The organism is Siculibacillus lacustris (assembly GCF_004328075.1).
Taxonomy (GTDB): Bacteria; Pseudomonadota; Alphaproteobacteria; order Rhizobiales; family Ancalomicrobiaceae; genus Siculibacillus; species Siculibacillus lacustris.
The window spans coordinates 55,506-170,848 of sequence record NZ_SJFN01000010.1; the positions used below are offsets into that span (position 1 = coordinate 55,506).

89 protein-coding genes, 1 other RNA gene, 1 pseudogene and 1 riboswitch (2 of these 92 cut by a window edge) are annotated in these 115,343 nt (G+C 70.5%); of the genes and pseudogenes, 37 read left to right on the forward strand and 54 right to left on the reverse strand.

Annotated elements, in window-relative coordinates:
• Nucleotides 1-1,070, reverse strand: partial view of an ATP-dependent helicase gene (locus EYW49_RS08275; RefSeq protein WP_131308112.1) — the 5' portion only. Its footprint begins 1,429 nt before the window's first position; 1,070 of the gene's 2,499 nt are visible here — the first part of the coding sequence; the start codon lies at nucleotides 1,068-1,070; the stop codon falls past the left edge of the window.
• Nucleotides 1,071-1,765: 695 nt separating this feature from the next.
• Here EYW49_RS08275 and EYW49_RS08280 point away from each other — a divergent pair.
• From EYW49_RS08280 to EYW49_RS08310, 7 genes are all read left to right on the forward strand, one after another.
• Nucleotides 1,766-3,742 (forward strand): methyl-accepting chemotaxis protein, encoded by a 1,977-nt coding sequence (locus EYW49_RS08280; protein WP_131308114.1) that lies wholly within the window; start codon nucleotides 1,766-1,768, stop codon nucleotides 3,740-3,742.
• A 498-nt stretch (nucleotides 3,743-4,240) separates the two neighbouring features.
• Nucleotides 4,241-6,190, forward strand: a complete 1,950-nt coding sequence (locus tag EYW49_RS08285) for a methyl-accepting chemotaxis protein (protein ID WP_131308116.1) — start codon at nucleotides 4,241-4,243, stop codon at nucleotides 6,188-6,190.
• 348 nt (nucleotides 6,191-6,538) lie between these two features.
• A complete protein-coding gene (locus EYW49_RS08290; RefSeq protein ID WP_131308118.1) occupies nucleotides 6,539-7,597 on the forward strand; it encodes an AbrB family transcriptional regulator in 1,059 nt (352 codons plus the stop codon).
• An 85-nt stretch (nucleotides 7,598-7,682) separates the two neighbouring features.
• Nucleotides 7,683-9,089, forward strand: a complete 1,407-nt coding sequence (locus EYW49_RS08295; protein ID WP_131308121.1) for an FAD-binding oxidoreductase — start codon at nucleotides 7,683-7,685, stop codon at nucleotides 9,087-9,089.
• A gap of 141 nt (nucleotides 9,090-9,230) precedes the next feature.
• Nucleotides 9,231-13,256 (forward strand): AsmA family protein, encoded by a 4,026-nt coding sequence (locus EYW49_RS08300; protein WP_131308123.1) that lies wholly within the window; start codon nucleotides 9,231-9,233, stop codon nucleotides 13,254-13,256.
• Nucleotides 13,257-13,638: 382 nt separating this feature from the next.
• Nucleotides 13,639-14,544 carry a 50S ribosomal protein L11 methyltransferase gene (locus EYW49_RS08305; RefSeq protein WP_165498179.1) on the forward strand — a complete coding sequence of 302 codons (906 nt, stop codon included), beginning with the start codon at nucleotides 13,639-13,641 and terminating at the stop codon, nucleotides 14,542-14,544.
• Nucleotides 14,545-14,567: 23 nt separating this feature from the next.
• Complete coding sequence (locus tag EYW49_RS08310) at nucleotides 14,568-15,458, forward strand: 50S ribosomal protein L11 methyltransferase (RefSeq protein WP_165498180.1); 891 nt, start codon at nucleotides 14,568-14,570, stop codon at nucleotides 15,456-15,458.
• A gap of 97 nt (nucleotides 15,459-15,555) precedes the next feature.
• Here EYW49_RS08310 and EYW49_RS08315 read toward each other — a convergent pair whose 3' ends face one another.
• Nucleotides 15,556-16,581 carry a PIN domain-containing protein gene (locus tag EYW49_RS08315; RefSeq protein WP_131308129.1) on the reverse strand — a complete coding sequence of 342 codons (1,026 nt, stop codon included), beginning with the start codon at nucleotides 16,579-16,581 and terminating at the stop codon, nucleotides 15,556-15,558.
• A gap of 342 nt (nucleotides 16,582-16,923) precedes the next feature.
• Between EYW49_RS08315 and EYW49_RS08320 the strand changes: the two genes are divergently transcribed.
• From EYW49_RS08320 to EYW49_RS08330, 3 genes are all read left to right on the forward strand, one after another.
• On the forward strand, nucleotides 16,924-17,376 hold the full coding sequence (locus EYW49_RS08320; RefSeq protein ID WP_228259542.1) for a host attachment family protein: 453 nt from the start codon (nucleotides 16,924-16,926) through the stop codon (nucleotides 17,374-17,376).
• 265 nt (nucleotides 17,377-17,641) lie between these two features.
• Nucleotides 17,642-19,450 carry an aminopeptidase P family protein gene (locus tag EYW49_RS08325; RefSeq protein WP_131308131.1) on the forward strand — a complete coding sequence of 603 codons (1,809 nt, stop codon included), beginning with the start codon at nucleotides 17,642-17,644 and terminating at the stop codon, nucleotides 19,448-19,450.
• 22 nt (nucleotides 19,451-19,472) lie between these two features.
• A complete protein-coding gene (locus EYW49_RS08330; protein WP_131308133.1) occupies nucleotides 19,473-20,117 on the forward strand; it encodes a glutathione S-transferase family protein in 645 nt (214 codons plus the stop codon).
• A gap of 6 nt (nucleotides 20,118-20,123) precedes the next feature.
• Here the strand turns inward: EYW49_RS08330 and EYW49_RS08335 are convergent, their stop codons facing one another.
• Complete coding sequence (locus EYW49_RS08335) at nucleotides 20,124-21,014, reverse strand: DMT family transporter (RefSeq protein WP_131308135.1); 891 nt, start codon at nucleotides 21,012-21,014, stop codon at nucleotides 20,124-20,126.
• Between the two features lie 20 nt (nucleotides 21,015-21,034).
• Nucleotides 21,035-21,116: riboswitch (ZMP/ZTP riboswitch) on the reverse strand.
• Nucleotides 21,117-21,243: 127 nt separating this feature from the next.
• On the opposite strand from EYW49_RS08335, the gene ligA reads away from it, so the two are divergent.
• From ligA to EYW49_RS08350, 3 genes are all read left to right on the forward strand, one after another.
• Nucleotides 21,244-23,367 carry an NAD-dependent DNA ligase LigA gene (gene ligA / locus EYW49_RS08340; RefSeq protein WP_131308137.1) on the forward strand — a complete coding sequence of 708 codons (2,124 nt, stop codon included), beginning with the start codon at nucleotides 21,244-21,246 and terminating at the stop codon, nucleotides 23,365-23,367.
• Between the two features lie 505 nt (nucleotides 23,368-23,872).
• Nucleotides 23,873-24,058, forward strand: a complete 186-nt coding sequence (locus EYW49_RS08345; RefSeq protein WP_131308139.1) for a hypothetical protein — start codon at nucleotides 23,873-23,875, stop codon at nucleotides 24,056-24,058.
• Nucleotides 24,059-24,338: 280 nt separating this feature from the next.
• Nucleotides 24,339-24,722, forward strand: coding sequence for an acyl-CoA thioesterase (locus EYW49_RS08350; protein WP_131308141.1), 384 nt, complete (start codon nucleotides 24,339-24,341; stop codon nucleotides 24,720-24,722).
• 40 nt (nucleotides 24,723-24,762) lie between these two features.
• Here EYW49_RS08350 and recN read toward each other — a convergent pair whose 3' ends face one another.
• The 28 genes from recN to EYW49_RS08490 form a co-directional block, all read right to left on the reverse strand.
• Nucleotides 24,763-26,448, reverse strand: coding sequence for a DNA repair protein RecN (gene recN / locus EYW49_RS08355; protein ID WP_131308143.1), 1,686 nt, complete (start codon nucleotides 26,446-26,448; stop codon nucleotides 24,763-24,765).
• A gap of 91 nt (nucleotides 26,449-26,539) precedes the next feature.
• Nucleotides 26,540-27,382, reverse strand: coding sequence for an outer membrane protein assembly factor BamD (locus EYW49_RS08360; RefSeq protein ID WP_131308145.1), 843 nt, complete (start codon nucleotides 27,380-27,382; stop codon nucleotides 26,540-26,542).
• A 263-nt stretch (nucleotides 27,383-27,645) separates the two neighbouring features.
• Nucleotides 27,646-28,599: a UDP-3-O-acyl-N-acetylglucosamine deacetylase gene (gene lpxC, locus EYW49_RS08365; protein WP_131308147.1), complete on the reverse strand. Its 954-nt coding sequence runs from the start codon at nucleotides 28,597-28,599 to the stop codon at nucleotides 27,646-27,648.
• Between the two features lie 323 nt (nucleotides 28,600-28,922).
• On the reverse strand, nucleotides 28,923-30,740 hold the full coding sequence (gene ftsZ, locus EYW49_RS08370; RefSeq protein WP_131308149.1) for a cell division protein FtsZ: 1,818 nt from the start codon (nucleotides 30,738-30,740) through the stop codon (nucleotides 28,923-28,925).
• A gap of 93 nt (nucleotides 30,741-30,833) precedes the next feature.
• Nucleotides 30,834-32,135 (reverse strand): cell division protein FtsA, encoded by a 1,302-nt coding sequence (gene ftsA, locus EYW49_RS08375; RefSeq protein ID WP_131308478.1) that lies wholly within the window; start codon nucleotides 32,133-32,135, stop codon nucleotides 30,834-30,836.
• A 20-nt stretch (nucleotides 32,136-32,155) separates the two neighbouring features.
• Entirely contained in the window at nucleotides 32,156-32,950 is a 795-nt protein-coding gene (locus tag EYW49_RS08380; RefSeq protein ID WP_165498181.1) for a cell division protein FtsQ/DivIB, read from the reverse strand.
• Nucleotides 32,951-33,066: 116 nt separating this feature from the next.
• Nucleotides 33,067-34,002 (reverse strand): D-alanine--D-alanine ligase, encoded by a 936-nt coding sequence (locus EYW49_RS08385; protein ID WP_131308153.1) that lies wholly within the window; start codon nucleotides 34,000-34,002, stop codon nucleotides 33,067-33,069.
• Between the two features lie 183 nt (nucleotides 34,003-34,185).
• Nucleotides 34,186-35,136 (reverse strand): UDP-N-acetylmuramate dehydrogenase, encoded by a 951-nt coding sequence (gene murB, locus EYW49_RS08390; protein ID WP_131308155.1) that lies wholly within the window; start codon nucleotides 35,134-35,136, stop codon nucleotides 34,186-34,188.
• Between the two features lie 61 nt (nucleotides 35,137-35,197).
• A complete protein-coding gene (gene murC, locus EYW49_RS08395; protein WP_131308157.1) occupies nucleotides 35,198-36,616 on the reverse strand; it encodes a UDP-N-acetylmuramate--L-alanine ligase in 1,419 nt (472 codons plus the stop codon).
• A 187-nt stretch (nucleotides 36,617-36,803) separates the two neighbouring features.
• Nucleotides 36,804-37,985 (reverse strand): MFS transporter, encoded by a 1,182-nt coding sequence (locus EYW49_RS08400; protein WP_131308159.1) that lies wholly within the window; start codon nucleotides 37,983-37,985, stop codon nucleotides 36,804-36,806.
• Nucleotides 37,986-38,128: 143 nt separating this feature from the next.
• Complete coding sequence (gene murG, locus EYW49_RS08405) at nucleotides 38,129-39,229, reverse strand: undecaprenyldiphospho-muramoylpentapeptide beta-N-acetylglucosaminyltransferase (RefSeq protein ID WP_131308161.1); 1,101 nt, start codon at nucleotides 39,227-39,229, stop codon at nucleotides 38,129-38,131.
• Between the two features lie 43 nt (nucleotides 39,230-39,272).
• The gene (gene ftsW / locus EYW49_RS08410; RefSeq protein WP_131308163.1) at nucleotides 39,273-40,463 is read right to left on the reverse strand and encodes a putative lipid II flippase FtsW; all 1,191 of its coding nucleotides are present in this window, start codon (nucleotides 40,461-40,463) and stop codon (nucleotides 39,273-39,275) included.
• A complete protein-coding gene (murD, locus tag EYW49_RS08415) occupies nucleotides 40,460-41,863 on the reverse strand; it encodes a UDP-N-acetylmuramoyl-L-alanine--D-glutamate ligase (protein WP_131308166.1) in 1,404 nt (467 codons plus the stop codon). Before murD ends, ftsW begins: the two co-directional genes overlap by 4 nt.
• A gap of 4 nt (nucleotides 41,864-41,867) precedes the next feature.
• The gene (gene mraY / locus EYW49_RS08420; RefSeq protein WP_131308169.1) at nucleotides 41,868-42,953 is read right to left on the reverse strand and encodes a phospho-N-acetylmuramoyl-pentapeptide-transferase; all 1,086 of its coding nucleotides are present in this window, start codon (nucleotides 42,951-42,953) and stop codon (nucleotides 41,868-41,870) included.
• Nucleotides 42,954-42,970: 17 nt separating this feature from the next.
• Nucleotides 42,971-44,401, reverse strand: a complete 1,431-nt coding sequence (locus EYW49_RS08425) for a UDP-N-acetylmuramoylalanyl-D-glutamyl-2,6-diaminopimelate--D-alanyl-D-alanine ligase (RefSeq protein WP_131308172.1) — start codon at nucleotides 44,399-44,401, stop codon at nucleotides 42,971-42,973.
• A complete protein-coding gene (locus EYW49_RS08430; RefSeq protein ID WP_131308175.1) occupies nucleotides 44,398-45,849 on the reverse strand; it encodes a UDP-N-acetylmuramoyl-L-alanyl-D-glutamate--2,6-diaminopimelate ligase in 1,452 nt (483 codons plus the stop codon). The genes EYW49_RS08425 and EYW49_RS08430 overlap by 4 nt, the downstream gene beginning before the upstream one ends.
• A 50-nt stretch (nucleotides 45,850-45,899) precedes the next feature.
• A complete protein-coding gene (locus tag EYW49_RS08435) occupies nucleotides 45,900-47,624 on the reverse strand; it encodes a peptidoglycan D,D-transpeptidase FtsI family protein (RefSeq protein WP_206365422.1) in 1,725 nt (574 codons plus the stop codon).
• Nucleotides 47,621-48,166, reverse strand: coding sequence for a cell division protein FtsL (ftsL, locus tag EYW49_RS08440; RefSeq protein ID WP_131308178.1), 546 nt, complete (start codon nucleotides 48,164-48,166; stop codon nucleotides 47,621-47,623). The genes EYW49_RS08435 and ftsL overlap by 4 nt, the downstream gene beginning before the upstream one ends.
• Nucleotides 48,166-49,176 (reverse strand): 16S rRNA (cytosine(1402)-N(4))-methyltransferase RsmH, encoded by a 1,011-nt coding sequence (gene rsmH / locus EYW49_RS08445; RefSeq protein ID WP_131308181.1) that lies wholly within the window; start codon nucleotides 49,174-49,176, stop codon nucleotides 48,166-48,168. The genes ftsL and rsmH overlap by 1 nt, the downstream gene beginning before the upstream one ends.
• A complete protein-coding gene (locus tag EYW49_RS08450; RefSeq protein WP_165498182.1) occupies nucleotides 49,173-49,631 on the reverse strand; it encodes a division/cell wall cluster transcriptional repressor MraZ in 459 nt (152 codons plus the stop codon). Before EYW49_RS08450 ends, rsmH begins: the two co-directional genes overlap by 4 nt.
• A gap of 336 nt (nucleotides 49,632-49,967) precedes the next feature.
• Nucleotides 49,968-50,417, reverse strand: an RNA gene (gene rnpB, locus EYW49_RS08455) — RNase P RNA component class A.
• A 245-nt stretch (nucleotides 50,418-50,662) separates the two neighbouring features.
• Nucleotides 50,663-51,907: a transglycosylase SLT domain-containing protein gene (locus EYW49_RS08460; RefSeq protein ID WP_131308187.1), complete on the reverse strand. Its 1,245-nt coding sequence runs from the start codon at nucleotides 51,905-51,907 to the stop codon at nucleotides 50,663-50,665.
• On the reverse strand, nucleotides 51,904-52,794 hold the full coding sequence (locus EYW49_RS08465; RefSeq protein WP_131308190.1) for a peptidoglycan recognition protein family protein: 891 nt from the start codon (nucleotides 52,792-52,794) through the stop codon (nucleotides 51,904-51,906). Before EYW49_RS08465 ends, EYW49_RS08460 begins: the two co-directional genes overlap by 4 nt.
• A 32-nt stretch (nucleotides 52,795-52,826) precedes the next feature.
• Complete coding sequence (locus EYW49_RS08470) at nucleotides 52,827-53,606, reverse strand: J domain-containing protein (RefSeq protein WP_206365423.1); 780 nt, start codon at nucleotides 53,604-53,606, stop codon at nucleotides 52,827-52,829.
• Between the two features lie 521 nt (nucleotides 53,607-54,127).
• Nucleotides 54,128-54,439: a ribbon-helix-helix domain-containing protein gene (locus EYW49_RS08475; protein WP_131308194.1), complete on the reverse strand. Its 312-nt coding sequence runs from the start codon at nucleotides 54,437-54,439 to the stop codon at nucleotides 54,128-54,130.
• Between the two features lie 95 nt (nucleotides 54,440-54,534).
• Nucleotides 54,535-55,116 (reverse strand): DJ-1/PfpI family protein, encoded by a 582-nt coding sequence (locus EYW49_RS08480; RefSeq protein ID WP_131308197.1) that lies wholly within the window; start codon nucleotides 55,114-55,116, stop codon nucleotides 54,535-54,537.
• Nucleotides 55,117-55,243: 127 nt separating this feature from the next.
• Nucleotides 55,244-56,500, reverse strand: coding sequence for a type III PLP-dependent enzyme domain-containing protein (locus EYW49_RS08485; protein WP_131308487.1), 1,257 nt, complete (start codon nucleotides 56,498-56,500; stop codon nucleotides 55,244-55,246).
• A gap of 78 nt (nucleotides 56,501-56,578) precedes the next feature.
• A complete protein-coding gene (locus EYW49_RS08490; RefSeq protein WP_131308200.1) occupies nucleotides 56,579-57,367 on the reverse strand; it encodes an extensin-like domain-containing protein in 789 nt (262 codons plus the stop codon).
• A 134-nt stretch (nucleotides 57,368-57,501) separates the two neighbouring features.
• Between EYW49_RS08490 and EYW49_RS08495 the strand changes: the two genes are divergently transcribed.
• The 4 genes from EYW49_RS08495 to EYW49_RS08510 all read left to right on the forward strand — a co-directional run bounded on the left by EYW49_RS08495 (nucleotide 57,502) and on the right by EYW49_RS08510 (nucleotide 61,033).
• Nucleotides 57,502-58,551: a polysaccharide deacetylase family protein gene (locus tag EYW49_RS08495; RefSeq protein WP_131308203.1), complete on the forward strand. Its 1,050-nt coding sequence runs from the start codon at nucleotides 57,502-57,504 to the stop codon at nucleotides 58,549-58,551.
• Nucleotides 58,548-59,066 (forward strand): GNAT family N-acetyltransferase, encoded by a 519-nt coding sequence (locus EYW49_RS08500; protein WP_131308206.1) that lies wholly within the window; start codon nucleotides 58,548-58,550, stop codon nucleotides 59,064-59,066. The genes EYW49_RS08495 and EYW49_RS08500 overlap by 4 nt, the downstream gene beginning before the upstream one ends.
• 595 nt (nucleotides 59,067-59,661) lie before the next feature.
• Nucleotides 59,662-60,354, forward strand: coding sequence for an SDR family oxidoreductase (locus tag EYW49_RS08505; protein WP_131308209.1), 693 nt, complete (start codon nucleotides 59,662-59,664; stop codon nucleotides 60,352-60,354).
• Nucleotides 60,355-60,478: 124 nt separating this feature from the next.
• Nucleotides 60,479-61,033: a cytochrome b gene (locus EYW49_RS08510; protein ID WP_131308212.1), complete on the forward strand. Its 555-nt coding sequence runs from the start codon at nucleotides 60,479-60,481 to the stop codon at nucleotides 61,031-61,033.
• 39 nt (nucleotides 61,034-61,072) lie between these two features.
• Here the strand turns inward: EYW49_RS08510 and EYW49_RS08515 are convergent, their stop codons facing one another.
• Nucleotides 61,073-62,293: a polyhydroxyalkanoate depolymerase gene (locus EYW49_RS08515; RefSeq protein ID WP_131308215.1), complete on the reverse strand. Its 1,221-nt coding sequence runs from the start codon at nucleotides 62,291-62,293 to the stop codon at nucleotides 61,073-61,075.
• A gap of 182 nt (nucleotides 62,294-62,475) precedes the next feature.
• Here EYW49_RS08515 and EYW49_RS08520 point away from each other — a divergent pair, with 182 nt between their 5' ends.
• Nucleotides 62,476-63,132 carry a glutathione S-transferase family protein gene (locus EYW49_RS08520; RefSeq protein ID WP_131308218.1) on the forward strand — a complete coding sequence of 219 codons (657 nt, stop codon included), beginning with the start codon at nucleotides 62,476-62,478 and terminating at the stop codon, nucleotides 63,130-63,132.
• Nucleotides 63,133-63,145: 13 nt separating this feature from the next.
• Here the strand turns inward: EYW49_RS08520 and EYW49_RS08525 are convergent, their stop codons facing one another.
• From EYW49_RS08525 to EYW49_RS08540, 4 genes are all read right to left on the reverse strand, one after another.
• Nucleotides 63,146-63,874 (reverse strand): GntR family transcriptional regulator, encoded by a 729-nt coding sequence (locus EYW49_RS08525; protein WP_228259543.1) that lies wholly within the window; start codon nucleotides 63,872-63,874, stop codon nucleotides 63,146-63,148.
• A gap of 115 nt (nucleotides 63,875-63,989) precedes the next feature.
• Nucleotides 63,990-66,626 carry a hybrid sensor histidine kinase/response regulator gene (locus tag EYW49_RS08530; protein WP_165498183.1) on the reverse strand — a complete coding sequence of 879 codons (2,637 nt, stop codon included), beginning with the start codon at nucleotides 66,624-66,626 and terminating at the stop codon, nucleotides 63,990-63,992.
• A 44-nt stretch (nucleotides 66,627-66,670) separates the two neighbouring features.
• Nucleotides 66,671-67,186, reverse strand: coding sequence for a hypothetical protein (locus tag EYW49_RS08535; RefSeq protein ID WP_206365424.1), 516 nt, complete (start codon nucleotides 67,184-67,186; stop codon nucleotides 66,671-66,673).
• Nucleotides 67,187-67,266: 80 nt separating this feature from the next.
• Nucleotides 67,267-68,313 (reverse strand): HD-GYP domain-containing protein, encoded by a 1,047-nt coding sequence (locus EYW49_RS08540; protein ID WP_131308224.1) that lies wholly within the window; start codon nucleotides 68,311-68,313, stop codon nucleotides 67,267-67,269.
• Between the two features lie 398 nt (nucleotides 68,314-68,711).
• Here EYW49_RS08540 and EYW49_RS08545 point away from each other — a divergent pair, with 398 nt between their 5' ends.
• Nucleotides 68,712-69,167, forward strand: a complete 456-nt coding sequence (locus tag EYW49_RS08545) for an RbsD/FucU family protein (RefSeq protein WP_131308227.1) — start codon at nucleotides 68,712-68,714, stop codon at nucleotides 69,165-69,167.
• A 36-nt stretch (nucleotides 69,168-69,203) separates the two neighbouring features.
• Here EYW49_RS08545 and EYW49_RS08550 read toward each other — a convergent pair whose 3' ends face one another.
• The 11 genes and pseudogenes from EYW49_RS08550 to chvE form a co-directional block, all read right to left on the reverse strand.
• Complete coding sequence (locus tag EYW49_RS08550) at nucleotides 69,204-69,929, reverse strand: HAD family hydrolase (protein WP_131308230.1); 726 nt, start codon at nucleotides 69,927-69,929, stop codon at nucleotides 69,204-69,206.
• Nucleotides 69,930-69,933: 4 nt separating this feature from the next.
• The gene (locus EYW49_RS08555; RefSeq protein WP_131308233.1) at nucleotides 69,934-70,998 is read right to left on the reverse strand and encodes an ABC transporter ATP-binding protein; all 1,065 of its coding nucleotides are present in this window, start codon (nucleotides 70,996-70,998) and stop codon (nucleotides 69,934-69,936) included.
• Between the two features lie 45 nt (nucleotides 70,999-71,043).
• Entirely contained in the window at nucleotides 71,044-71,829 is a 786-nt protein-coding gene (locus EYW49_RS08560; protein WP_131308236.1) for an ABC transporter permease, read from the reverse strand.
• Nucleotides 71,826-72,716, reverse strand: coding sequence for an ABC transporter permease (locus tag EYW49_RS08565; protein ID WP_131308239.1), 891 nt, complete (start codon nucleotides 72,714-72,716; stop codon nucleotides 71,826-71,828). Before EYW49_RS08565 ends, EYW49_RS08560 begins: the two co-directional genes overlap by 4 nt.
• Before the next feature lie 112 nt (nucleotides 72,717-72,828).
• Complete coding sequence (locus EYW49_RS08570; RefSeq protein WP_131308242.1) at nucleotides 72,829-73,935, reverse strand: ABC transporter substrate-binding protein; 1,107 nt, start codon at nucleotides 73,933-73,935, stop codon at nucleotides 72,829-72,831.
• A 285-nt stretch (nucleotides 73,936-74,220) separates the two neighbouring features.
• Nucleotides 74,221-75,852 (reverse strand): 5-guanidino-2-oxopentanoate decarboxylase, encoded by a 1,632-nt coding sequence (locus tag EYW49_RS08575; protein WP_131308245.1) that lies wholly within the window; start codon nucleotides 75,850-75,852, stop codon nucleotides 74,221-74,223.
• Between the two features lie 108 nt (nucleotides 75,853-75,960).
• A complete protein-coding gene (locus EYW49_RS08580) occupies nucleotides 75,961-77,001 on the reverse strand; it encodes a UDP-glucose--hexose-1-phosphate uridylyltransferase (protein WP_131308248.1) in 1,041 nt (346 codons plus the stop codon).
• Entirely contained in the window at nucleotides 76,998-78,164 is a 1,167-nt protein-coding gene (gene galK, locus EYW49_RS08585; protein WP_131308251.1) for a galactokinase, read from the reverse strand. The genes EYW49_RS08580 and galK overlap by 4 nt, the downstream gene beginning before the upstream one ends.
• A 111-nt stretch (nucleotides 78,165-78,275) precedes the next feature.
• Nucleotides 78,276-79,319 (reverse strand): annotated as a pseudogene (locus tag EYW49_RS08590) (ABC transporter permease subunit).
• The gene (gene mmsA, locus EYW49_RS08595; RefSeq protein WP_228259544.1) at nucleotides 79,316-80,863 is read right to left on the reverse strand and encodes a multiple monosaccharide ABC transporter ATP-binding protein; all 1,548 of its coding nucleotides are present in this window, start codon (nucleotides 80,861-80,863) and stop codon (nucleotides 79,316-79,318) included. Before mmsA ends, EYW49_RS08590 begins: the two are co-directional and overlap by 4 nt.
• 310 nt (nucleotides 80,864-81,173) lie before the next feature.
• A complete protein-coding gene (gene chvE, locus EYW49_RS08600) occupies nucleotides 81,174-82,196 on the reverse strand; it encodes a multiple monosaccharide ABC transporter substrate-binding protein (protein ID WP_323052986.1) in 1,023 nt (340 codons plus the stop codon).
• Between the two features lie 638 nt (nucleotides 82,197-82,834).
• Here chvE and EYW49_RS08605 point away from each other — a divergent pair.
• Nucleotides 82,835-83,815, forward strand: coding sequence for a LysR family transcriptional regulator (locus EYW49_RS08605; protein ID WP_131308257.1), 981 nt, complete (start codon nucleotides 82,835-82,837; stop codon nucleotides 83,813-83,815).
• On the opposite strand, the gene araC is transcribed toward EYW49_RS08605, so the two are convergent.
• The gene (araC, locus tag EYW49_RS08610; RefSeq protein WP_165498184.1) at nucleotides 83,799-84,785 is read right to left on the reverse strand and encodes an arabinose operon transcriptional regulator AraC; all 987 of its coding nucleotides are present in this window, start codon (nucleotides 84,783-84,785) and stop codon (nucleotides 83,799-83,801) included. The two genes, EYW49_RS08605 and araC, sit on opposite strands and share 17 nt — an antisense overlap.
• Nucleotides 84,786-84,978: 193 nt before the next feature.
• Here araC and EYW49_RS08615 point away from each other — a divergent pair, with 193 nt between their 5' ends.
• The 13 genes from EYW49_RS08615 (at nucleotide 84,979) to EYW49_RS08675 (ending at nucleotide 103,822) form a co-directional block, all read left to right on the forward strand.
• The gene (locus EYW49_RS08615; protein WP_131308266.1) at nucleotides 84,979-86,616 is read left to right on the forward strand and encodes a ribulokinase; all 1,638 of its coding nucleotides are present in this window, start codon (nucleotides 84,979-84,981) and stop codon (nucleotides 86,614-86,616) included.
• A gap of 91 nt (nucleotides 86,617-86,707) precedes the next feature.
• The gene (araD, locus tag EYW49_RS08620) at nucleotides 86,708-87,406 is read left to right on the forward strand and encodes an L-ribulose-5-phosphate 4-epimerase AraD (protein WP_131308269.1); all 699 of its coding nucleotides are present in this window, start codon (nucleotides 86,708-86,710) and stop codon (nucleotides 87,404-87,406) included.
• 36 nt (nucleotides 87,407-87,442) lie between these two features.
• On the forward strand, nucleotides 87,443-88,849 hold the full coding sequence (locus tag EYW49_RS08625; RefSeq protein WP_131308272.1) for an L-fucose/L-arabinose isomerase family protein: 1,407 nt from the start codon (nucleotides 87,443-87,445) through the stop codon (nucleotides 88,847-88,849).
• Between the two features lie 521 nt (nucleotides 88,850-89,370).
• Nucleotides 89,371-90,576 carry an acetate/propionate family kinase gene (locus EYW49_RS08630; RefSeq protein ID WP_131308275.1) on the forward strand — a complete coding sequence of 402 codons (1,206 nt, stop codon included), beginning with the start codon at nucleotides 89,371-89,373 and terminating at the stop codon, nucleotides 90,574-90,576.
• A 74-nt stretch (nucleotides 90,577-90,650) separates the two neighbouring features.
• Nucleotides 90,651-92,789: a phosphate acetyltransferase gene (gene pta, locus EYW49_RS08635; RefSeq protein ID WP_131308278.1), complete on the forward strand. Its 2,139-nt coding sequence runs from the start codon at nucleotides 90,651-90,653 to the stop codon at nucleotides 92,787-92,789.
• Nucleotides 92,790-93,791: 1,002 nt separating this feature from the next.
• Entirely contained in the window at nucleotides 93,792-94,742 is a 951-nt protein-coding gene (locus EYW49_RS08640) for an ABC transporter substrate-binding protein (RefSeq protein WP_131308281.1), read from the forward strand.
• A gap of 250 nt (nucleotides 94,743-94,992) precedes the next feature.
• On the forward strand, nucleotides 94,993-96,501 hold the full coding sequence (locus EYW49_RS08645; protein ID WP_131308284.1) for a sugar ABC transporter ATP-binding protein: 1,509 nt from the start codon (nucleotides 94,993-94,995) through the stop codon (nucleotides 96,499-96,501).
• Entirely contained in the window at nucleotides 96,498-97,538 is a 1,041-nt protein-coding gene (locus EYW49_RS08650) for an ABC transporter permease (protein WP_131308287.1), read from the forward strand. Before EYW49_RS08645 ends, EYW49_RS08650 begins: the two co-directional genes overlap by 4 nt.
• Entirely contained in the window at nucleotides 97,535-98,509 is a 975-nt protein-coding gene (yjfF, locus tag EYW49_RS08655; RefSeq protein ID WP_131308290.1) for a galactofuranose ABC transporter, permease protein YjfF, read from the forward strand. The genes EYW49_RS08650 and yjfF overlap by 4 nt, the downstream gene beginning before the upstream one ends.
• A 142-nt stretch (nucleotides 98,510-98,651) precedes the next feature.
• Nucleotides 98,652-99,911, forward strand: coding sequence for a sarcosine oxidase subunit beta family protein (locus EYW49_RS08660; protein WP_131308293.1), 1,260 nt, complete (start codon nucleotides 98,652-98,654; stop codon nucleotides 99,909-99,911).
• Between the two features lie 50 nt (nucleotides 99,912-99,961).
• Nucleotides 99,962-100,243 carry a sarcosine oxidase subunit delta gene (locus EYW49_RS08665; protein ID WP_407695468.1) on the forward strand — a complete coding sequence of 94 codons (282 nt, stop codon included), beginning with the start codon at nucleotides 99,962-99,964 and terminating at the stop codon, nucleotides 100,241-100,243.
• The gene (locus EYW49_RS08670; protein WP_165498185.1) at nucleotides 100,240-103,200 is read left to right on the forward strand and encodes a 2Fe-2S iron-sulfur cluster-binding protein; all 2,961 of its coding nucleotides are present in this window, start codon (nucleotides 100,240-100,242) and stop codon (nucleotides 103,198-103,200) included. Before EYW49_RS08665 ends, EYW49_RS08670 begins: the two co-directional genes overlap by 4 nt.
• The gene (locus EYW49_RS08675; RefSeq protein WP_165498186.1) at nucleotides 103,193-103,822 is read left to right on the forward strand and encodes an aminomethyltransferase family protein; all 630 of its coding nucleotides are present in this window, start codon (nucleotides 103,193-103,195) and stop codon (nucleotides 103,820-103,822) included. Before EYW49_RS08670 ends, EYW49_RS08675 begins: the two co-directional genes overlap by 8 nt.
• A 110-nt stretch (nucleotides 103,823-103,932) precedes the next feature.
• Here EYW49_RS08675 and EYW49_RS08680 read toward each other — a convergent pair whose 3' ends face one another.
• Together EYW49_RS08680 and EYW49_RS08685 are read right to left on the reverse strand one after the other, a co-directional pair.
• Complete coding sequence (locus tag EYW49_RS08680; RefSeq protein ID WP_131308304.1) at nucleotides 103,933-105,042, reverse strand: branched-chain amino acid ABC transporter substrate-binding protein; 1,110 nt, start codon at nucleotides 105,040-105,042, stop codon at nucleotides 103,933-103,935.
• A gap of 170 nt (nucleotides 105,043-105,212) precedes the next feature.
• Nucleotides 105,213-105,818, reverse strand: a complete 606-nt coding sequence (locus tag EYW49_RS08685; RefSeq protein ID WP_165498188.1) for a TetR/AcrR family transcriptional regulator — start codon at nucleotides 105,816-105,818, stop codon at nucleotides 105,213-105,215.
• A 435-nt stretch (nucleotides 105,819-106,253) separates the two neighbouring features.
• On the opposite strand from EYW49_RS08685, the gene bufB reads away from it, so the two are divergent.
• The 4 genes from bufB to EYW49_RS08705 all read left to right on the forward strand — a co-directional run bounded on the left by bufB (nucleotide 106,254) and on the right by EYW49_RS08705 (nucleotide 110,361).
• A complete protein-coding gene (gene bufB, locus EYW49_RS08690) occupies nucleotides 106,254-107,150 on the forward strand; it encodes an MNIO family bufferin maturase (RefSeq protein WP_131308310.1) in 897 nt (298 codons plus the stop codon).
• The gene (locus tag EYW49_RS08695) at nucleotides 107,137-107,922 is read left to right on the forward strand and encodes an HvfC/BufC N-terminal domain-containing protein (protein WP_131308313.1); all 786 of its coding nucleotides are present in this window, start codon (nucleotides 107,137-107,139) and stop codon (nucleotides 107,920-107,922) included. The genes bufB and EYW49_RS08695 overlap by 14 nt, the downstream gene beginning before the upstream one ends.
• A 57-nt stretch (nucleotides 107,923-107,979) precedes the next feature.
• Nucleotides 107,980-109,299, forward strand: coding sequence for a chromate efflux transporter (gene chrA, locus EYW49_RS08700; protein WP_131308316.1), 1,320 nt, complete (start codon nucleotides 107,980-107,982; stop codon nucleotides 109,297-109,299).
• A gap of 129 nt (nucleotides 109,300-109,428) precedes the next feature.
• Nucleotides 109,429-110,361, forward strand: coding sequence for a 3-hydroxyacyl-CoA dehydrogenase NAD-binding domain-containing protein (locus tag EYW49_RS08705; protein ID WP_131308319.1), 933 nt, complete (start codon nucleotides 109,429-109,431; stop codon nucleotides 110,359-110,361).
• A gap of 15 nt (nucleotides 110,362-110,376) precedes the next feature.
• On the opposite strand, the gene EYW49_RS08710 is transcribed toward EYW49_RS08705, so the two are convergent.
• The 4 genes from EYW49_RS08710 to EYW49_RS08725 all read right to left on the reverse strand — a co-directional run.
• Nucleotides 110,377-112,239, reverse strand: coding sequence for an alpha/beta fold hydrolase (locus tag EYW49_RS08710; RefSeq protein WP_131308322.1), 1,863 nt, complete (start codon nucleotides 112,237-112,239; stop codon nucleotides 110,377-110,379).
• The gene (locus EYW49_RS08715; RefSeq protein WP_131308325.1) at nucleotides 112,236-113,408 is read right to left on the reverse strand and encodes a glycoside hydrolase family 5 protein; all 1,173 of its coding nucleotides are present in this window, start codon (nucleotides 113,406-113,408) and stop codon (nucleotides 112,236-112,238) included. The genes EYW49_RS08710 and EYW49_RS08715 overlap by 4 nt, the downstream gene beginning before the upstream one ends.
• Before the next feature lie 4 nt (nucleotides 113,409-113,412).
• Nucleotides 113,413-114,153, reverse strand: coding sequence for a WecB/TagA/CpsF family glycosyltransferase (locus tag EYW49_RS08720; protein ID WP_228259545.1), 741 nt, complete (start codon nucleotides 114,151-114,153; stop codon nucleotides 113,413-113,415).
• A 187-nt stretch (nucleotides 114,154-114,340) separates the two neighbouring features.
• Nucleotides 114,341-115,343, reverse strand: partial view of a lipopolysaccharide biosynthesis protein gene (locus tag EYW49_RS08725; RefSeq protein WP_131308331.1) — the 3' portion only. Its footprint extends 323 nt past the window's final position; only the last 1,003 of its 1,326 coding nucleotides appear in the window; the start codon falls outside the window, past its right edge; it ends in the stop codon at nucleotides 114,341-114,343.

Here is a 115,343-nt window from a genome sequence, read left to right on the forward strand (position 1 = left end):
TCGCGCTCGGTGAACAGCGTCTTGCCCAGCCGCCCCTCGTTGTGGGCGATCAGGTGCGAGGCGGAGGCGAGGATGTGGGTGGTCGAGCGGTAGTTGCGCTCCAGACGGATCACCGCGGCGCCGGGGAAATCGTGCTCGAAGCGCAGGATGTTGTCGACCTCGGCGCCGCGCCAGCCGTAGATCGACTGGTCGTCGTCGCCGACGCAGCAGACGTTGCGGGTGCCGACGGCGAGCAGGCGCAGCCACAGATACTGCGCGACGTTGGTGTCCTGATACTCGTCGACCAGGATGTAGCGGAAGCGGCGCTGCCAGTCGGCGAGCACGTCGGGGCGGTCGCGCCAGATCTTGACGACATGCAGCAGCAGGTCGCCGAAGTCGCAGGCGTTGAGCGTCACCAGACGGTTCTGATAGGCGCGGTAGAGATCGCCGCCCTTGCCGCCGCCGAAGGCGCGGGCCTCGAGCGGCGGCACCTGATCGGGGGTCAGGCCCTTGTTCTTCCAGCCGTCGAGGAAGCTCGCGAACTGGCGAGCGGGCCAGCGCTTCTCGTCGATGCCTTCGGCCTGGATGACCTGTTTGATCAGCCGCAGCTGGTCGTCCATGTCGAGAATGGTGAAGTCGGAGCGCAGGCCGACCAGTTCGGCGTGGCGGCGCAGGATGCGGGTGCCGATGGCGTGGAAAGTGCCCAGCCACGGCATGCCCTCGACCGCCGACCCGACCAGCCGGCCGATCCGCTCCTTCATCTCGCGCGCCGCCTTGTTGGTGAAGGTGACGGCGAGGATCTCGCCCGGCCGGGCGCGTCCGGTGGCGAGGATATGGGCGATGCGGGTGGTCAGTACCCGGGTCTTGCCGGTACCGGCGCCGGCCAGCACCAGGACCGGCCCTTCGGTGGTGACGATCGCCCGCGCCTGTTCCGGATTGAGCCCGGCGAGATAGTCGCGCTCGGCCTCGACCGGCGAGCCGGCCGCGGCGGCGCGCGCCGCGATGCCGCCCGGGCGGTGCGGGGCGAGCGGGGCGGGGTCGTTCGGCCGGCGCGAGAGTGGGGCGTCGTCCGGATCGAAGGCATCGGTCATCGCGGCGGGGGCTCGGATTGGCAGGGGATCGACACCGGACGGCCGCCCGGCTGATTCTCCCTTCGTTCACCCCCGACTATATCAGGGATGGCGCCACATTGCGGCAGAGGCGGCGCGCGGGCGATCGCGAGGGCCACGGGCCGGTGCGCCCTCCCCTCGCCTGTCGACGGCGGCCGGGGCGGCGCACCGCCCCTCGATTGGACAAAAAAAGACCGCTGGGCGTGCCAGCGGTCCAAGTCTTAGGGAGGAAACGCCCAAGGAGGGCCACCACCCCGAGGGGTGATGAGACTTTAGTAGTAGTCGATTGTGGCCAAATTGTGCCGGCCCGCAAGAACATGCGTTTCAGCGGCGGATTCCGCCGAAACCGCGGGGGGCCGGTCGTTCGGCGCGCGGTCGCCCCCGCCGACGCGCCCGCCTGCCACCGCGGCGCGACGCCAACCTGCGGCCAAAAATCTACTTCGGCGTGTATGAAAAAGTTCGACCCACTCGGCGGGAAATGCTTGGCCGGTGGCCGGCAATTCGTCCCCCCGCAGAGCGACGACGCGTCAATCGGTGGCATGAGACTTGATGAAATCGCAATGTATACGAACAATGATCCATCATGAAACGAAAGTCTTGTTCGGCGGAATCTTAGGTCGTTAAGTCTGCGTTAACCATGTTGATGTCTCCTGAAGTCTGAAACTGGAGCCCTCGACATGGTGTCGTCATTCTCGAATCTCAGCCTGCGCCTGCAGGTCGGCGCCATCGTCCTGGTCGTGCTGGCCGGTCTCGGGGTCGTCGGGGCGGTCTACCTCGACGGCCGGTCGCGCCAGACGGCGAGCCTCGGCGAGGCCGCGGTGGCGTCGGCGCTCGATGCCCGGGCGCAGACCCTGGAGATCGACCTCCTCCAGATGCGCCGGGCCGAGAAGAACTTCATCATCCGCTCCGATGCTGCCTATGCGCGGGAGAATGCGACGATCCGGGCCCGGGCCGAGGAGAATCTGGCCGGTCTGGTGCGCGAACTCGGCAACGGCCGCCATGCGGTGGTGGCCCCCAAGGTCGAGACCATCGTCAAGGGCGTGAAGGCCTACGGCACCGCCTTCGAGACCCTCGTGGCGGCGCGCGGGCGCCTCGGGCTCGATCCCAACGCCGGGCTGGAGGGGAGCCTGCGCAAGGCCGCACACGAGGTCGAGGCGCAACTCGAGAGCTTCGACGACCTCGCCCTGAAGGTGCAGCTGCTGCAGATGCGCCGCTCCGAGAAGGACTACATGCTGCGGCACGACCCGAAGATCGTCGAGCTCTTCGCCTCCCAGGCCAAGGCCTTCGAGGCGCGCCTGATGGCGGTCGATGCGCCCTTGGCGACCCGCACCGCGATCACCCAGGCGGTCGACCTCTACCGCCGCAGCGTCCTCGCCTGGATCGACGGCGATCACGAGATGGCGGTCGCCGAAAAGGCGATGCAACAGACCCATCGCGCCATGGAACCGGTGATCGACGACGTCGAGAAGACCGTCCAGGCGATCGCCGCCGCGGCCAAGGCCGACGCCGACGCGACCACCGCGGCGACCGATCGCAGCCTCCTGTGGACCTTCGCGGCGATCGTCGCGGCCCTGGTGGTCGCGTCCGCCGCGATCGGGCGGGCGATCTCCAAGCCGATCGGCACCATGACCGAGGTCATGACGCGGCTCGCCGACGGCGATCTCGAGGTGGCGGTGGCCGGGCGCGAGAAGACCAACGAGATCGGTCGCATGGCGCGGGCGGTCGAGATCTTCCGCGACAACGCCCGCGAACAGCGGCGGCTGGAGGCGGCCCAGGCCGGCGAGGCGGCGCGGGTGGCGGCGGAACGGCGGCGCGCGATGATGGACCTCGCCGACGCCTTCGAACGGCAGGTCGGCGGCGTGGTGTCGATGGTGTCGTCGGCGGCGACCGAACTCGAGACCGCGGCACAGAGCCTGTCGGCCTCGGCCGAAGAGGCCTCGACCCAGTCGACGGCGGTGGCGAGCGCGTCGGAAGAGGCGAGCGCCAACGTCCAGAGCGTCGCGGCCTCGACCGAAGAACTCGCCACCACGGTGCGCGAGGTCGGCCGTCAGGTCGAGCGCTCGGCGTCGATCGCCGGCCGGGCGATGACCGAGGCGACCGAAGCGACCACCCGCGTCCACGGCCTGTCCGGCGCGGCCGAACGGATCGGCTCGATCGTCCAGCTGATCGCCGAGATCGCCGGCAAGACCAATCTGCTGGCGCTCAATGCGACGATCGAGGCGGCGCGGGCCGGCGAAGCCGGGCGCGGCTTCGCGGTGGTGGCCGCCGAGGTCAAGGGGCTGGCCGATCAGACCGCCAAGGCGACGGCGCAGATCGGCACCCAGGTCGACGCGATCCAGGCTTCGACCGGCGAAGCGGCGACGGCGATCGGCGGGATCGGACGGACCATCGAGACGATGAACACCATCGCCGGCACCATCGCCGCGGCGGTCGAGGAACAGGGCGCGGCGACCCAGGAGATCGCCCGCAATGTAGCCCAGGCGGCGCGCGGCGCCTCGGAAGTCTCTTCCAACATCGCCGGCGTCAGCGATGCCTCGGCGTCGTCCAGCGCCGGGGCGGCCCAAGTCCTGGCCGCGGCGCAGGATCTGGGGCGCCAGTCCGAAGCGCTGCGCGGCGCGGTCGGGACCTTCCTCGCCGACGTCCGGGCGGCCTGACCGCCGCGCCCGGCGGGTCGCCGCGCGCATCGCCCCCGCGGCCGGGGCGAACCGAGACGCCGACGGACGATCGCCGGCGGTCGCCGTTCCGCAGCACCGTCGTCGCGTGAGGCGCGACGACTTTCCGCGTCGTCGACCGAGCCCGACCGTCGCCACCCGCCGCAAACCGTCCCCTTGGACGTTTCGCGCAGCGCGAATTCCCGCGGTCTACGCTCCAGGGCGCCGCCCATTCGGTCGAAGTCTCGATGGAACCCACGGCCCATACCGACCGTGCCGTCCTTTCCCTCAGCGACATCGCGCGACGCCCGTTCGACATCGCGGAAAGTATTTCGCTTGTCACGGCACGACGACCAACGTCAACCTCGTTTAATTTCGAGACATACGGACTATCAGACAGTTTTGCTTACGCAAATCAGGAAGATTTAACGCCCAATTCTGTAGAAATGAACGCTACGGTAGGGGGCCTCCAATAAGCGCATTAGATTTTCAAATCTCGGATTGCGGATTCAGGTCGCGACGATCGTCGGCGTGGCGCTGGTCAGTCTAGTGGTGATCGGCGCGGTCCATGTCGACGGACGGCGACAGCAGGACCTGATGCTCGCCGAATTGGATGCGGCGGTCGATTTCGCCGACCACATGCAGACCCTGGAGATCGACCTGTCGCAGATGCGGCTGGCGGAGAAGACCTTCCTGGCGCAACTGGACGCGAGCCAGGTCCGCCGGCACGTCGAGATCCGCCAGCGGGTGGCCGCCAGCCTCGCCGGGATGGAAGCCGACGTCGGCAGCGGCCGTCGCCGCGATCTCGCACCGGCGATCGCCACGATCGCCGCCGGGGTGAAGGCCTATTACGCGACCTTCGATCAGTTGGTCGCAGCGCGCACCCGGCTCGGCCTCGATCCCGATTCCGGCCTCGAAGGCGAGCTGCGGCGCAACGCCCACGACATCGAAGCGGCGGCCGCCGGCCTCGACGATCCGCGCGCCGAAGCGCTGCTGCTGCAGATGCGGCGGCAGGAGAAGGATTACATGCTGCGCCACGACGGCAAGTACGTCGACGACTTCAAGGCGCGGGCGAAGGCGTTCCGCAGCCTGACGGCGACGCTGGACATGCCGGCGACGGTGCGGGCCGGCATCGAGCGGGCCGCGACCACCTACGAGGCCGGCTTCCTCGCCTGGGTCGACGGCGACCGGGCGATCGCCGCCGCGGAAAAGTCGATGATGCAGGTGCACGGCGAGTTGCTGCCGGTGATCGACGCCGCCGAGAAGAGCGTCGCCCGCCAAGCCGAGGTGGCCAAGGCCGAAGCCGCCGCGCGGACGGCCGCGACCGAGCGCCTGATGCTGATCGTCTTTGGCGCGGTCGCCGTCCTGCTCGCCGGGCTGTCGCTGATGATCGGCCGGGCGATCGCCGGACCGATCGGCGCCATGACCGGGGCGATGGACCGGCTCGCCGGCGGCGACCTCGACGTGGTCGTGCCGGGCGGCGACAAGACCAACGAGATCGGCCACATGGCCAAGGCGGTGGCGGTGTTCCGCGACAACGCCCGCGAACGCCGGCGCCTCGAGGCGGAACGGGCGGGCGAGGTCAGCCGCGCCGCGGCCGAACGGCGTCGCGTCATGATGGAACTCGCCGATACCTTCGAACGCCAGGTCGGCGGGGTGGTGGCGACGGTCTCGGAGGCCGCGAGCCAGCTCGAAACGGCGGCGCAGACGCTGGCCGGGTCCGCCGATGCGGCCTCGGCCCAATCGATCGCCGTGGCCGGAGCTTCGGAAGAGGCGACCGCCAACGTCCAGAGCGTCGCGGCCTCGACCGAGGAACTCGCCACCACGGTGCGCGAGGTCGGCCGTCAGGTCGAGACGTCGGCGTCGATCGCCGGTCAGGCGATGACCGAAGCCTCGGAGGCGACGACCCGCGTCCACGGCCTGTCGGGTGCCGCCGAACGCATCGGCTCGATCGTCCAATTGATCGCCGAGATCGCCGGCAAGACCAATCTGCTCGCCCTCAATGCGACGATCGAGGCGGCGCGGGCCGGTGACGCCGGGCGCGGCTTCGCGGTGGTGGCCGCCGAGGTCAAGGGGCTGGCCGACCAGACCGCCAAGGCGACGGCGCAGATCGGCACCCAGGTCGAGGCGATCCAGACCTCGACCGGCGAGGCGGCGGCGGCGATCGCCGGGATCGGCCGCACCATCGAGACGATGAACGCCATCGCCGGAACCATCGCCGCGGCGGTGGAGGAACAGAGCGCGGCGACCCGGGAGATCGCCACCAATCTCTCCCAGGCGGCGCGCGGCGCCTCGGATGTCTCGGTCAACATCGAGGGGGTCAGCGCGGCGACCGCCGGCTCCAGCGCCGCATCCGCCCAGGTGCTGTCGTCGGCCCGCGACCTGACGCATCAGGCGGAGACCCTGCGCAGCGCGGTCGGCCGCTTCCTGTCCGACGTGCGGGCGGCCTGAAAACCGGCCGGCGGCGCCGTCCGCCGGCCCCGAACCGGCGAAATTCCAAAAAAAGACCGCTGGGTTTGCCAGCGGTCCAAGTCTTAGGGAGGAAACGCCCAAAGAGGGCCATCACCCCGAAGGGCGATGCGACCAAAGTAGTAAGTGATTGTGTCGATATTGTGCCCGAGATTCGAAATCGTGCCGTTTCGATGCAGATTCATCGGACGTCTGATGAGCGTGTCGGCCGGCGCCTGCAGCGACCGCAGAGCAGGATCCGCCGACTCCGGCTTGACCCTTCCGACCCCCCGTGATTGATCGCGCGAGCACGGGCCGGCCTTCGCCGCGCCGACCGTCGAGGGGGGCGGCATGAGCGAATCCCGCGGGCCGGGCCGAGCGGCATTGCAGTGGGCGGGGTTGGTCGGGTTGTCGGCGCTGGTCGCGACGCTGCTCGAGGAAGCCCACCTGCCGGCCGCCTTCATGCTCGGGCCGCTGATCTCCGGGCTCGTCGTACGTCTCTCGGGCTTCGAGCTGCGCGTGCCGCGAATCGCCTATCTGATGGCGCAATGCGTCATCGGCGGCATGATCGGCGCCGTCCTGACCCCGGCGATCATCCACACCTTCACCTCGGAATGGCCGCTGCTGCTCGCCACGGTCGGCGCCGTGGTGGCGGTGTCGAGCCTGTCGGGCTGGGGCCTGTCGCGCGGCGGCATCGTGCCCGGCACCACCGGCGTGTGGGGGTCGTCGCCCGGCGCGGCCTCGGCGATGGTGATCCTGGCGGAGGCCAACGGCGCCGACGCCCGCCTCGTCGCCTTCATGCAGTATCTGCGGGTGCTGTTCGTCGCCTCGGCGGCCTCGGTGGTGGCGGCGATCTGGATCGGCGACATGGCGCGCACCCCCTTCGTGCTGTTCCCCCTGCCCCATTGGCCGCTGCTGGCGACCACCGTCGCGGTGGTCGGCGGCTGCGGCGCGCTCGGCATCCTGTCGCGCGTTCCCTCGGGGGCGATGCTGGCGCCGATGTTCGGCACGGCGATCCTCCACGGCACCGGGATGGCCAATTTCGAACTGCCGCCGAGCCTGCTGATTCTCGCCTATGCGATGCTCGGCTGGACCATCGGCCTCGGCTTCACCCGCGCCGCCCTCGGCCATGCCTGGCACGCCCTGCCGTGGATCGTCGCCTCGATCGTCGTGCTGATGGTGTTCTGCGGCGGGCTGTCGGTGGTTCTGGTGCACTTCCTCGGCATCGACCCGCTCACCGCCTATCTCGCCACCAGCCCCGGCGGGCTCGACACGGTGGCGATCATCGCCGCATCGACCCCGGTCGACGTCGGCTTCGTGATGGCCATGCAGGCGGTGCGCTTCTTCGTGCTGATCTTGATCGGCCCGAGCCTGTCGCGCTGGGTGGCGGCCCACATCGGCCGCGCCTGAGCCGAGGGTGACCTCGCTTCGCCCGGCCGACCTCTGCTAGGGTCGCCGCCCGTCGGACCGGTCCGACGCGCGACGAGAGGGCGACATGGGCGAAGGCACGACGCAGCACCGCAACGACGCAGGCATCGCCACGGCGATCGGTATCCTCGCCCAACGGTTCGGCGAACGGCTGTCGACCGCGCCGTCGATGCGGGAGCAGCACGGCCATACCCTGACCTGGCTCGCCAATCAGCCGCCCGACGCGGTGGTGTTCGTGCGGTCCGAGGACGAGGTCCGCGACGCGGTGCGGATCTGCGCCGATCACGGAGCACCGATCATCCCCTTCGGCGCCGGCACCTCGCTCGAGGGCCACCTCAACGCCCCCTCCGGCGGCATCTCGATCGATCTCTCCGCTCTCGACCAGATCGTCGCGGTCCATGCCGAGGACCTCGACGTGGTGGTCCAGCCGGGTATCCGCCGCAAGACCCTGAACGACCAGTTGCGGGACACCGGCCTGTTCTTCCCGATCGATCCAGGCGCCGATGCGACGCTGGGCGGCATGGCCGCGACCCGCGCCTCGGGCACCAACGCGGTGCGCTACGGCACGATGAAGGACAACGTCCTGGCACTTCGGGTGGTCGATGCCCGCGGCGAGGTGGTGACGACCTCGCGCCGCGCCCGCAAGTCCTCGACCGGCTACGACCTGACCCGGCTCTACGTCGGCTCCGAGGGCACGCTCGGGATCATCACCGAGCTGACGCTGCGCCTGCACGGCCTTCCCGAGGCGATCTCGGCCGGCATCTGCCCCTTCGCCAGTGTCGCCGCGGCGGCGGAGGCGGTGATCCTGACCATCCAGTCGGGAATCCCGGTGGCGCGCATCGAGTTGCTCGACGAGGTGCAGGTGCGCGCCTGCAACGCCTATTCCAAGCTGACCCTGCCCGAGACGCCGCTGCTGCTGGTCGAGTTCCACGGCACCGAGGCGGGGGTCGCCGAACAGGCGGCGCGCTTCGGCGAGATCGCCGAGGACCTCGGCGGCGGGCCCTTCACCTGGACCACCAGGGCCGAGGAGCGCACCCGCCTGTGGACGGCGCGCCACGACGCCTATTGGGCCGGGTTGGCACTGCGGCCCGGCTGCACCTCGTTCTCCACCGACGTCTGCGTGCCGATCTCGCGGCTCGCCGCCTGCATCGCCGAGACCAAGGCCGACCTCGAAGCGACCGGCCTGATCGGCCCGATCGTCGGTCACGTCGGCGACGGCAATTTCCACGTCCTGCCGCTGTTCGACCCCGCCGACGCCGCCGAAGTGGCCAAGGTCAAGGCCTTCGTCGGGCGGGTGGTCGAGCGGGCGCTGGCGATGGAGGGCACCGCCTCGGGCGAACACGGGGTCGGCCAAGGCAAGATGAAATATCTCGCCGCCGAACACGGCGACGCGGCGATGGCGACGATGGCGGCGATCAAACGGGCGCTCGATCCGCAGGGCCTGTTCAATCCCGGCAAGATCGTCGCGCCGTGACGGAACCCGCGGCGGCGGCAATGCGTCACGGTACCGTCGCGATCGGCGCGGCGAATTGACCGAAGGCTCGAATTCCTGCGGCATTCGCCGTATCGTCGGGCGACGGGCGGCAGCGACACCGCGGAAACCGGAGGCGCAGGCGTGAATTCGCTCTACATCGGCGTCGGCGTGACCATCATCGTCGTGTTGCTCACGGCCCTGATCGGTCCGTTCTTCATCGATTGGACGGCGCATCGCGATCTCTTCGAACGCGAGATCGGACGAATCGTCGGCGCCCAGACGCGCATCCTCGGCGACGTCGAGGCGCGGCTCTTGCCGAGCCCGCGCCTGCGCTTCGCCGACGTGGTGATCGGCCCGGTCGACACGCCGCTGCTGCGCATCGGCCGGTTCGAGCTCGACCTCGAGGCCGCGCCGCTGATCAAAGGCGAGATCCGGGTCGCCGAGACGCGGCTCGAGCGCCCCGCCGTCGACATCGCCATCGCCGCCGACGGCCGCCCGGTGCTGCCGGCCGCCCAGGGCCTCGGCGGCCTCGGTGCGGCCTCGGTCGACCTGATCGAGATCTCCGACGGGCGCTTCACCCTCTCCGACCTGCGCTCGGGCGAGCGCTACGAAGTGTCGCGGATCGCCGCCACCGGCGCGACCGCGAGCCTCGCCGGCCCGTGGAAATTCGACGGCGGCGCGGTGGTCGGCAGCCGGGCGGTGGCCTTCCGGTTGGCCGCGGCGGCGGCCGGCGACGGTGGCCTCGGGCTCAAGATCCAGGCCGGCGCCGCCGACGATCCGGCCAGCGCCGCCCTCGACGCGGTGGTGCGGATCGGCGAGCGCGGGCTGACCCTGACGGGATCGCTGACCGCGGAGCGGCGCGAAGCACTGGCCGGCGTGCCGGCGGCGCTCGGCGGCGGCTTCTTCCATCTCGATGCCCAGATCGCCGGCACTCCGGACGCGATCGAGGCGACCGGGATCGCCCTGGCGGTGGGGCCGGAGGAGAAGGCCGCCCAGTTCACCGGCGACGGCCGGGTGACGCTCGGCCGGACGCCGCGCCTCGAGGCCCGGCTCGCCGCCAAGCAGATCGACCTCGATCGGCTCGCCGCCCGCGAGGACACGCCGCGAGCCGATCCGGCGCGGCTGATCGGCGACCTGATCACCGGGCTCTCCGGCCTCGGCGAGGGCACCGCGGCGACCCGCCTGCGCCTCGACGTCCAGGGTCTGGTGATCGGCGGCGGCGTGGTCCAGGAACTCGGCGCCGAAGTCGTCGGCCGCCCCGGCGGCTTGGCGCTCGAAAAGCTCGAGGCGCGGCTGCCCGGCCGCGCCCGGCTCGATCTCTCCGGCCGGGTCGCGACCGCCGGCGGTCCGCGTTTCGAAGGACGCGCCGAGCTTTCGGCCGAACAGCCGGCGCTGCTCGCCGCATGGTGGCGCGGCCGGCCGATCCCCGGCGAGCGCTTCGATCCGGTGTCGCTGGCCGGCGAGGTGGCGATCGCCGCCGATCGGCTGAGCGGCGAAGGTCTCGCCCTCAAGGTCGGCACGGCGACGGCGCGCGGCCGCTTCGGTTGGACCCGCGGCGCGGCGCTGAGCATCGCGGCGAGCGCCGATCGCCTGGAGTTCGATCAGTTGGCCCGACTCGGGCGGCTGTTCTTCGACGAGGACGGGGCCGGCCGGCCGGCGGCGCTGGAGGTCGACCTCGACGCCGGCGCGCTGGTGGTCGGCGGCATCGCCGCCCGCACCGTCGGCATCCGCGCCCGCGCCTCCGACGAGACCCTGGCGATCGACCGCCTGTCGGTGGCCGATTTCGCCGGCGCTCGCCTCGAAGGGTCCGGCCGTATCGACCGCCCGACCACCGTGCCCGACGGCTCGATCGACCTGACCATCGTCGCGGCGCGGCCGGAAGCGGCGGTGCGCGCCGTCGCCGGGCTGTTCGGCGACGCCGCCCTGGTCGACCGCGCGGTCGGCATCGCCGCCCTCGCCGCGCCGCTCGATCTGCGCCTCAAACTCGCCGGCCGAGCCTCGGGCAACGCCGCCAGCGACGTCGCCTTCACCGCCGAGGGGCGAGCGGCGGGCGCCACACTCGCCGTCGACGGGCGCTACGCCGGCCGCATCGACGATCCGGTTCATGCCACGGTCAAGGCCCGCGCCAGCCTCGACGGCGCGGCGCCGACCGGGGCGCTGGCCCGCGCGCTCGGGCCGGTCGGTGCCAAGGGACGGATCGCCGTCGCGGTCACCGCGGACGGCGTCGCCGCCGGCGAGGGGCTGACGATCGACGCCTCGGCCTCGCTCGGGGCCGGGCGAATCGCCACCGGCGGGCGGCTGCGGATCGCCGACGGCGGCGTCGAGATCCTCGACGGCCGGGCGTCGGTCGCCTCGCCCGACGCCACCGGGCTCGCGGCGCTCGCCGGGCGGCCACTGCTCGCCATCGAACGCCGCCTGCCGCTCGACGTGAGCCTGAAGCTCGCCGGGGTGTGGCCGAAGCTGGCGATCTCCGATCTCGCCGGCCGCATCGACGCGGCGGCGGTTCGGGCCTCGGGCACCGTCGACCTCGGGCGCAGGCCGGCGGCGGTCGCAGGAAGCATCGAACTCGACCGGGTCGACGTCGCGACGCTCGCCGGGCTGGTGCTCGGCGAAGGCGCCTCGGCCGACGGCGGCGCGGGCGGCGCGGTGTGGTCGGACGCGGCTCTGGCCGAGCCGGCCTTCGCCGGAATCGCCGATCTCGCGGTGACCGTCGCCGCCGGGCGAGCGGCGCTGAGCGACACGGTGGCGCTCGACCATCTGCGCTTCGCCCTCGACGCGCGCGCCGGGCGGACGCGGATCCGCGATCTCGCGGCGGGCTTCGCCGGCGGGACCTTCGCCGGCGAGATCGCCGTCGACCGCGACGAGCGCAGCGGCACGCGCATCGACGGGCGGGCTTCGCTTTCCGGCGTGTCGCTGGAAGAGATCGGCTGGCGCAACGGCGATCGGCCGGTCGCCTCGGGCCGGATCGGCGGCGACGCGACCTTCGCCACCACCGGGCGCTCGGCGGCGGCGATGGTCGCCGGGCTCTCCGGCCAGGGCAATCTGCGCCTCGACGGGGTGCGGGTCGCCGGGATCGGCATCGACGCCCTGTCGGCGACGGCGGTGGCCGCCGATTCCGGGGCGGCGACCACGCCCGACGAGATCGAAAAGGTGTTTCGGGCGCGGATGGCGGCGAGCGCCACCCAGATCGAACGCGCGGAGGCGCCCTTCGCGATGGAGGCGGGGGTGGCGCGCAGCGGCCGCATCGCCGTCGAGACGCCGGCGGCGCGGATCTCCGGGCGGATGGCGGTCGATCTGCCGCGCGGCGCTCTCGACGCCGACTGGACCCTGGAGCCGCTCGGCAAGGCGGCGGAAGGCACCCGCACGCCGATCTCCAAGGCGACGCCCTCGGCCGGCATCACCCTGCGTGGGCCGATCGATCGGCCGCAGGTACGCTTCGACGTGGCGCCGCTCGCCGCCTATCTGACCCTGCGCAGTTTCGAACGCGACATCGACCGGGTCGAGACGCTGCAGCAGGACATCGTCGAGCGCCAGCGCTTCGCCCGCGAACGCCGCCGGCTCGAGGAGATCCGCCAGGAGGAGGAGCGCGCCCGCAAGGCCCAGGAAGCCGAGACCTTGCGCCGGGCACAGGAGGCGGAAGCCGCGCGTCGCGCCGAAGCCCAGCGCCGTGCCCAGGAGGCCGAGGCCGCCCGCCGGGCCGCCCAGGCTCCGCCACCGCCCGCGCCGGCGCCCGTCGCGCCGCCCCCGGCCCCGATTGCTCCGGCGCCCGCACCCATCGTCGCCCCGGCCCCGATCGCGGTGCCGCCGACCTCGCCGGCATCGGCTGCACCGAACCCGCCCGTCCCGTCGCCGGCGGCGTCGCCCGCACCGAACCTGCCGCCACCGGCCGTGACGGCGCCACTCGCCCCGACCCCGACGGTCGCAGCGCCCGCGTCCGACGGCGCGGTTCCGACGCCGCCGAGCGCCGCGCCCGCGCCGATCGCGGGATCTCCGACCGCCCCGTCGCCGGTCGCCGCCGCCCCGCCGCCGGCCGAGCCGCCGCCGTTGCCGCCGATGATCCGGATCGCCCCGGCGCCGTCGATCCTCGGCAGTGGCGCCGCCGGATCGGGCGGCAGCACCGGCGCGCCGATGACCATCCTGCCGCCGGGCGTCCAACCGCCGCCGTGAAGTCGCGAGAGGGACGGGGCGCGGCGACGGATCGTGAGGACGGAGGCGCCACGCGCGCCCGTCGCCGCCCCCTGCGCACTGACCCGATTCGCTTCCCTACGGATCGCACTCTCCCGTCGCTCCCGGCGAGCGCAGCGAGGGAAGGGAGCCCAGCTCCTCGATGACCAACTGAAATTACGATGGATCCCCTTCCCGGCGCGGGCCGCGCCGCCGGGGATGACGGCCGTGGGTGGGCAACCTCCCGGGGGTCCGTTCGAGCGCACCGAAGCCCCCCGGACGGAAGACACGACGGCCCCTCGCGCGAGCGGACAAGCCGCCCGGCTTGACTTTTCCCGCCCGCTGCCGCTCCTCGGCGGCGTCCGTTCAGCCCTCGAGGTCGCCCGTGCCCACCCATGTCTGGCGTCTCACCACGACGCGCACCCTCGCCGTCCGCATCGCCGACGCGCTGACCGACGGCGAGATCTTCGTCGACGCCGATGCCGGCGGTGCCTTCGATCTCGGCGACGGCACCTGGGCGATCGAAGCCTATTTCCCGGAAGCCGTCGATCCGACCGACCTCGCCGAGGCCCTGGTCGAGCTGATCGTCGGCGAAGGTCTCGCCGCAGTGGGGCCCGCCCGCGAGCTCCTCGCCCGAGCCAATCAGCGCCCGCTCGGCCCCGCCGACTGGACCGAGATCGGCCTCGACGCCCTGCCGCCGATCGCCGCCGGGCGGTTTCGGGTGTTCGGCGAACACAACCGACCGCCCACCCTGCGCCGCGCCGATCTGCTGATCGAAGCCTCGACCGCCTTCGGCTCGGGCGATCACGCCTCGACCCAACTGTCGCTCGCCGGGCTCGACGCCCATCTCGCCGCCCACCCGACGACCCGCGTCCTCGATCTCGGCACCGGCACCGGCATCCTCGGGCTGGCGGTGGCCCGGGTGCGTCCCGCCACGCAGATCCTCGCCTCCGACGTCGCATCGGTCGCGGTGCTCACCGCGGAGCGCAATCGCCGGATCAACGGCGTCGGCGACCGCTTCCGGGCGATCCTCGCCGACGGCCTCGCCGATCCACGCATCCGCGCCGCCGCGCCCTTCGATCTGGTGCTCGCCAACATCCTGCCCGATCCGCTGTGCCGTTTCGCCGGCCCCCTGGTGCCGCTGATGGCGCCGGGCGCCGCCCTGATCGTCGCCGGGCTCAGAGTCGGCGAACAGGCCCGCCTGGAATCGGCCTACCGCGCCCGGGGCTTGCATCTGGTCGCCCGCCGGTCGATCAAGGAATGGGCCTCGCTGACCTTCCGCCGCCCCTGAGCCGCCCCTTCGGAGAATTTGCCATGCCCGCCGTCCAGGTGCGTCTCGTCGCCGAAGGCCCCGAATCCGAACGCCTCGAGCGCCTGCTCGGCGAAGCCTTCGAACTCGACGGCTATCCGGTCACCCGCGAGGAGACCGTCGCCTATTCCGAGATCTGGACCGTCGACGCGCTGATCTTCGATGCCGACGACGAGGCGGACGCCGTCGCCCGAGTGCGCGAGGCGCTCGGCGCCGAAGCCGAGGACCACGCACTCACCACCACCGTTCTCGATCTCGACGCCAATTGGGTGGCGATGAGCGAGGAGATCCGCCACCCGGTCGCCGCCGGCCGCTTCTTCGTGCACGGCAGCCACGATCGCCATCGCCGCCCGCCGAACGGCGTGGCGATCGAAATCGACGCCGAGATGGCCTTCGGTACCGGCCATCACGCCACCACCTGGGCCTGCCTCGCCGCCCTCGACGCGCTGCTCAAGCGGCGCAGCTACGCCCGCCCGCTCGATCTCGGCACCGGCACCGGCGTGCTGGCGATCGCGCTCGCCCGCGTCCTCCACGTGCCGATCGTCGCCACCGACATCGATCCGGTCGCCGTCGCCATTGCCCGCGCCAATGCCCATCTGAACGGCGTCGGCCGCGAGATCCGCGCCGTGGTCGCCGACGGCATGAAGGCCCGGCTCCTCGCCGAGGAGGCGCCCTACGATCTGGTGGTCGCCAACATCCTGGCGGGACCGCTGACCCGCCTCGCAGCCCCGGTGGCGCGCAGCCTCTCCTATGACGCCACCGTCGTGCTGTCGGGCCTGCGGACCATCGAACGCGGCCGCGTGCTCGCCGCCTGGGCGGCCTGCGGCCTGCATTTCGTGGGCGAGGTCGAACGCGACGGCTGGCTCGCCCTGGTGCTGGCCAACGGCCGCCGCTGACCGGCGAACCACCTTCGGATCGGACCGTCGCGCCGCCGCCGCCCGGCGGGCGGACGCCGCCACCCGCGGGGATCCCGGGTGGCGGCCCCGCGCCGCGTCAATGGGCGAGTTGCGCCATCGTCTCGTTGTAGTCGCGGATGCCGTCGAGAACGTCCCACGCCGCGAACACCACCGGGAAGGCCTTGCCGACGATCTTGTAACCGGTCGCCAGACGCGACGCCTGGGTGAGCACCCCTTGCTGGCGGGCGGCCTGTTCGGTCGAGGCCCGCAGGATGCCCTGGGACTTGCGGATCGCCGCCCGGCGCAGGCCCTCCAGGCCGAGGCGCTCGGAATGCTGGCGGATCAGCCCTTCGGCCGACTTGATGATCTGTTCGGCCTTGCTGGCGTGTTGCAGCGCAAGGTGGCCACCGTATTCGGACGCCCGCCCGCCGAGCTCCGAGGTCACGCCCTTGCCGGCTTCGAAGGACACCGCCGCCACCGACGCCGAGGTGGCGTCCTCCCAGGTCTTGACCAGCGCCTTGCCCATCGAAAAACCGGTCGACACCGCGCCGTAGGCGAGGCCGGACGCCCCCGGGCTCAGCCCCCAGACGCAGAGCGCCGAGACCCCGCCGCCTTCGGCGGCGATCGCCGCGAGCGCCATCGGCGCCCCGAGACCGATCGCGGCGATCCCCACCGTGGCGGCGAGTTCGATCATCGCCATGTTGGCGATGCCGCCCTCCAGCTCGGCGACCACCATCCGGTTGATCTCGGTCGTGTCCCGTCCCATCGCCAGGAAAGCATCGTGGGCGAACTTGCGTTCGCGCCGCGCCCAATCGACGTAGGCATGCGCGGCCTTCGGTCCATGTCCGTTCAATTCGTCGATCCAGCGGAACATGAACTGCTGGTGGAGATGGTCGATCGCGTCCTGAATCTCGCGACGTGAAGAGGTCTCGATTTCGAACGTCCCCGGCGGCTCTTTCCAGAAGAGCAGCGAATAGTAGATGTTCAACACCGTGCTGTCGTTCTTGGTGTGCCACGTCATTTGGCTGTGCCGCTGCAGGGCGATGGCCATCGCCACCGAGCGGAAGAACTTGCTGATGGCATCGAGATCGTAGCAGACGATCGGACTATCGGCGCGGGGCATGGCTCTTCTCCCAGTCGATGGTGCAGCGCACTACAGCAATATCAAAGTATTATTTCACCCACGGTTCGATATTTAATCCCATTTTCATGGCCGAAGTTGGCAGCTGCTTCCATACCACGGCCGTTCTTTGGTCTGCGTCGATCGGTCGCACACGGTCAATCCTGGTCGCGATCGCGTGAGACCTCGCCTGTTGCTGTTGCGATTTCTGCGCTCGCCGGGCCATCCTCTCGGTCAGACGGGCGAAGTGATTCGGCCGCGGCTTGCGGCCCGTCAACGAGCTGCCGCAAACCGCGTGCAAGAATGGAATGCGCAGTCACAACAAGAAAAATCGGGAGACGCACCATGGCTCGCATGAAGATCGCCAATGGGACCTGGATCTTGGTCGGCGACGGTCGCAAGGCTCTGTTCCTCCGCAACGACGGCATGCCGGAGATGCCCAACCTGCACTGCATCGCAATGCGCGAGCAGACCAATCCCGCCACCCGCGACCAGGGCCGCGACGCCCCCGGCCGCGTCGCCGTCGCTGCCGGTGCCCGCCGCGCCTCGGTCGAACCGACCGACCTGCACGATCTGGCCGAACGCCGCTTCGCCCATCGCCTCGCCGCCGACCTCAACGCCGCCGCCCACGACGGCCGCTACGACCACCTGATCGTGGTCGCCCCGCCGCGCATGCTCGCCACGCTGCGCGACGAACTGTCCTGCGAGGCCAAGGCCTGCCTCTGCGCCGAGATCGACAAGGATCTGACCCGTCACACCCTCGCCGACATCGAGACCATCCTGATGGCCGCCGGCTGAGCCCTCGCCCCGGGGCTCGTGCCCCGGGTCCCGACCGGGACACGCCGCGCCGGGTCACGCGCGGCGTCCCATGCGATGCTTTCGCATGACCGGACCTCCCACGGCGTTCGGCCGTCGCGGGGCTCGTTCGGATCTGCCCGCGCCCCGCGCCGGATCCTCGGCGTTCGCGCTCCATTGCCGGTCGCCGCCCCACGCGGACGAGCGATGTTGCGGGCGCGTCGAGCTTTTCGTTGCCTCGGCGCGGGAGCGCGATACACTCGCCGCCATGTTCCAGACCTATGACACGCCCGCCGACCCGACCCTCGGCGCCCCCCGCCTCGCGCGCCTGCGCGTCGAGATCGCCCGCCGGGGCCTCGCCGGCTTCCTGGTGCCCCGCGCCGACGAGTTCCAGGGCGAATACGTCCCGCCCTCGGCCGAACGCCTGCGCTGGCTGACCGGCTTTTCCGGCTCCGCCGGCGCCGCGGTGGTCCTCGCGGATGAAGCCGCGCTGTTCGTCGACGGCCGCTACACCCTCCAGGCCGCCGCCGAAGCCGATCTGACCGCCTTCACCCTGGTCGATCTGGTGGCGACGCCGCCGCAGACCTGGGTCGCCTCGCGCCTCGGCGCCGGCGACCGCCTCGGCTTCGATCCCTGGCTGCACACCCGCGCCCAGATCCGCCGCCTCGCCGCCGCCCTCGAGCCGCGTGGCGCGGAGCTGGTCGCCGTCGACAATCTCGTCGACGCGATCTGGGACGACCGCCCGGCCGCGCCCACCGGCGCCCTGTCGCCGCAGCCGCTCGACCTCGCCGGCCAATCCGCCGCCGCCAAGCGCACGGCGCTCTCGGCCCACCTCACCGAAATCGGCGCCGACGCCCTGCTGGTGGTCCAGCCCGATTCGCTCGCCTGGGCCTTCAACCTCCGCGGCCGCGACGTCGCCCACAATCCGGTGCCGCTGGCCCATGCCGTGGTGCCGCGCGACGGTCGCCCGACGCTGTTCGTCGCCCCCGCCAAGGTCGACGCCGACCTCGCCGCGACGCTGCGCACCGAGCTCGACCTCGCCTCCCCCGGCGATCTCCTCGCCGCCCTCGATGCGCTCGGTGCCGCCGGTGCGCGGGTGGCGATCGACCCGGTCTGGACCCCCGAGATCCTCGCCCGCCGGCTGGAGGCCGCCGGCGCGGTGCTGGTCGAGGGCGACGATCCGGTGATCCTGCCGAAGGCCCGGAAGAACGCCGCCGAAATCGCCGGCGCCCGCGCCGCCCATGTCCGCGACGGCGCCGCCATGGCCCGCTTCCTCGCGTGGTTCGACGCCGAGGGTCGCTTCACCGACGAGATCGCCTGCGCCGAAAAGCTGGAGGCGCTGCGCGCCGAGGGCGGGCGCCTGCTCGACATCTCCTTTGCCACCATCGCCGCCGCCGGCCCCGATGCCGCCCTGCCCCACTATCACCCGACCCGCGCCGGCAACCGGGCGATCGACGCCGACGGCCTGTTCCTGATCGACTCCGGCGGCCAGTACCGCGACGGCACCACCGACGTAACCCGCACCATCGCCGTCGGCACCCCGCCGGCCGAGATGCGCCGGGCCTTCACCCTGGTGCTGAAGGGCCACATCGCCATCGCCACCGCCCGCTTCCCGGTCGGCACCACCGGCGCCGCCCTCGATACGCTCGCCCGCATCGCCCTGTGGAAGGCCGGCCACGACTTCGACCACGGCACCGGCCACGGCGTCGGCTCCTACCTGTCGGTCCACGAGGGACCGCAGCGCATCGCCAAGTCCGGCACCGCGGCGCTCGAGCCCGGCATGATCGTGTCGAACGAGCCCGGCTTCTACGCCGCCGGAGCCTTCGGCATCCGCATCGAGAATCTCGAACTGGTCACCCCGGCGGAAGCGATCCCCGGCGGCGATCGGCCGATGCTCGGCTTCGAAGTGCTGACCCTGGTGCCGATCGATCGCCGGCTGATCGACCCGGCGCTGCTCGCCCCGGAGGAAATCGCCTGGCTCGACCGCTACCACGCGCGGGTGCGCGCCACGATCCTGCCGCTGGTCGACGCGGTCACCGCCCCGTGGCTGATCGCCGCGACCGAACCGCTCGCCTGAGCGACCGCCCGAGGACACCATCATGAGCGACTACACTCTCCATTGCTTCGGCGAGAGCGGCAATTCCTACAAGGCGGCGCTGATGCTCGAGCTGTGCGGGCTCGACTGGGCGCCGGCCTTCGTACCCTTCTTCGAGGGCGCCACCCGCAAGACCGAATGGCGCGAGACGCTCAACGAGATGGGCGAGGCGCCGGTGCTGATCCACGGCGATCTGACGCTGACCCAGTCGGGCGTGATCCTCGACTATCTCGCCGAAGAGACCGGCAAGTTCGGCCCGGAGACCGCCGCCGAGCGCCGCGAGATCTGGCGCTGGATTCTCTTCGACAACCACAAGTTCACCAGCTATTTCGCCACCCTGCGCTTCTTCCTCGGGATCAAGAAGTTCCCCGAGAGCCCGGTCACCGAGTTCCTGCGCGGGCGGGTGATCGACGCCTACAAGGTGGTTGAGAAGCATCTGGCGAGCCGCGACTTCCTGGTCGGCGGCCGCCCGACCATCGCCGATCTGTCGCTCGCCGGTTATTGCTTCTACACCGAGGAGGTCGGCTTCGACCGCTGGGCGACCTTCCCGGCCGTCCACGCCTGGACCGGGCGCATCGCCGCCCTGCCCGGCTGGAAAGGCCCCTGGGAGCTGATGCCCTCCGCGCTCACCGGCCCCTCCGCCGGCTGAGCCGCGTCAGGTGCGGCCACGCGCCGCGCCGCCACCGATGCCGATCCACACCCCAAGGCCGATCGTCGCAGCGGCGACGACGATCGCCGGCGTAAGGCTCTCGCCGAGCACCATCACGGCGAGGATCACCCCGGAGACCGGCTGCAGAAACTGGAACACCCCGACCCGGGCGATGCCGCCGCGGCCGAGCGCCCAGTACCACGCGACATAGCCGATCACCGACACCCCGACCGCCAGATAGGCGACGCCGGCCCAGGCGGCGAGCGATACGCCGCCGACGTCGACCCCGGCGAGGAGCGACGGCAGCAGCGGCAGAATCGGCAGGCTGGCGAAGACGATCCCCCAATAGGTCGTCCCCTGCGCCGGATAGCCGGTCTGTTTCAGCCGGCCGCCGGCGACGTAGCCGATCGCCCCGAACACCCCGGCGAGCCCGACCAGGAGATCGCCGACGAGATCCTCGCCGCCCGAGGCCGTCGCCCGGAGCGAGATCAGCAGCAACTCGCCGGCGAGCGCGATAGCGCAGCCGAGCCACCAGCGGCCGGCCGGCCGGCGACGTTCGACCAGATGGGCGATCGCCCCGGTGGCGATCGGCACCATCGCCAGGATCATCGATCCGTGGATGCCCGAAGTGCGCTGCATACCGAGCGAGAAGAACAGCGGAAAGGCGAAATAGCCGCAGGCTGCCGACACCGCCAGTCCGGCGATCTGTCGCCGGCCGCGCGGCAGCGGCACGCCGAGCGCCAACCCGATCGGCAGGGCGACCAGCCCGCCGAGCACGGTGCGCAGGCAGGCGACGAGGACGGGCGACAGTTCGGCGACGGCAACCTTGGTGCCGATCGCCGAGCCACCCCACAGCACGATTCCGAACAGTGCGACGACGACCACCAGCGGCGACATGGGCACGAACCTCCGTCACGAGAGGGGGCCCAGGCGAGCGGCACGCATCGGCCGCGCTCCCCGATGGTGATCCATCCGATGTCGCCAGTCACGCGGTCGACCGCAGCCTGCCCGAGGCGCCCGACGTCGTCAACGCCCCGGGAAGCGCGGGACGGACGCCCATCGGTGCTTCCGATCGCCGCGCATTGGCCCTAGAAACGTCCGAGATCACCGCTTCGGGAGAGCCCCCATGTCGACGCCCGAGTCCGCCGCCGTCCCGCCCGAGACGCTCGACGAGGTCCAGGCCGCCGCCGAGATCGCGCGGCTTTCCGACGCGATCCGCGCCGCCGATCGCGCCTATTACCAGGACGACGCGCCGACCCTCACCGACGCCGACTACGACGCGCGCCGCCGCCGGCTGATCGCCCTCGAGGCGCGTTTTCCGGCACTCAAGGCGCCCGACAGCCCGACCGTGACGGTCGGCGCGGGCCTCTCCGAGCGCTTCGCCAAGATCACCCACGCGGTGCCGATGCTCAGCCTCGACAACGCCTTCGCCGACGGCGACGTCGCCGATTTCGTGGGCCGCGTCCACAAGTTCCTCGCCACCCACGGCCAGCCGGTGATCTTCGCCGCCGAGCCGAAGATCGACGGCTTGTCGCTCAACCTGCGCTACGAATCCGGCCGGCTGGTCTCGGCCGCGACCCGCGGCGACGGCGCCGAGGGCGAGAACGTCACCGCCAACGTCCGCACCATCGCCGAGATCCCGACCGTGCTGCCGGCCGGCGTGCCCGAGATCCTGGAGGTGCGCGGCGAGGTCTACATGAGCCACGCCGACTTCGCGGCGCTCAACGCCCGCCACGAATCGACCGGCGGCAAGACCTTCGCCAACCCGCGCAACGCCGCCGCCGGATCGCTGCGCCAGCTCGACGCGCGCATCACCGCGGCGCGGCCGCTCAAATTCTTCGCCTATGCCTGGGGCGAGGTCTCCGACTGGGACGTCGACACCCAGTTCGAGCGGGTCCGGGCCTTCGGCGACTGGGGCTTTCCGGTCAATCCGCTGATGGTGCGCTGCGCCTCGGCCGACGAGCTCCTCGCCCACTACCGCGCCATCGAGGCGCAGCGCGCCACGCTCGGCTACGACATCGACGGCGTGGTCTACAAGGTCGACCGCCTCGACCTGCAGCAGCGTCTGGGCTTCGTGTCGCGGAGCCCCCGCTGGGCGATCGCCCACAAATTCCCGGCCGAACGGGCGACGACGCTCCTCGAGGGCATCGACATCCAGGTCGGCCGGACCGGGGCCCATACCCCGGTCGCCCGGCTGGCGCCGGTGACCGTCGGCGGCGTGGTGGTGACCAACGCCAGCCTGCACAATGCCGACGAGATCGCCCGACTCAACGCGCGGATCGGCGATACCGTGGTGGTCCAGCGGGCCGGCGACGTGATCCCGCAGATCGTTGCGGTGGTGAAGGACGACGCCCACGAGGGCCGCGCGGCTTACGAGTTTCCCCATCTCTGCCTGTGCGATCTCAAGACCCCGGTGATCCGCGAAGCGACGGCCTCCGGCGAGGAAGGGGTGATCCGCCGCTGCACCGGCGAATTCGCCTGTCCCTTCCAGCGCCAGGAGCACCTGCGCCACTTCGTGTCGCGCCGCGCCTTCGACATCGAGGGGCTCGGCGACAAGCAGATCGAATTCTTCTTCGCCGATCCCGACTTCCCCGTGCGCGAGCCGGCCGACATCTTCACCCTCGCCGAACGCAACGCCGCGAGCCTGCTGAAGAAGCTCGAGAACAAGGAGGGCTTCGGCGCGGTCAGCGTCGCCAAATTGTTCGCGGCGATCGACGAGCGCCGCACCATCGGCCTCGAACGCTTCCTGTTCGCCCTGGGCATCCGCAACGTCGGCGAGACCACGGCGCGGCAACTGGCCCGCGCCTACGGCTCGTGGACCGCCTTCCGCGACGCGGCGACGCGGCTCGTCGAGGGCGACACGGGGGCCCGCGAGGAGATGGACGCCATCGACCAGATCGGCGAGACGGTGATCGATTCGATCGCCGCCTATTTCCGCGAACCGCACAACCGCGACGTGGTCGATCGGCTGATCGCCCGGGTGACGCCGCTCGATGCGGAAAAGCCCAAGACCGACACCGCGGTCGCCGGCAAGACCGTCGTCTTCACCGGCAGCCTCGAGAAGATGACCCGCGACGAGGCCAAGGCGATGGCCGAACGGCTCGGCGCCAAGGTCTCCGGCTCGGTCTCGGCCAAGACCCACATCGTGGTCGCCGGCCCCGGCGCCGGCTCGAAACTGACCAAGGCGCGCGAACTCGGCCTCGAGGTGCTGACCGAAGACGAATGGCTGGCGCTGGTCGGGGCCGGCTGAGGCCGGCCGCGCCCCTCCCCCCGATCATCGCCCCCGCATCGCCCGAACCCGCGCGAGGCGCGCGCCCACGCCGCCGTCGCACACGGCTGCCCCCGACCCGCCCCATCACCGCGCCGACCGAAGGTCATCGCGCGAAGCCGTCGCGTTTTCGAAAGGGTGCAGCCGCGCCTTCGGCGGAGGGGGCGGCGACGCCCCTTCGGCGGGCGAAAGGGATCATGCTGCATTGCAATATGTCGCGGAAAAGCTCATTAGACTTTGGTCTGAGGGCGTCTACGACTTAAGAATAAGAGATGCGCCCGAAATTCCGATCAGCCATGCATTCATGTGGCAGCAATTGCATTAACACCTCGTTCATCGGCATTAATTTCATAGCTGACACATTCTCGCCGCAATTGGGCGGCATATTTCTTCGCAACGCACAACGAAAGGCCGGCCGTCGCCGGCGGTGCGCCGGGGGGCAAACCCGCTCCCGGAGCACTGAAGTCTCGTTACCCTGGAGGGCACCATGACCGATTTCCTCGCTTTCGCCGGACGCCTCATTCGCAACACCATGGCCCGCACCGCCATCGTCAGCGAAGAAGAGTACCTCTCGGACGCCACCGACCGGATCGACCTCGAGCTGAAGATGCGCGAGTACGACCGCATGCGCGGCAACCGTCAGGTCTACCTCGGCGGCTCCGCCACCCTCTGAGCCCGACGCGGCTCCGCCGCGTCCCGTTCGATCCGCGCGGCCCGGCCGCGCGATGATCGCCAGCGCGGATCTCCCGCGCCGAGATCCGACCGCGCGGTTCGCCCGCGCCGTCATGGGATGGTCCCGAGACCCGCTCCGGGTCGGCGCCGCCCGCCGTTTTCGCGACCCGTCCGTTCCGCCTTTCTCGGCGGCGGGCGGGTCGTGACGTTTCGACGCTCCGACCGGGCTCGACGTCGCCGCCGATCCGGGCACAGTCACACGCTCCCAACGGAGTTCGCCGATGTCCGATTCGCCCCCCGACCAAGCCCCCGTCATCCGCACCATCGCCATGCCCGCCGACACCAATCCGGCCGGCGACATCTTCGGCGGCTGGCTGATGGCCCACATGGATCTCGCCGCCGGCAGCGTGGCGACGCGCCGGGCGCGCGGCCGCGCCGCGACGGTGGCGGTCGAAGGCATGGCCTTCCTCAGTCCGGTGGTGGTCGGCGACGAAGTGAGCTTCTACGGCACGATCGTCGCGACCGGCCGCTCCTCGGTGAAGATCCTGATCGAAGCCTGGCGCCGCAAGCGCGAGGACGAGGGCTCGGTCAAGGTGACCCAGGCGGTGTTCACCTTCGTGGCGATCGGCGAAGACCGCCGCCCGCGGCCGCTGCCGCCGCTCTGACGGGCCAAGCGGTACCTGGGCGGCGCCTGCGAGGGCGCGCCTACCCGCCGGCCATCAGCCGCTCGGCGGCCGCCCGGGCTTCGGCGGTGATCTCCTCGCCGGACAACATCCGGGCGATCTCCTCGCGCCGCGCCGCCCGCTCCATCCGCACCACCCGCGTGGCGACGCGATCGCCGATCGGCGTGCCGTCGCCGTCGGTGACCGGCTCCTTGGAGATCAGGAAATGGGTGTCGGCGCGCGCCGCCACCTGCGGCGCATGGGTCACGCTCATCACCTGGACCCGCTCGGCGAGCCGCGCCAACCGCTGGCCGATGGCGCCGGCCACCGCCCCGCCGACCCCGGTATCGATTTCGTCGAAGATCAGCGTCGGCGCCGAGCCGCGATCGGCCAGCGACACCTTCAGCGCCAGCAGAAACCGCGACAGCTCACCGCCCGAGGCGACCTTCATCATCGGCCCGGCGCGCGTGCCGGGATTGGTCTGGACGTGGAACTCGACCCGGTCGAGACCCTCGGGCCCGGCCTGCCGCTCGGGCTGCTCGAACGCCACGATGAACCGCGCCCGCTCGAGCCGGAGCGCCGGCAGTTCCGCAGCCACCGCCGCCTCGAGCCCGACCGCCGCCGCAGCGCGGGCGACGGAGAGCTCGCGCGCCAGCTTCAGATAGGTCGCCTCGCCCGCCGCCGCCGCCGCCTCGAAGGCCGCGAGCTTCTCCTCGCCGTGGTCGAGGTCGGCGAGGTCGGCGGCCATGCCGTGGCGCAGCGGCACCAGCGCGTCGACCGTGCAGGAATGCTTGCGCGCCGCCGCTCGAAGCGCGAACAGCCGCTCCTCGGTGCGCTCCAACTCGCGCGGATCGAAGTCGGCCGCCCGCAGCGCCACTTGGAGCGCGCCGCGCGCCTCCTCGAGCAGGTCGAGCGCCGCGCCCATCGGCTTCAAGACCGCATCGGGCAGGCCCGGCACCAGCGACGCCTTGCGCTCCAGCCCGCGCATCACCCCGACGATCGACGAGATCGGCGAATGCGAGCCGTCGAAGGTGTCGACCGCCTCGGCGAGATCGCCGGCGACCTTTTCCGACTGCATCATGCGATGGCGCGACGCCGCGAGTTCGACCTCTTCGCCCGCCGCCGGCGCCAGCCGGTCGAGCTCCTCGAGCGAGGCCCGGAGATAGTCGGCCTCACGCCGCGCCGCGTCGATCCGGGCGAGATGGCCGTCGCGCACCTCGACCGCCCGCCGCCACGCCCGCCACGCCGCGCCGACCGCCGTCACCGCCCCCTCGAGCCCGCCGAAGGCGTCGAGCAGCCGCCGATGGGCACGCTCGTCGATCAGCGCCCGGTCGTCGTGCTGGCCGTGGATCTCCACCAGGAGCTCGCCGACGTCGCGCAACAGGCTGGCCGAGACCGGCGAATCGTTGAGGAAAGCCCGCGTCCGGCCGTCGGCGGCCTGGATCCGGCGGGTGATGATCTCGCCGTCGTCGGTGATGTCGTTGTCGGCGAGGAGCTTGCGCACCGGGTGGTCGGCGGCGACGTCGAACACCGCCGTGACCTGCCCCTGGGCCACGCCCTGGCGTACCAGCCCGGCGTCGCCACGCCCCCCCAGCGCCAGCGCCAGACTGTCGAGCAGAATCGACTTGCCGGCGCCGGTCTCGCCGGTCAGCACCGTGAGCCCTCTCGAAAAATCGATTTCGAGCCGCTCGATCAGAACGATGTCTCGGATCGACAGGGCGGCGAGCATGGGCTTCGATGATTCTCCGATGGGGTCGGGGCGGACGATAGCCGCAACGAGAACGAATCGGAACCCCTGCCCGGCACGACCGCCGTGCGGATCAGAACAGCTTCACGTTGACGAAAGCCTTGGAGATCCAGCTGCCGGTGTCTTCGCCCGGCTCGTAGCCGCCCTTGGCGAGAAGCGCGTAGCTGTCCTTGTACCAGGGACTCTCGGGGAAGTTGTGGCCGAGCACGGCGGCGGCGGTCTTGGCCTCGGGCACGATGCCGAGCGCGTAGTAGCACTCGACCAGACGCGCCAGCGCCTCCTCGACGTGGCGGGTCGTCTGATAATCCGACACCACCGACTTGAACCGGTTGATCGCCGCCAGATACTGGTGCTTGGAGAGATAGAAACGGCCGACGTCCATCTCCTTGCCGGCAAGCTGGTCCTTGACCAACAGGATCTTCTTGCGGCCGTCCTCGGCATAGGGCGAGGTCGGGTACTTCTGGATCAGCTCGGCATAGGCCTCGAGTGCGCTGTTGGTGCGCTGCTGGTCGCGGCTGACCTCGGGGATCTGGCGATAATAGCTCTCGGCGACCAGATACTGGGCATAGGCCGCGTCGGGGCTGGTCGGATACATCGTGACGAAGCGCTGCGCCGCCTGGATCGCGTCGGTGTAGGAGCCGCGCTGGAACTGGGTGTAGGCCTGCATCAGCACCGCCTTCTTCCCATAGGTGGAATAGGGGTGCAGCCGGTCGACGTCCTCGAACTTCTTGGCCGCCTCGGCGCGCTTGCCGGCTTCCAGGTTGATCAGGCCCTCGTTGTAGAGCTGATCGGCGGGCGTCGTGTCGAGCACGTCGTCCTTGGTGGACGAACAGCCGGCGAGCATCGCCGCCATCACCGCCACGCACGAAACCCGCCGCAGCGCGCCACGGATCGTCGTTCCGCCCACGCGCCTCATCGAAGTATCCTTGACCGCCACTTCGCCCACCCTGCGTAGAACTCGCTGTCCCGAACGCCGTCAGGCGGGCCGGGCTCGACCGTCGCGAGCCGCCGCGACGCCCGCAGGACGTTCTAGCGTGCTCGCAAGACCACGTCATCTTCGTCGACGCCGTTTGGTCCGAATTTGTGGCGGAGGCGCTGCCGGGACGACGTTTCGGGTTTCCCGAAGTGTCCGGTGGCCGGCATCGGCGGTCGCACGACCGCCGCGTGGGGACTGACGCCTCAGGCGACTTCGGCGCTGTAGGCCGGAGCGACCATGCCGAGCCCGAGTTCGGCGGCCGAGGAGGCGCCGCGCGGGGCACCATCGACCAGCATCCAGGCCGAGGCGTCTTCGAGCAGGGCCTTGAGGGTCAGGTAGTTGAGCTTGTGGCCGCCGCGGTAGGAGCGGTAGCGGCCGAGCAGCGGCGCACCCGACAGGGCGAGATCGCCGATCGCGTCGAGCAGCTTGTGACGGACGAATTCGTCGGTCCAGCGCAGGCCTTCCGGGTTCAGCACGCGATCGTCCTGGATCGCCACCGAATTCTCCAGGCTCGAGCCGCGGCACAGGCCCATCGGCAGGAGCTTCTCGAGGTCGCGGACGAAGCCGAAGGTGCGGGCCCGCGCGACGTGCTTGCGGAAGGTGGTGGGGGTCAGATCGAGACCGATCGACTGGCGACCGATCACCTGTTCGGCGAAGTCGATGGTGACCTCGTAGCGCGAACCGGCGTAGGGCGTGAGCTCGGCCCAGGCCTTGCCGTTCTCGACGCGGACGGGCTTCAGCACCTTGATGTAGCGACGACGCGACGACTGGGTGACCAGGCCGACCTGATCGATCGCTTCGATGAAGTCGCCGGCCGAGCCGTCCATCACCGGAACTTCGCCGCCGTCGATCTCGATCACCAGATTGTCGATCGACAGGCCGCGCAGCGCCGCCATCAGATGCTCGATCGTCGCCACCGAGGCGTCGCGCGGATCGCCGACCATGGTGCACAGGTCGGTCGCCGAGACGAACTTCCAGAAGGCGGGGATTTCGACGTCGCGACGCTTGGACAGTTCGGTGCGGAGGAAGACGATGCCGGTGTCGGTGTCGGCGGGATGGAGGTTGAGGGAGACCGTGTCGCCGCTGTGAACGCCTGTTCCCACGATACGGATCGTCTCGGCGATCGTGGTCTGGTAGTTCACGGAGCTGCGCGCCATCGTCTTCACCTGTCTGCCCGAGACCCGCCCGAAGGCCGATCGCGAGGAGAGAAATTTACGCCCGGGAGAGCGCGGATAAGGCAGGACGGACCTCCTCGGGAGAGCTCCGAAACACGATCCCGAGGGGTCGTGCGTCCTTGCGAGGGTGAAGGTAACCATCGTCGCACTTAAAACAAAATCACTCTTGGTTACACATTGTTACCACATGAAAAATTCCAAAAGCCGTTAACGATCAATTAATTGGTACGCCTTGTCGGAAATGCGACGGGGCCCGCCACACGCGTGACGGGCCCCGCTTCATGACCACGTTCGGGTCGTTTCGATCAGTTCGCCTGACGCCGCAGGAAGGCCGGGATCTCGAGCTGATCCTCTTCCGAAGCCCGCGTCTGGGCCGGCTGGCGACCCATCGGGTCGAGCTGGCCGGCGGCCGGGCGATGGCTGGTCTCGACCGGCGGACGCGGGGCCGGACGCTTGGCGAATTCCTCGTGACCGGCCGGACGATAGCCGTAGGTCTCGCGCGCCGCCGGCACCGGGGTGAAGGTCGGCTCGCGGGCGGTCGACGGGGCGGCATGGGCCGGCTCTTCGTCCTCGCGACGGCCGAGGCCGTGGGCGAGGCGCTTCAGCAGGCTCATCGGCCGGCGCTCGTCGTCGGCGGCGGGCTCCTCGTGGCTCATCTGGCGCTGGGCGATCGGCGGAAACTCGTCGACCCGGGGCATCCGGGCGGCCGAGGCCGGCCGTTCGGCGGTCGGCGGAATGTAGGGCCGGCGATCGACCTGGGGCTCGGGCCGCGCCATCGGCTGCTCGAGCTCCTGGATCGGATCCTGATGGGCGAAGGCCTGCGGCTGCGGCTCGTAGCGCTGGATCGCCACCGCCGGGTCGTGGGCGGCGTAGGTCACCGGCGCCGCCGGTTCGGCGACCACCGGAGCCGGGGCCGGGGCCGGCGCGACCGGTGCAGGGGCGACGATCTCGGCCTTGATCTCGGCTTCGATGCGGGCCGCGACCATGTCGCGCAGCATCTCGTCGCTGGACGAACGCGCCGGAGTCGGCGCGGGCGCCGGGGCGGCGGCGGCGCGCTGCGGCTCGAGCACGGCGGGAACCGGGCGGCCGGCGGCACGCAGGCGGTTGGCGAGATCGGCCATCCGCGCTTCCTGCGGCGTCGGCATCACCACGCGGCCGTCCTGATCGATCCCGGTGGCGACCACCGAGACGCGGACCACGCCTTCCAGGCTGTCGTCGAAGGTGGCGCCGAGGATGATGTTGGCGTCCGGGTCGACCTCTTCGCGGATGCGGGTGGCGGCTTCGTCGACTTCGAACAGGGTCAGGTCCTTGCCGCCCGAGATCGAGATCAGCACGCCCTTCGAGCCCTTCATCGAGGTCTCGTCGATCAGCGGATTGGCGATCGCCGCTTCCGCCGCCTGCAGCGCGCGCTTCTCGCCGGACGATTCGCCGGTGCCCATCATCGCCTTGCCCATGCCGCGCATGATCGAGCGCACGTCGGCGAAGTCGAGGTTGATGAGGCCTTCCTTGACCATCAGGTCGGTGATGCAGGCGACGCCCGAATAGAGCACCTGGTCGGCCATCGCGAAGGCGTCGGCGAAGGTGGTGCGCTCGTTGGCGATCCGGAACAGGTTCTGGTTGGGGATGACGATCAGCGTATCGACGGTCTTCTGCAGCTCTTCGATACCCGCGTCGGCGACCCGCATGCGCCGCTGACCCTCGAACTGGAAGGGCTTGGTGACGACGCCGACCGTGAGGATGCCGAGGTCGCGCGCCGCCTTGGCGATCACCGGCGCCGCGCCGGTGCCGGTGCCGCCGCCCATGCCGGCGGTGATGAACACCATGTGGGCGCCGGTCAGGTGATCGTTGATCTCGTCGATCACCTCGTCGGCGGCCGCCCGGCCGATCTCCGGCATCGAGCCGGCGCCGAGACCCTCGGTGACCGCCACACCCATCTGGATGATGCGTTCGGCCTTCGACAGGGTCAGCGCCTGGGCGTCGGTATTGGCCACGACGAAGTCGACGCCCTTCAGCCCGGCCTGGATCATGTTGTTGACGGCGTTGCCGCCGGCCCCACCCACGCCGAAAACGGTGATCCTCGGCTTCAGCTCCCGAATGTCGGGCATCTTGAGATTGAGCGTCATGGCATCCTCACAATATCACCACCCGCGGCGCCGGGCGGACTGTCCGTCTTCCAAGATGGAACCGCCGGGCCGCCCGAAGGCGCCCCGCCGACCTCACCAACTCTCTTTCAACCACTGCCCGACGCGGGTGATGTAGCCACCCCCCGCCCCGACCATCGAACGACGCTGATGGCGCATGTCGAACTGCTCGATCTGCGACACCTGCGGATAGATCAACAGGCCGACGGCGGCCGAGTAGGCCGCCCCCTTGGCCGCCTGCGGCAGCCCGGCGATGCCGAGCGGCCGTCCGAGACGGACGTTGCGCCCGAGAATGCGGCGCGCCACCTCGACCATGCCGGTGAGCTGGCTCGCTCCCCCGGTCAGGACCACGCGCTTGCCGACCCGGCCGGCGAAGCCCGAGGCGGCGAGGCGATCGCGCACCAGTTCCAGAATCTCTTCGACGCGCGGCCGGATGATCCGGGTCAGCGCGCCGCGCGGAACGTTGACGACGTCGTGGCGATCGACCCCGACCGACGGCACGCCGATCACTTCGTGATCGTCCGACGAGGTGGCGAGCGCCGAGCCGTGCAGCGTCTTGATGCGTTCGGCATCGGCGAGCCGGGTCGACAGGCCCTGCGCGATGTCGGTGGTGACGTGATGGCCGCCGACCGCCAGGGCGTCGACGTGGCACAGCGCGCCGTCGGCGAAGATCGCCATCGAAGTGGTGCCGCCGCCCATGTCGACGCAGGCGACCCCGAGTTCGCCCTCGTCGTCGACCAGCGTCGACAGGCCGGAGGCATAGGGTGTGGCGACGATCGTCTCGACTTCGAGATGACAGCGGTTGACCGCGAGTTCGAGATTGCGGACCGGAGCCGACTCCGCCGTCACCACGTGCATGTCGACCGACAGTCGGGTCCCCAGCATCCCGCACGGATCCTTGATGCCCCGCGAGCCGTCGAGCGCGTAGCCGATCGGCAGCGAATGCACCACCGACCGATCGTCGGTGACCGAATGGGTGCCGCCCGCCGAGAGCACACGCTGGATGTCCGCTTCGTCCACTTCCGAACCGGCGACGTCGACGTTGGCGCGGAACACCTCGCTGCGCGGACGTCCCGCGGTGAGGTTGAGGATAAGTGATTCGATGGTCAGACCTGCCATACGTTCCGCAGCGTCGACCGCCAGACGGATCGATTGTTCGGCCTCGTCGAGATCGATCACCGCCCCCGACTTCATGCCGCGCGACCGCTGCATGCCGTAGCCGAGCACCGTCACGTCATGGGTCCGCCCCGGCAGGACCTTGCCCGGCGCCCGCGGCGTCAGCTTGGCGATCAGGCAGGTGACCTTCGACGAACCGACGTCGAGCACCGAGACGATCGTCGCCCGGCGCCCCGACAGCGGCCGCATCCGCGGCACCATGTGTTCGCCCGGGGGCTGCCTCACGTGTCGGCCCCCTTCTTCTTGGCGCCCGACTTGACGCGCATCTGTTCGCGGCGGATCTCCGCGGCGGCGTCAGACAGGCGCACGAACAACCGATCGGAGACGCGCAGGTCGACCGCCACCAGATCGCGCTCGAGCAGCTTCTTCGACTGCTGCAGATCGGCGACGCGGGCGAGCGCCCCTTGCGGATCCTCCTCCGGCAGCAGGATCTCGATGCCGTCGACGGTCATCAGGTTCCACCGCCGCTCGGCGACCAGCACCGCGGCGCGGATCTTCGGCCGCAGGCTCGGCGCGGCGTTCATCAGGGCGACGGCTTCTTGCACTCGGGCATTGGCCCCGGCCCCGACCACCAGCGGCAGGCCGGCATGGCGGGTCTGGATCACGTCGGCCATCACCGCCCCGGAGCGATCGACCACCTTGACCCGGCCGTCGTCCTGCCACAGGGCGAAGGGCAGCCGTTCGGTCAGATCGACCACCACGCGGTTGGGATAGAGCTTCTTGACGGTGACGTCGGCGACCCAGGGGATCTCGGCGATGCGCTGGCGGGCCTGCTCGGCGTCGAGCATGGCCAGCGATCCGGTCCGCGCCGCGTCGATGCGGTCGGAGATTTCGGTCGAATCGGCTTCCGACAGGCCGCGGATCTCGATCGAGGTGATCGCGAAGCCGAGGCCCGAAGCGAGAGCGTCGACGGTCGGGCGCCATTCGCCCGACAGCACCAGGCCATAGCCGCCCCAGGCGCCGAGGAAGGCGAGCGCCGCGAAGGTGCCGGTCATCGGCTTGAGGGAACCCAGCACCGCATCGCCGCGTTCGGACCAGCGTCGGAACGTGCGGACCCACCGGCGCCACCGGAACCCCGCATCCTGCGGAAGGTCCTGCGACACCTGGGTCCGGCTCACGTACCGCCGCCCGGTCATCGATTGCAACTCGCGTCCTCCACCAACCATGCGACCAGATCCTCGAAGGACAGGCCGGAATATGCCGCCATGTCGGGTACCAACGACGTCGCCGTCATGCCCGGCTGGGTGTTCACTTCGAGACAGACCAGTTCGCCGGTCCCTTCGGCGTCGAATCGGAAGTCGGCCCGCGACACGCCGCGACAGCCGAGCGCTCGATGCGCGCCTACCGCCAGCATTTGGACCTCTTGGTAAATATCTGGTAAAAGTCTGGCCGGAAGGATGTGGAGAGACCCCCCTTTCCGGTACTTCGCATCGAAGTCGTAGAAGGGCAGTGTCTCATTGGGCACGATCTCGATGATGCCCAGCGCGCGCTCCTCGCCGGGCGCCCCCATCACCGCGCAGGTCAGTTCCATCCCGGCGACGAAGCTCTCCACCAGCACCCGGTCGCCGTAGGGCCAGTCCTCGCGCAAGAGCTCCTGCGGCGGGTGGGTGCGGTCGGCCTTGACGATGATCACCCCGAAGGACGAGCCCTCGGCCACCGGCTTGACCACATAGGGCGGCGGCAGCACGTGCTCTTTCGCGGCGGCGAAGCGGTCGACCACCACCCCGCGCGCCGTCGGGATGCCGACCTGGGCGAGGACCAGCTTGGCCTTGTCCTTGTTCATCGCCAGCGCCGAGGCGAGGACCCCGGAATGGGTGTAGGGGATCTGCAGGGTCTCGAGCATGCCCTGGACCGCCCCGCCCTCGCCCCAGCTGCCGTGCAGCGCATTGAAGGCGACGTCGGGTCTGAGCGCCTCCAGGGTCGCGTAGATGGCCTTGTCGACGTCGACCCGGGTGACCCGATAGCCCTTGGTCTCCAGCGCCGTGGCGCAGGCCTCGCCCGACCACAGGCTGACCTGCCGCTCGCTGTCCCAGCCGCCCATCAGGACGGCGACGTGTTTTCCGCTCATGAGACGTCTCACCTTCTCTGTCCGGCCGCGAGGCGCGGCACGGGCGGGCCCCTCCGGACCCCGGAATCCCCGAGCGACGGCGCCGCCGAGCCTTCGGCGGACGCCCCTTCGGGTTACGCAATTTCGGATACCGACGACGCGCGGAACCGGGAACGCCGGCGAGGCTCGGCCCCGCCGGAGCCCTCAGGCTCCCAGGAAGGGGGCGATCTCGCGACCGGGTGCGAACACGCCGAGCCGCTTGATCTCCCAGTCGAGGCGGATGCCGGCGGCGGCGAGAACCCGCGCCCGTACCGTCTCGCCGAGCAATTCGATGTCGTAGGCCGAGGCGTCGCCTTCGTTGATCAGGAAGTTGCAGTGCATCGGCGACACGTGGGCGCCGCCGACCGTCAGGCCGCGGCAGCCGGCCGCGTCGATCACCTGCCAGGCCGAGGCCCCGGGCGGATTCTTGAAGGTCGAGCCGCCGGTCTTGGAGCGGATCGGCTGCGCCGCCTCGCGATGCTCGACGACCTTGTCCATCTCGGCCTTGATCGCCTCCGGATCGCCGGGCGTGCCCTCCATCACCGCGGAGAGGAAGATCAGATCGTCGGGCGCGCCGCAGTGGCGGTAGGACCAGGCCATGTCGGCCTTGGACAGGGTCAGGATCTCGCCGGCCCGGTTCATCGCCCGGACTTCGATCACCTGCGCCGAGGTCTCGCCGCCGTTGGCGCCGGCGTTCATCCGGAGCGCCCCGCCGATGCCGCCGGGAATGCCGAAATAGAAGGCGAAGCCGGCGATCGCCGCATCGAGGGCCGCCCTCGCCACCTGCTTGTCGGCGATCGCCGCGCCGATCTCCAGCCGCGAACCGCCGATCGGCCGCGCGCCGCCGAAGCCCTTCTGCGACAGCCGGATGGTCACGCCGGGCACCCCGCCCTCGCGCACCAGCAGGTTCGAGCCGAGGCCGACCAGGGTGATCGGCACCTCGGCCGGCAGGCGGCGCAGGAAGTCGGAGAGATCCTCGGCGTCGGCCGGCTGGAAATAGAGTTCGGCATTGCCGCCGACCCGGAACCAGGTGGTGTCGCCCAGCGCGAAGCCGGGCAGCAGCGCGCCGCGGACCTCCGAAGTGTCGAGACGCGAGATCAGGTCGGTGGGGCTCATCGCCGGTGCTTCCGAGTGGCCCCGCGACCGCCGGAAGCGGCCCGACGGAGCGGAGGACGGGTCAGTCGGCGGCCGCCAACTGCTTGGGCAGGGCATAGGCCCATTGGGTGATGTTGCCGGCGCCGAGGAACACGACGTAGTCGCCGTCGCGGGCCTGGGCGCGGATGATCTCGGGGATCTGATCGGGCCGCTCCAGCGGCGTGACGTTGCGGTGGCCGCGGCCGCGCAGGCCTCCGACCAGCGCATCGCGGCTCGCCCCGACGATCGGCGCTTCGCCCGCCGCATAGACGTCGGCGACCAGCACCACGTCGGCATCGTTGAAGGCTTGGCAGAATTCCTCGAACAGCGAGGCGAGGCGCGAATAGCGATGGGGCTGCATCACCGCGAACACCCGCCCGCCCTTGCCTTCGCCGGCCACCGCCGCCCGCGCCGCGGCGAGCACCGCCAGGATCTCGACCGGATGGTGGCCGTAGTCGTCGAAGATCTGGATGCCGTTCCACTCGCCGACCGGCGTGAAGCGCCGCTTGACCCCGGTGAAACCGGCCAGCCCCTTGCGGATCGCCTCCGCGGCGATGCCGAGCTGATCGGCGACCGCCACCGCGGCGGTGGCGTTGGCGATGTTGTGGATGCCCGGCATGTTGACGACGAGGTCGGTGATGGTCTTCTCGGTGCCGGCGATGCGGTCGCGGAACTCGACGTCGAACTTCGACTGACGCCCGGCCGCCACCACGTTGGTGTAGCGCACGTCGGCCTGACGGTTGGCGCCGTAGGTGACGATCCGCCGGTCCTCGATCTTGCCGACCAGCGCCTGGACGTCCGGATGATCGAGGCACATCACCGCGAAACCGTAGAACGGCACGTTCTCGACGAAGTGCTTGAAGGCGTCCTTGACCTTGTCGAAGGTGCCGTAGTGGTCGAGGTGCTCGGGATCGATGTTGGTGACCACCGCGATGTCGGCCGGCAGCTTGACGAAGGAGCCGTCGCTCTCGTCGGATTCGACCACCATCCACTGGCCGGCGCCGAGCCGGGCATTGGTGCCGTAGGCGTTGATGATGCCGCCGTTGATCACCGTCGGGTCGAGCCCGCCGGCGTCGAGCAGGGCGGCGACCATCGAGGTCGTGGTGGTCTTGCCGTGGGTGCCGCCGACGGCGATCGCCGACTTGAAGCGCATCAGCTCGGCCAGCATCTCGGCGCGCCGCACCACCGGCAGCAGGCGCGAACGCGCCGCCACCAGCTCGGCGTTGTCCGGCTTGATCGCCGAGGACACCACCACCACCCGCGCTTCGCCGAGATTGGCCGCGTCGTGGCCGACCGCCACGGCGATGCCCTTCTCGCGCAGACGCTGGACGTTGGCGTTGTCGGCGACGTCGGAGCCCTGGACCTTGAAGCCCAGGGTATGGAGCACTTCGGCGATGCCGCTCATGCCGATGCCGCCGATCCCGACGAAATGCACGGGGCCGATGGTGGAGGGCATCTTCATGGGGTCGTTCCTCGTCTCGCGCGCCGTCCGGCCGAGCCGGCCGCGTCGCGCCTGTCCTTCGACCGAGTCGCCCGCGGCGAGTCGGTCCCACACATGAGGTTTTTCAGGATTTCGCGGGTCGCGCAACTGCTGCCGCCGATCGCAGCCGGCGCGACCGCCGATCGTGGCGCGCCCCGGCCGTCGGCGCTCAGCCGACCGCCGCCGACACCGGCCGCGGCTTGGGCGGACGCCGGTCGAGGACCTGCGAGCCCGCGGCGATCGCCGCCGCCGCCAGCGCCAGCGCCGCCCCGACCAGCGGCAGGCGGTCGTAGGTCAGGCCGAGTTCGAGCGCCGCGCCGCCGATCCAGGCGCCGCCGGCATTGCCGAGGTTGAAGGCGCCCTGGTTGAGGGTCGAGGCGAGGTTGGGCGCGGCCGAGGCCGCGGTGATCACCCGCATCTGCAGGGGCGAGCCGAGCAGGAAGCCGAGCACCCCCCACAGCGCCACCGCCGCGATCGCCGCCACCGGCTGATGGCCGGTGATCGCGAAGGTCGCGAGCAGCACGGCGATCGCCACCAGGGTCCAGATGATCGTGCCCATCGGATGGCGATCGGCGAGCCGCCCGCCGAGCGCATTGCCGAGCGTCGTGCCGACCCCGAACACCAGCAGCGTCCAGGTCACCGAGGCGATCGGCAGGCCGGCGACGTCGGTCAGGATCGGTTTGATGTAGGTCAGCACCGCGAACATGCTGGCCGAGGCGACCACCGTCACCGCCATGCCGAGCCACACCTGGGGCTGGCCGAGCACCCGCACTTCGCGCATCAACCCGCCGCCCGCCATGCCCGGCAGGCCGCGCGGCACCCAGATCGCCACCGCCGCGACCGATGCGACGCCGATCCCGACCACCCCGAAGAACGCCACCCGCCAGCCGTAGACGCCGCCGAGCGCCGTGCCCGCCGGCACGCCGAGGATGTTGGACAGCGTCAGGCCGGCGAACATCAGGGCGATGGCGCTGGCCCGCCGGTTGGGCGCCACCAGATTGGCGGCGACCACCGCGCCGATGCCGAAGAAGGCGCCGTGGCCGAAGGCGGTCAGCACCCGCGCGCCCATCAGCAGCCAATAGCTCGGCGCCAGGGCGCAGGCGAGATTGCCGATCACGAACAGGCAGGTCAGCGCCACCAGCACCGGCTTGCGCGCCATCCGCGCGGTCAAGACCGCCAGGATCGGCGCCCCGATCACCACCCCGAGCGCATAGCCGGTGACCAACTGCCCGGCGTCGGGGATCGACACGTGCAGATCCGCGGCGATCTCCGGCAGGAGCCCCATGATCACGAATTCGGTGGTGCCGATGCAGAAGGACGCGACGGCGAGAGCGAACAACGGCAAGGGCATGGCGACCAACTCGCGGGGCTTTGTGGCGGAGGATGGAGTGGACGCGGCACACCGCCCGACGGCGCGACGCGTTCTCAGTATCTCTGCTTATCGCCCTTGGGAGTAGGCCGCGCCACGCGACGTTGCCCTGCGCCGAGCGGGACTCAGCGCCGCGCGGCCGCGACCTCTTCGACCAGATCGGCGAGGCGCTGCACCGCATCGGGGCGGCCCGCCGCCCGCGCCGCCGCGGCGGCGTCGATCAGTTGCTCGGGGTCGGCCATCGCCTTGGTCAGTTCCTCGGCGAGCCGAGCCGGCGTCAGTTCCGCCTGACGGATCGGCCAGGCGCCGCCGGCGGCGGCCAGCACCGCGGCGTTGGCCGCCTGATCCTGGTCGAGCGCGCCGGGCAGCGGCACCAGGATCGACGGCCGGCCGATCACCGACAATTCGCCGACGCTCGACGCGCCGGAGCGGCAGACCACCAGATGCGCCCCGGCGATCCGCGCCGGCAGATCGATGAAGAACGGCGCCACTTCGGCCGCCACGCCGATCTGCGCGTAGGCCTCGGTCACCGCCGCGGCGTCTTCGGCGCGGGCCTGCTGCACCACCTGGAGCCGGGCGCGCACGTCCGGCGCCAACAGCGCCACCGCCGGCGGCACCGCTTCGGAGAAGAACCGCGCCCCTTGGGATCCGCCGAACACCAGAAGCCGGAAAGTGCCGTCGAGGCTCGGCGCCGCATAGGGCACCCGCGCCGCCGAGATCACCATGTCGCGCACCGGATTGCCGGTGTGCACCGCCTTGGCGCGCAGCGCCGGCCGCATCAGGCCGGTCGCCGGGAACGACAGGGCGATCCGCGTCACCCGCGCCGCCAGGACCCGGTTGGCCCGGCCCATCACCGCGTTCTGCTCGTGCAGGATGGTGGGGATGCGCGAAAGCTGCGCGGCGATCAGCGGCGGGAAGGTCGGATAGCCGCCGAAGCCGATCACCACCTGCGGCCGGATGCGGCGGACGAGGCGCAGCGCCTGGATCGTGCCGCGCACCAGCGCCGTCACGGTGCGGGCGATCGCCAGCGGCCCCCGCCCCTTGAAGGTCGCGGAATCGACGATGTTGATCGCCCGCGCCGGGAAGGCCCGCCCGTAGCGGTCGGCGCGTTCGTCGGTGGCCAGTTCGACCACATGGCCGCGCCGGCCGAGTTCGGCGGCCAGCGCTTCGGCCGGAAACAGGTGGCCGCCGGTGCCGCCGGCGGCGATCAGGATGGTGTGGGTCATGGTCGTTCGATTCTTCCGCTGTCGGCGAGGGACCCGTGTCGGGTCACTCGGCCGGGGCCGGCTCCCCCGCCGGCTCGATCTGGATCGGCGCCGAGAACCGCGTCGCCTGCGGCCGCCGACGGGTGAGCGCGATCAGGCAGCCCATCTCGAAGGCGATGGCCAGCAGCGACGAGCCGCCGTAGGAGATGAACGGCAGCGTCATGCCCTTGGCCGGCATCAGCTGCAGGTTCACCGCCATGTTGATCCCCGACTGGACGCCCACCAGCACGACCAGACCGACGATCGCATAGCGGATGAACGGATCCTCCTCGCGGGTCGCATGCGACAGGCCGCGGAACACGATCCAACCGAAGATCCCGGCGAGCAGGGCGCAGACCAGGAGCCCGAACTCCTCGCCGACCACCGCGAAGATGTAGTCGGTGTGGCTGTCGGGCAGCAGACGCTTGACCGTGCCCTCGCCCGGTCCGCGGCCGAACCAGCCGCCGTTGAGGAAACTGTCGTGGGCCTGCTGCGCCTGATAGCCGTCGGCGGTCATCGGGCCGCCGTGGCCGCGACCGGCATCGTGGGCGAGGAAGCGGTTGATGCGGGCATGGACGTGCGGCACGAAGGTATAGGCCGCCCAGCCGCCGCCGACACCGATCCCGCCGAGCCCGAGGATCCACCACATCGGCATGCCGGCGACGAAGAACACCGCGCCCCAGGCCGCGCCGGTGAGGATCGTCTGGCCGATGTCCGGCTGGGCGATCAGCAGCGCCTCGACGCCGATGAAGCCGAGGATCGCCAGGATGTTGCCGGGCAGGTCGTGGCGGCGCTGCTGTTCGGCGAACAGCCAGGCCGAGAGGATGATGAAGGCCGGCTTGACGAATTCCGACGGCTGGATCGAGAAGCCGAGCAGGGTGATCCAGCGCCGCGCGCCCTTGACCTCCTGCCCGAAGAACAGCACCGCGACCAGCAGCACGATCGCGCCGGCGAACACCACCAGGGCGCTGCGCCGGACCATCCGCGGCGAGAAGAACGACACGGTGAACAGGATCGGCAGGGCCATGACGAAGAACACCGCATGGCGCTTGACGAAATAGAAGCTGTCGGAGGCGCCGATGCGCTCGGCCACCGCCGGCGACGCGGCGAAGGACAGGACCAGGCCGCCGACCAGCAGGATCAGCGACGCCGCCACCAGCGTGCGGTCGACGGTCCACCACCACGACGCGAAGATCGAACGATCGGTGCGATTCATGTGGCTGCGGCCCCCCCGTCGTCGAGGCCCGGCAGGGCCGCCACCAGGGCGCGGAAACGATCGCCGCGCTGTTCGAAGTTCTTGAACTGGTCGTAGGACGCGCAGGCCGGCGACAGCAGCACCACCGGCTCCGCCGCATCGTCCGCGGCCGCAGCCACCGACGCGAGCTCCAGCGCCCGCTCCATCGTCTCGGCGCGCACGAAGTCGACGCGGCCGTCGAGGGTCTTCGCGAAGGCGTCGGAACTCTCGCCGATCAGATAGGCCCGGGCGATCTTGGGGAAGAAGCCGTCGAGCGCGGCGATGCCGCCGGCCTTGGGCTTGCCGCCGACGATCCAGTGGATGCGGTCGAAGCTCGCCAGCGCCTGGGCGGTGGAATCGGCGTTGGTCGCCTTGCTGTCGTTGACGAACAGCACCCGGCCGCGCCGCCCGACCGTCTCCATGCGATGGGCGAGCCCGGGGAACGAGGCGAGACCGCGGGCGATGGTCGCGGGATCGAGCCCCAGCGCCAGCGCCGCGGCACTCGCCGCCGCGGCGTTCTGGGCGTTGTGGCGACCGCGCAGGGACCCGATACCGGCGAGATCGGCAATCCGCCGGCGCGTCCCCCCGGTCGCTTCCCAGATCACCCCGCCCTCGGCATGGACGCCGTCGGCGAGCCGATGCACCGCCGAGATCCGCACCACCTTGTGGCCTTCGCTGGCGATCAGATCGGCGATCGCCGCCGAGGGTTCGTCGTCGACCCCGACCACCGCGATCCCCGCCGCCTCGATCAGCCGTTCCTTGATCTTGGCATAGGCCGCGAAGGTACCGTGGCGATCGAGATGATCGGGCGACAGGTTGGTCAGGATGCCGATCGACGGATCGACGCTCGGCGCCAGATCGATCTGGAACGACGAGCACTCGACCACATAGGCGCGCTCCGGCGCGAAGGTCTCGAGCGACAGCACCGGCCGGCCGATGTTGCCGCCCATCTCCACCGGGCGTCCCGCCGTGGCGATCAGATGGGTCAGCAGCGCCGTGGTGGTCGATTTGCCGTTGGTGCCGGTGATCGCCACGAAGGGCGACTTGGGCGAGCGGACGTGACGTTCGATGGCGAACAGTTCGATGTCGCCGAGGATCGGCACATGGGCGTTGCGGGCGAGATCGACGGTCCAATGGGGCTTCGGATGGGTCAGCGGCACCCCCGGCGCCAGGATCAGGGCGTCGAGTTGGCGCCAGTCGAGCTCGTGCAGCTCGCGCAGTTCCAGCCCCGCCGCCGCCGCGGTGGCGCGCGCGCCCTCGGCGTCGTCCCAGCCGATCACCCGGGCGCCACCGGCGACCAGCGCCGCGGCCGTCGCCAGCCCCGAGCCGCCGAGCCCGAACAGCGCCACCGTGCGATCCCGAAAGCCTTCCACCGCGATCATCGTCTCACCTCAGCTTCAGCGTCGACAGGCCGATCAGCGCCAGCACCACGGCGACGATCCAGAAGCGGATCACCACCTGGGCCTCCTTCCAGCCGAGTTGCTCGAAATGGTGATGGATCGGCGCCATGCGGAACACCCGCTTGCCGGTCATCTTGAAGCTCGCCACCTGGATCACCACCGAGGCGGCCTCCAGCACGAACAGGCCGCCGACGATCGCCAGCACGATCTCGTGCTTGATCGCCACCGCCACCGAGCCGAGCAGCCCGCCGAGCGCCAGCGATCCGGTATCGCCCATGAAGATCGCCGCCGGCGGCGCGTTGAACCACAGGAAGCCGAGGCCCGCTCCGACCACCGCCCCCAGCACCACCGCCAACTCGCCGGCGCCGGCGACGTGGTTGATGTTGAGATAGGCGGAGTAGTCGACACGGCCGGTCAGATAGGCGATCGCCGCGAAGGTCGCCGCGGCGATCATCACCGGCACGATCGCCAGTCCGTCGAGCCCGTCGGTGAGGTTCACGGCATTGCCGAAGGACACCACCACGAAGGCCCCGAACACCACGAAGGCCCAGCCGAGCTCGAGGAAGAAATCCTTGAAGAACGGGAAGGCCAGCGCCATCGGGTGCGACGAGCGGCTCGCCCACACCATCACCACCACCGCCAGACCGGCGATGACGAACTCGAAGGCCAGGCGCTGGCGCCCGGAAAAGCCCATGTGGCTCTGCTTGGTGACCTTGAGATAGTCGTCCCAGAAGCCGATCGCCCCGAAGCCGAGGGTCACCGCCATCACCACCAGCACGTAGACGTTGGACAGATTGGCCCACAGTAGCGTCGAGACCACCAGCCCCGACAGGATCATCAGCCCGCCCATGGTGGGCGTGCCCTTCTTGGTCAAGAGATGCGAGGCCGGCCCGTCTTCGCGGATCGGCTGGCCCTTGCCCTGCTTGACCTTCAGCGTGGCGATGATCGCCGGCCCGAACAGGAACACGAACAGAAGGGCGGTGAGGAGCGCGCCGATCGTGCGGAAACTCTGATACCGGAACAGATTGAACAGGATGAACCGGTCGGAGAGTTCGCCCAGGACGTAGAGCATCGGTCGTTCCTTCCTCGTCAGAGGTCGTCGCTCTTGGCGCGGGTGGAGGAATAGCGGGCCTTCAGCGCCTCGACGATCGGCCCCATGCGGCTGCCGAACGAGCCCTTGACCATGATCGCGTCGCCCGGCTGGACCGCGGCGAGCAGCGTCGCCTCGATCTCCTTGGCGGTGGCGGCATGCGCCCCCTGCATGTCCGGCGGCAACTCGTGCCACAGGGCGTGCATCAGCGGGCCGGCGAGATAGCAGCGGTCGATCCGCGCCGCGGCGAGCACCCCGGCGAGCTCGGCGTGCAGCCGCTCGCCCCGCGAGCCGAGCTCCAGCATGTCGCCGAGCACCGCGATGCGCCGCCCCTTGAGGCCGACGTCGGCATGGCCGAGCAGGTCGATCGCCGCCCGCATCGAGGCCGGATTGGCGTTGTAGCTCTCGTCGATCAGCATCGCCTCGCCGTGGCCGAGGTGCAGCACGTGGCGTTCGCCGCGGCCCTTGGGCGGGGTCATCGCCGCCAGCGCCAGCCCGGCGCGGGCGAGATCGGCGCCGACCAGCACCACGCAGGACAGCACCGCCAGCGAGTTGCGCACCACGTGGCGGCCCGGCGCGCCGATCTTGTAGGTCAGCGCGTGACCGAGGACGTCGGCCATCACCGTCGAGGATTCGGCCTGCAGCGACATCTGCACCACATGGGTCTCGCAGGCCGGCGTCCGCCCGAAGCGGACCACCCGGGCGCCGTGCGCGAGCGCCGCCTCCACCAGAATCGGGGTCTGGTCGATGTCGCCGTCGATCACCGCCGCGCCGCCCGGCTCCAGGCCGTCGAAGATCTCGGCCTTGGCCTCGGCGATGGCGTCGACGTCGCGGAAGAACTCGAGATGCACCGGCGCCACGGTGGTCACCACCGCGACGTGCGGGCGCACCAGATGGGCGAGCGGAGTGATCTCGCCGGCGTGGTTCATGCCGATCTCGAAGATCCCGAAGGCGCAGTCGGCCGGCATCCGGGCGAGCGTCAGCGGCACCCCCCAGTGATTGTTGTAGGAGGCGACCGACGCATGGGTCTTGCCCTGTTCGGACAGGACGTGGCGCAGCGCTTCCTTGGTCGAGGTCTTGCCGACCGAACCGGTCACCGCGACGATGCGCGCATTCGTCCGGGCCCGCGCCGCGCGACCGATGGCGCGCAGCGCCTCGAGCACGTCGTCGACCACCAGATAGCGCCCGTCGGCGGGCAGTTCGGCGAGCCGCGCCTCGGCCACCACCGCCAGCGCCGCACCGCGCTCCAAGGCCGCCGGCACGAAGTCGTGGCCGTCGCGGCTGTCGCCGAGGATCGCGAAGAAGGCTTCGTCGCTGTCGATGGTGCGGCTGTCGATCGAAATGCCGTGGACTTCGGCACGGGGACTCCCGACGACGCGGCCGCCGGTGGCGGCGACCAGGGCGTCGAGGGTCCAGAGGGCGGCGGTCATCGGGGCTTGTCCTCGAGGGCGGCGACCACGCAGTCGTGGTCGGAGAAGGGGTGCACCGTCTTGCCGACGATCTGGCCGGTTTCATGACCCTTGCCGGCGACCATCAACACGTCGTCGGCGCCGAGCATGGCGATCGCCCGGCGGATCGCCTCGCCGCGGTCGCCGATCTCGATCGCCCCGGGGGCCGCCGCCAGGATGGCGCGACGGATCGTCGCCGGGTCTTCCGAGCGCGGATTGTCGTCGGTGACGATCACCACGTCGGCGGCGCGCGTGGCGATCTCGCCCATCAGCGGCCGCTTGCCGGGATCGCGATCGCCGCCGCAGCCGAACACCACCACCAGCCGGCCGCGGGTCGAGGGGCGGAGTGCCGCCAGCGCCTTCTCCAGCGCATCGGGCTTGTGCGAATAGTCGACGAACACCGGCGCCCCGAGGGCGGTGCGGCCGGCGAGGTCGAGCCGTCCCGGCGCGCCCTTGAGATGTTCGAGCGCCGCCAGCACCGCGCCGGCCGGCGAGCCGGTGGCGATCGCCAGCCCCGCCGCGACCAGGGCGTTGGAGACCTGGAAGGTGCCGATCAGCGGCAGCGCCACTTCGTGGGCGAGCCCGTCGACGGTGATCCGCAGGCGCTGGACCTGGCCGTCGCGCCGCGCCGCCACCAGCCACAGGCCGGTGCCCTCGCGCCCGACGGTGAAGGGCTCGCGCCGCGCCGTGACCGCCCGCGCGGCGACCCGCTTGGCGTCGGGCCCGTCGGCGTCGATCACCACCGCGCCGCCCCACGGCACCAGCACTTCGAACAGCCGCATCTTGGCGTCGAAATAGGCCTCGAGGCTGGGGTGATAGTCGAGATGGTCGCGCGACAGGTTGGTGAAGGCGCCGGCGGCGATTCTGAGCCCGTCGAGGCGATGCTGGTCGAGCCCGTGCGAGGAGGCCTCGATCGCCACATGGGTGACGCCGTCGGCGGCGAGTGCGGCGAGATCGTGGGCGAGGTCGACCGGATCGGGGGTGGTCAGGCTGCCGTAGCGCGCACCCTCCGGACCGATCACCCCGATCGTACCGATCGACGCGGCGCGCAGGCCGACGCGGGTCCAGATCTGGCGCACGAAGTCGGCGACCGAGGTCTTACCGCTGGTGCCGGTGACCGCGACGATGGTCGCCGGCTGGGTTCCGTAGAAGCGCGAGGCGGCGATCGCCAGGGCGCGGCGCGGTTCGACGCTGCGCAGCACCGGCACGTCGAGCGTCCCGACCTCGGCGGCGCGGGCGGCGAGCACCGCCACCGCCCCGCGCGCCACCGCGTCGGCGACGAAGCGGGCGCCGTCGTCGCGGGCGCCGGCCAGCGCCACGAACAGGAAGCCGGGGCCGACCTTGCGGCTGTCGGCGGAGAGCCCGAGAATCTCGGGATCGGATCCCGGGGCGGGGTCGACCTGTCCGGCGGTGAGTTCGCTGAGGCGCATCTGTCCACACCCTTCTGCGTCGGCGGCCGGCGACGGCCGACGCGCGACGATCAATTGGAGGCGACCGCCGGTCTCGGCTGGTCGTAGCGCGGCATCACCCCGAGCATCGGCGCGATGCGGCGGATGATGCCGCCCGCCGCCGACGCCGCGTTGAGGCCGGCGGTGGCCGGTCCCTCGCCGCCGGCTTCCGCCTTCGGCTCGTCCAGCACGGTCAACACCAAGTAGCGCGGATCGTCCATCGGAAATGCGGCGAGGAACGAGTTGAACCGCTTTCCGGCGTTGTAATGGCCGTGTTCGATCTTTTCCGCCGTGCCGGTCTTGCCGCCGACCCGGTAGCCCGGAACCGCCGCCTTCGACCCGGATCCGCCGGTGCCCGAGGTGGCGTTCTGAAGAAACAGATAGCGCATCTTGTCGCTGGTTTCGGGGCGAATCACCTGCACCGCGAGCCGATCGGCTTCCTCCGGCGTGCGCGGGAAGAAGGTCGGGGGCATCAGACGGCCGCCGTTGATCATCGCCGCACCGGCGATCGCCGTGTGCATCGGCGTCACCGAGATGCCGTGGCCGAAGGCCATGGTCGCCGTCGACACGTCCGAGAGGCCCTTGGGCACCAGCGGCGCAGCGACTTCCGGCAGTTCGGTGTCGATCCGCTTGAGCAATCCCAGCCGTTCGAAGAAGGCGCGTTGCGCCTGCGACCCGACCCTGAGCGCCATCCGCGCCGAACCGTTGTTCGACGAATAGAGGAAGATCTCGGTGACCGACAGCGGATGGCCCTTGGAATGGAATTCGCCGATGCGTTGCGAGCCGAACTGCAGCGGCGTGACGTCGAAGGTGTCGGTGAGTTTGACCTTGCCCGAATCGAGCGCCAACCCCGAATTGAAGGTCTTGAACACCGAGCCCATCTCGTAGACGCCGGCGGTCGCCCGGTTCATGTTCTGCTTCTCGAGCGCCTGCTCGGGATGGTTCGGATCGAAGTCCGGCACCGAGGTCATCGCCACGACTTCGCCGGTGCGCACGTCGAGGACGATGCCGACCGCCGCCACGGCGCGGAAGCGGGCCATCGCCTCCAGCATCTCGTCGCGCACCACGTGCTGGACGCGCAGGTCGATCGACAGCCGCCGCGGTTCGATGCCGCGGTCGGGCACGATGCCGAGATTGCGCAGTTCGACCAGCCCCATGTCCTGGTCGATGGTCTTCTCGATGCCCGAAATGCCCTGATTGTCGACGTTGACGGTGCCGAGCACGTGACCGGCGGTGGCGCCGCCCGGATAGAAGCGCCGGTTCTCGTCCATGAAGCCGATGCCGGGGATCCCCAGGCGAAAGATCTTGGCGCGCTGTTCGGGCTTCAGCTCGCGCCGCAGCCAGACGAAGCCGGTCTTGCTGGCGAGCTTGCGCCGCACGCTGTCGTCGCCGCGCATCTCCGGGATCACCGAGGCCAGCGCCTCGACCGCCTCGTCGACGTCGAGGATGCGCTTGGGCTCGGCATAGAGCGACGACGACTTGACGTCGGTGGCCAGCACCTCGCCGTTGCGGTCGACGATGTCGGGCCGCGCCGTCGAGATCTGGGCGCGGGCGCTGTCGAGCGCCGCGGTATGGTCGTCGCTGGCCATGCCGAGACCGATCAGCCGCAGCACGATCGCCGCATAGATCCCGGCGAAGCCGAGCCCGGCGACCAGGATGCGCCCGCGCGACTCCGACTGGGTGCGGGCCGCCCGCACCTCCGGATGTTCCGCGCCGGTCCGCTCTTCCGGGGCCCCGTCGATCGTCGCCGTCGTCATCGCACCACCTTGACCTGGGGCGCGTCGCCCGTCGGAACGATCGTTCGCGGCACCAGTTGCATCGGCGCCGCGGGATTGGCGACCGTCGTCGCCGGCTTGCTCGACCCCACCCCGGCACCTGCGCCGGGGCTGCGGGTCGGCGGCAGCCGGTCGACCAGCTTACCGATCGATCCGGTGCGTTCGATCGGCTTGTCGGGCTGGGCCAGCCGGATCGAGCCGCGCGCCGCCGGTTGGGCGCTGTCGGCCGGCGGCATCACCGGCTTGAACGGAATGTCGTCGATGGTGCCGATCTGGGTCGGATCGAGCGGATCGAGCTCGAGATAGCTGCGATAGCGGGTCGCCAGGTCCTGCAGGCGCTTGGGCTGATTGAGCAGGCTCCACTCGGCCTTGAGCGTCGCGGTGGCGTCGCGCTCGGCCTCGATCTTGCGCGTGATCCGGCTGAGCTTGGCGGTCGCCCGCTCCGCCTCGTACTTGAAGTCGTAGACCACGCCGGCCCCGACCAACATGGTGGCGACGAGCAGGATGTTGATGGTGCGCAGCATCACCGCCCTCCCCGCTTCATCGGATCGACCCGCGGCAGCCCGAGGGCGGCGGCATCGACGTCGCGGGCCGGGGCCGCGGTGCGTCGACCGGCCCGCAACTTGGCCGAGCGGGCGCGCGGATTGTCGGCGATCTCGCCTTCGCTCGCCGCCTCCGCCCCGTCCGAGGCCGCCTCGAAGGTCGCCGGCGCCACCGTGACCCGCGGCGCATGGCGCGAGCCACCGGCCTCGCTGCGGCAGCGATCGGCGAAGAAGCGCTTGACGATGCGGTCCTCGAGCGAATGGAAGGTCACCACCACCAGCCGCCCGCCGGGCTTCAGCGCCCGTTCGGCGGCGGCCAGCGCCCGCACCAACTCGCCGAGCTCGTCGTTGACGTGGATGCGCAGCGCCTGGAACACCCGCGTCGCCGGATGGATCTCGTGGGGCTTGGCCCAGATCACCGTCTGGACCACCTCGACCAACTGCCCGGTGGTGACGAAGGGGGCCTTCGCCCGCGCTTCGACGATGGCGCGCGCCACCGATCCGGCGCGCTTCTCCTCGCCGTAGACCCGGAAGATATGGGCGAGCGTGCCGACGTCGGCGGTGTTGACCACATCCGCCGCGGTCTCGCCGGCAATCGCCATGCGCATGTCGAGCGGCCCGTCGGCGCGGAACGAGAAGCCGCGCTCGGCGCGGTCGAGCTGCATCGACGACACGCCGATGTCGAGCACCACCCCGTCGACGGCGTCGAGGCCGAGGGAGGCGAGATGCTCGTCGAGGTCGCCGAAGGCGCCTTCGACCAGCCGCAGCCGTCCGTCCGCCGCCGCGACCATCGCCGCGCCGGCGGCGATCGCCGTCGGATCGCGATCGATCGCCACGACCTCGGCGCCGCTCGCCAGGATCGCCGACGTATAGCCGCCCGCCCCGAAGGTGCCGTCGACCAGCACCTCGCCGGCGCGCGGCGCGAGATGCGCCAGGACTTCGTCGAGCATCACCGGCCGATGGGGCCGGTCCGTCGCGTCCGCTTCGGTCATGCCCCGCCCTCCGTCGCCGGCAGGCCGGCCAGCAACCGCTCCGCCGCGACCCGCGCCGCGGTCTCGAAGACCGCGAAGCGCGAGGGCTCCCAGATCTGGAAACGGTCGCCGAGACCGACGAAGACCATCTCCCGGTCGATTCCGGTCGCATCGCGGATCCATTCCGGCACGCTCATGCGGCCCTCCGGATCGACGCCGATCGCTTCGCTCTGGCCGAGCAGGGTCGTCGCCAAGGCGGTGTGGGCAGGAGAGAACAACGGGAAATCGGCGAGCCGGGCGTCGATCGCCGCGATCAGCGCCCGTCCGCCCGCCTCGATCGCCGGATGACCCAGCGCGCGCAGGCAGAACGGCCCGTCGAGCCGGTCGGCGGCGAGCACCGCCCGGAACGCCGCCGGCACCGAAACCCGCCCCTTGGCGTCGATCCGTTTGGCATGGCGTCCGAGAAACCGTTGCATCATCGACCTCGGTTGTCCCGCCGCGCCCCACCCGATCGGCCGCACCGACGGCCGACGTCGACGCACCGACACGCGCCGAATGGGCGCTGCGGCGTTCCGTCGAAAGCGACGATGGCAACGGGATGTCTTGGGATAACATGGGATCTCATGGGACGCCAACGAAACCACGGCGCCACGCCGACCGCGTCGCGCCTGACCGCCATTGAAACTCTTTTAGGGTTAACTGCCCGTTTACGAGCCGGACGGGACGCCCGGGCGTGGCCGGGAAACCACGGCGGCCGCGCTCGCTCACCCGGGCGGTCGACGCTGCGAGCGTCGCCGGCCGGGTGAGGAGAAAGGGCCAGTCGGCCTGTAAGCCGGGTTCTGTATGGCGGGGTTTCCCCCACGTGGCGGCCATTCGTCTGGGACGCCCATTGCTGGACGCCTCGCGCAACCAACCCGGGCGACTGGTCCGGAAAAGACCGGAACTCTTTCGAGCCCGCGCCGCCCCTATTCGGTCTTGCTCCCGGTGGGGTTTGCCGTGCCGTCCCCGTTGCCGGGTCCGCGGTGGGCTCTTACCCCACCTTTTCACCCTGACCTCGATCGAACCGATGCCCTTGCGGCCACCGCTTCCACCCTTGCGGACGGGACGACGCGAACGCCGTCCGGACCGAGGCGGTCTGTTTTCTGTGGCACTGTCCCTGAGGTCGCCCTCGCCGGGCGTTATCCGGCACCGTCTTTCCGTGGAGCCCGGACTTTCCTCCCCGCGCCTCTTTCGAGACCCGGAGCGGCCGCCCGGCCGACTGGTGGGGATCTTCTGAGGCCTCCCGCCGCCGCGGTCAAGGGCGCGCGCGGTGCGGGGTGCGCGGCAGCGAGGGGTGTACGCAGGGCGGAGCGTGCGCCGGCGGTGAGGGCGTCCCGTGGATCGGCCACGGGCGCCCCCCCTTCTCCCCTCGTGGGAGAAGGAGATCCCGCCACGCCGCCAAACTCCGGCGAACGCGAGCAATCGAACCGGCGTCGCGCGAGGCGCGGCCTCACCGCCCACGCCCTGCTCAGCTCATCCCGGTGACGTCGCGGGCCGTCCGGCAATAGGTCGCTGCCGCAGGCGTGATCGTCGTGGTGCGGATGCCGCCGGTGTATTTGGCGATGGTCAGGCAGGCGTCGCCGCCGGTCGCCTTCCAGGCGGCGCCGAGCTCGCGCATCCCCCATACGATGTTGGTCTCGGGATCGCGCAGCCGATCGATCGGGCCGCGGTAGCCGAGGTAACGCGCCGTCCCCGGCATCACCTGCATCAGGCCGATCACCCCGTGCCGGCCGCGCAGGTTCGGATCGAACTTGCTCTCCACCCAGCCGACGCCGATCGCCAGCCACAGCGGCACGCCGTTGGCCGCCGCCTCGCGCCGCAACAGCGCCAGATAGGGCTCGGCCCGCGTCGGTATGCGCCGCGGCTCGCCGCTCGCCCGCCGGATCCCCGCCGCCACCGGCGCCTCGCCGTCCTCGTCGACGCTCTCGCCCGGCGTCGGCCCGAGGGAGGCGAGCCGGACCTCGTCTCGCGGACGCGCCGCCGGCAGAGCCGGCAGAGCCGGCTGATCCGACACCGCGGTCTCGACGATCGGCCGCGGCCGTTGGCGCGGCAAGGGCACGGCGATCGGCCGTCCACCCGGCGAGGCGCGCGCCCGATCGATCGCCGCCGCCGGCTCCTCCGGGGCGAAGGCGAGAAGTCCGGCGATCGGCGCGGGGGCGGGATCGCCCAACGCCACCCGCGGGGTGATCACCGCCGGGGCCGGCGCGACGAAGGGCGCACCGCCGACCGGGCCGGTGCCGCTCGCCCCACGCAGGCCGGTGGGCGCCGGGAACAGATCGAAGGCCGCGGCGATGCGCTCGGGCGGTACGGGTGCGATGCGGGCCGGCGGGACCAGACGATCGCCGCGCCCCGACGGCGGCGACGGCGCGGCCGCAACCGGCCCGGCCGGCGGCGACGCCGGCGCGACCGCCCACTCGGGCTCGGGCGCAGTCGTGGTCGTGGTCGTGGTCGTGAGGGGAGTCCCGCCGTCGGTGAGGACCCCGGCGGAAAAGCTCTGCGGGAAGGCCGCCTCGGCCGGCACCGACACCGGGCGGACGGTCACTGCCGGGGTCTCGGCGGTGTCCCGCGGGCCGCTCGTCGTCGTCTCGGGGCGCGGCCGCGGCACCGGCACCGGCCCGAAGCCGGCGACCGCCCAGGCGGCCAGCACCGCCGCCGCCCGGCCGGCGGTCCGTCGGACGATCACCGCCGAGCCGATCCCGCGCCGCCCGGTCATGTCCGGCCTCCCGGCGATCCGCCGCGGTCGACGAGCGCGCGCAGGGTCTCGAAGGTCGAGCGATCGGCGCGGCCGTCGACCCGCTCGGGCCGAAAATGCCGTTGTAAGGCTTCGACCACCGCCCGCGTCGCCTCGCCGAACACGCCGTCGACGACGATCCCGTAGCCGGCGATCGCCAGCAGCCGCTGCAGCGCCGCCACCGGCGGCGAGGCGTCGCCGAGCTCGAGCCGCGGCGTCGTCGTGCCGTCGATCGGCACCGGATCGATCGCCGCCCCGAGCCCGGCCGCCGCCAGCCGTCCCCACGGGAAACGCTCGCCGGGATCGCGCTTGCGCCCCGGCGCCACGTCGGAATGGCCGACCACCCGGCGGGAATCGAATCCGCGCCGCGCCACGATGTCGCCGACCAGGGCGATCACTGCGGCGATCTGCGCCTCGGGATAGTCGATCCAGCCGGGATGGACCTCGACCGGCGCGCCCGGGTCGCGATCGGGCGTCACCGCGAGATCCCACCAATGGCCGGGATTGACGATCTCGATGCCGATCGAGGCGGAATTGACGTCGCTCTCGCCGTGCCACGAGGCGCGGCCGGCGTGCCAAGCTCGCCGGCTCTCGGCGACCAGCTGGGTGATCGCGCCGTCCTCGGCGACGACGTAATGGGCCGAGACCTCGGAGACCGGATCGGTCAGCCAGCGGATCGCCCGCTCGGCGGCGGAGAGACCGCGCCCGGCCGGCATGCCGGTATAATGCAGCACCACCAGATCCGGCCCGTGGGTCGCGAAGGGCCCGCGCCGTTCGCCGTGGTTCGGCGACGGCCGCAGATCGGCGACCAGACCACTGTCGGCGGCCGCGAGGAGCACGGGCGCCGCGGAGGGAATGAGGCTCGTCATGGACCCATCATATACCGCGCGGCGGCGATCCGTCAGCCCGCCACCCGTCCGAGGCCGCGCTCCAGGCGGATCTGCTCGAAAGCCGCGTTGATCGAAGCCATGCGGTCGGTGAGGATGGCCATCGCCTCGCGCGGCAGGCCATGGGCGAAATGGCGATCGGGATGGCATTCGACCACCAGTTTGCGCCAGGCCTTCTTCACCGTCTCGTCATCGGCGTCGCGGGGGATGCCGAGGATGCGATAGGGGTCGGGTCCGCGCCGGCGCACGAAGCCCGAGGCGATGCGCTCGAAGGCGGGCCCCGCCAGTCCGAAGATCTCGCCGACCCGTTCGAGGAAGGCCAGTTCGCGCTCGTGGACGAAGCCGTCGGCGGCGGCGATGTGGAACAGCCCTTCGAGAACGTCGCCGAGCAGCACCGGATCGGCGGTCGCCAGCCCGGCGATGCGCGCGGCATGGGACTCGAAGCCGGCGATGTCGCGCTGGGCGAGATCGAACAGCCGCTCGACCGCCCGCTCCTCGCCCTCGGGGATCTCGACGATCCGCCGGAACATCTCGACCTCGTCGATCGACACCACGCCGTCGGCCCGCGCCATCTTCGCCGACAGGGCGATCAGCGCCACGGTGAAGGCGACCGGCTCGCGCGCCGCCCCCCATTCGGCGAGCCGCGTGGCGATCACGTCGTAGAGCGGGGCGAGGCCGGTCATCTCGCCGACCACCCCGAGGGCGCGCCGCAGCGCCTGCCACAGACCGCAACGGATCTCCTGCGCCTCGTCGATCAGATCGTGGAGGCTGTCGTCCCGGGTCCCGCTGCGCAAGGTCGTGTCTCTCCGGCGGCACCGCGCCGCGTCCCCCGATCGTAACCACGCCCGGCCACGGCGATCAACCGGACCGCCCGGCGCGACGGTCGGGACGGATGCATACGAAGCGGCCCGCTCTTCGGACCTCCGCCCCGGCCGGAGCCGGCGGCGACCGGTCGGGCGGATGGGCGGCTTCGCGGCGATCGGAGGCGATGGTCCTGCCGGGGCGCCGGTTGAATCGAAGCGTGAAGTCGAACGACCCGATGCGGAATCGGAACATGAAGTGGGCGCTTTCCGCAGCGGAATCGAAATCTACGCCGGTGGCGCCAAGCGATTCCGCCGACTCGTCTTTTCGCCGGCCCGCGCCCCCGCGACGGAGCTCTTCACCCAACGTCACAGAAACGGGAATTCCCCTGTTCGTTCAGAGAGATGCCCCATACTCTCGAGACGGCGCGGCGGCCACGCCGACGCACGGCCGGACTCGTCGCCCCAGCCCGCGCCGTCAGACGCCTGAGAAGACTCGGGAACTTCCGCCCGCCTCAAGCCGCGACGATCGCCGCCGCCAGGGCCTCGGGCCGGGCGCGACCGGTGATCTCGCCGGAGATCCAGCGGCAGCAGATCACCCGCAGCAGCGAGGCGAAGTTGCCGACGTCGCCGCGGATCTCGACCACCTCGTCCCACAGGGTCGACAGGAACTTGCCGGTGGTCAGGCCTTCGGCCTCGGCGATCTCGTCGACGATGCGCCAGAAGGCCGCCTCGAGGCGCAGGCTGGTGACCACGCCGGCTATGCGGACCGACCGCGTCGCCGGCTCGAACAGTCCTGGATCGGTCGATGCGAAGATGTGACACATGGGGCTCCCCTCCCTCTCCGGCCGTCGTCGCCGCCGGATGGGAACCGCACGACCGCCCTCCCCTCCCAAGGACGACGGTCGTGCGGCGAGCCCCCTCAGCCGTGCTCGATACGGGTTCCGAGCACCACCAGGAACTGGGCCATCCAGGCGGGATGCGCCGGCCAGGCCGGCGCCGTCACCAGATTACCATCGGTATAGGCGCCGTCGATGGGGATCTCGGCGTAGGTCGCCCCGGCGAGACGGACCTCCGGCGCGCAGGCCGGATAGGCCGACACGGTGCGCCCGGCGATCACGCCCGCCGCGGCCAGGATCTGGGCGCCGTGGCAGATCGCGGCGATCGGCTTGCCGGCTTCCGAGAAGCCCTGGACCAGCGCGATCACCGCCGGATCGAGGCGCAGATATTCCGGCGCCCGGCCACCCGGGATCACCAGCGCGTCGTAGGCCTCGACGGTCGCGGTGGCGAAGTCGGCGGTGATCGCGAAATTGTGGCCGCGCTTTTCCGAATAGGTCTGGGCGCCCTCGAAGTCGTGGATCGAGGTGGCGACCGAGTCCCCCGGCGCCTTGCCCGGGCAGACCGTATCGACCGCATGCCCGACCGCCAGCAGCGTCTGATAGGGCACCATCGCCTCGTAGTCCTCGACATAGTCCCCGGCGAGCAACAGGATCTTCTTGGCCATGTGATTTTCCTCCCGTGATGATCGACGGACGCCTTCTCGGGCGCCTCTGTCCTCAGGATCGGGGAAATCACGTGCCCTCGGGTAACAGGCGGCTACTACGCGAAATCACGCAGCCGCGAGGACCCTCTCAGGCGTCCTCGCCGGCCACCGCCTCGGTCACCGGCTCGCCCCAGGTCTCGACCGTGGCGAAGCCCTCGAGCCCGTCGCGATCGTCCTCGAAGGCGTGTGCCACCTCGACGAAGGTGTCGGGATAGAAGCCGTTGAAGCGGGTCCGGAGCGACAGCGAATAGGCGCCGATGTGGCCGATCTCGATGAAGTCGCCGGTGTCGACCGACGAGGGCAGCCAGAACGGCCGCGACAGGATGTCGACGGAATCGCAGGTGACGCCGCACACCCGGAAGTCGTCGAGCCGGGTCGGATCGCCGTTGCGCCGCCGCCGCGCCGGATCGGGGATCAGCCGGGCCGGCAGGGTGATCTTGCCGGTCCAGGAATCCGACAGCGAGCCCCAGATGCCGTCGTTGATGTAGATGCGTTTGCCGTCGCGCAGCAGCACCCGCACGATCACCGACAGGCAGCGCGCCACCATGACCCGCCCCGGCTCGGCGACGAAGTCGACGCCGGAGAAGCCGTAGCGATCGAGGTCGGTGACGATGTCGGCGATCAGCCGCCCGGGATCGGGCACCGCCTTTTCCGGCGTGCGCGGATCGCGGCCGTAGGGCGCGGGAAAGCCGCCGCCGACGTCGATCGAGACGATCGGCACCTTGGACGCGTCGCGCACCCCGGCGGCGAGCCCCAGCGCCTGCTCGTAGGTGGCGATGTCCTCGACCTGGCTGCCGACGTGGAAACACAGGCCGGCGCGGAAACCGTGACGGTCGATCCGCTGGAGGAGGTCGACCGCCTCGCCCGGCGCCGCCCCGAATTTCTTGGAGAGCTCGTAGGCGGCGTGGCCCTTGGTGGCGAGGCGGACGGCGAGCAGGATCTCGCCGGGATCGAGATCGAGCGCCTGGACCATCATCCGGATCTTCTCGAACTCGTCGGGGTGATCGAGGGCCAGCGTCCGGATGCCGTAGCGCTCCAGCGCCAACCGGATGTCCGACACCGCCTTGACCGGGTGCATGTAGAGCTGTTCGGCCGCCGGCGCGACCGCGCGCACCGCCTCGAATTCGGCGCGCGAGGCGACGTCGAAGGCGGTCACCCCGGCCGCCGCCACGGTCTTCAGGACGAAAGGCTCGCCGTTGGTCTTGACCGCATAGGCGGTCTTGCCGGGAAAGGCGGCGAGGAAGGTCTGGACGTCGCGGGTCAGCACCGTCGGGCGGAAGCAGTAGACCGGCTCGTCCGGTCGCAGCTTCAGAGCCGCCTCGCGGCCCGTCTCGAACTTGCGCATCGCCATGCCGATCCTCCGTCGCCCCGTCATGCCGACAGGTGTGACACGGCGAGGGGAAGAGAACATGACGATTCGACGTCAGCGGTCGAGGGCGGCGGGATCGTCCTCGTCTTCGCCGTCGGAGCCCTTGGGCACCGAACCGGTGCGCTCGGCACCTTCGAAGAACGACAAGAGCCGCCCGCCCTCCGGCACCGGCTCGCTGCCGCCCTTGCAGACGCGACGGCCTTGGCCGTGGCGGGCGAGATCGAGATGAATGTGATCGGCGTGCGCCGCGCCGGCATCGGGCCCGAGCACCGTGGTGAAGTCCTCGCAGGCGGCCGCCCCGACGGTGTTGAGGAAGGCGACCTCGACGGCGTCGCCGGAGCGCCAACCGTTCTTGACCCGGACCGTGCGCCCGTCGGCGAGCTTGAAGCCCGAGACGTCGAGGGCGTTCATGTAGGCGTGTTCCGACATCTGGCGATGACCGGCGATCGGGCGGCAGTTGTACGAACCCATGTGTTCGATGCCGACCACCGGCTGGCCGAAGTCGGCCTCCGCCGCCGGCTGGACGATGCGGTCGAACCAGTCGTCGACCGCCGCCACCATCGGGCAGTTCAGCGCGGTGGATTCGTTGAGCGGCGCCTTGCTGCGCCGGCCGACCGCCGAAACCTTGAACGGCCGATCGGCGCCGCAGGTCCCCGGCCCGTCGATCTCGCCCATCGGCCGGACGTCGGCGGAGGGCTGCACGGCGCCGGCGGTCAGGCAGGCGCGCTCGGCCTCCGATCGCCAGGCCGCCCGCTTCGGACCCCACCAGGAGCCGAACAGCGCGCAGCCGCCGATCGTAGCCGACAATCCGATGACCAGGGCGACGGTGAGAACACGTTTCATGACGTCGACGATGCGCGCGGATTGGGAAACGCGGCGTTAACGTCGATGGGCGCTCGATCGGGTCGATTCGCGCCGCTCGTCCGGGCGCGCGGCCCCGATTCCCAGCCCGCCCTCGCCTTCCCCCGAGACCCTCGATGTTCCGCCCGCTCGCTCCCGCCGCCCTTCTCCTCGCCCTGCTCACCGGCTCCGCTGCCGCGACCGAAGCGCCGCCCGGGCCCCTGTGCCCGGCCCCCGGCACGGCCGCCGAGAAGGCGATCGCCAAACACGTCGCCGCCGCCCACGTCGCCGTGCCACCGTTCGCCGACCTGCCGACCGCCCCGGCGCTCGCCCCCGAGCGGCGCGGCTCGATCCGCCGGGTCGAGCTGCCGGCCGGCGAGAAACTGGTCGCCCTCACGTTCGACCTCTGCGAGACCGAAAACGAGGTCGCCGGCTACGACGGCGAGATCGTCGACGAGTTGCGCCGCCGCCACGTCGCCACCACCTTCTTCGTCGGTGGCCACTGGGCCGCCACTCATCCCCGCCGTTTCGCCGAGCTCGCCGCCGACCCGCTGTTCGAGATCGGCAACCACACCTGGACCCACGCCAACCTGCGCACCGTCGACGACGGCGAACTGGCTCGGCAGATCCTCGCCCCGGAGGCCGCCTTCCGCGCCGCCCTCGCGGGAGGACCGCAATGCCCCGGCATTTCGCCGGCGGCGGCGAAACGCTCGACCCTGTTCCGCTTCCCCTTCGGCGCCTGCGACGCGCGATCGCTCGGCGCGGTCGCCGGGGCCGGCATGGCGGCGATCCAGTGGGACGTCTCGACCGGCGATCCGTCGCCGCTGACCGGCGCCGCCGACATCGTCGCCGACACGCTGCGAGGGGTGCGCCCCGGCTCGATCGTGCTGGCCCACGCCAACGGCCGCGGCTTCCACACCGGCGCCGCCCTGCCCCGCCTGATCGACGCGCTCACCGCCCGCGGCTATCGCTTCGTGACGGTCGGCGAACTCCTCGCCCGCGGTCGCCCGGTGATCACCGACACGTGTTTCGATGCCCACCCCGGCGACACCGACCGCCACGATCGCTGGAGCGCCGGTCGACGTCCGTCGCGCCCGCCCTTGCCGGTCGCCGCCGTGGGCCTGCGCGGCGCCGACGCACCGCCGATCGCCCCGCCCGCCCGCCGCACCGCCGAGCCCACGCCATGACCCCCACGTCCCGCCCCGCCGCCTTCGCCGCCGAGACCCACGATCTCGGCGATCTCGTCCTCGGACCCCTCGGCGACGACGTCGACGCGATCGCCGCGGTTCTCGCGACCCTCGACCCCTGGGCCCGCGCCGGCCTGCCGGTCGAGGCGATGCGGAGGCGCCTGACCCGGCCGATGGCCGCGACCTACCGCTTCGCCCTGCGCCTCGACGGTCGCCCGGTCGGCTGCGTCAGCCTGCGCCATCCCTTCATGCGCGGCCCCTATGTCGAGACGATCGCGGTGTTCCCGGAGGCCCAGCGCCGCGGCGTCGCCCGCCGCGTGGTCGAGTGGATGGGGCGCGAGGTCGCCGGCGAGGCGAGCAATCTGTGGCTCTGCGTCACCGAATGGAACACGCCCGCCCGCGCCGCCTATCGCGCGCTGGGCTTCGTCGAGATCGGCCCGGCGCCCGACCTGGCGGTGCTCGGCCAGACCGAGATCTTCATGCGCAAGCCGCTCGGGCCGCCGATCGTCGGCTGACGACTTCACGACTGTCATGTCGAGATTTGACCGTCGAGGTCGGTCATGCCGGTTCCGCGTCGACCCGCGACGGGCTCGGCTGTAGGCGTCCTCTCCCCCCTCGAGGGACCTTTGCGTAATTTCCCGATTCTTTTCGCTGCAGATCGAGCTCTACCGTCGCTCCCGGCGAGCGCAGCGAGGGAAGGGAGCCCAGAACTTCAGTAAACTACTGAAAATATTATGGATCCCCTTCCCGGCGCGTGCCGCGCCGCCGGGGATGACGGCGGTGGGTGTGCACCCTCTCGGGTATCCGTTCGAGCGGATCGAAGACCCTGGGACGGATTGTGCAAAGGTCCCCTCGAGGGGGAGAGACAGAGAGGGGGCCGGACTCTCCCCTCGCGCGGCCGTCGAGGAGGCGGCTCCCTGCCCCCCTCCCTGTCCCTCCCCCTCGAGGGGGGAGGGAACGAGGTGGCACCGCCCCCGGACGGATCGGCGAGGTCGATCGACCGATCTCCGGCGCCGGCCGGTCACGCTCCTCGCCGACGCCCCCCTTGTCGGGACCCCACGCCCGCGCGCATGCTGTACCCCGGCCCACCCGACACGAGGACTTCCCCCCATGGCCACCATCCTGATCACCGGCGCCAACCGCGGCATCGGCCTCGCCCTGGTGGAGTGTTTCGCCGCCCGCGGCGACCGGGTGATCGCCACCGCCCGCGATCCCTCGACCGTCGAGGGCCTGGCCGCGGTGGTCTCCCGCTTCCCCGATCTGGTCGAGGTCCATGCCCTCGAGGTCACCGATCCGGTATCGATCGCTGCACTCGCCGCCCGGCTCGACGACCGCCCGCTCGACGTGCTGATCAACAACGCCGGGGTGATCGGCCCACAGCGTCAGTCGTCGCTCGACATGGACTTCGCCGGTTGGCTCGACACCTTCCGAGTCAACACCCTGGCGCCGCTGGCCGTCGCCCAGGCGTTGTTGCCGGCGCTGCGCCGCGGCGATCATGCCAAGATCCTGACCGTCTCCACCGCCATGGGGTCGATGGCCGCCAAGGGCTCCGACCGCGTCGCCTATCGCTCGTCCAAGGCGGCGGTGAACAAGGTGATGCAGTGTCTGGCGACCGACCTGCGCGGCGAGGGCATCGCCGTGGCGGTCTGCCATCCCGGCTGGGTCAAGACCGAGATGGGCGGCGACGGTGCCGAACTCACCCCCGAGATGAGCGCCACCGGCATCACCCGCATCGTCGACCGGATGAGCATCGGCCATTCGCCGGCCTTCCACGTCTGGGACGGCACCACCATGCAATGGTGAGCCTCCGACGAAGAGCGGACGAATATGACGAAACATTCATCCGCCGTGAGCGCGAGATCTGGTATCGGCTGGGATCGGGGATGGACCTCCCGCCGCCCCGATCTACCATACCGAGGACCAAAGCATGTTCGCGACCGATCGATCGACCTCCTGGGCGCCCGGCGCCAAGTTCTTCCATTGGACGAGCGCGCTCTGCGTCGTCGCCGCCTGGATTCTCGGACTGACCATCGACGCCTGGCCGAAGGGCGCGGTCTTCGTCCATGAATCGCTCGGTCTGGCGGTGATCCTGATGCTGGTCGGACGCGTCGTCGGCCGTCTCGTCTGGACGTCGCCGGAACCGGAGCAGACCCCCTGGGAGCCCTGGGCACGCAAGCTCGCCGCCGCCGGCCACGGGGTTCTCTACCTGTTGCTCGCCGCGGTGACCCTGCTCGGTGTCGGCTACGTGCTGCGCCGCGGCATCAGCCTGTCGGTGTTCGGCCTGTTCCAGATCCCCTCGCCCTTCGTCTGGCCGGATCGCGAAACCGCCCGTCTCGCCGCCCGCCCGGTCAAGGAACTGCACGAACTGGCCGCCCACGCCCTGATGGCGGTGGCCCTCCTGCATGCCGTCGCCGGCCTCGGCCATCACTACTGGCTGAAGGATCGCACTCTGACCCGCATGCTGCCGTTCCGCCGCGGCTGAAGGCTCGCCGGTCGGTGGCGACGCCGACCGGTCTCGGGCTCAATCGGCCGACAGGATCACATTGCGGACGATCGGATAGATCTGGTTCTCCCAGCGCCGTCCGGAGAACACGCCGTAGTGGCCGACGCCGGCCTGCATGTGGTGACGCTTGCGGTAGGGCTTCAGCGACGGCGTCAGATCGTGGGCCGCCGCGGTCTGGCCGAGCGCGCAGATGTCGTCGCGCTCGCCCTCGACGGTCAGCAGCGCAGTCCGCCGGATCGCCCGCGGATCGACCTTGCGCCCGCGATAGGCGAGCGTGCCCTCGGCGAGCTGCGCCTCCTGGAACACCCGGGCGACCGTCTCCAGATAGAACTCGGCGTCGAGGTCGAGCACCGCGAAATATTCGTCGTAGAAGGTCTTGGCCACCGCCGCCTTCTCGATGTCGCCGCGCGACAGGTTCTCGTAGAGCTCGACATGGGCCTTGACGTGCCGGTCGATGTTCATCGCCATGAACGCCGAGAGCTGGACGAAGCCCGGATAGACCCGCCGTCCGGCGCCCGGATAGCGTCCCGGCACCGTGGCGATCAGGTTCTTCTCGAACCATTCGATCGGCTTGGAACTCGCCAGTTCGTTGACTTTGGTCGGGTTGATGCGGGTATCGATCGGGCCGGCCATCAGGGTCATCGAGCGCGGCTGCGCCGGATCGTCGTCTTCCGCCAACAGCGCCGCCGCCGCCAGCACCTGCACGCAGGGTTGGCACACCGCCACCACGTGGGTGCCGGGGCCGAGCACCCGGAGGAAGGTCATCAACGTCTCGACATAGTCGTCGAAGGCGAAGGGACCTTGGGCCAGCGGAACGTCGCGGGCATTGTGCCAATCGGTGATGTAGACGTCGTGATCGGCGAGCAGCGTGCGCACGGTGTTGCGCAACAGCGTCGCGAAGTGGCCCGACAGCGGCGCCACCACCAGAACCCGCGGCTGCGCCACGGCGACGTCCTTCTTGAAGTGCAGGAGCGTGCCGAACGGCGCCACGAAGCGCGACCGCTCGACCACCGCCACCGTCTCGTTGCCGACCGTCACCGACTCGATGCCATAGGCCGGGCGGGTGTGGGTCAGCCCGGCGCGGGCGATCAACTCGTAGGCCGCGGCCATCGAGCGCAACGGCGCGCCGCCGGCCCCGGCCATGCCGTTCCAAGAGCCGATCAGCGAGAGCATCGAGCGGGCCACGGTCCGGATCGGATCCATGACGTCGTTCTGGCTCTGATAGGCGAAATAGAGCATGTTCGGTGGACCACCGTCGCTGGGAGGACACCCGCACTTCGCGGATACTGCGAAGGGATGGGGCGCATCCGACGAAAGCTAGTGCAATTCGGAACGAGGTGCGAGACAATTCGCCCGCGCGGCCACTCCGGCCGGGCGTGACCTGCGCTCCACGCAAGGCTTTCTCGGGGGAGGAACGCCCAATGGCCTCGGCGACGCTGACCATTTCCAGCCGCAACTATTCGTCCTGGTCGCTGCGCGGCTGGCTCCTGTGCCGGATGAGCGGTCTCGACTTCCACGAACGACTGTTGCCGATCGACGACCCTTCGACCCGCGCCGAATTGCTGCTGTTGTCGCCGTCCTTCCTGGTGCCGGCGCTGGACCACGACGGGCTCCAGATCTGGGACACCCTGGCGATCGCCGAATATCTCGACGAATGGAACCCCGGCGCGGCGATCGTGCCGCTCGAACGGGTGGCGCGTGCCCATTGCCGCTCGATCGCCGGCGAGATGCACTCGGGTTTCTCCAACCTGCGCTCCGCCCTGCCGATGAATCTGGGCGCCCATTATTCCGGCTTCAAGGTCTGGGCCGGGGCGCTCGGCGACATCGAGCGCATCGCGGTGATCTGGCGCAACGCGCTTCGCACCTCCGGCGGACCCTACCTGTTCGGCGCCCGGCCGACGCTCGCCGACGCCATGTACGCGCCGGTCGCCGCCCGCTTCACCACCTACGACGTGAAGCTCGATGCGGTCTGCGAGGGCTACCGCCGCACCATCATGGCCTGGCCGCTGATGGCCGAATGGATCGAGACCGCCAAGTCCGAACCCGAGGAACTCGACGAACTCGACGTCGAATTCTGAGCCGCCGGGCTCTTCAGCGACGCCGGGTCGGGCCGAGGACGTCGGTGAGCGGCCACACCGCCATCGACGTGTCGACCAGTTCCAAGTCGGATTCGATTTCGTCGAGATGGCGCCGCATCGAGGCCACCGCCTCGTCTCCGCGTCGCGCCGCGATCGCTTCGACCAGCGCGGCGTGGTGGTCGACGTTGCAGGCGTGCCCGACCGCCCGGCGGTAGAGCAGGATGATCAGCGACGAGCGCGCCACCAACTCGCCGAGGAAGCTCGCATAGACGCCGTGGTCGGCGATGCGGGCGATCATCAGATGGAATTCGCCCGACAGGCGGATCGCCCCGCTCTCGTCGCCGCGGCGCTTGGCCCGGCGCTCCTGGTCGAGATGGGCGGCGAGCGCCGCCGCCGCCGCCGCGTCGCAGCGCGCCGCCGCGCGTTCGGTGGTCTCCGCCTCGATCAGACGCCGCGCCTGGAACACCTCGTGGGCTTCCGCGACGCTCGGATGGGCGACGAAGGCGCCACGGTTCTTCTCGATCACCACGATGCCTTCGTGGGCGAGCGACTGCAGCGCGGCCCGCACGATGGTCCGGCTGACCCCGTAGATCGAGCCGACCTCGTCCTCGCCGAGCTTGGTGCCCGGCCGCAGTCGCTGTTCGAGAATCGCCCCGATCACGTCGGCCCGGATCACGTCGGCCCGCGTCGCCCCGCCCGGACGATGCGCCGCTCGGAGATCGATCTGTTCGACGCTGCTCACGGCCCACCTCCCGTGGTCGGTCCCGACGGGCGGCGGGACCACCCGGCTCGCGGCGCCGGAGCGGCCTGCGCGCGCCGCCCCGTATCGAGGCGAACCGCGAGTCTGCCGGAAAGGCTCAGGCCTGTAAAGACACGGGCGCCTCGGGCGCCGACGCGGCCTCCGCGGCCGGCGCGCGGGTCCCGGCCACCGCCAACCGGGTCTTCATCAGCACCGCCGACAAACGGATCATCAGGTCGGGGCGATCGAACGCCGCGACGCGGCGCAGATCCATCGCCGCCGCCACCAGGCCGGAGAAGCCGACGTTGGCGGCCGCCCCCTTGAGGGTGAGCGCCTGCCGCCGCATCTCGGCGAGGTCGTCCGCCGCCCAGGCGGCGCCGATCGCCGCGAACAGCGTGGTCGCGTCCTCCCAGAACACCGCCGTCAGTTCGTCGAGGGTGTCCGCGCCGAGTTCCTCGGTGAGGTGGCGGCGATGCCGAACGTCGAGCAGCGGCGCGTCGTCGACACGGATCGAGGCGGCGGCGGCCTCCGACATGTCGGAGCGCGGTTCGGACGTGCGGCTCGACGGCGCCGGCAGCGGAAGATCTAGAGCGAAGGGCATCAGAGCGGCCTCCAGACGGTGGCGCGTGACGGGTTTGACCACGAAGTCGTTCATGCCGGCGGCGAAACAGGCGTTGCGGTCCGACGCGAAGGCATTGGCGGTCAGGCCGATGATCGGCACCACCGCCGACAGGCCGCTGCCGCGCCGAATCCGCGCGGTCGCCTCGAGCCCGTCCATCACCGGCATCTGCATGTCCATCAGCACGATGTCGATGCCCGGCCGGGTCAGCCGGTCGACCGCCTGCGAGCCGTCGACGGCGATTTCGCTGGTGAAGCCGAGGCGCGACAACATGCCGGCGACGACGCGCCGATTGACCGCATTGTCCTCGGCGACCAGGACATGGCCGCGATGGCGCAGGGCGACGGCGGTGCGACCGTCGTCGGCGGGCGGCGGGGCCGCCTCGAAGCTCTCCGAGCCGGCGCGGCGCGCCAGCATGCGGGCGAGACGTCGGGTGGTCACCGCCCCTTCGATCACCCCGGCGACGATCCCCGACAAACGCCGGGCCCCGAACCCGTGGACCACGGTCCGCGACGGATCGATCGGCTCGCCCGCCGCCGCCGCCGCCTCGAACGAGGCGACGTCCCAGATCGTCAGGTCCGGCTCGCGGCTCGCCCGCAGCACCGGATCGAGGACAGGACCGAGCGACGCCAGATCGCGCGCGACGAGCTCGCTCACCAAGCGGCGCGAGCCGCCGACGCGCACCGTCAGATCGCCGATCGGCGGCGGTTCGTCCCGCTCGCCGACCGCTTCGACCGGAATCTCGAACCAGAAGGTGGTGCCGACGTCCGGTCGGCTGTCGACGCCGATCTGTCCGCCCAGGGCGACGACCAGGCGTTTGGAGATCACCAGGCCGAGACCGCTGCCGCCGAAGCGCCGGCTGATCGTCGCGTCGGCCTGGGTGAATTCGGAGAACAGCCGACCCATCGTCTCCTCGGCGATGCCGATGCCGGTATCCTCGACCTCGAAGCGCAGGCCCGTGACCCGCCGCCGGGCCCGCAGTTCGCTGACCCGGATCACCACCGCACCGCCGTCGGTGAACTTCACCGCATTGCCGACCAGATTGATCAGCACCTGACGCAGGCGGGTCGGATCGGTCTCGTAACTGCCGAGCGGGTAGCTGGCGACCAGCGCGAGATCCTTGCCCTCGACCCGCGGCGTCAGGATGTCGACGACGTCGTCGACCACATCGCCGAGCACCATGGTGCGCCGCTCGAGGTCGATCGCCCCGGATTCGAGCTTGGAGAAATCGAGGATGTCGTTGATCAGCGAGATCAGCGCATCGGAACAACGTCGGATCGTGTCGAGCTGTTCGCGTTGTTCGGGATCCAGACGTTCGGTCGCCATCAGGTCGGCCATGCCGATGATGCCGTTGAGCGGCGTGCGGATCTCGTGACTCATCGTCGCCAGGAACGCCGACTTGGCGGTGTTGCCGGCGCGCGCCGCCTCGGCCGATCGCGCCAGTTCCTCGCTGAGCGTCTGCAGATGCTGGCGCGACACCTCGCCCTGGCGCAACTGCCGCCAGATCAGCCAGATCACCGCACCCATCGCCAGGGTCAGGGCCCCGACCGACAGCGCCAGCCCGGCGAACATCCGCGACAGTTCGGACCGCTCGTCGACCTGGATCTCCGCCTGCACCCGGCTGGTGGCGAACAGCAGGCGCTCGGTGACCGAGCGCAACGCCCGCACCTTGCCGAGCACACCGACCATCTCGACATACTGCACGGCGTGCTCCGCCTGCATCCGGTCGAACACCGGCAGCAGTCCGTGCAGCCGGGTGGCGAGATCGGCGGTCAGTTCCTGCAAGGCCGGATCGGAGCGGAACTTGCTCGGGAAGTCCGCGACCTCCATCACCTCGTGACGCGAATAGAGGATGTCGAAACGTCGCAACACCTCCTCGAGACTGGTGTCGGGGCGTCCGTCGAGAAAATCGGCGAGCGTGGCGGTGAGTTTTCCGGCTTCACGATCGGTCTGATAGGTCGCCCACAGAGCATCTTCGCGGATGCTCACGGCGACCGAATTCTGGCGTTCGTAGAGCATGCCGAAGATCGCGATGATCGACGCGAGCAGGACGAGGCCGACACCGACCAGCGCCACCAGCCCCTTCTTGCGCGCGATCGCCTCGCAGGCGTTCCAACAACGTATGCCGAGGCGCATCGACCGGTTCCTCTCGGGTCGCCCCGCGACCACCACCGAAGGCATCATCGAATGTCGATCGATCGGATCTGCCAAGCCGACCGGGTGAAGATCTTCTCGTTGTAGAGGGCCGGCTCGGCATCGAACGGATAGATCAGGAACAGCGGTCCCTTGTCGCGCACCGGCATCGGCTTCCCGTCCTTGCGGGTCGCCAGGATCACCGGCCACTGGCGGCAGTCGGAGATCGGCACGTCGACGGCATAGTCGTTGAGCGCGACGATGTGCAGGACGGTGCCGTCGGCCCGCAGGCGGTCGAGCAGCACGCTGCACAGCGGGCCCTGGAAGGCGACGAGACCCTTGGTCCACGGCGTCTCGATGGTGGTCGTCCGCCCCGGCAGTTCCTCCAGCATCGCCAGATCGAAATCGGCCTTGGGACCGGCGTTGGCGACGCCGATCTTGCCGGTGACGGTCAGCACCACCGGCCCCGTCGGATCGCGCAGGGTGGCGGCGCGGGCGCTCGGCAGGGCCACCGCGAAGATCGTGGCGACACCGAACAGGGCAGCGACGGTCTTGAAGAACATCCGGGTCTCCTGTCGTCGGGACCGCGCGAGCGGCCCCGGGCGGCGTTGGGATATTTCGGGATCGCGCCGCGGCGGTCGCCTCAGGCGGCGCAGGCCACCGGCGTGGTGCCGGCGATGGTGATGACCTCGTCCCAACGCGAGAAGAAAGCGTCGACACAGGCCGGATCGAAATGGCGCCCGCGTCCCTCCTCGATCAGCGTTCGCGCCGCCTCCAGGGTCCAGGCCGCCTTGTAGGGCCGGACCGACATCAGCGCATCGAACACGTCGGCGAGCGCGGTGATCCGCCCGACCAGCGGAATGGCCTCGCCCGCGAGCCGGGCTGGGTAACCGGTCCCGTCCCACTTCTCGTGATGGCTGAGGGCGATCTCGGCGGCCATCTGCAGGAGCTTGGACGGCGACCCCGACAGGATGTCCCAACCGAGCATCGCATGGGTCTCCATCACCACCCGCTCTTCGGGCGTCAGCTTTCCCGGCTTGAACAGGATCTCGTCGGGGATCCCGACCTTGCCGACGTCGTGCATCTGCGAGGCGATTTCGAGCAGCCGGCACTCTTCCTCGGAGACCCCCAGGGCCTCGGCGATCACCCGACAGATCCGCGACATGCGGGCGATGTGGTCGCCGGTATCGGTGTCGCGCCGTTCCGTCGCCTTCGACAGGCGCCAGACGATCTCGCGTTCACGATCGAGCAATTCGCGGGTCTTGGCCGCCACTTCGACGTCGAGCGCCGCGGCCCGATCGGCCAGGGCCTTCTGGGCGGAGCGCAGGGCGAGCAGGTTGCGCACCCGTACCTTGAACTCGGTCGGATCGAGCGGCTTGGTGAGGAAGTCGGTCGCGCCGGCCTGCAGCGCCTCGAGGCAGACCTCGCGCTCGTCGGCGGTGGTGACCATCACCACCGGCACGTGCTCGTGGGTCGGCAGGCGGCGCAGACGGCGGATGAACTCGATCCCGTCGAGTTCGGGCATCATGTAGTCGACCAGCACCAGATCGAACACCCGGTCCGACGCCAGTGCCAGGGCGGCGACCGGATCGGCCATCGCCACCGCCTCGCAGTCACCGACGCGCGTGACCAACTGGCGGACCAGAGCGAGGTTCGTCATGTTGTCGTCGACCATCAGAACTGCGTGCATGTCCACGATCCCCGCCTGCGATCTCTCGAAGCCATGACCTTCTTCATGGTTCGACCAATGCCGTGACCAGACCGTCACTCTACGCGCAAAAAAATGAACGCAAATTCAATGTAAAAGTAGAAAGGCCGGCATATCTCGCATATTCGGACACATCGACCTTGATGGCGACTTACGAGTGCCGTGACGATTTGTTGCAATTTTTACCGATCGCCCCCGCATCGATCGCCGAGGGCAGACCTCGCGCCGCCAATACATGACGTTGGGGAAGTGCGGTCCTCGCCCGCTTCGCCTCGGGTCGACCGCCACCAGAGCCCTCGCGGCTTTCCCTCGCCCCGCCACGGGTCTAGACAGAACGGGCCGAGCCGCCGCAGAGCGCGCCGCCCATCGGAGGACACCCCATGCTCATCGACCTCGATCCGCTCCTGACCCCGGACCTCTTGTGGGTTCTGGCCGCCATGGGCCACGGCGACGATCTCGCCTTCGTCGATTCCAACTTCCCGGCCGAGACCATCGCCCGGCGCACCACCTCCGGCCGTCTGATCCGGCTGCCGGCGATGTCGATGGCCCGCGCCGCGCGGGCGATCTTCTCGGTCCTGCCGATCGACACCTTCGTGCCCGATCCGGTCCGCCGCATCGAAGTGGTCGGCAAGCCCGACGAGGTGCTGCCGATCCACGCCGAAGTGCTCGCCGAACTGACCGCCCGGGTCCCCGACGCCACCTTCGGCCGGATCGAACGCTTCGCCTTCTACGACACCGCCGCCCGCGGCTTCGCGGTGGTCCAGGTCGGCGATCCGCGCGCCTACGGCTGCTTCATGATCAAGAAGGGCGTGATCTTCGGCGAACCCGAGCGCTGAGCGCCGGGCCCGCGCCCACCGCGGCGGCGTCGAGCCTCAGGGGGCCGGCGCCGCGGCAGGGTCGACCAGAAGGGCCTCGAGCTCGGCGATCGACCCGAGCACGACGTCGGCTTCCGCCGCCAGGCGCGCGCGGGTGCCGGTGCCGGTCAGCACCGCCACGCGCAGGCCGGCGTCGGCGGCGCGGGCCATGGCGAGGTCGTGCAGCGTGTCGCCGACCACCGCGACCGCCTCCGGCGCCACCCCGATCGCCCGGCAGAAGGCCAGCACCATGCCCGGCCCGGGCTTGCCGCCGTGACCCGAATCCCAACCGGCGACGAAGTCGATCAGCCCTTCGAGCCCGAACCGCTCGACCGTCGCGCGGATCGCCGCCTCGCCGTCGCTCGACGCGATGCCGAGGCGATAGCCGCGCCGAGCGAGACGCCCGAGGATCGCCGCGAGATCGCCGACCGGCACCACGTCGCCGACCGCCGCGCAGAAGATCGCATCGAGTTCGTGGGTGAGCGAATCGACGTCGCCCGGCGCCCCCGCGGCGATCCACACGCGGGCGATGTCGGCGGCCGATCCCGCCGCGAAGACGCTGTCCGGATCGGCCCGGCGTCCGTCGAGCCCGATGCCCGCGACCGCCAGCAGTCGCTCGGCGAGAGCGGCGTCGCCGCGCGCCGCATGAGTCCCGGCGCGCACCGCGATCGGTCCCCAGCTCGGCCAGAAGTCGAGCAGCGTGCCGTCCTTGTCGAACAGGATCGCCCGAATGCCGTCGCTCATGCCCTCACCCGCCGGCCACCACCAGGAGATCGTCGCGGGCGAAACACAGGGTCACCGGCTCGCCGGCCGCCGGTAGGCGCACCGCGGGCTGGTTGAAGGCGTCGAGCGACACCGTCTGGCTCTCCAGCCGCACGCGGATCCGCACCACGGCGCCGAGGAAGCTCACCGCCTCGACCGTCCCGGCCAGCTCGTCGCGTCCGTCCGCGGCTTCCCCGAAGGTCACCGCCTCCGGCCGCAGGGCCACCGTCACGGTATCACCGCTCGCCCGCCCCTCGACCGTATGCGCCGCCAACACCTCGCGTCCGTCGATCGCCAGGCGCCCGTTCTCGGCGTCGATCACCGTGGCGGTGAGGATGTTGAGCGTGCCGACGAAGGAGGCGACGAAGCGGGTGCGCGGGTAGTTGTAGACCTCGAACGGCGTGCCGATCTGCTCGGCGCGGCCTTCGTTCATCACCACCACGCGGTCGGACATCGACAGCGCCTCTTCCTGATCATGGGTCACGAAGATCGTGGTGATGCCGAGGTCCTTCTGCAGCGAGCGAATTTCTTCGCGCAGGCTGACCCGGATCTTGGCGTCGAGCGCCGACAGCGGTTCGTCGAGCAGCAACACCTGCGGCTTGACGGCGATCGCCCGGGCGAGCGCCACCCGCTGCTGCTGGCCGCCCGACAGTTGGTAGGGATAGCGGCCGGCGATGTCCGGCAGCTTGATCAGCCGCAGCATCTCCTCGACCCGCGCGGCGATCTCGTCGGGGCCGCGCCGGGCGACCCTGAGGCCGAAGGCGATGTTCTGGGCGACCGTCATGTTGGGGAACAGGGCGTAGGCCTGAAACACCATGCCGACGTTGCGCTTGGCCGGCGGCAGGTCGGTGACCTCCTGCCCGTCGATGGTGATCGACCCGGCGCTCGCCGTCTCGAACCCGGCGATCATCCGCAGGATCGTCGTCTTGCCGCAGCCCGAGGGTCCGAGGAAGGAGACGAATTCGCCCCGCTCCACCGCCAGCGCGAAGTCGTGCACCACCGTGGCCGGTCCGAACGACTTCCTGAGGTTGCGAATGTCGATGAAGGTCATCGGAGCTCCTGGAACGACCGTCGCCCGGCGATCGGGCGGACGTTGCTATTTCGGTTGGGTCGGCCCCCGGGCCGCCCCGAACACCTGGATCAGCCCCATGCAGGCCCAGGTGACGACGAAGGCGATGATCGCCAGCGCCGCCGGCTCATAGGCCCGGTTGGCGCCGACCAGTTGCAGATAGGGGCCGAAGGCCGGCCGATTGAGCAGGCTGGCGAAGGTGAACTCGCCGATCACGATCGCGAAGGTCAGGAACGCCCCCGACAGGATCGCCGAGCGGATGTTGGGGAAGATCACCTTGAACAGGATGGTCGACCAACTCGCCCCGAGGCTCTCGGCGGCCTCCGTCAGGGTGCGCACGTCGATCGCCCGGAGCCCGGTGTCGACCGAGCGATAGAGATAGGGCAAGGCCAGCGTCACGTAGCCGAAGGTCAGGAGCAGATCGGTGCCGCGCGAGGAGTCGGTGAGCGGCAGAATGCTCTGCGAATTGTAGAGCCGGAGATAACCGAACACGATGACGATCGCCGGGATCACCAGCGGCAGCAGGGTGACGAACTCGACCAGCGGCCGCAGCTTGGGCAGACGCAGCTGCACCCAATAGGCGGTGGGCACCACCAAGAGCGTCCCGACCACGATGGTCGCCAGCGCCAACACCACCGAATAGAGGAACGACGCCTGGAAGTTCGGGTCGCCCAACACGATCCGGTAGGCGTCGAAGGAATAGGTGCCGCGCCGCATCCGCAGCGAGAACTCGAAGGTGCCGATCAGCGGCACCAGGAAATAGAGCGCCCCCAGCGTGACGGCGATCCACGGACCGATTCGCGAGGCCTTCATCGTGACCACCTCTCGGCCCGGCCGCGCAGCCAGATGTAGGCGACGTTGGACACCCCGGTGATGATGATCATCCCGAGCGCCAGGGCGTAGCCGAGGTTCTGATTGTGCAGCACGTCGCCGCGGATCTGGGCATAGAGCAGGATGGTGACGATGTTCAGCGACGATCCCGTGAGCGCGTAGGCCGTGGCCACCGCCCCGAACGAATTGGCGAACAGCAGCAGGGTCGAGCCGAGCAGGCTCGGCCACAGCACCGGCAGCACCACCCAGCGCCAGTACTGACCGCGGCTCGCCCCGAGCGTCGAGGCCGCCTCGCGCCATTCGCGCTTCAATCCGTCGAGCGCCGGCGTCAGGATCAGCACCATCAAGGGGATCTGGAAATAGAGATAGGTCAGCGTCAGGCCGAAGAAGTTCAGGAGATTGAACCCGGTGGCATAGAGGCTGAAGCCGAACCACTGCATCAGCGCCCAGGTGACGAGGCCGGTGCGCCCGAGCGTCGCCAGGAAGGCGAAGGCCAGCGGCACGCCGGCGAAGTTCGAGGCGACGCCGGAGAAGGTCATCAGCGTCGGCCGGATCCACGCCGGCAGCCCGCCCGACACCGCGGCATGGGCCAACGCGAAGCCGATCAGCGCGCCGCCGAGCGCCGAGGCGGCCGAGATCTCGAGGCTGATCTTGTAGGCCGCCAGGATCGTCGGTTGCGACAGATCGGTGAGGTTGACGAGGGTGAAATGGCCGTCGGCGTCCTGGAAGGCGCCGATGATCAGGAACGCCGTCGGCAGGATCAAGAACAGGGTGGCGAACAGGAAGAACGGCGCCACGCCGATCCACGCCAGCGCGGATCCCGACGGACGCCGCGCCGGCTTCGAAATTGCGATCGTTCCGGCCGCCATGCCCCTCGCCCCGTTCACTCGCGTCGGATCCGATCCACCACCGGACGGATCCCGGCCCGGCGGTGGATCGGCGATCGGGCCTCCGGCGTCGCCGTCGGAGGCCCGAACGAGGTCACTTGGCGACGTTGGCGCCGACCACGGCGTCCCACTGCTTGGTGATCACGTCCTTGGACGCCGCCTGCTCGGCGAGCGTCGGGAACACCGCCTTGGCATAGCCCTCGGCCGGCGGCAGCTTGGCGAGCACGTCGGCCGGTACCTTCTTGTTGGCGATCAGGTCGGCGAAGCGCACCGGGTGGCAGTAGCCGGCGAGCCAACCGACCTGGCCCTCGTCGGAGTAGAGATACTCGAGCCACAGCTTGGCGGCGGCCGGGTGCGGCGCGAAGGCCGAGATCGCCTGGACGTAGACGCCGGCGACGACGCCGGTCTTGGGGATCACCACGTCGACCGGCGGGTTGCCCTTCAGCGTGTCACGGTCGGCGAGCGCGTTGTAGTCCCAGCGGATGACGATCGGGGTGGCGCCCTGCGCCAGCGACGCGGCCTTGCCGATCACCGGCACGAAGTTGCCGGCCTTGTTGAGATCGCCGAAGAACTTGAGGCCGGCTTCGCCGGCCTTGGCGGCGTCGTTGCCGGTGGCCGCGAGGCCGGCGGCGTAGACGCCCTGGATCGCCTGGTTGGCGGCGCGCGGATCACCGGCGAGCGCCACGGCGTTCTTGAATTCCGGCTTCAACAGATCGGCCCAGTCGGTCGGGCTGGTCTTCACCAGATCCTTGTTCACCTCGAAGGCCAGCACGCCGTAATAGTCGCCGGTCCAGTAGCCGTCGGCGTCCTTCTGGCTCGCCGGGATCGAATCCCAGGTCGAGACCTTGTAGGGCACGATCAGGCCGTCGGCCTTGGCGGTCGGACCGAACGACAGGCCGACGTCGACCACGTCGGGGGCCTGCGGGCCCTTGTTGCCCTTGTTGGCCTTGATCGCTTCGATCTCGTCGCCCGAGCCGGCGTCGGGGTTCAGCTCGTTGACCTTGAGACCGTATTTGGCCTTGAAGGACTCGATGATCGGGCCATAGCCGCACCAGTCGTGCGGCAGCGCGATGACGGTCAGTTCGCCTTCCTTCTTGGCGGCGGCGACGAGATCGTCGAGCGGCGCGGCGGCGACGGTCGAGACGGAGGCGGCGACGGCGAGCGCCGCCACCGAGGCCAACAGGATACGATCGGTCTTCATCGGTGACACCCCTTCGAAGGCCAGCACGCTCGGCACCGGGCGGTGCGGGCGGCGGCGAAATGCATGAGACGACCCTGGGCTATCAAGCCGACATGAACGTATCGTGTCGCTGCTAACCCGCGGAAATCGCCCGCTCTCGACAGGACGTCACATGATGACGGAGCCTTCATGAGTTCGTCATGCGAGCTCCGACTAAGCCCGACCGCAGGCCCTTCGGTCAAGCGGCTACGCGAGGGAAAGTACGGGTGATATCGCCGCGACCCGGCGCACCGCCTTCCCCCACCGTCAGGCGCCCGCCGCCCCCCAGCTGCGGGCGAGCAGCCCGTCGGCGCGAATCTCGATCAGCGTCGGCACGTCGGCGGCGGCCGCGGCCGCCAGCGCAGCCACCAGATCGGCGTCGCGATCGGGCGCGACATGGGCGCAGCCATGGGCTTCGGCGAGCAGGTCGAGTCGCGGCCCGCCGATGTCGACGCCGATCGTCGGCAAGTCCTGCCCACGCATCCAGGTCTTGATCTCGCCATAGGCCTGGTTGTTCCAGACGATCACCGCCACGCCGATCCCGGCATCGACCGCACTCGCCAGTTCCGGTGCGGTGAACTGCAGGCCGCCGTCGCCGATCACGCATACGACCGCCCGCTCGGGCGCGGCGAGCTTCGCCCCGAAGGCTGCCGGCAGGGCGTAGCCGAGGGTGCCGTAGCCGGTCGAGGCGTTGAAGAACGACCGCACCCGCGGCGCGCGGTGGATCTGGTTGCCGGCATAGACCGGCTCGGTCTGATCGCCGACCACGATCGCGTCGGGCAGCGCCGCATCGATCGCCGCGAACAGATGGGCATGCACCCGGCAGGCCGGCCACAGCAGCGCCTCGGTGCGCCGCACCAGATCGGCCGCCCGCGCCGCGCCGTCGCGTCGCCCCGGACCGGCCCCGAGGCGCGCCAGCAGCGCCTCGGCGGCGATCCGGGCATCGGCGACGATCGACAGCGCCGCCAGCGCCGGCCGCGAGGTCTGTTCGGGGTCGATGTCGATGCGGATCAACCGCCCGCCGAAGGTCAGCGGCCGCGGGTCGGGATACATCTCGGTCTCGCCGAATTCGGTGCCGATCGCCAGCACCACGTCGGCCGCGGCGAGCTCGTCGTAGAGCGGCGCCAAGGCGAGATTGCCCGAGAGCCCGAGCGGATGATCGGGCGGCAGGATGCCCTTGGCGTTGACCGTGGTGAACAGCGGCGCGTCGAGCCGCTCGGCGAGGCCGCGGATCGCCCGCGCCGCCCCGACCGCGCCGCCGCCGGCGACGATCAACGGCCGTTGCGCGGCCGCGAGCCAGATCGCCGCCTGTTCGATGGCGCGCGCATCGGCCCCGGGCGCGAAGGGCCGCGGCGGTGGCGAAACCGCCGGCCCGGCGACCGGAGCGACGATCACGTCGATCGGAATCTCGATGTGCACCGGCCGCGGCCGCGCCGCCGCGAAGATCGCGAAGGCCCGCGCCAGCACTTCCGGCAATTGCTCCGGGTCGAGCAGGGTGTGGCTGAAGGCCGACACTCCGGCGATCAGCGCCCGCTGCGACGGCAATTCGTGCAGTTTGCCGCGGCCCATGCCGAGATCGGCCCGCCCCGTCACCGCCGAGATCACCAGCATCGGCACCGAATCGGCATAGGCCTGCCCCATCGCCGTGGCGATGTTGGTCATGCCCGGACCGGTGACGATGAACGCCGCCGCCGGCCGACCGCAGGCCCGCGCGTAGCCGTCGGCCATGAAGCCGGCGCCCTGCTCGTGGCGCGGCGTGACGTGGCGGATCCGGGTCGCCGGCAGGCCGCGGTAGAGCTCGACGGTGTGGATCCCGGGAATGCCGAAGATCGTGTCGATGCCATAGGCCTCGAGCAGCTGCACCAGTCGTTCGCCGCAGGTGACGGTCGTCGGGCTCATCGCACGGATCCTCGTCGGCCGCCCCCGGCGGAGGCGGAACGCCCCATCCATAGCCGCGCCGGGCCTCCCTTGGGAAGCCGCGGGCCGAGGGGCCCGTCGTCGCGGGCCTCAGCGGTCGAGGTAGTGCACCGCCGGCATCTCGCGCAGCCGTGCCGCCGCGGCCTCGGCGGTGATGTCGCGCTGCGGCGAGCCGAGCAGCTCGAACCCGACCATGAACTTCTTGACCGTCGCCGAGCGCAGCAGCGGCGGATAGAAATGGCCGTGCAGATGCCATTCCGGATGGGCCGCGCCGTCGGTCGGGGCCTGATGGAAGCCCATCGAATAGGGAAACGACGTCTGGAACAGATTGTCGTAGCGGATGGTCAGAGCCGACAGCGCTTCGGCGAGGCTCTCCCGCTCGGCGGCATCGAGATCGGTCAATGAGGCGGCATGGCGGCGCGACAGCACCATCGTCTCGAACGGCCACACCGCCCAGAACGGCACCAACACCACGAAATCCGCGTTCTGGTGGACGATCCGCTCGCCGAGCGCGAGCTCGCGCGCCAGATAGGCGCAGAGCAGACAGTCGTCGTGGGTCGCGTGCCACGCCGCCTGATGCTCGGTCTCCTTGGCCAGCTCGTTGGGCAGGCTGTGGCTCGCCCAGATCTGGCCGTGGGGATGGGGGTTGCTGCAACCCATCATCTCGCCGCGGTTCTCGAAGATCTGGACCGCCCCGATCGCCGGATCGGCGCCGAGGTTGCGGGTCTGGTCGACCCACACCTCGACCACCCGGGCGATCTCGGCGACGCTCATCCGCGCCAGCGTCAGATCGTGGCGCGGCGAGAAGCACACCACCCGGCAGATCCCCGGCTCGCCCTCCGACACCAGCAGGCCGCGGTCGTCGTTGCGCGCCGCCGGCGCGGTCGGCGTCAGCGCGGCGAAGTCGTTGTCGAACACGAAGGTGTCGACATAGTCGGGGTTGCGCTGCCCGCCCATCCGGGTGTTGCCGGCGCAGAGATAGCATGTCGGATCGTGGGCGAGCCCGGCCGGCACGGCGACCGCTTCCATCTGCCCTTGCCACGGCCGCTGGGTGCGATGCGGCGACACCAGCACCCATTCGCCGGTCAAGGGGTTGAAGCGGCGATGCGGGGCGTTCTGCGGCGCACTCATGACCGCACCTCGACGACACCGACGCCGGCCGCCGGCGAACAGGCGAAGACCGTCGGATCGAGCCCGGTCGCCGCCCGGTAGGACGCCGCCACCGTGGCCATGAATTCGCCGACCGCCGCCGTCTCGACCAGACTGACCGTGCAGCCGCCGAAGCCGCCGCCGGTCATCCGCGAGCCGAGCACTCCCGGCAGCTTCTGGGCGATGTCGACCAGCACGTCGACCTCCGCGCAACTGATCTCGTAGTCGTCGCGCATCGAGGCGTAGGAGGCGTTCATCAGCGTCCCGAAGGTGACGAGGTCGCCGACCTCGAGGGCTTCCGCGGCGGCCACCACCCGTTCGTTCTCGGTGACGATGTGGCGGCAGCGGCGATGGGTGACCTCGTCGAGGAGATGGGCATGATCCTCGAGCTCGGTCGGGCCGACGTCGCGCAGCGCTCGGATCGGTCCGAGCGCATCCTGGAGCCGGGCCACGCCTTCTTCGCAGGAGCGCCGCCGGGCGTTGTAGTCGCCGCCGCCGGCCAGTTGGTGGTGGACCATCGAATTGACCACGACGATCTTGGCGCGCGGATCGATCGGCACCGCGCGCGCCTCGAGGCTGCGGCAGTCGATCATCAGCGCGTGGTCGGCGACGCCGCGGCAGGAGATGAACTGGTCCATGATGCCGCAGCGCATGCCGACGAACTCGTTCTCGGCACGCTGGCAGGTCAGCGCCAGGGCGGTGAGGTCGATCGCCACGCCGGCGGCGGCGAGCAGGGCATGGCCGACCGACACCTCCAGCGCCGCCGAAGAACTCAGCCCCGAGCCCATCGGCACGGTGGTGGTCAGCGTCAGGTCGACGCCGGTCAGCCGATGGCCGGCCCGCTCCAGCATCACGGCGACGCCGCGGACGTAGTCGCTCCAGTCCTCGACCGGAGTCGGGGTCGGATCGTCGAGATCGAAGGTGCGGGTCTCGTCGCGGGCCCGCGAATGGACCCGGAGGATCCGGTCGCTGCGCGGCGCCGCCGCCGCATAGGTCGCGAAGTCGAGCGCCGCCGGCATCACGAAGCCGTCGTTGTAGTCGGTGTGCTCGCCGATCAGGTTGACCCGCCCCGGCGCCCGATGGATCTGCGGCCGGCGTCCATACCGCCCCACGAAATCGCGGACGAGAAGGTCGAGATCGGGCATCGTCGGGACGTCCTTGCTGATCGCGCCGGCCAGGGCCGACCGGGGCTGGAGAGAGAGGAATGGCGAAAGGAAGGTTCCCCCCCGGGCTTCTTTCCCGGGGGTTGGGTGTTTTCAGCGTTTGACCTTGTTGTAGACGTCGAAGAAGACGGCTGCGAGGAGGACGGAGCCTTTGATGACCTGCTGCCAGTCGATGCCGATGCCGAGGATCGACATGCCGTTGTTCATCACGCCCATGATGAAGGCGCCGATCACCGCGCCGGTGACCTTGCCGACGCCGCCGGTGGCGGAGGCCCCGCCGATGAAGCAGGCGGCGATCACGTCGAGCTAGATCCGCCGGCCGATGGTCATCTTCTGGGTCACGAAGGCATAGAGCACGATCAGCAGGAACATGATGATCAGCACGTTGGGCAGGCCCTTGTAGGAGGCGAGCAGCCAGCCGAGCCCGACCATCGCCACGAACAGCGCGGCGATCTTGCCGACGAAGAACGGCATCGGCTCGACCTCGACGCCGTAGTGGAGCCGCTTGACCCGGTCGCGGATCGACACCACCGCCAGGATCGTCGGCACCGCCACGGTCAGGATCACCGTCAGCACATGGACCCCGGGGACGGCGAACAGGTCGGGGATGAAGCCCGACGACAGGCGCTGGAAGGCCACCGGGAAGGGCCCCACCGACTGGCCGGCCAACAGCGCCAGACACAGGCCGCGGAACACCAGCATGCCGGCCAGCGTGACGATGAACGCCGGGATCCGGAAGTAGGCGACGAACCACCCCTGGGCGGCGCCGATCGCCCCGCCGACGATCAGGCTGATCACCGTGGTGGTGACGAAGTCGACGCCGTAGTCGACCATCAGGATCGCCGCCAGCGCGCCGATGAAGCCGACCACCGAACCGACCGACAGGTCGATGTGGCCGGCGACGATCACCAGCAGCATGCCCAGCGCCATGATCACGATGTAGCTGTTCTGCAGCACCAGATTGGTCAGGTTGAGCGGCAACAGCAGCGTGCCGTTGGTCATGTACTGGAAGAACACCATGATCGCGATCAACGACAGCAACATGCCGTAGTCGCGCAGGTTGCGCCCGGCGAAGCCGAGCACGGAGGGCGCCTTGGGCCGCTCGGGGGCCGGGGTTTCCAGGGTTTCGCTGCTCATCGGACCAACTCCCGCGACGACATGATCGCACGCATGATCTTCTCCTGCGAGGCTTCCGCGGCCGGCATCTCGGCCACCACGGCGCCCTCGTCCATGACATAGATGCGGTCGGCGACGCCGAGGAGCTCCGGCATCTCCGAAGAGATCAGGATCACCCCGCGCCCGTCGGCGACCAGCCGATTGACGATGCCGTAGATCTCGTACTTGGCGCCGACGTCGATGCCGCGGGTCGGCTCGTCGAGGATCAGCACCCGCGGATCGGCGAACAGCCACTTGGCCAGCACCACCTTCTGCTGGTTGCCGCCCGACAGATCGACGGTCTCCTGGAAGACGTTGCGGGCGCGGATCCGCATCTGGCGGCGATAGTCCTCGGCCACCCCGATCTCGGCGACCTCGTCGATCACCCCGCGATGCGACACCCCGTCGAGATGGGCCATCGACACGTTGGTGCGGATGTCCTCGCCGAGCACCAGACCCCAGCTCTTGCGGTCTTCGGTGGCATAGGCGATGCCGGCGGCGACCGCCTTCGACACCGTCGAGACGTCGATCTCGCGGCCGTCGAGATAGGCCTTGCCGGTGATGTTGCGGCCGTGCGAGCGCCCGAACAGGCTCATCGCGAACTCCGTCCGCCCCGCCCCCATCAGGCCCGAGATCCCCACCACCTCGCCGCGCCGCAGCGTCAGCGACACGTCCTTGACCATCCGCCGGCCGGCATGGATCGGGTGGTCGGCGTTCCAGTTCTTCACTTCGAACAGCAGCTCGCCGACCCGGTGCTGGCGCTTCGGATAGCGGTCCGACAACTCGCGCCCGACCATCCCCTTGATGATCCGGTCCTCGTCGGCGCGGGTGCCGGCACAGTCGATGGTCTCGACCGTGGTGCCGTCGCGCAGGATGGTGATGCGGTCGGCGACCCGGGCGATCTCGTTCAACTTGTGCGAGATCAGGATCGAGGCGATGCCCTGATTGCGGAACTCGACCAGCAGCGCCAGCAGCGCGTTGCTGTCGGCCTCGTTGAGGCTGGCGGTCGGCTCGTCGAGGATCAGCAGGCGCACTTCCTTGGACAGCGCCTTGGCGATCTCGACCAGCTGCTGCTTGCCGACCCCGAGGTCGGTGATCAGCGTGTCGGCGGGCTCCGACAGCCCGACCTTGTCGAGCAGGGTGCGGGTGCGGCGCGCCGCCTCGTGCCAGTCGATCACCCCCCAGCGCGCCGGTTCGGCGCCGAGGAAGATGTTCTCGGCGATCGACAGGAGCGGCACCAGGGCGAGCTCCTGGTGGATGATGATGATGCCGAGCTTCTCGCTGTCGGCGATCGAGGCGAAGCGGCGTTCCTCGCCTTCGTAGACGATGGCGCCGTCGTAGGTGCCGTGGGGATAGACCCCGGAGAGCACCTTCATCAGCGTCGATTTGCCGGCGCCGTTCTCGCCGACCAGCGCATGGATCTCGCCCGGCACCACCGTCATGTTGACGTCGTCGAGGGCCTTGACCCCCGGGAAGGTCTTGGTGATGCCGCGCATCTCGAGAATGGGCAAGGCGTCCGATGGCATCTTGGGGCCCCTGGGGCAGAGGAGGACGGGCGGAGGCGGACGGGACCGGCGGCCCGGCGGGTCCGGTCGGTCGGCACCGCCCGCACCGCGGGCGGTGGAGAAGCGGCAGGCCCGGTCGGGTCGCCCACCCGGGCGATCCCGGGGCGGCGCGGCGTCGGATCGCGGCGCGCACCGGGCGGAACGCCGCGCGGGCTGCCGCTCGCGACCGTCCGCCGGGTCACGGCCGGCGAGCCGGGTCGGCCGGCGGACGACGGGGTCCCCCGCGCCGGCCGCAGCCGACCCGGGGGACGAGGGACGAGGTCGAGCCCGATCAGTGGATCTGGCTCTCCTTGTAGTAGCCGCTGTCGATCAGGATCGCCTTCCAGTTCGACTTGTCGACGCTGACCGGCTTCAGGAGGTAGGACGGAACCACCTTCTTGCCGTTGTCGTAGGTCTTGGTGTCGTTGATCGGCGGCTGGCTGCCGGTCAGCAGCGCGTCGACCATGCCGACCGTGACCTTGGCCAGTTCACGGGTGTCCTTGAACACCGTCGAGCGCTGCTCGCCGGCGAGGATCGACTTGACCGACTGGACTTCCGCGTCCTGACCGGTGACCACCGGCATCGGCAGGTCCTTGCCGCCGTAGCCGACGCCCTTCAGCGACGAGATGATGCCGATCGACAGGCCGTCGTAGGGCGACAGCACCGCGTCGACCCGCTTGCCCTTGCCGGAGTAGAAGGCCGACAGGAGGTTGTCCATGCGGGCCTGGGCCACCGCGCCGTCCCAGCGCAGGGTCGAGACCTTGTCCATGCCGGTCTGGCCGGAGCCGATCACCAGCTTCTTGGAGTCGATGTAGGGCTGCAGCACCGACATGGCGCCGTTGTAGAAGAAGAAGGCGTTGTTGTCGTCGGGCGAGCCGCCGAACAGTTCGATGTTGAACGGACCCTTGCCGGCCTTCAGATCGAGCGCGCTCTCGATGTAGGAGGCCTGGATCACCCCGACCTGGAAGTTGTCGAAGGTCGCATAGTAGTCGACGTCGGCCGAGCCGCGGATCAGCCGGTCGTAGGCGATGATCTTGACGTTCTTCTCGTGCGCCTTGTGCAGCACGTCGGTCAGCGTGGTGCCGTCGATCGCCGCGATCACCAGGACGTTGACGCCCTTGGTCACCATGTTCTCGATCTGCGCCAGCTGGTTGGGGATGTCGTCGTCGGCGTACTGGAGATCGGCCTTGTAGCCCTTCTCCTCCAGATACTTCACCATGTTCGCCCCGTCCGCGATCCACCGCGCCGAAGACTTCGTCGGCATCGATACCCCGATCGAACCCTTCTCCGCGGCAGAGGCCGAACCGAGCGTCATCAGACCCAGCGCCAACGCCGCCACGGCCGTCTTGAGAAACCTCATCCTCGTCTTCTCCCCTGATCGTTGCCGGACCGCCGGCGACACCGGCCGTCCCCCATGGCGCCGGAGGTCGTGCGCCCCCGAACCCTTGCCACGGTCGACCGATCGCCGAGCCACAGCCGACGCCCGATCGCAGCCCGCAACTTCCGTCCGACCCGACGGGCTGTCAAATGACGAGTTGACGGATATCCATATCGTTTGGAGTATACCTTCAAGATTCTGCCACGGCGCCGAATGGCCCGACGAAGCGGCGGCGATCGTCGCCGGACCCCGTCGCGGGGGCCTCGGGACGAGACCCGGGAGGGGGGATAAATGGCGTTCGATCAGCGACTTGTACTGAAATTTCGATTGCTTTGCGGCGCCTTGCGTATGTTTCCGGGCGGTCGCCGGAGCGGGGCAGCCCTGCTCGAACGCGTGGCAGGATCTTCCAGGGTGCGACGAGTTTGCCCTACTAAGGTCGCAAACGCACATCGGAGCGCCGTCCGCTCGACCTTGCGAGATCTCTCTTTCGGTATGCCGGAGGCCGTGCGCTCCACGCCCGACGGGCGGATCGTCCGCCACCGCAGCCCGGTGCGCAAGCCCGAGGAGGGGCGGTCGTGAGCTTCGACGAGACCGCGCTCGACCACGGCCGGGGGCCGCGCGGCGGCGCCTTCGACCATCCGATCACCACGCGGCTGAAGCTGCGCCATCTCCACCTGCTGGTGGCCCTCGACGACCACCGCAAGCTCAACCGGGCGGCGACCGAATTGCGCCTGTCGCAGCCGGCGGCCTCCAAGATGCTCGCCGAGATCGAGAAGATCGTCGGGGTGTCGCTGTTCGACCGCCTGCCGCGCGGCATCGAGCCGACCTGGTACGGCGAAGCCTTGATCCGGCGGACCCGCACGGTGCTGTCGGAGCTCGGCCAGGCCGGCGAGGAGATCGCCGCGCTGCGCTCGGGCACCGGTGGTTCGGCGTCGATCGGCGCGGTGATGGCGCCGGCGGTGGAGATGCTGACCGCGGCGGTGACGGCGGCGCGGGCGCGTCTCAAGGGCCTGCAGGTGACCATCGACGTCGAGACCAGCGACGTGCTGGTCGGACGGCTCCTCGCCTCCAAGCTCGACTTCGTGATCTCGCGGATTCCCGCCGGCTTCGACCCCGAGCCCTTCGACTACGAGGAGATCGGCGCGGAGACGCTGTGCATGATGGTGCGGCGCGACCATCCGCTGGCCGAGCTGGCGAGCGTGCGGCCGAGCGACCTCGCCGACCGCGAATGGTTGATGCAGCCGCGCGGCTCGCTGATCCGGCGCAGCGTCGAGACGATGTTGCTGCGTCACGGTCTGCCGGCGCCGAGCCGGGTGGTGGCTTCCGCCTCGATCCTGATGACCCTGGTGATGACCGGCCGGACCGACGCCATCGCGCCGCTGCCGGTGCCGGTCGCCGAGATCTTCCTCAAGACCGGCGACTACCGCACCCTGACGCTCGCCGAGCCGATCGCCATCGCCCCCTACGGCCTGCTCAGGGTCAAGGGGCGGCCGCTGTCGCCGGCGGCGCGGATCCTGTTCGATCTGGTGCGCGAGCAGATCACGGGACCGGCGTGAGGACGCGGCGCTCCTCGAAGGGCACCGGCGGGCGGCCGTGATGGGTGCGGAAGGCGCGGGGGCTCCGGCCGGTGTAGCGGCGGAAGACGCGCGAGAAATAGAGCGGATCCTCGAAGCCGACCTGGGCGGCGATCTGTTTGATCGGGCTCGGCGAGACCAGGAGCAGCTGGCAGGCGAACTGGATCAGCTGTTCCTCGCGCCATTTGAGGATCGAACGGCCGAGGGTGGCGCTGAACAGATGGGCGAGCCGCGACGGCGACAGACACACCGCCTGGGCGATCTCGGCGACGGTCAGCGGCCGGTGCAGGTTGTCGGTCATGAACTTGCAGGCCATCAACAGGCGCTCGTCGAAGCGGTTGGTGGCGACGGTGGCGCGATCGCTCTTGGCGCAGAGCAGGATGATGCGCTCCAGGATGTTCATCGCCAGTTCCATCGACAACAGGTCGGTGTTGGCCGACCAGCCGGCGACCTCGGCGAACAGGCCATCGAGCACCGGCAGCAGATCGCCGTCGCGGCGGCGCTGGACATAGAGCCCGCCCTGGGCCTCGCGCCACGACAACCAGGTCGACCAGGAGGCGCGCGGCTGGAAGTAGATCCAGCGATGCCACCATTCGCCGGCGCCGGGGTCGCGGCCGTAGTCGTGGATCGCCCCGGGCGGGAACAGCACCAGATCGCCGGCCTCGACGCGGAACCGGCCACGGCCGTCGTGGATGGTGCCGACGCCCTTGATGGTCAGGTTGATGATCCAGCCGTGCATCCCGTCGGGGCGGGAGATGCCGAAGTCGAGGGGTCCGTCGCGCTCGATCGGGGTGATGCCGGCGACCAGCCGGGTCTCGAAGTGGAAGCCGGGAAACAGCGGCGCCACCTCGGGATCGGGCGAGCGCTCGGTGCCCGCCTGGAGCAGCGAGAGGCGGCGAATGATGCTCTCGACCTGGATCGGTGTCGAGCTCGAGACGGCAGAATCATCCATGTAAAAAGCCGGATCGCCCCTTTGGGTCATCGCCCGGAGCGACTATAGTCCGCGCCGGCTATGTGAACAATAACAGCAATTTAAAAAATTTCAGCGCTGACCTGGGGAGCGGACGAGACCGCTCCGCATGCGGCGTCACGACGAAGAGCCGGGGAGATGAGCACAGCTTCCGCCGGCCGGGAGGATCCGCATCATGGCTCACGCTTCAGATGCCCATGTCATCGGGCTCGATTTCGGTTCCGACAGCGTCCGCGCGGTCCTGTTCCGGGCCGACGACGGCGGCGAAGTCGCCCGCTCGGTGATCGCCTATCCCCGCTGGGGGCGGGGCGACTATTGCGACGCCGGCCGACAGCAGTTCCGTCAGCACCCGCTCGATCACGCCGAATCGATGCGCGAAGCGGTGCGCGGGCTGGTGGCGGCGGCCCCGGCCGCGGCCGCGAAGGTGGTCGGCATCGGCGTCGACACCACCGGCTCGTCGCCGCTGCCGCTCGGCGCCGACGGTCTGCCGCTCGCCTACGACCCGGCCTTCCGCGACGATCCCGATGCGCTCTGCGTGCTGTGGAAGGATCATACCGCGCTGATCGAGGCCGAAGAGATCAACCGTCTGTGCCATTCCGGCGCGATCACCGACTACACCCGCTACGTCGGCGGCATCTATTCCTCGGAATGGTTCTGGGCGAAGATTCTCCACATCCATCGTTCGAGCCCCAAGGTGGCGGCGGCGGTGGTCTCCTGGGTGGAGATGTGCGACTGGATTCCGGCGCTGCTGTGCGGCGTGCGCGACCCGGCGAAGATCGTCCGCGGCCGCTGCGCCGCCGGGCACAAGGCGCTGTGGCACCCCGAATGGGGTGGTCTGCCGGGCCGCGAATTCTACGAGAAGCTCGATCCGCTGCTGACCAAGCTGCCCTATCCGCTCTACGAAGGGCCGGTGGCCGCCGATCAGCCGGCGGGCAAACTGTCGCCGGAATGGGCCGAGACCTTCGGTCTGCCGGCGGGAATCGTGGTGGCGGTCGGGGCCTTCGACTGCCACATGGGCGCGGTCGGCGCCGGCCTCGAGCCCTATGAACTCGCCCGCGTGATGGGCACCTCGACCTGCGACATCCTGATCGCCCCGCCGGCCGACGTCGGCTCGACCCTGGTCGCCGGCATCTGCGGCCAGGTGCCGGACAGCGTGCTGCCGGGTTACATCGGCTTCGAGGCGGGACAATCGTCGTTCGGCGACGTCTTCGCCTGGTTCAAGCAGTTGCTGACCTGGGGCGATGCCGGGTCGGAGCGCAGCGCCGGTCTCCTCAAGGCGCTGGGCGAAGCGGCGGCGGCTCTGCCGCCGGGGGCCGGTGGCGAGATCGCGCTGGACTGGTTCAACGGACGGCGCACCCCCGACGCCGATCAGCGGCTGAAGGCGGCGATCGCCGGCCTGCATCTCGGCTCGACGGCGCCGGCGATCTACCGGGCGCTGATCGAGGCGACGGCCTATGGCACGCGGGCGATCGTCGATCGCTTCGTCGAGGAAGGCATCCCGGTGACGCGGATCGTCGCGCTCGGCGGGATCCCGCAGAAGTCGCCGCTGACCGTCCAGATCTGCGCCGACGTGCTCGATCGGCCGATCGGCGTGGTCGCCTCGGAGGAGTGCTGTGCGCTCGGCGCGGCGGTGTTCGCGGCGACGGTTTCCGGCTGCCATCAGTCGGCGGAAGCCGCCAAGCAGGCGATGAAGAGCGGCATCCTCACCGAATATACCCCCGATCCGGCCGCCGCGGCGGCCTATCGGGAGCTCTACGCCCGGCGTGGACGGCTCGCCGCCTACGCCGAAGCCGACGCCCACCCGGTGTCGTGACGCATCTCGGGACGCGCCGATCCCCGGCCGCCGTCGCCCGCAAGGGCGGCGCGTGGGCGGATCGATCCGAAAAACCCGGAAAGGGGACACGATGAAGTTGAAGACCCTGCGCGACGCCGTCTGTGAAGCCAATCTCGAGCTCGAGCGGCGGCGCATCGTGGTCCATACCTGGGGCAACGTGTCGGCGATCGATCGCGAACGTGGGCTGGTGGTGATCAAGCCCTCGGGCGTCTCCTACGACCGGCTGACCCCCGACAAGATGGTGGTGGTCGATCTCGAGGGCACGGTGGTCGAGGGTGATCTCAACCCGTCGACCGACACCCGCACCCATCTGGTGCTCTACCGGGCGTTCCCGGCGATCGGCGGCGTCGCCCATACCCATTCCGGCCATGCGGTCGCCTGGGCGCAGGCGCGGCGCGAGATTCCCTGCTTCGGCACCACCCATGCCGACTACTGCCATGGGCCGGTGCCGCTGACCGCGCCGCTGAGCGCGGCCGAAGTGGCCTCGGACTACGAGGCGGAGACCGGACTGGCGATCGTGCGGCGCTTCGGCAACGAAGATCCGCTGGCCCGGCCGATGGTGCTGGTGGCCGGCCACGGGCCCTTCACCTGGGGCAAGTCGGCGGCCGACGCGGTGCTCAACGCGGTGTTCCTGGAAGAGATCGCCCGGATCGCCAGCGCGACCATCGCCATCGATCCGGCGGCGCAGCCGGTCGAGGACCACGTGCTCGAATATCACTATCAACGCAAACACGGTCCCGGGGCCTGGTACGGCCAGAAGACGTCCTGAAGACGGGAACCAGAGCCAAGACGGAGGAAGCGCGACATGTCACTCGCCGTGGTCGGTCGGAAGCCCGTGATCGGGTTGCTCGGCATCATGCAGGAACTCTACGACAAGATGCTGCCGGGGATCACCGAGCGGCAGGAAAGCTACGGACGCGCCGTGGCGGCGAAACTCGAAGGCGTCGCCGAGGTGCGCTTCCCCAAGGCGGTGCGCTGCCGGGAAGACATCGAAGAAGTGATGGGCGGCTTCCAGCGCGATGGCGTCGACGGCGTGCTGATCGTCATGCTGACCTACGGGCCGGGCCTGCGGCTGGTCAACGCCTTCCGCGACTGCTCGCTGCCCCTGATGCTCGCCAACATCCAGCCGGAGCCCAAGGTGACGCCGGCCTGGGACATGGGCGACCTCACCTACAACCAGGGTGTCCATGGCGCCCAGGACACCGCCAACACGCTGATCCGTCTCGGCAAGCAGTTCACGGTGTTCTCCGGTGACTGGCAGAGCGAGGCCTTCGTGACGGCGTTCGAGACCTTCGCGGTCGCCGCCCACACGGTCACGGCGATGAAGCAGGCGAAGATCGCGGTGTTCGGGCGGATGCCCGGCATGGGCGACATCCTGACCGATCCGCACACCTTCATGCGGCGTCTCGGGCCGCAGGTCGACCACATCGGCATGGGCTCGATCGTCTACGAGATGGAGCAGTCGACCAAGGCCGACATCGACGCGGTGCTGGCCTATTGCAACGCCAATTTCGAGATGGATCCGAAGCTCAAGCCGGCCCAGCTCGAAGAGGCGGCGAAGATCCAGGTCGGCATCGCCCGCGTGCTGGAGAAGGGTGGCTACGACGGCTTCTCGCTGTACTTCAACGAGATCGGCTTCGACGGGCGCTTCACCCAGATCCACATGATGGCCGCCTCCAACCTGATGGCCGAAGGCTACGGCTATGCCGCGGAAGGCGACACCAACTGTGCCTCGCTGATGGTCGCGGCCCGGGCGATCGCCCCGGATCCGCACTTCACCGAAATGTACGCCATGGACTTCGAGCGCGACGCGGCGCTGCAGAGCCACATGGGCGAGGGCAACTGGAAGGTGGCGCGGCGCGACCGCAAGCCGAAGCTGATCGATCGGCCGCTCGGCATCGGTGGGCTCGACAATCCGCCGACCGTGCTGTTCCAGGCCGAGCCGGGTCCGGCGACCCTGGTCAGTCTGGTGTCGCTCGGCGGCGACGCCTACCGGCTGGTGGTGGTGCAGGGCACGATTCTCGAGACCGAGGACCTGCCGACCGTCGAGATGCCCTACTTCTTCTATCGGCCCGACACCGGCGTCACCGAATGTCTGACCGGCTGGCTGAAGAACGGCGGCACCCACCATCAGGTGCTGCACCTCGGCGACGTGCGGCCGCGCTGGAAGGCCTATTGCGAACTCGCCGGCATCGAATACGTCGAAGTCTGATCGACACCACCATCGTCGAAGCCGCTCAGCGGGCCGGGATCTTCCCGGCCCGTTTTCGTTCGTCGGACAGCGCGCGGCCGTCGGGCGTCATCGCCGCGTCGCGAGCAGCGCGCAAATTTCGCAATTGCGAAGAGTGATCGCGCGAACGTCAACGTCCGGACGTCGGCGAGACCCGCTGCAGCGCAGCAAGATTTCGAAATCTGAGCAGTCGAGCGTACGTAGTCACCGTGATGCCCCCCCGTCGCGGGCGGTAGATGCTTCCCGACGGCTTGACGGCGACGGCCGAAAGGGCCACCAACTGTCTGCTACATTCGTCGTACGACGACGGCGGACGGGGTGGCTGCGTCACTCGGTCCCACTCGTCACGAAGGAAAATCGAGAGTGTTTGCTGCAATGCACGCTCCGTCCGGTGATCCGCACTGCAGCACGAGTCCTGCCGCACTGCGCCGACCGCGACACACAGAACCATTTCCGCCGAACCGAGGCCGCCGCAGCGCGTCCTCCTGCCACCGAGGCCCGTCATGTCGTCCGCTCTGAAACTCGTCCTGGTGATCAACTGCGGCAGCTCGTCGCTGAAATTCTCGCTCCTGCCGGTGGGTAGCAACGAGCCGCTGATGTCGGGTCTGGCCGAGTGCCTCGGGCTCGCCGACGCCCGGCTGGTGATCAAGAAGGACGGTGAGAAGACCACCTCGTCGCTGCTCGGCGGCGCCCACGGCGAGGCGCTGGCCTCGCTGCTGGCTCACATCCGCGAACTCGGGCTGCTCGAATCGATCCGTGCGGTCGGTCATCGCATGGTCCACGGCGGCGAGCGCTTCACCGCCTCGGCGCTGATCACCCCGGAGATCCTGACCGACATCCAGGCCTGCAACCCGCTGGCGCCGCTCCACAACCCGGCCAACCTGCTCGGCGTGCGCGCCGCGCTGGCGAGCCTGCCGGGAATCCCGCAGGTGGCGGTGTTCGACACCGCCTTCCACCAGACCATGCCGCCCGAGGCCTATACCTACGCGATCCCGCAGAAATACTATCGTGAGCTCGGCGTGCGCCGCTACGGCTTCCACGGCACCTCGCATCGCTACGTCGCCGAAGAGGCGGTGCGGCTGCTGGCGCTCGATCCCGCCGACCACGGCATCGTCATCGCCCATCTCGGCAACGGCGCCTCGGCGACCGCGGTGCTGAACGGCGCCAGCGTCGACACCACCATGGGGCTGACCCCGCTCGAAGGTCTGGTGATGGGGACGCGGGCCGGCGACGTCGATTTCGGGGCGATCGCCCACATCGCCCGGGCCGAAGGCTTCGACCTCGACCGCGTCGAGACGCTGCTCAACAAGGAGAGCGGCCTGCTCGGGATCTCGGAACTGTCGAGCGACTGCCGGGCCCTGGAAGCGGCGATCGACGACGGCCATCACGGCGCCAAGCTGGCGCTCGACGTCTTCGTGCATCGCCTCGCCCGCCACGTCGGCGGCCTCGCCACCGCGCTGCCGCGCTTCGACGCGCTGATCTTCACCGGCGGCATCGGCGAGAACTCGCGGCGCATCCGCGCCATGACCATCGCCCGGCTCGCGGTGTTCGGCCTCGTGCTCGACCCGGCGGCCAACGACGCCACGGTCGGCGGCAAGGCCGGCAAGATCGCCGTCGCCCCGTCCGGCCTCGTCGCGGCCGTGGTGCCGACCGACGAGGAGAGCATGATCGCCCGCGACACCGCCCGTATCGCCGGTCTTTCCGCCTGATCCGCACGCGTCCCGGGTTCCGTGGGCGCGCCCGCGGGACCCGACGCACTCAACTCTCGAGGACACGTCGCGCCATGAACGCTCGCTCTCGTCATCGCACCTTCTATCTCGTCCCGATCTCGCGGGAGACCGGCCTCACCTCGATGGCCCTCGGTCTGGTCCGCGCCCTGCAGCTCGCCGGCGTGCGGGTCGGCTTCGTCAAGCCGATCGTCCAGCCGGAATCGATGATCGGCGACACCGATCTCGCCAGCCATTTCGCCCGCACCCTGTGCGGCACCACGACCCCCGACCCGATCCCCTTCGCCCATGCCGCCGAACTGGTGCGCACCGGTCAGATCGGTTCGCTGATGGAAGAAGTGGTGGCGCTGGTCGAAACGGTGCGCGCCAACCACGACGTGGTGGTGGTCGAGGGCCTGATCCCCGACGCCGACATCCAGATCGCCACCCGCCTCAACATCGGCACGATCCGCAGCCTCGGCGCCGATCTGATCCCGGTGATCGCCGGCGGTTCCCGTGACGCGACCGAACTGGCGGCGATCGCCGCCACGGCCGCCGAACAATACGGCGACGAAGGCCGGCGGCCGCTGGCCGGCGTGCTGGTCAACCACTGCGGCGACGGCGCCGGCGCCGACCTGCTGATGACCGTCGGGGCGCTCGACGTGCCGGGCACCGAGAAGCCGGTGGCGATCCTGTCGGCGGTGCCGACGGTGACGCGGGTGTCGGCGCCGCGCGTGCTCGACGTCGCGGAAGGCCTGGGGCTGGGCATCTTCCATCGCGGCGCGATCGAGACGGTGCGCGCCGAGTCGATCCTGGTCGCCGCCCGCTCGCCCGAGAAGCTGATGCGCCATCTGAAGTCGGGCACCCTGGTGGTGACCCCGTCCGACCGCAGCGACGCGATCCTGACCGCGGCGCTGGTGGCGCAGCGCGGCATGCCGCTGGCCGGCCTGGTGCTGACCTGCGGCGGGACGATGGTGCCGGAACTGGCGGCGCTGTTCGACACGCCGCCGCTCGACCGTCTGCCGATTCTGACCACCGACGACGACACCTTCACCACCGCGTCGCGTCTGTCCAACCTGTCGAGCCATGTCGGCCGCGAGGACGGCGAGCGGATGGAGCGGATGATCTCCTTCATCGCCGAGAAGGTCGACACCCGGCCGTTGCTGCGCCGGCTCGACCTGCCGGTCGAACAGTTGATGCCGCCGCCGGTGTTCCGTCACCGTCTGGTCGAGGCGGCGCGTCTCGCCGGCAAGCGCATCGTGCTGCCGGAGGGCGACGAGCCCCGCACCATCCGCGCTGCGGCGATCTGCGCGGAGAAGCGCATCGCCCATTGCGTTCTGCTCGGGGCGCCCGACCGCATCCGCGCGGTCGCCAAGGCGCACGGCATCGATCTGCCGGCCGAGGTCGAGATCGTCGACCCCGAGACCGTGCGGGGGACCTACGTCGACCCGATGGTCGAATTGCGCAAGGCCAAGGGCCTCAATGCCCTCCAGGCTCACAAGCAGCTCGAGGACACGGTGGTGCTCGGCACCATGATGCTGGCCAAGGGCGACGTCGACGGACTGGTGTCCGGCGCGGTGCACACCACCGCTTCGACGGTGCGGCCGGCACTGCAGCTGATCAAGACCGCGCCCGGCTCGTCGATCGTGTCGAGCGTGTTCTTCATGCTGATGCCCGATCAGGTGCTGGTCTACGGCGACTGCGCGATCAACCCCGACCCGACCGCCCAGGAACTGGCCGAGATCGCCATCCAGTCGGCGGATTCGGCGCGGGCCTTCGGCATCGAGCCGAAGGTGGCGATGATCTCCTATTCGACCGGCTCCTCGGGCACCGGCCTCGACGTCGACAAGGTGCGCGAAGCGACCGCCCTGGTGCGCGGCCGTCGGCCGGATCTGGTGATCGACGGGCCGATCCAGTACGACGCCGCGTCGGTGGAGAGCGTCGGCCGCCAGAAGGCGCCCGACAGCCCGCTCGACGGCCATGCCAACGTGTTCATCTTCCCCGACCTCAACACCGGCAACACCACCTACAAGGCGGTGCAGCGGTCGGCCGGGGTGGTGTCGGTCGGTCCGATGCTGCAGGGGCTGCGCAAGCCGGTCAACGACCTGTCGCGCGGCGCTCTGGTCGACGACATCGTCTATACGATCGCCCTCACGGCGATCCAGGCGGCCGCCGGCGACAAGACCGTGGCGGAACTCGATACCGCCGCCGAATGACGGGACGACCCGACGCGCGACCCCGGTCGTGCGTCGGGCCGATCTGCGGCGGTGGCCGGTTCGGGCGGGTCGATCCGTGGCGACGCCCGGTGCGGCGACGTCCGCGCAACGGCGAGGCCGGCCCGGTGCTTTGCCGTCGCACACCGCTCGGATGACCGATCCGATTGCCGAATCTGGCGATCTCGCGCCCGTTCTCGTCCTTTCCGCCGACCTTCCGGCGGTGACGGAGCCGGTCTTCGGACCCTCCGGTGCTATTTCACGCCCGACAGAATCCTCCATGTAAACAGCCGGATCGCCACTGTGCGCGATCCGGGCCGATGCTTATACTCCCGGACGATCAATCGACCGCAGTGTCGAAGAACGAGAAGCGAGGGGTGCGGTCAGTCGCATGAGCCGTCGCCGTCGGAGGGAACGGGAGCTCGGCTCCCGAGGGGAAAGGGTGCTTCGATCATGGTCAGCCCGAACATCTGAGACCGCCCACGGTGCCGTCGGCGATCTTCGGCGCATGCGCGTCGAGGCTCGATGCCGTCGGCCACGCGGACGGACTCCCGGCTCGATCGCGCCGGGTATCGATCACGAAATTCCAGAACGGACCGGACGAGACCTGCGCGGATGAGCCGCTGCGGACGAAGATCGTCCATATTCTGAAATGCGAGCGAATTCGTTCGGCGCCGCCGAACGTCCGAGCGTGAGGGGTCGTGGGAGCGCGCTTCGCGGGGCGCCTCGCCTCCTCGCAGGGGCCGGCCGATCGGTCCGGCTGCGGTTGCCGCTCCGGGGCTCAGGTCTCGGGGCGGGCGACTCGGAATCACGGTCGGGAGCTCCGACCGCAGGGGCGACGCGTCGAGCGCCGCCCGGGAACAGGATCCGGACCCGCGGCGGACGGCGGGTGGTGGGATCCGAGACCGACTGCCGTCCGTGCCGCCTCGTCCGAGACGCCCAACGCGTCCGGCGGGTGGTGATCGCCGACACCAGAACAAGACGTCAACGATGTGGAGGAAGACCATGACCAGGACCAAGCTTCTCGGCGCCGCGACCTTCGGGTTCGGCCTGCTTCTGGCGGCCGGCAGCGCCTCGGCGCTGACCATCGGCTTCTCGCAGGTCGGTTCGGAAGGTGACTGGCGGCCGGCCTTCTCCAAGGACATGAAGGACGAAGCGGCCAAGCGCAACATCGACCTCAAGTACTCCGACGCCCAGGGCAAGGAAGAGAACCAGCTCAAGGCGGTTCGTTCGTTCATCGCCCAGAAGGTCGATGCGATCATCATCGCGCCGGTGGTGGTCACCGGTTGGGACGCGGTCCTCAAGGAAGCCAAGGCCGCCAAGATCCCGGTGTTCCTGGCCGACCGCGACGTCGACTCGGATCCGTCGCTGTTCGTCACCCGCATCTCCGCCGACTTCAACCTCGAAGGTCGTCTCGCCGGCGCCTGGCTCGCACAGGCGAGCAAGGGCAAGTGCGACGTCGTCGAGCTGCAGGGCACGGTCGGTTCCGCGCCGGCGTTGCAGCGCAAGAAGGGCTTCGAGTCGGTCACCGCGCTGTTCCCGGACATCAAGATCGTCAAGTCGCAGTCGGGTGACTTCACCACCGCCGGCGGCAAGGAAGTGGCCGAGAGCTTCATCAAGGCGACCAACGGCTTCAAGGGCATCTGCGCGGTCTATGCGCACAACGACAACATGCAGCTCGGCGCCATCCAGGCGATGAAGGAAGCCGGCCTGAAGCCGGGCAAGGACGTTCTGCTGGTCTCCGTCGACGGCGTGCCGGACATGTTCCGTCTGCTCGCCGCCGGTGAGGCCAATGCCTCGGTCGAACTCAAGTCCGACATCGGCAAGAACATCTATGACGTGGTCGAAGCCTACCTGAAGGGCAAGACCGACTTCCCGAAGTGGGTGCTGATCCCGTCCGATCTGCACACCCAGGCCGACGCGGCCGCCGAGCTGGCCAAGCGCGGACTGAAGTGAGACCGAGGGCCGTGCGGGTCGGGGTTCGTCCCCGCCCGCCCGGCTCTCACGGTGCGGATCCTGCCCCTTCCGGTGTTCCTCCTCCTCGCTGCGGGGGCGCGGTCCGGGCGGCCGACGGCGACCCCCGTCGGCCGCCTGTCCGCGGACGCGCGGCGGCGTGGGGCGAGATCCGCGACGGGGCGACGCATCGACGCTCGCCGCGGACCGTTCCGCGACGTAGACTTGCGAACCACCACAGGAGCAGCGGCGCATGGACGTTCCGGCGCGGCCCCGGGTCGTCATGCGGGGCATCACCAAGACGTTTCCGGGGGTCAAGGCCCTCGACGGCGTCGATTTCACTCTGGCCCCGGGCGAGATCCATGCCCTGCTCGGCGAGAACGGTGCGGGCAAATCGACCCTGGTCAAGGTTCTGACCGGGGTTCTGGCGGCGGATGCCGGTACGGTCGAACTCGACGGCGTGCCCATCCGGGTGGCCTCACCGGCGGCGGCCCAGGATCTGGGCATCAACACCGTCTATCAGGAGGTCAATCTCGTCCCGACCCTGTCGGTGGCCGAGAACCTGATGCTCGAGCGGCAGTCGTCGCGCTTCGGGCTGATCTCCTGGCGCAAGACGCGGGAACGGGCCGAGGCGGCGCTGGCCCGCCTCAAGATCCACGTCGACGTCGGCCGGTCGCTCGGCTCCTGCTCGCTGGCGATCCAACAATTGGTGGCGATCGCCCGGGCGCTCGATCGCGACACCCGCGTCCTGGTGCTCGACGAGCCGACCGCCAGTCTCGACGCCCACGAGGTCGAAGGCCTGTTCACGGTGTTGCGCGACATCCGCGCCCGCGGCATCGCCATCGTCTTCATCACCCACTTCATCGATCAGGTCTACGCCATCGCCGACCGGATCACCGTGCTGCGCAACGGGCGCTTCGCCGGCACCGGCACGATCGCCGAAGTGCCGCGGATGCGGCTGGTCACCCTGATGCTCGGCAAGCAGATCGAGAGCCACTATGCCGAGCGGCCGACCACCGAGAGCATCGACCAGACCGGCGCGCCGGTGATCGCCGCGACCGGGCTCGGGCGGGCCCGTTGGTTGGAACCGATCGATCTCTCGGTGCGCGCCGGGGAAGTGGTCGGGCTCGCCGGCCTGCTCGGATCCGGGCGGACCGAAACGGCCAAGCTGCTGTTCGGCGCCGAACGGGCCGACAAGGGCTCGCTGGTGATCGACGGTGTCCCGGTGACCCTGCGCTCGCCCGGTCAGGCGATCCGCATGGGCTTCGGATTCTGTCCGGAAGACCGCAAGCACGAGGGGCTGATCCTCGACCTCAGCGTGCGCGAGAACCTGATCCTGGCGCTGCAGTGTCGGCGCGGATGGTGGAACCGGGTCGGTCAGGCCGAGCAGAACCGTATCGCCGCCGAAATGATCGCGGCGCTCGGCATCGCCACGCCGGACGCCGAGAAGCCGGTCGGACAATTGTCCGGCGGCAATCAGCAGAAGGTGATCCTGGCGCGCTGGCTGGCGGCCAAGCCGCGGCTGCTGATCCTCGACGAACCGACCCGCGGCATCGACATCGGCGCGCATGCCGAGATCGTCGGCCTGATTCGGCGGCTGTGCCGCGAAGGTCTGGCGCTGATCGTCGCCTCGTCGGAGCTCGAGGAGATCGTCGCCTTCAGCCATCGCGTCGCGGTGCTGCGCGATCGGCGCAAGGTGTCCGAGATCGTCGGCGCCGACATCACCCAGTCGACCATCGTGGAGGCGATCGCCAACTCATGATCCCGGTCCCCCCTCCTTCGGAACCCGCCACCAAGACGCGCCGGCCGTTGCCGGCGGTGGTGTGGCCGCTCGTCGCGCTGGCGGCGATCCTGGTCGTCGACGGCTTCATCAGCCCGTCCTTCTTTTCGATCCGCCTCGTCGAAGGGCGGCTCTACGGCAGCCTGATCGACATCGTCTATCGCGGCACGCCGATCGCACTCCTGGCGCTCGGCATGGCGATCGTCATCGGTGCCAAGGGTATCGACCTGTCGGTCGGCTCGGTGGTGGCGATCGCCGGTGCGGTGATGGCCCATTTCATCCATCTCGGCTTCGATCCGGCGGTGGTGGTGGCGGCGACGCTGGCGGTCGGCCTGCTGTGCGGCCTGTGGAACGGCTTCCTGGTGGCGGTCCTGTCGATCCAGCCGATCATCGCGACGCTGATCCTGATGGTCGCCGGTCGCGGCATCGCCCTGATGATCAACGGCGGTCGCATCCCGACCTTCCGCTCCGACTTCTTCTCGGCGCTGTCGACCGGCCGCATCTGGGTGATCCCGTCGCGGCTGTTCCTGGTGGCGCTGGTGTTCCTGGTGCTGTGGGCGGTGCTGCGGCGCACGGCCTTCGGCCTGTTCGTCGAAGCGGTCGGCGGCAATGCGTCGGCGGCGCGGCTCGCCGGCATCGGCACGCGGATGGTGACGCTGGCGACCTACGGCATCTCGGGGGTCTGTGCGGCGCTGGCCGGGATCATCATCACCGGCGACACCCGCTCGTCGGATGCGGTGACCGCGGGGATGTGGTCGGAACTCGACGCCATCCTGGCGGTGGTGCTCGGCGGGGCGTCGCTCAACGGCGGCCGCATCTTCCTCGCCACGACCCTGGTCGGGGTGCTGATCATCCAGTCGCTGACCACCTCGATCCTGATGAGCGGCCTGCCGCCGGAGTTCAATCTGGTGGTCAAGGCGGTGGTGATCCTGGCGGTTCTGCTGGTGCAGGCGCCGAAGGTACGGACGGCGGTCGGTTCGCTGGTGGCGGCCTTCCGGCCGAGGAGGACGGAACGATGAGAGAGCGACGCCTGCCGATCCTGGCGACCATCGCCGTCTTCGTCCTGCTCTATGCGCTGGGCGGCCTCCACTTCAACCACTTCCTGTCGACCGGTGTCTTCGGCAACCTGTTGACCGACAACGCCTTCGTCATCATCGCCGGGCTCGGCATGACCTTCGTCATCCTGTCCGGGGGGATCGATCTGTCGGTCGGCTCGATGATCGGCTTCGTCGGCATCGCCATGGCGACGATGGTCGCCCACGGCTGGCATCCGCTGGCGGCGATCGCCGTGCTGCTGGTGATGGGCATCGTGCTCGGCGCGCTCATGGGCTGGATCATCGACGCCTTCGAGATCCAACCGTTCATCGTGACGCTGACCGCGATGTTCCTGCTGCGCGGCCTGTGTTTCGTCATCAGCCTCGACTCGGTGCCGATCAAGCATCCCTTCGTCGAGGCCTTCTCCGACTTCCATCTGGCGCTGCCCGGGGACGGGTGGTTGTCGGGGCCGGCGCTGGTGATGCTGGCGGCGCTGGCCTTCGCGGTGGTCGTCGCCCACTTCACCCGCTTCGGCGCCAACGTCTATGCGGTCGGCGGCGATGCGGCCTCGGCGCTGCTGCTCGGCGTGCCGGTGCGGCGGACGATCGTCGGGGTCTATGCGCTCAACGGCGCCTTCGGGGTGCTGGCGGGGGCGACCTATGCCTTCTACACCTCGTCGGGCTACCCGCTGGCGGCCAGTGGCGTCGAGCTCGATGCCATCGCCGCGGTGGTGATCGGCGGCACGCTGCTCACCGGCGGCGTCGGTCTGGTGATCGGCACGGTGTTCGGCGGGCTGATCCAGGGCCTGATCCAGACGCTGATCATCTTCGACGGGTCGCTCGACAGCTGGTGGATCCGCATCGTCATCGGCGGCCTGCTGTTCGTGTTCATCGTGTTGCAGAAGCTGATCATGCGCTCGGTCACTGCGCTCGGCGCGTCGGCCGCGCCGGGCTGAGGCCGCGCGCCGTCGGCGGGCGTCCCCCCGTCCGTCGGCGACGCGCGCCGAAGAGTCGCGCGGGCGAAGGGCTTGCCGCCTCCATACAGTCCTGTATGGTCGAGATCGCGGGGTTCGCCCGCGGTCTTCGAGCGGTGACGCGATGCAGCGGTATTCGGCCTTTTCCCTGGCGCGCCGGGCGCTCGGCGGACATCGCGGCTGGGAGCCGGCGTGGCGCAAGGCGACGCTGCGCGGTGCTTACGACGTGGTGGTGATCGGCGGCGGCGGCCACGGTCTGGCGACCGCCTATTACCTCATGGCCAATCACGGGGTCGCCCGCGTCGCGGTGATCGAGAAGGGCTGGATCGGCGGCGGCAACGTCGGCCGCAACACCACGGTGTTCCGCTCCAACTACCTGCTCGAAGACAACATCCGCTTCTACGAGCACGCCCTGAAGCTGTGGGAAGGGCTGACGGAAGAGCTCGACTTCAACCTGATGGTGTCGCAGCGCGGCTGCCTGATGCTCGCGACCTCGCTCGGCGAGATGAACGCGCTGCGCCGGCGCGGCAACATGATGCGGCTCGCCGGCACCGACGCCGAGTATCTCTCCGGCGACGAGGTGCGGCGCGAAGTCCCCAACGTGGTCGGCGAGGACGACGGCCTGTGGCCGATCTACGGCGGATTGATGCAGCGCCGGGCCGGCACCATCCGCCACGATGCGGTCGCCTGGGGGCTGGCCCGCGGCGCCTCGGCGCGCGGTGCCGACATCGTCGAGAACTGCGAGGCGCTCGATTTCCTGTGGACCGGCGGGCGGATCTCCGGCGTGCGCACCACGCTCGGCGACGTCACCTGCGACAAGGTGGTGCTGGCGACCGCCGGTTCGGCGTCGCTGCTCGCCGCCAAGGCCGGATTGCGCCTGCCGATCGAGAGCCACCTGCTCCAGGCCTTCGTCACCGAAGGGCTGAAGCCGCTGGTCGACACGGTGATCGTGTGGGGCGGCCCCGGCCACTTCTACATCTCCCAGTCCGACAAGGGCGGGCTGGTGTTCGGCGGCGATCTCGACGGCTACAATTCCTACGCCCAGCGCGGCAACCTGCCGCTGGTCGAAGACGTGATCTCGGCCGGGATCGGCCTGATGCCGAACATTTCGCGGCTGCGCCTGCTGCGCCACTGGGGCGGCATCATGGACATGACCATGGACGGCAGCCCGATCATCGGGCCGGCGCCGGTCGACGGGCTGATCCTCGACGTCGGCTGGTGCTACGGCGGCTTCAAGGCGATTCCCGCCGGCGGCTGGCTGGCGGCGCACGCCGCGGCGACCGGAAGCCCCCACGAACTGGCGCCGCCCTTCGCGCTCGACCGCTTCGCCCGTGGCCGGCTCCTCGACGAGACCGGCAACGGCCCCGTGCCCAATCGCCAATGACCGTGGCGGGCCGCGCCCGCCGCTCTCGATCTCACCCAGGACGACCGACCGTGATCCTCATCTCCTGCCCCTGGTGCGGCGACCGTGATCAGACCGAGTTCGCCTATGGCGGCGACGCCACGGTGCAACGCCCGGCCCCCGACGACGCCGATCCCACGCGCTGGTTCGACTATGTCCACACCCGTGACAATCCGCGCGGAAGCCACCGCGAACTGTGGTTCCACGCCTTCGGCTGCCGGCAATGGGTCGAGGTGACCCGCGACACGGCGACCCATGCGGTCGCCGGTGCGGTGCTGGCCGGGCTGCGGGTCGGCGAAGGAGAGACGCCATGAGCGCGGGACCCCATCGCCTCGACGGGGGCGGGCTGATCGATCGCGCCCGGCCGCTCGGCTTCACCTTCGACGGGACGCCCTTCACCGGCTTCGCCGGCGACACGCTGGCCTCGGCCCTGCTCGGCGCCGGCGTCCGGGTGATCGGCCGCAGCTTCAAATACCATCGGCCGCGTGGGATTCTCACCGCCGGTTCGGAGGAGCCCAACGGTCTGGTGACGCTCGGCCACGGCGCGCGGCGCGATCCCAACGCCCGGGCGACCATGGTGGAGCTGACCCAGGGCCTCGAGGCGGCGAGCCAGAACGCCTGGCCGAGCCTCGGTTTCGATCTGATGTCCTTCGTGACAGGGCCGTTCGGGCGCTTCCTGCCGGCCGGCTTCTATTACAAGACCTTCAAATGGCCGGCGTCGTGGTGGGAGCCGGTCTATGAGCGGATCATCCGCGCCGCCGCCGGGCTCGGGGCCGCGCCGCAAGGTACCGATCCCGATCGCTACGAGCGGATCTTCGGCCATACCGACGTGTTGGTGGTCGGCGCCGGCGCCGCCGGGCTCGCCGCGGCGCAGGCGGCGGGCGAAGCCGGGCTGAGCGTCACGCTGGTCGACGAGGGCGATCGGGTCGGCGGGGCGATCCTGGCGGAGAGCGGTCTCGTCGACGGCGCCGCGCCGGCCGATCGGGTCGCCGCGGCGCTCGCCCGGCTCGCCGGGCTCGGCGTCCGCGTGCTCACCCGCACCACCGCCTTCGGGCTCTACGACGGCGGCTCGGTCGGACTGGTCGAGCGCGTCGCACCGGGGTCGGTGGAAGCCGCGCGGGAGATCCTTCATGTCCTGCGCACCCGGGCGATCGTGTTGGCGACCGGGGCGATCGAACAGCCGCTGGTGTTCGCCGACAACGATCGTCCCGGCCATTTCACCGCCGGGGCGGCGCGGCTCTACCTCAACCGCTTCGGCGTGGCGGTCGGGCGGCGGATCGTCGTCGCCACCGCGACCGACGCGGCCTATGCCACGGCCTTCGATCTGGTCGCGGTGGGGCTCGATGTGCCGGTGATCGCCGATCGCCGGGTCACGCCGCCGACCGATCTGGTGGCGCGGGCCCGCGATCTCGGCATCGACGTGCGGCCGGCGACGGCGATCCACGGCACGCGCGGTCGTTCGGCGGTCGCCGGGGCCGAGATCGGTCCGGTGTTCGGGGCGCCGTCGACGATCGAATGCGATGCGATCGTGACCTCGGGCGGCTTCGCCCCGGCGATCCATCTCGCCGCGCAGGGCCGCGAGCGGCCGGTGTGGGATCCCGAAACCGCGTCGTTCCGTCTCGCGGACTCGGCGGGACCGGTGTTCGTCGCCGGCGCCGCCGACGGTCGCGGCACGCTCGCCGCGGCGCAGGCCGACGGCCGGGCGGTCGGCGAACGGGTCGCCGCCGTCCTCGGGCGCACCACCGCCCGCGCTCCGGCCGAGCGCCCCGCGCCGATCGCCGCGGTGCCGCCGCCGGCGCCGCCCTCGGGCGAGGATCACGCCTTCCTCGACTTCCAGAACGACGTGAAGGTCTCCGACGTGGCGCTCGCGGCGCGCGAGGGCTACGTCTCGGTCGAGCACATGAAGCGCTACACCACGCTCGGCATGGCGATCGACCAGGGCAAGACCGGCGCCGTCGCGGCGATCGATCGGCTCGCCTCGGCCCGGGGCCTGCCGATCGACGAGGTCGGCACCACGCTCTATCGCCCGCCCTATACGCCGGTGACGCTCGGGGCGCTGGCCGGGCGCCAGGTCGGGCTGCATCTGCGGCCGACCGCGCTGGTGCCCCTGCACGCGATCCACCGCGACCGCGGCGCGGTGTTCATCCGCACCGGGGCTTGGCTCCGGCCGCATTTCTATCCGCGCGGCGACGAGGGCATCGTCGCGGCGGCGCTGCGCGAAGCGCAATACGTGCGCGAGGGGGTCGGCGTCTGCGACGTCTCGACCCTCGGCAAGGTCTTCGTCGAAGGCCCCGACGCGGCAGTCTTCCTCGAACGGCTCTATGCGGTGCGGATTGCCAGTCTGAAGCCGGGGCGGGCGCGTTACGGCGTGATGCTGCGCGACGACGGCCATGCCTTCGACGACGGCATCGTCTGCCGGATCGATGCTTCGCGCTTCTACCTCACCACCACCACCGCCAAGGCCGGCGAGATCGAGGCGCTGTTCGCCAAGCGCCTGCAGATCGATTGGCCCGAGCTCGAAGTGGCGGTGACCTGGGCGACCGAGACCTTCGCGGCGCTGGCGGTGACCGGACCGCGGGCGCGCGAGGTCGTCGCCGGGCTGGTCGCCGAGGGCCTCGACGTCTCGGACGCCGCCCTGCCGCACATGAGCCACCGCCTCGCGACGACCCGCGGCGGCATCGGCTTCCGGCTGCTCCGGGTGTCGTTCACCGGCGAGCGCGGCTACGAGTTGCACGTCCCGGCGGAGCGGGCGACGGCGCTGTTCGCCGAGCTCGAAGCGGCGGGAAAGCCGCAGGGGCTAGAACTCTTCGGGCTCGAGGCGCTCGACGTGTTGCGGCTGGAGAAGGGCTATCCGGCCGGCGCCGAGATCGACGGCCGCACCACGCTCGCCGACCTCGGCCTCGACCGCTTCGCCAAGCCCGGCAGCGGCCATGCCGGGGCGGTGCTGGCGCGGCGCGAAGGCCTCGCCGATCCGCTGCGGCCGGCGATGGTCGGGCTCGTCGCCGCCGATCCGACGCAGAGCTTCTCGGCCGGGGCCCATCTCGTCGCGAGCGCCGATGCGCGGGCGCCCGGGCGTTCGCTCGGCTGGATCACCTCGGTCGGCGCCAGCCCGATGCTCGGGCGAACGATCGGCCTCGGCTTCCTCGCCGACGGCCGGGCGCGGATCGGCGGGCGAATCTTCGCGGCCGACCCTCTGGCCGGCCGCCATGTCGAACTGGTCGTCGGAGCCCCGGTGTTCCACGATCCGGAAGGAGACCGTGTCCGTGGCTGACGTCCTCACCGATCGCCATCCGTTGCCGCCGCTCGACGGCGACGATCTCGCACTGCGGCCGTGGAGTCCGGCCCGGATCCTCTCGGCCACCGCCTGGAGCGAGGAGTCGCTCGCCCGCCTGGTCGCGGCGCTCGGGGTGGAGCGTCCGAACGACGGGCGCCGAGCCCAAGCCGCGCCGCAGGGTCGGGTGTGGTGGACCGCGCCGCGGAGGGCGCTGGTGATCGCCGAGACTTCGGACGCGCCGAGTCTCGGCGAGGGCGAGGGCTGGGTGATGCAGGCCGAAACCGGGGCGCATGTCGGGTTCCGGGTTGCGGGGGGCACGGCGCGGCGGCTGCTGGCGCGGTTGGTGCCGATCGATCTCGCCGAGGCGGTGTTTCCGATCGACGCCTTTGCCACCACCCGCGCCGACGGGGTGTTGGTCCATGTCCAGCGGCGCATCGCCGAGGCGGCGCCGGAGGGCGACGGCTTCGATCTGATGGTGGCGCGCAGCCAGGGGCGGTTCTTCGCCGAGATTCTGGTCGACGCCGCGACCGCCTTCGGCGTCACGGTGCCGGACGAGATGCGCCGGGGCACCGCGGCGCGGCGCCTGTCGTCGCGCGAGGTGTTCGGGCCGTCCCGCTGAGGCGGCCGGTCTCGATCGGACGAACAAGGCCGGAGCGTCGGGCGACGATCCGGCCTTTTCCGTCGATGGTGTGTCGCCCCCCGCCGGCGCGCGGCGAGGGGCGGCGAGGATCACGGCGCGATCGGCGCGTACTTGCCTTCGTGCCACTTGTTGATGTCGTAGCTCGGGTCCTTGATGTCGCCCTTCTTGTCGAGAGCGATCGAGCCGAGCACGGTCTCGAAGGGCTTGCCGTCCTTCAGGGCGGCGGCGACCTTGCCGGCGTTGTCGGCGCCGGCGCGCTTGACGCCTTCGGCGATCGCCTCGACCACGGCATAGCTGAACAGGGTGAAGCCTTCCGGCTCGAACTTCTGTTCCTTGAACTTGGCCAGCGCCGCGACCGCATTGGGCGAGCGGCGCGGATCGGTCGGGAAGGTGAACAGCGTGCCTTCGCCGGCCGGTCCCGAAATCGACCAGAACTCGGCGGTGGCGAGGCTGTCGCCCATGATCAGGGTGAACTTGTAGCCGGCATCCGACGCCTGACGCAGGATCAGGCCGGCCTCGGCATGGTAGCCGCCGAAGTAGACGACGTCGGCGCCGGCGGCCTTCAGCTTGGAGACGACCGCCGAATAGTCCTTCTCACCGGGGGTGATGCCCTCGAAGAAGATGTCCTTGAGGCCGGCGGCGTTGGCGGTCTCCTTGACCACGGTGGCCAGGCCCTTGCCATAGGCGCCCTTGTCGTGGATGACCACGAACTTCTTGCCGGCATAGGTTTTGGCGATCCACGGACCGATGAACGCGCCCTGCGCGTCGTCGCGGCCATAGAGGCGCAGGATGGTCGGATAGCCCTTTTCGGTGAGCACCGGGTTCGACGAGGCCGGGGTGGCCATCAACACCGAATTCTCGTTGTAGACGTCGGCGGCGGCGATCGAGGCGCCGGAGCAGGCGTGGCCGGCGACGTACTTCACTTGGTTGCCGACGATCCGGTTGGCGACGGTGACCGCCTGTTTCGGGTCGCACTGATCGTCCTCGATGACGATCTTGATCTTCTTGCCGGCGACACCGCCCTTGTCGTTGATCACCGCCGCGGCGGCTTCGGCACCGCGCTTCTGCTGTTCGCCGATCGAGGCGAGCGCCCCGGTCATCGGACCGACGACGGCGATGGTGATGTCCTGGGCGACGACGGGCGTCGCGACCAGGGCGAGGGCGAGGCCCAGCCAAGTTCCCTTGATCTCGTAGTTCATGAGTTCCACTCCCTGAGGCGTCCGGACCGCCGTGCGGTCACGGCGCGAGCCGTCGCCGAGTTCGAAAGGACGTGGGACCGCTCGGGCGAACCTTCCTCGACGTCGGGGCGGGCCAAGATACACAAGCGTATGGAACCTCGGCAAGCGCGGCGGGCCCCGTCTAAAGCCGGTCAGCAGTTGTGCGGATCGTCGTCGGCGGGCATGTCGACCCCGGTCAGCACCCGGAAATAGGTCGGCAGCAGGCGGCGCCGGAGATCGTCGGGTTCGGCGATGCGCAGCGCGTAGTAGCCGACCTGATGGTAGTAGACGATGCGGGCGCGCACTTCGGCCTCGATCGCCGAACAGCCGAGTTCGGCGAACAGGGTGGCGAGCCCGGCGATGCGGGCGCCGTCGACGGCGCGCACCGCCGCATCGACCGCGGCGCTGCCGCGCGCCCAGTCGCGCACCGCCGCGTCGTGGTCGGGATCGTAGCGGGCGGTATCGAGCCAGACCTCGAAATAGGCCAGGAGCCGGCGTTCGGGGCGACCCCGAACCTCCGCGACGACGCGGGCGAAGGGCGCCAGCGCGCAGTCGCGCCAGTCGTCGAGGAGGGCGTCGAGGAGATCGTCGCGGGCGGCGAAGTGCCAATAGAAGCTGCCCCGCGTCACCGCCAATCGGCGGGCGAGGGCGTCGATCTTGATCTCGCCGACCCCTTTGTCGACGAGGACGCGGCGGGCCTCGTCGATCCAGGCGCGGCGGGTGAGGGCGGGGCGGGAGGACTCTGCGGACGAGGACACCGAGGGGAAGATCTCCGTGGGCGATCGGTCGCGTCGCCGGGGTGACGGCGGGCCGGGAGCGCGCCGTCACCGGCGCCACACCGGGTCCGACCCCGGCCGGGCGCCGACTCCGACAACCGGCGCGACGATATCAGACGCGGCCGCCCGTCGCGCCTTCGGTCGGCTCCGCGATGCGTCGGTTCGGGCGCCGATCGTCCTCACGAAAACGTGATCTGTGCCCGAGTGATCGGGTTGAGCTACGCTACGTAGCAACACGTAACGAGCGGATCAAAACGTTTGCGACGGTCGCTCGCTCCGGTCGTTTCCCGCCTTCGGACTCCCGTCCCGACTCGCCGCTCCGATTGTTTTGCCGTTTCCCCGGCGGCCCGCCGTCCGCTTTCGCTCCATCCCCGCCGCAGCGGGTCCCCGTCGATCCCTTCCAGACGCGAGGTAGCGATGATCTCGACCCCGACCGCATCCGGCTCTCCGATCGTCACCTTGCCGGCGGTCGCCGGCGTCGGCCTCAACCCCGCCCATGTCGCCGAGATCCTGGCCGGCGGTACCCCGGTCGGTTTCTTCGAGGTCCTTGCGGAAAACTATATGGGGGCGGGCGGGCCGCCGCACCGGCGGCTGACGGCGATCCGCGAGCGGTTTCCGCTGTCGGTGCACGGGGTCGGCCTGTCGATCGGGGGCGCGGAGCCGCTCGATCGCGATCATCTCGCGCGGCTCGCCTGTCTGGTGGCGCGCTACCAGCCGGCGGCGGTGTCGGAACATCTCGGCTGGTCGAGCCACGACGGCCGACATCTCGGCGAACCCTTGCCGCTGCCCTACACCGAGGAGACGCTGGCGCGGGTGGTCGAGCGCGTCGACGAGGTGCAGACGGCGCTCGGTCGGCCGATTCTGCTCGAGAACCCGGCGTCCTATCTGCGCTTCGCGGCGAGCACGATTCCGGAGGTCGACTTCCTGGCGGCGGTGGCCGAACGCTCGGGCTGCGGCCTGCTGCTCGACGTCGCCAATCTCGACGTCTCGGCGACCAACCTCGGCTTCGATGCGGCGGCGGCGATCGACGCCTTCCCGATGCGCCACGTCGGCGAGATCCATCTCGCCGGGCGGTTCGAGACGGTCGACGAGGCCGGCCAGCCGCTGTTCGTCGCCGCCCACGACGGGCCGGTGCCGGAATCGGTGTGGAGCCTGTGGGAGCGGGCGCTGGCGCGGTCGGGGCCGATCCCGACGGTGATCGAATGGGACGCCGAGCTGCCGGGCTGGACGATCGTGGCGGCCGAGGCGGCGCGCGCCGAGCGGCGCCTCGCCGCCCTGCGCCGCGCCCGGGGGACCGCCGATGCCGCCGCATGAGATCCAGGCGGCCTTCGCGGCGGCGCTGATCGATACCGAGCGACCGCCGCCCGAAGGGCTGATCGGCCGCGACGGCGGACCGGTGGCGCGACGCTTCGCGGTTCATCGCGCGGCGCGGCTCGCCGGCCTGATCGGCGCGCTCGAGGTCCGCCATCCGGTGGTGGCGCGGCTGGTCGGCGACGCCTTCTTCACCGCGATGGCCCAGGCCTTCGTCGCCGCCCATCCGCCGGCCTCGCCGCTGCTCCTCGCCTGGGGCGACGATTTGCCGGCGTTCCTCGGGCGCTTCCGGCCGTCGGCGCGGATCCCCTATCTCGCCGACGTGGCGCGGCTGGAATCGGCCTGGGCGCGCGCCCATCACGCCGCCGAGGCGGTCGCCCTGACGCCCGCCGCCCTCGACGCGCTCGCCCCGCCGGACCGGCAGGCCGCGACGATCGTCGCCCATCCGTCGGTCGGTCTGGTGGCCTCGGACCATCCGGTGGTGTCGATCTGGCTCGCCCATCGCCGCGACGGCGATCCCCAGCCGCCGGCGGCCTGGGTCGGGGAAGCGGCCCTGGTGGTGCGGCCGGAGGCCGAGGTGCGGGTCCATCGCCTGACGCCGGGGGCGCACGCGCTCGCCGCCGCCCTGCTCGCCGGGGCGAGCGTCGCGGCGGCGACGGCGGCCGCGAAGGCCGCGGACGAGAGCTGCGACGCCGACGCGGCGCTGGCCGACCTGGTGCAGTTCGGGGCGGTGACCGGGTTCACCTCGGCCGACCCCGCCGATCGGCGGCTTTGACAGGGCGCCGGCGGTCTGGTCGACTGGCCGCGCCCTTCACCGACCGCGACGGATTCCATGGCCGACCCGACGCCCAACCCTTGCGCCGCCGACCGCCCGCCGCCGAGCCTCGCCGAGGCGACGCGGGTGTGGGCGCGAATCGGCTGCCTCGGGTTCGGCGGACCGGCCGGCCAGATCGCCCTGATGCACCAGGAGGTGGTCGAGGAGCGCGGCTGGGTCGACGAGGACCGATTTCTCCATGCCCTCAATTTCTGCATGTTGCTGCCGGGGCCTGAGGCGCAGCAGCTGGCGACCTATCTCGGCTGGCTGATGCACGGCACGCGCGGCGGCCTGATCGCCGGCGGGCTGTTCGTGCTGCCGGGCTTCGTGCTGCTGACCACCCTGTCGGTGCTCTATGTCGAGTTCCGGTCGACCTCCTGGCTCTCCGGCCAGTTCTTCGGGCTCAAGGCGGCGGTGTTGGCGATCGTCGTGCAGGCGGTGATCAAGGTCGGGCGACGGGCGTTGAAGACGCCGCGGGCGCTGGTCCTGGCGATCGCCGCCTTTCTCGCCCTCGCGGTGTTCGCGGTGCCCTTCCCTGTCGTGGTGCTGGTCGCCGGGGCGATCGGCGCGGTGCTCGGCGGCGAGGGCGCGGCAGTGCCGGCGGCGCCACGGTCGGAGGCGGGCGGGTTCGGACGGGCGGGGCGGGTGATCGCCGTATGGGGCGGCGTCTGGCTCGTGCCGATCGTCGCGGTGGCGGTGATCTTCGGCGCCGACAGCCGGTTTCTGGCACTCGCGACCTATTTCTCGCAGATGGCGGTGGTGACCTTCGGCGGCGCCTATGCGGTGCTGGCGGCGGTCGCCCAGCACGTGGTGGCGGTCGACGGCTGGCTGACCCCGGGCGAGATGCTCGACGGTCTGGCGCTCGCCGAGACGACGCCGGGGCCGCTGATCCTGGTCTTGACCTGGGTCGGGTTCCTCGCCGGCTTCCGAGCGCCGGGGGCCTTGCCGCCGCTGGTCGGTGGGCTCCTCGGGGCGGTGGTCACCACCTGGGTGACCTTCGCGCCGTGCTTCCTGTGGATCTTCCTCGGCGCCCCCCATGTCGAGCGGCTGCGCGCCAACCGCTGGTTCTCCGCCGCCTCGGCGGCGATCGGCGCGGCGGTGGTCGGGGTGATCGCCGATCTCGCCCTGTGGTTCGCGCTGCACGTGCTGTTCGGTGCGGTCGGCACTTGGCAGGTCGGGCCGGTGCGGCTGGCGGTGCCGGTGGCGGCGAGTTTCGATCCGCGCGCCGCGGTGGTGGCGGCGCTGGCCGCGGCCGCGCTGTTCGGGCTGCGGTTCGGCGTGGCGCGCACGCTGGCCGTGGCGGCGGTGGTCGGCTGGGGTCTGGCGGCCTGGGGGTGAGGGGCCCGAAACTATGGTCGAAGGCGGCTTTCCCGCCCCCGTTGACCTGAATCAAGCCTTTGCCCGACGGCAGGATTAAACCGATGCGATCCACGGCGACGCCAAGTCGCCGGGCAGGGAGGCGAGGCGATGACGGGCAGAGTGGTGAAGCGCATCGGCGTGGTCGGTGCGGGGACGATCGGCGCGAGCTGGGCGGCCTATTTCCTGGCGCGCGGGCTCGACGTGGTGGCGACCGATCCGGCGCCGGGGTCGCGCGAGCGGATCCTGGAGATGGTCCATCGCTTCTGGCCGGTGCTCGAGGCGATGGGGCTCGATGCCGGCGCCTCCCTCGACCGCCTGACCATCACCCCCGACGGGGCGCTCGATCTCGACGGCGTCGACTTCGTGCAGGAGAGCGGGCCGGAACGCGAAGACCTCAAGATCGATCTGTTCCGCCGCCTCGACGCGGTGCTGCCGGCCGACGTGGTGATCGCCTCGAGCTCGTCGGGGCTGAAGATCTCCAACGTCCAGAGCGCCTGCGCCCATCCCGAGCGCTGCCTGATCGGCCATCCGTTCAACCCGCCGCACATCATCCCGCTGGTCGAGGTGGTGGCCGGGCGCCAGACCGGCGACGCGGCGATGCAGGCGGCGATCGACTTCTACCGGGCGATCGGCAAGCACCCGATCCGCCTCAACAAGGAGGTCACCGGCCACGTCGCCAACCGTCTGCAGGGCGCGGTGTGGCGCGAGGCGCTGCATCTGGTGCTGACCGGGGTGGCCAGTGCGGCGGACGTCGACGACGCGATGTCCTACGGGCCGGGCATGCGCTGGGCGCTGATGGGGCCGTCGCTGACCTTCCATCTCGGCGGCGGCGAGGGCGGCATCGGCGCCTTCCTGAAGCATCTCGGCGGGCCGGTGCAGAGCTGGTGGGACGATCTCGGCCATCCCGACCTGACCCCGGAGACCATTGCGCTGGTCGAGGCGGCGATCCTCGAGGAGGTCGCCGGGCGCTCGACCGCGGAACTGGCGGCGCGGCGCGACAAGTTCCTGCTCGGGCTGATGCGGCTCAAGGCCGAACTGTGACCGGCGCGACGCCGCTCAGGCGCGGCGGCGGGGATCGGCGCCGGGCGGCGTGAGCCGCCGGTCGGCGTCGGCCGAAGGCGCGAGGCGGGCGAGAAGGTGGTCGCCGAGCGCGGTGCGGGCGGCGACCGTGGTCAGCGAGTGGTCGGCGTCGGCGATCCGGACGATCTCGAGTCCCGACAGGTCGGCGACCCGTTCGCCGCCGGGTCCGCAATGGTGTTCGAATTCCTCGACCGCCCGGTCGCCGTCGGAGAGCACCACCGAGACGGCGAGGCCGCGGCGCGCGAAGTCGCGGAAGCGCCGCTCGACGAGCCCGTCGCTGCGCCCGAGCAGCACCCGCCGTAGGCCGGCGAGGATCGGCCGGGCGAGGCTGCGGGCCGGAGCCAGGAGGCGGGCGAGGGCGCCGAGGGGCGGCGCATCTTCGGGCCCGGAGGCGGCGCGGACCTCGGCCTCGAACTCGTGGGGACGAGCGGTCATCCAGGCGGAGAGATGGACCGCATAGGCCGCCGCCCAGACGAAGCACAGGGTGTTGACCAGCACCAGCCCGGCGATGCGCGGGTCGGGGTCGGCGGCGGCGTGGAACGCCTGATGGGCGCCGGAACAGGCGCCGATCAGGGTGATGCGGCGGTAGCCGCGACGCTCCATCTCGTCGAGGGCGGCGAAGACGTCGGTGCGGCCGTCGCCGTGGTAGAGCGCGGTGCGCGGCGTCGCCGGGCGGGCCGGGCTGTCGCCGATGCCGGCGAAATCGAAGCGCAGCACCGCCACCCCGGCGGCGGCGAGGCGGCGCGACTGGTCGACGGTCTGGCGGGCCCAGCCGATGTGGTGGTTGCGTCCGGAATTCATCCAGATCGCCGCATGGTCGGGCGATCCGCCGTCGGCCGGGCGGCACAGGATGCCGATCAGGCCGTCGGCGAAGACCAGCGCCTCCTCCGTCCAACCGTCGCCGTGCAGCACCGGCGGGGCGAGCGGCGCTCGGCGCGGCGCGGCGACCGGCATCGGCAGGCCGGGCCGCACCAGACGATCGACCACCCGCCGGAGGGTGGCGAGCGGCGGCTCCGAGGCGGTCGGATCGCACATCATCCGGGCATAGCCCTCGAAGGGCTCGCAGTCGACGTGGGCGCCGGTCGCCGCCAGACGCTCGACCAAGCGGGCGGTGGCGGGCGAGTCGGCTTCGCCGACCACCAGGACGTCGGCGGCCGGGCAATGGTCGAGGGCTTCGAGATCGATCGCCCGCAGCCCCGCCAGGGTGGCGGCGGAGAGGCGGAATCCGGCGATGTCGACGTCGCCGGGGGCGAGGGTCGGATCGATCGGGGCACCGGTCAGGCGGGCGAGGATGGTCAGTTCGCGGGCATGGGCGCGGCCGCCGTTGGGCGGGGCGAGCAGCACCAGCCGTTCGACGGGGGCCTCTCGGCGGGTGGCGGCGGCGGCGATCAGCGCGCCGAGGCGGAAGCCGACCAGCACCACTTCGCGCACCCCGACGACCCGGCGCATCCAGTCGACGGCGCGGCCGACGTCGTCGATCCAGGCGGCGACGCGGTCGGCTTCGGGCGGCAGATCGAGGGAATCGCCGGTGTCGCGCCAGTCGAAGCGCAGGGCCGGCAGGCCGGCGGCGGCGCAGGCGTCGGCGAAGCCGGTGAGGGCGGGCCGCGCGCAGAGGTCCTCGTAGCCGAAGGCGCCGGCGATCACCACGCCGCGGCGCCCGGCGGCGGGATGGAACCAGGCGGCGGCGTCGCCGAGGGCGACCGGGCGCGGCAGGCGCCGGGTGCCGGCCGGCGCGGGCTGAGCGGCGGCTGGCACGGTCGCGGGGCGGAAACGGCGCAGCGCCGCGGGAAGCGGGAGGAACAACGACGCGGCGGAGGCGAAGAGGGCCGAGCGGATCATGGCGTGCCCTCGCTGCGGGCGGAGGCCGGCCGCGACGGGCGGGCGGTCGCGGGGAGCGGGGCGAGCGGCAGCAGGGCGGCGAGGGTCGCCGTATCGAGGCGCCCGTCGGCGTTGACGAAGCCGAAGCCGTCGCGGAATTCCCAATGGGTCCAGCCCAGGCAATGGCGCTCGGCGGCGGCGGTGACCGCGGCGAGCCAGGCCCGGCGCTCGGCCGGCGCGGCGGCGCCGCGGTAGACGCCGAATTCGCCGATCACCACCGGACGCGAGCGCGCCCGGCTCCAGTCCGCCAAGCGCGCCATGTGGCGCTCGATGTCGTCGAGGCCGAAGGTCACGGCGCGCAGGCTGTCGAGATAGGTCGCGACCTCGCCGGCGCCGCCGGCTCGGGCGGTGGCGGCGAGCGCGGCGAGGCGGCGATCGTCGCCGCGGAAGGGGAAGGGCACGCCCTTCAACTCGGCGATCGGATCGGGCCGCATCCAGTCGGCGCCCTGGTGGGTGAAGACCATCGGATCGTAATAGTGCACCGCCCAGACCGTCGCCGGGTCGGGCAGCGGGGTCGATGCGGCGAGGCGCTCGACCCGCTGCGGACCGCCGGTCGACAGGATCAGCGTCGTGGACGGCATCACCCGGCGCGCTGCGGCGACGATCTCGGCCTGCATGCGGGCCCAGGTGGCATCGTCGAGCGGCGGTTCGTTGAGGATCTCGGCGAAGACGCGACCGGCCGGGCGGGCAGCGAGGATCGGCCCGAGCTCGGTCCAGATGGCGATCACCGCCCGTTCGGCGGCGGAAGCATCGGTGCGGAACAGGGTCTCCAGGGCGTCGCCGCCGTGCAGATCGACGACCACCGCGAAGTCGAGGGCGAGCAGCCGGTCGATCGCCGCGGCGACCGCCCGGCGGGTGCGGGCGACGTCGGCGGCCGGTGTGAAGCGCGGCGACAGGGTCTCGGCGCGGACCGGCAGGCGCACATGGGTCATGCCGCGGGCGCGCAGGTCGGCGAGCATGCGGGCCTCGGGTGGGCGCGCGGGGACGTCGTCGAACCAGCCGGTGAGCGAGAAGCCGCGCGCCAGCGGATCCCCCGGCGCCACCGGACAGTCGGGGGTCGCGGCGGCGACCGGCCCGGCGAAGAGGGCGGCGGCGAGGATCACGGTGCGGGCGACGGCGGCGTGGTCCATGCGGTCACCCCGTCCGGGTCAGGAGCAGGCGCAGGGCCGAGAAATTGGTGTGGAAATAACGGGGCCCGAGGCGGCGCGGCTCGAGGGCGGTGCGCCAGGCCCATTCCAGCCCGAGGTCCTGGAGCAGTCGCGGCGCGCGCGGCCGGCGTCCGGCGACGAAGTCGAACAGGCCGCCGGCGGTCTTGACCACGCCGACCCCGGTCAGGCGGTGGAGATTGCGCAGCGCGAAGTCCTGCTCCTTGGGCACGCCGAGGCCGAGCCACAGCACGTCGGGGGCGAAGTCGTTGACCAGATCGATGATCCGTTCCTCCTCGTCGCGGGCGAAATAGCCGTGGTGGCCGCGCACTTCCGGCGCGTCGGGATAGAGCCGGTTGAGGGTGGCGACGGCGTCGCGGTTGACGTCCGCCGTGGCGCCGAGCAGGAAGGAGCGGACGCCGTCGGTGGCCGCCCGTCCCATCACGTCGTGGATCAGATCGGTGGTGGCGACGCGCTCGGGCAGCGGCGTGTCGGTCAAGAGCCACGAGGCGAAGACCATCGGCATGCCGTCGGCATGGATCGCGTCGGCGGCGAGGAACTGGCGGCGCACCTCGGGATCGCGATCGCACAGCACCAGAACCTGGCCGTTGGCGGACGTCTGGAAGCTCGGGGGCATGGCCACGCCACGGCGCAACAGCGCCACTTCGACGATACGGCGCGCCGCCTCCGGCCGATCGACCACGGCGATCGGCAGGCCGCCGATGAGCACGGACCGTTGGCTGCGAGCGAGTGGTGACGTCTCTGCGTGGTGGAGGCCGCTACCTCGAGGGTTGCGACCGACCACGGGAGTCGAATGTTTGTTCATCGACGGGCTTCTCCCGCCGAGAACCCTAGCGTCACGCCCCGTCGAAGGAGTGAATCCGCAGCGATTCAAATTGGCATTTTAGCTGTAAACGTTAATCGCGATCGGGCGAATTCATCGGCATTTTATGGAAGATCCCGAAGATGCTCGGATCGATGCCGATTTTTCGGATGCACACGACGGTGACGACGATCGCCAACGGGGCAACCGCGATCACCACGGCGATCGCCGCGCCGATCAGCCCGAAATTCGGCACCAATGCGACGAAGAGTCCCACCCGCACCACCAGGGCGACGGCGATCAGGCGCAGATAGAGCTGCTCGCGGCCGGTGGTCAGCATCAACAGCGGCCCGGGGCCGGCGAGGGTGCCGAAGGCGGTGACACCGGCGAGGATCGACAGGATCGTCGTCTGCTCGCGATAGGCCGCGCCGAACAGCGACAACAGCCAGCCGCCGCCGAACAGCACGCCGGCGAGGACCGCGGCGACCAGCACCAGGGCCAGCGCCATCACCCGGCTCATCAAGGCCTGGAGTTCGACGTGGCGGTCGGCGAAGTAGAGGGTCGAGATGCGCGAGGCGGTGTAGTTGTGCAGGCCGCTGGTCAGCATCGTGAAGACGTTGGCGATGCGCACCGCCACGAACCAACCGGCCGAGACGCGCGGCCCGGCGAGCGCGCCGATCAGCACCACGTCGGCATATTGATTGGCCGCCTCGATCATCGCCGCGCTGGTCATGGTGGCGCCCAGTCGCGACCAGGCCGCGGCCAGATAGGTCGGGCGTGCGACGCGGACCGCGGCGGGCAGGCCGCGCCGCACCGCCACGGTCTGGGCGAGGAGCGCGACGATCTGGCCGACGGTTGCCACCGCGAAGAAGGTGGCGATCGAGGTGGTGCGACCGGCCAAGAGGCCGAGGCCGAGCACCAGCACCAGCGGCAGGCGCCAGGTCAGTTCGCGATGGGGTTCGGAATGGAGGATGCCGCGCACCGCCCGGGTCAGGCTCGAGGCGTAGAGCAGCAGCGTCTGGGTCACCAGGAAGGCGGCCGCCGCGGCGAGATCGGGGGCGGCGAGACGGCCGTCGACGAAGCCGGCCCAACCGACG

Coding starts and splice junctions, on each gene's coding strand:
- EYW49_RS08280 (WP_131308114.1), top strand. CDS start 1,766: ATGGTGTCGTCATTCTCGAATCTCAGCCTGCGCCTGCAGGTCGGCGCC.
- EYW49_RS08290 (WP_131308118.1), top strand. CDS start 6,539: ATGAGCGAATCCCGCGGGCCGGGCCGAGCGGCATTGCAGTGGGCGGGG.
- EYW49_RS08295 (WP_131308121.1), top strand. CDS start 7,683: ATGGGCGAAGGCACGACGCAGCACCGCAACGACGCAGGCATCGCCACG.
- EYW49_RS08310 (WP_165498180.1), top strand. CDS start 14,568: ATGCCCGCCGTCCAGGTGCGTCTCGTCGCCGAAGGCCCCGAATCCGAA.
- EYW49_RS08315 (WP_131308129.1), bottom strand. CDS start 16,581: ATGCCCCGCGCCGATAGTCCGATCGTCTGCTACGATCTCGATGCCATC.
- EYW49_RS08320 (WP_228259542.1), top strand. CDS start 16,924: ATGGCTCGCATGAAGATCGCCAATGGGACCTGGATCTTGGTCGGCGAC.
- EYW49_RS08325 (WP_131308131.1), top strand. CDS start 17,642: ATGTTCCAGACCTATGACACGCCCGCCGACCCGACCCTCGGCGCCCCC.
- EYW49_RS08330 (WP_131308133.1), top strand. CDS start 19,473: ATGAGCGACTACACTCTCCATTGCTTCGGCGAGAGCGGCAATTCCTAC.
- EYW49_RS08335 (WP_131308135.1), bottom strand. CDS start 21,014: ATGTCGCCGCTGGTGGTCGTCGTCGCACTGTTCGGAATCGTGCTGTGG.
- ligA (WP_131308137.1), top strand. CDS start 21,244: ATGTCGACGCCCGAGTCCGCCGCCGTCCCGCCCGAGACGCTCGACGAG.
- EYW49_RS08345 (WP_131308139.1), top strand. CDS start 23,873: ATGACCGATTTCCTCGCTTTCGCCGGACGCCTCATTCGCAACACCATG.
- EYW49_RS08350 (WP_131308141.1), top strand. CDS start 24,339: ATGTCCGATTCGCCCCCCGACCAAGCCCCCGTCATCCGCACCATCGCC.
- recN (WP_131308143.1), bottom strand. CDS start 26,448: ATGCTCGCCGCCCTGTCGATCCGAGACATCGTTCTGATCGAGCGGCTC.
- EYW49_RS08360 (WP_131308145.1), bottom strand. CDS start 27,382: ATGAGGCGCGTGGGCGGAACGACGATCCGTGGCGCGCTGCGGCGGGTT.
- lpxC (WP_131308147.1), bottom strand. CDS start 28,599: ATGGCGCGCAGCTCCGTGAACTACCAGACCACGATCGCCGAGACGATC.
- ftsZ (WP_131308149.1), bottom strand. CDS start 30,740: ATGACGCTCAATCTCAAGATGCCCGACATTCGGGAGCTGAAGCCGAGG.
- ftsA (WP_131308478.1), bottom strand. CDS start 32,135: ATGGTGCCGCGGATGCGGCCGCTGTCGGGGCGCCGGGCGACGATCGTC.
- EYW49_RS08385 (WP_131308153.1), bottom strand. CDS start 34,002: ATGAGCGGAAAACACGTCGCCGTCCTGATGGGCGGCTGGGACAGCGAG.
- murB (WP_131308155.1), bottom strand. CDS start 35,136: ATGAGCCCCACCGACCTGATCTCGCGTCTCGACACTTCGGAGGTCCGC.
- murC (WP_131308157.1), bottom strand. CDS start 36,616: ATGAAGATGCCCTCCACCATCGGCCCCGTGCATTTCGTCGGGATCGGC.
- EYW49_RS08400 (WP_131308159.1), bottom strand. CDS start 37,985: ATGCCCTTGCCGTTGTTCGCTCTCGCCGTCGCGTCCTTCTGCATCGGC.
- murG (WP_131308161.1), bottom strand. CDS start 39,229: ATGACCCACACCATCCTGATCGCCGCCGGCGGCACCGGCGGCCACCTG.
- ftsW (WP_131308163.1), bottom strand. CDS start 40,463: ATGAATCGCACCGATCGTTCGATCTTCGCGTCGTGGTGGTGGACCGTC.
- murD (WP_131308166.1), bottom strand. CDS start 41,863: ATGATCGCGGTGGAAGGCTTTCGGGATCGCACGGTGGCGCTGTTCGGG.
- mraY (WP_131308169.1), bottom strand. CDS start 42,953: ATGCTCTACGTCCTGGGCGAACTCTCCGACCGGTTCATCCTGTTCAAT.
- EYW49_RS08425 (WP_131308172.1), bottom strand. CDS start 44,401: ATGACCGCCGCCCTCTGGACCCTCGACGCCCTGGTCGCCGCCACCGGC.
- EYW49_RS08430 (WP_131308175.1), bottom strand. CDS start 45,849: ATGCGCCTCAGCGAACTCACCGCCGGACAGGTCGACCCCGCCCCGGGA.
- EYW49_RS08435 (WP_206365422.1), bottom strand. CDS start 47,624: ATGACGACGGCGACGATCGACGGGGCCCCGGAAGAGCGGACCGGCGCG.
- ftsL (WP_131308178.1), bottom strand. CDS start 48,166: ATGCTGCGCACCATCAACATCCTGCTCGTCGCCACCATGTTGGTCGGG.
- rsmH (WP_131308181.1), bottom strand. CDS start 49,176: ATGACCGAAGCGGACGCGACGGACCGGCCCCATCGGCCGGTGATGCTC.
- EYW49_RS08450 (WP_165498182.1), bottom strand. CDS start 49,631: ATGCAACGGTTTCTCGGACGCCATGCCAAACGGATCGACGCCAAGGGG.
- EYW49_RS08460 (WP_131308187.1), bottom strand. CDS start 51,907: ATGACCGGGCGGCGCGGGATCGGCTCGGCGGTGATCGTCCGACGGACC.
- EYW49_RS08465 (WP_131308190.1), bottom strand. CDS start 52,794: ATGACGAGCCTCATTCCCTCCGCGGCGCCCGTGCTCCTCGCGGCCGCC.
- EYW49_RS08475 (WP_131308194.1), bottom strand. CDS start 54,439: ATGTGTCACATCTTCGCATCGACCGATCCAGGACTGTTCGAGCCGGCG.
- EYW49_RS08480 (WP_131308197.1), bottom strand. CDS start 55,116: ATGGCCAAGAAGATCCTGTTGCTCGCCGGGGACTATGTCGAGGACTAC.
- EYW49_RS08485 (WP_131308487.1), bottom strand. CDS start 56,500: ATGCGCAAGTTCGAGACGGGCCGCGAGGCGGCTCTGAAGCTGCGACCG.
- EYW49_RS08490 (WP_131308200.1), bottom strand. CDS start 57,367: ATGAAACGTGTTCTCACCGTCGCCCTGGTCATCGGATTGTCGGCTACG.
- EYW49_RS08495 (WP_131308203.1), top strand. CDS start 57,502: ATGTTCCGCCCGCTCGCTCCCGCCGCCCTTCTCCTCGCCCTGCTCACC.
- EYW49_RS08500 (WP_131308206.1), top strand. CDS start 58,548: ATGACCCCCACGTCCCGCCCCGCCGCCTTCGCCGCCGAGACCCACGAT.
- EYW49_RS08505 (WP_131308209.1), top strand. CDS start 59,662: ATGGCCACCATCCTGATCACCGGCGCCAACCGCGGCATCGGCCTCGCC.
- EYW49_RS08510 (WP_131308212.1), top strand. CDS start 60,479: ATGTTCGCGACCGATCGATCGACCTCCTGGGCGCCCGGCGCCAAGTTC.
- EYW49_RS08515 (WP_131308215.1), bottom strand. CDS start 62,293: ATGCTCTATTTCGCCTATCAGAGCCAGAACGACGTCATGGATCCGATC.
- EYW49_RS08520 (WP_131308218.1), top strand. CDS start 62,476: ATGGCCTCGGCGACGCTGACCATTTCCAGCCGCAACTATTCGTCCTGG.
- EYW49_RS08530 (WP_165498183.1), bottom strand. CDS start 66,626: ATGCGCCTCGGCATACGTTGTTGGAACGCCTGCGAGGCGATCGCGCGC.
- EYW49_RS08535 (WP_206365424.1), bottom strand. CDS start 67,186: ATGTTCTTCAAGACCGTCGCTGCCCTGTTCGGTGTCGCCACGATCTTC.
- EYW49_RS08540 (WP_131308224.1), bottom strand. CDS start 68,313: ATGCACGCAGTTCTGATGGTCGACGACAACATGACGAACCTCGCTCTG.
- EYW49_RS08545 (WP_131308227.1), top strand. CDS start 68,712: ATGCTCATCGACCTCGATCCGCTCCTGACCCCGGACCTCTTGTGGGTT.
- EYW49_RS08550 (WP_131308230.1), bottom strand. CDS start 69,929: ATGAGCGACGGCATTCGGGCGATCCTGTTCGACAAGGACGGCACGCTG.
- EYW49_RS08555 (WP_131308233.1), bottom strand. CDS start 70,998: ATGACCTTCATCGACATTCGCAACCTCAGGAAGTCGTTCGGACCGGCC.
- EYW49_RS08560 (WP_131308236.1), bottom strand. CDS start 71,829: ATGAAGGCCTCGCGAATCGGTCCGTGGATCGCCGTCACGCTGGGGGCG.
- EYW49_RS08565 (WP_131308239.1), bottom strand. CDS start 72,716: ATGGCGGCCGGAACGATCGCAATTTCGAAGCCGGCGCGGCGTCCGTCG.
- EYW49_RS08570 (WP_131308242.1), bottom strand. CDS start 73,935: ATGAAGACCGATCGTATCCTGTTGGCCTCGGTGGCGGCGCTCGCCGTC.
- EYW49_RS08575 (WP_131308245.1), bottom strand. CDS start 75,852: ATGAGCCCGACGACCGTCACCTGCGGCGAACGACTGGTGCAGCTGCTC.
- EYW49_RS08580 (WP_131308248.1), bottom strand. CDS start 77,001: ATGAGTGCGCCGCAGAACGCCCCGCATCGCCGCTTCAACCCCTTGACC.
- galK (WP_131308251.1), bottom strand. CDS start 78,164: ATGCCCGATCTCGACCTTCTCGTCCGCGATTTCGTGGGGCGGTATGGA.
- mmsA (WP_228259544.1), bottom strand. CDS start 80,863: ATGCCATCGGACGCCTTGCCCATTCTCGAGATGCGCGGCATCACCAAG.
- chvE (WP_323052986.1), bottom strand. CDS start 82,196: ATGACGCTCGGTTCGGCCTCTGCCGCGGAGAAGGGTTCGATCGGGGTA.
- araC (WP_165498184.1), bottom strand. CDS start 84,785: ATGGATGATTCTGCCGTCTCGAGCTCGACACCGATCCAGGTCGAGAGC.
- EYW49_RS08615 (WP_131308266.1), top strand. CDS start 84,979: ATGGCTCACGCTTCAGATGCCCATGTCATCGGGCTCGATTTCGGTTCC.
- araD (WP_131308269.1), top strand. CDS start 86,708: ATGAAGTTGAAGACCCTGCGCGACGCCGTCTGTGAAGCCAATCTCGAG.
- EYW49_RS08625 (WP_131308272.1), top strand. CDS start 87,443: ATGTCACTCGCCGTGGTCGGTCGGAAGCCCGTGATCGGGTTGCTCGGC.
- EYW49_RS08630 (WP_131308275.1), top strand. CDS start 89,371: ATGTCGTCCGCTCTGAAACTCGTCCTGGTGATCAACTGCGGCAGCTCG.
- pta (WP_131308278.1), top strand. CDS start 90,651: ATGAACGCTCGCTCTCGTCATCGCACCTTCTATCTCGTCCCGATCTCG.
- EYW49_RS08640 (WP_131308281.1), top strand. CDS start 93,792: ATGACCAGGACCAAGCTTCTCGGCGCCGCGACCTTCGGGTTCGGCCTG.
- EYW49_RS08645 (WP_131308284.1), top strand. CDS start 94,993: ATGGACGTTCCGGCGCGGCCCCGGGTCGTCATGCGGGGCATCACCAAG.
- EYW49_RS08650 (WP_131308287.1), top strand. CDS start 96,498: ATGATCCCGGTCCCCCCTCCTTCGGAACCCGCCACCAAGACGCGCCGG.
- yjfF (WP_131308290.1), top strand. CDS start 97,535: ATGAGAGAGCGACGCCTGCCGATCCTGGCGACCATCGCCGTCTTCGTC.
- EYW49_RS08660 (WP_131308293.1), top strand. CDS start 98,652: ATGCAGCGGTATTCGGCCTTTTCCCTGGCGCGCCGGGCGCTCGGCGGA.
- EYW49_RS08670 (WP_165498185.1), top strand. CDS start 100,240: ATGAGCGCGGGACCCCATCGCCTCGACGGGGGCGGGCTGATCGATCGC.
- EYW49_RS08680 (WP_131308304.1), bottom strand. CDS start 105,042: ATGAACTACGAGATCAAGGGAACTTGGCTGGGCCTCGCCCTCGCCCTG.
- bufB (WP_131308310.1), top strand. CDS start 106,254: ATGATCTCGACCCCGACCGCATCCGGCTCTCCGATCGTCACCTTGCCG.
- EYW49_RS08695 (WP_131308313.1), top strand. CDS start 107,137: ATGCCGCCGCATGAGATCCAGGCGGCCTTCGCGGCGGCGCTGATCGAT.
- chrA (WP_131308316.1), top strand. CDS start 107,980: ATGGCCGACCCGACGCCCAACCCTTGCGCCGCCGACCGCCCGCCGCCG.
- EYW49_RS08705 (WP_131308319.1), top strand. CDS start 109,429: ATGACGGGCAGAGTGGTGAAGCGCATCGGCGTGGTCGGTGCGGGGACG.
- EYW49_RS08710 (WP_131308322.1), bottom strand. CDS start 112,239: ATGATCCGCTCGGCCCTCTTCGCCTCCGCCGCGTCGTTGTTCCTCCCG.
- EYW49_RS08715 (WP_131308325.1), bottom strand. CDS start 113,408: ATGGACCACGCCGCCGTCGCCCGCACCGTGATCCTCGCCGCCGCCCTC.